Annotated in this window: 93 protein-coding genes (2 of these 93 running past the window's edge); 41 read left to right on the plus strand and 52 right to left on the minus strand. The window is 65.4% G+C overall.

From position 1 onward, the window contains the following. Nucleotides 1–386 carry the start of a TonB-dependent receptor gene (locus KUV74_RS06285; protein WP_124803174.1) on the minus strand. The gene continues 1,750 nt to the left of window position 1, outside the view, so the window shows 386 of its 2,136 coding nt (coding positions 1–386); it begins with the start codon at nt 384–386; the stop codon falls past the left edge of the window. A gap of 500 nt (nt 387–886) precedes the next feature. Here KUV74_RS06285 and KUV74_RS06290 point away from each other — a divergent pair, with 500 nt between their 5' ends. The 5 genes from KUV74_RS06290 to KUV74_RS06310 all read left to right on the plus strand — a co-directional run bounded on the left by KUV74_RS06290 (nt 887) and on the right by KUV74_RS06310 (nt 7,320). Beyond that, nucleotides 887–1,801: an ABC transporter ATP-binding protein gene (locus KUV74_RS06290; RefSeq protein ID WP_409996582.1), complete on the plus strand. Its 915-nt coding sequence runs from the start codon at nt 887–889 to the stop codon at nt 1,799–1,801. After that, nucleotides 1,798–2,841: a sucrase ferredoxin gene (locus KUV74_RS06295; protein ID WP_222515927.1), complete on the plus strand. Its 1,044-nt coding sequence runs from the start codon at nt 1,798–1,800 to the stop codon at nt 2,839–2,841. The genes KUV74_RS06290 and KUV74_RS06295 overlap by 4 nt, the downstream gene beginning before the upstream one ends. 74 nt (nt 2,842–2,915) lie before the next feature. Beyond that, a complete protein-coding gene (gene fhuF / locus KUV74_RS06300; RefSeq protein ID WP_222515928.1) occupies nt 2,916–3,764 on the plus strand; it encodes a siderophore-iron reductase FhuF in 849 nt (282 codons plus the stop codon). A 2-nt stretch (nt 3,765–3,766) separates the two neighbouring features. Continuing rightward, the gene (locus tag KUV74_RS06305; protein WP_222515929.1) at nt 3,767–4,789 is read left to right on the plus strand and encodes a helix-turn-helix transcriptional regulator; all 1,023 of its coding nucleotides are present in this window, start codon (nt 3,767–3,769) and stop codon (nt 4,787–4,789) included. Between the two features lie 533 nt (nt 4,790–5,322). After that, a complete protein-coding gene (locus tag KUV74_RS06310; protein ID WP_261395211.1) occupies nt 5,323–7,320 on the plus strand; it encodes a TonB-dependent siderophore receptor in 1,998 nt (665 codons plus the stop codon). Nucleotides 7,321–7,452: 132 nt separating this feature from the next. Here KUV74_RS06310 and KUV74_RS06315 read toward each other — a convergent pair whose 3' ends face one another. The 3 genes from KUV74_RS06315 to KUV74_RS06325 are packed head-to-tail and all read right to left on the minus strand — an operon-like array spanning nt 7,453 to nt 9,886. Beyond that, on the minus strand, nt 7,453–8,418 hold the full coding sequence (locus KUV74_RS06315; protein WP_222515931.1) for a biotin-dependent carboxyltransferase family protein: 966 nt from the start codon (nt 8,416–8,418) through the stop codon (nt 7,453–7,455). After that, the gene (pxpB, locus tag KUV74_RS06320) at nt 8,415–9,137 is read right to left on the minus strand and encodes a 5-oxoprolinase subunit PxpB (protein ID WP_222515932.1); all 723 of its coding nucleotides are present in this window, start codon (nt 9,135–9,137) and stop codon (nt 8,415–8,417) included. The genes KUV74_RS06315 and pxpB overlap by 4 nt, the downstream gene beginning before the upstream one ends. Then, entirely contained in the window at nt 9,134–9,886 is a 753-nt protein-coding gene (locus KUV74_RS06325) for a 5-oxoprolinase subunit PxpA (RefSeq protein ID WP_222515933.1), read from the minus strand. The genes pxpB and KUV74_RS06325 overlap by 4 nt, the downstream gene beginning before the upstream one ends. Nucleotides 9,887–10,200: 314 nt before the next feature. On the opposite strand from KUV74_RS06325, the gene KUV74_RS06330 reads away from it, so the two are divergent. The 4 genes from KUV74_RS06330 to KUV74_RS06345 all read left to right on the plus strand — a co-directional run bounded on the left by KUV74_RS06330 (nt 10,201) and on the right by KUV74_RS06345 (nt 13,835). After that, a complete protein-coding gene (locus KUV74_RS06330) occupies nt 10,201–10,638 on the plus strand; it encodes a VOC family protein (protein ID WP_045992313.1) in 438 nt (145 codons plus the stop codon). Nucleotides 10,639–10,805: 167 nt separating this feature from the next. Further along, the gene (locus KUV74_RS06335) at nt 10,806–11,762 is read left to right on the plus strand and encodes a TRAP transporter substrate-binding protein (RefSeq protein ID WP_222516127.1); all 957 of its coding nucleotides are present in this window, start codon (nt 10,806–10,808) and stop codon (nt 11,760–11,762) included. Between the two features lie 156 nt (nt 11,763–11,918). After that, nucleotides 11,919–12,476 carry a TRAP transporter small permease gene (locus KUV74_RS06340; RefSeq protein WP_222515934.1) on the plus strand — a complete coding sequence of 186 codons (558 nt, stop codon included), beginning with the start codon at nt 11,919–11,921 and terminating at the stop codon, nt 12,474–12,476. 54 nt (nt 12,477–12,530) lie between these two features. Then, on the plus strand, nt 12,531–13,835 hold the full coding sequence (locus KUV74_RS06345) for a TRAP transporter large permease (protein WP_222515935.1): 1,305 nt from the start codon (nt 12,531–12,533) through the stop codon (nt 13,833–13,835). A gap of 27 nt (nt 13,836–13,862) precedes the next feature. Here the strand turns inward: KUV74_RS06345 and KUV74_RS06350 are convergent, their stop codons facing one another. Next, complete coding sequence (locus KUV74_RS06350; RefSeq protein ID WP_222515936.1) at nt 13,863–14,735, minus strand: LysR family transcriptional regulator; 873 nt, start codon at nt 14,733–14,735, stop codon at nt 13,863–13,865. Nucleotides 14,736–14,872: 137 nt separating this feature from the next. Here KUV74_RS06350 and KUV74_RS06355 point away from each other — a divergent pair, with 137 nt between their 5' ends. Next, nucleotides 14,873–16,138 carry an oxidoreductase gene (locus KUV74_RS06355; RefSeq protein WP_222515937.1) on the plus strand — a complete coding sequence of 422 codons (1,266 nt, stop codon included), beginning with the start codon at nt 14,873–14,875 and terminating at the stop codon, nt 16,136–16,138. Between the two features lie 48 nt (nt 16,139–16,186). Here the strand turns inward: KUV74_RS06355 and KUV74_RS06360 are convergent, their stop codons facing one another. The 4 genes from KUV74_RS06360 to KUV74_RS06375 form a co-directional block, all read right to left on the minus strand. Next, the gene (locus tag KUV74_RS06360; RefSeq protein ID WP_222515938.1) at nt 16,187–17,251 is read right to left on the minus strand and encodes a hypothetical protein; all 1,065 of its coding nucleotides are present in this window, start codon (nt 17,249–17,251) and stop codon (nt 16,187–16,189) included. Then, nucleotides 17,248–18,252: a ComEC/Rec2 family competence protein gene (locus KUV74_RS06365; protein WP_045992320.1), complete on the minus strand. Its 1,005-nt coding sequence runs from the start codon at nt 18,250–18,252 to the stop codon at nt 17,248–17,250. Before KUV74_RS06365 ends, KUV74_RS06360 begins: the two co-directional genes overlap by 4 nt. A 395-nt stretch (nt 18,253–18,647) precedes the next feature. Continuing rightward, nucleotides 18,648–20,447, minus strand: a complete 1,800-nt coding sequence (locus KUV74_RS06370) for an ABC transporter ATP-binding protein (protein ID WP_045992321.1) — start codon at nt 20,445–20,447, stop codon at nt 18,648–18,650. A gap of 158 nt (nt 20,448–20,605) precedes the next feature. Further along, on the minus strand, nt 20,606–21,217 hold the full coding sequence (locus tag KUV74_RS06375) for a superoxide dismutase (protein WP_045992322.1): 612 nt from the start codon (nt 21,215–21,217) through the stop codon (nt 20,606–20,608). A 391-nt stretch (nt 21,218–21,608) separates the two neighbouring features. On the opposite strand from KUV74_RS06375, the gene KUV74_RS06380 reads away from it, so the two are divergent. The 4 genes from KUV74_RS06380 to KUV74_RS06395 all read left to right on the plus strand — a co-directional run bounded on the left by KUV74_RS06380 (nt 21,609) and on the right by KUV74_RS06395 (nt 26,053). Next, on the plus strand, nt 21,609–22,376 hold the full coding sequence (locus tag KUV74_RS06380) for an ATP-binding cassette domain-containing protein (protein WP_222515939.1): 768 nt from the start codon (nt 21,609–21,611) through the stop codon (nt 22,374–22,376). 107 nt (nt 22,377–22,483) lie between these two features. After that, nucleotides 22,484–23,443 (plus strand): ABC transporter substrate-binding protein, encoded by a 960-nt coding sequence (locus KUV74_RS06385; protein ID WP_261395156.1) that lies wholly within the window; start codon nt 22,484–22,486, stop codon nt 23,441–23,443. Further along, entirely contained in the window at nt 23,430–25,436 is a 2,007-nt protein-coding gene (fhuB, locus tag KUV74_RS06390; protein WP_222515941.1) for a Fe(3+)-hydroxamate ABC transporter permease FhuB, read from the plus strand. The genes KUV74_RS06385 and fhuB overlap by 14 nt, the downstream gene beginning before the upstream one ends. A gap of 50 nt (nt 25,437–25,486) precedes the next feature. Further along, the gene (locus KUV74_RS06395; protein ID WP_222515942.1) at nt 25,487–26,053 is read left to right on the plus strand and encodes a peptide-methionine (S)-S-oxide reductase; all 567 of its coding nucleotides are present in this window, start codon (nt 25,487–25,489) and stop codon (nt 26,051–26,053) included. Nucleotides 26,054–26,248: 195 nt separating this feature from the next. On the opposite strand, the gene KUV74_RS06400 is transcribed toward KUV74_RS06395, so the two are convergent. Beyond that, nucleotides 26,249–28,357 (minus strand): TonB-dependent siderophore receptor, encoded by a 2,109-nt coding sequence (locus KUV74_RS06400; protein WP_261395157.1) that lies wholly within the window; start codon nt 28,355–28,357, stop codon nt 26,249–26,251. Nucleotides 28,358–28,672: 315 nt separating this feature from the next. Further along, nucleotides 28,673–30,376 (minus strand): multidrug ABC transporter permease/ATP-binding protein, encoded by a 1,704-nt coding sequence (locus KUV74_RS06405; protein WP_222515943.1) that lies wholly within the window; start codon nt 30,374–30,376, stop codon nt 28,673–28,675. 384 nt (nt 30,377–30,760) lie between these two features. Here KUV74_RS06405 and KUV74_RS06410 point away from each other — a divergent pair, with 384 nt between their 5' ends. Next, a complete protein-coding gene (locus tag KUV74_RS06410; RefSeq protein ID WP_222515944.1) occupies nt 30,761–31,363 on the plus strand; it encodes a PRC-barrel domain containing protein in 603 nt (200 codons plus the stop codon). 267 nt (nt 31,364–31,630) lie between these two features. Here KUV74_RS06410 and KUV74_RS06415 read toward each other — a convergent pair whose 3' ends face one another. The 5 genes from KUV74_RS06415 to KUV74_RS06435 form a co-directional block, all read right to left on the minus strand. Further along, nucleotides 31,631–32,506, minus strand: coding sequence for an ABC transporter ATP-binding protein (locus KUV74_RS06415; protein ID WP_083970345.1), 876 nt, complete (start codon nt 32,504–32,506; stop codon nt 31,631–31,633). A gap of 61 nt (nt 32,507–32,567) precedes the next feature. After that, nucleotides 32,568–33,683: an iron ABC transporter permease gene (locus KUV74_RS06420; RefSeq protein WP_222515945.1), complete on the minus strand. Its 1,116-nt coding sequence runs from the start codon at nt 33,681–33,683 to the stop codon at nt 32,568–32,570. Nucleotides 33,684–33,685: 2 nt separating this feature from the next. After that, the gene (locus tag KUV74_RS06425; RefSeq protein ID WP_261395215.1) at nt 33,686–34,654 is read right to left on the minus strand and encodes an iron ABC transporter permease; all 969 of its coding nucleotides are present in this window, start codon (nt 34,652–34,654) and stop codon (nt 33,686–33,688) included. 29 nt (nt 34,655–34,683) lie between these two features. After that, the gene (locus KUV74_RS06430) at nt 34,684–35,667 is read right to left on the minus strand and encodes an iron-siderophore ABC transporter substrate-binding protein (protein ID WP_261395158.1); all 984 of its coding nucleotides are present in this window, start codon (nt 35,665–35,667) and stop codon (nt 34,684–34,686) included. Between the two features lie 168 nt (nt 35,668–35,835). Then, complete coding sequence (locus KUV74_RS06435) at nt 35,836–37,713, minus strand: ligand-gated channel protein (protein ID WP_409996584.1); 1,878 nt, start codon at nt 37,711–37,713, stop codon at nt 35,836–35,838. 557 nt (nt 37,714–38,270) lie between these two features. On the opposite strand from KUV74_RS06435, the gene KUV74_RS06440 reads away from it, so the two are divergent. From KUV74_RS06440 to KUV74_RS06485, 10 genes are all read left to right on the plus strand, one after another. Then, a complete protein-coding gene (locus KUV74_RS06440; RefSeq protein WP_222515947.1) occupies nt 38,271–39,206 on the plus strand; it encodes a LysR family transcriptional regulator in 936 nt (311 codons plus the stop codon). A gap of 88 nt (nt 39,207–39,294) precedes the next feature. Then, on the plus strand, nt 39,295–39,513 hold the full coding sequence (locus tag KUV74_RS06445; RefSeq protein ID WP_108132484.1) for a DUF1656 domain-containing protein: 219 nt from the start codon (nt 39,295–39,297) through the stop codon (nt 39,511–39,513). Then, a complete protein-coding gene (locus KUV74_RS06450) occupies nt 39,514–40,377 on the plus strand; it encodes an efflux RND transporter periplasmic adaptor subunit (protein WP_222515948.1) in 864 nt (287 codons plus the stop codon). Next, complete coding sequence (locus KUV74_RS06455; protein WP_222515949.1) at nt 40,377–42,638, plus strand: FUSC family protein; 2,262 nt, start codon at nt 40,377–40,379, stop codon at nt 42,636–42,638. The genes KUV74_RS06450 and KUV74_RS06455 overlap by 1 nt, the downstream gene beginning before the upstream one ends. 16 nt (nt 42,639–42,654) lie before the next feature. Further along, nucleotides 42,655–43,530, plus strand: a complete 876-nt coding sequence (locus KUV74_RS06460) for an AEC family transporter (protein ID WP_045992015.1) — start codon at nt 42,655–42,657, stop codon at nt 43,528–43,530. A 121-nt stretch (nt 43,531–43,651) separates the two neighbouring features. Then, the gene (locus KUV74_RS06465; protein WP_222515950.1) at nt 43,652–44,782 is read left to right on the plus strand and encodes a PQQ-dependent sugar dehydrogenase; all 1,131 of its coding nucleotides are present in this window, start codon (nt 43,652–43,654) and stop codon (nt 44,780–44,782) included. A gap of 373 nt (nt 44,783–45,155) precedes the next feature. Then, the gene (locus tag KUV74_RS06470; RefSeq protein ID WP_045992017.1) at nt 45,156–46,358 is read left to right on the plus strand and encodes a glycine betaine/L-proline ABC transporter ATP-binding protein; all 1,203 of its coding nucleotides are present in this window, start codon (nt 45,156–45,158) and stop codon (nt 46,356–46,358) included. Nucleotides 46,359–46,363: 5 nt separating this feature from the next. After that, on the plus strand, nt 46,364–47,197 hold the full coding sequence (locus tag KUV74_RS06475) for an ABC transporter permease (RefSeq protein WP_045992040.1): 834 nt from the start codon (nt 46,364–46,366) through the stop codon (nt 47,195–47,197). 106 nt (nt 47,198–47,303) lie between these two features. After that, nucleotides 47,304–48,158 (plus strand): glycine betaine ABC transporter substrate-binding protein, encoded by an 855-nt coding sequence (locus KUV74_RS06480; protein ID WP_108448283.1) that lies wholly within the window; start codon nt 47,304–47,306, stop codon nt 48,156–48,158. 345 nt (nt 48,159–48,503) lie between these two features. Continuing rightward, nucleotides 48,504–50,174: a BCCT family transporter gene (locus KUV74_RS06485; protein WP_222515951.1), complete on the plus strand. Its 1,671-nt coding sequence runs from the start codon at nt 48,504–48,506 to the stop codon at nt 50,172–50,174. A 109-nt stretch (nt 50,175–50,283) separates the two neighbouring features. Here the strand turns inward: KUV74_RS06485 and KUV74_RS06490 are convergent, their stop codons facing one another. The 5 genes from KUV74_RS06490 to dctP all read right to left on the minus strand — a co-directional run bounded on the left by KUV74_RS06490 (nt 50,284) and on the right by dctP (nt 57,413). Beyond that, nucleotides 50,284–51,006, minus strand: coding sequence for a 3'-5' exonuclease (locus KUV74_RS06490; protein WP_045992020.1), 723 nt, complete (start codon nt 51,004–51,006; stop codon nt 50,284–50,286). Between the two features lie 5 nt (nt 51,007–51,011). Further along, the gene (locus KUV74_RS06495; RefSeq protein WP_108132479.1) at nt 51,012–52,910 is read right to left on the minus strand and encodes a DUF294 nucleotidyltransferase-like domain-containing protein; all 1,899 of its coding nucleotides are present in this window, start codon (nt 52,908–52,910) and stop codon (nt 51,012–51,014) included. 362 nt (nt 52,911–53,272) lie between these two features. Next, nucleotides 53,273–53,662 carry a DUF4168 domain-containing protein gene (locus KUV74_RS06500; protein ID WP_108132478.1) on the minus strand — a complete coding sequence of 130 codons (390 nt, stop codon included), beginning with the start codon at nt 53,660–53,662 and terminating at the stop codon, nt 53,273–53,275. 292 nt (nt 53,663–53,954) lie between these two features. Further along, on the minus strand, nt 53,955–56,150 hold the full coding sequence (locus tag KUV74_RS06505; RefSeq protein WP_108132477.1) for a TRAP transporter large permease subunit: 2,196 nt from the start codon (nt 56,148–56,150) through the stop codon (nt 53,955–53,957). Nucleotides 56,151–56,243: 93 nt separating this feature from the next. Further along, nucleotides 56,244–57,413, minus strand: a complete 1,170-nt coding sequence (dctP, locus tag KUV74_RS06510) for a TRAP transporter substrate-binding protein DctP (protein ID WP_083970293.1) — start codon at nt 57,411–57,413, stop codon at nt 56,244–56,246. 701 nt (nt 57,414–58,114) lie between these two features. Between dctP and KUV74_RS06515 the strand changes: the two genes are divergently transcribed. Next, a complete protein-coding gene (locus KUV74_RS06515; RefSeq protein WP_222516131.1) occupies nt 58,115–58,987 on the plus strand; it encodes a DMT family transporter in 873 nt (290 codons plus the stop codon). 16 nt (nt 58,988–59,003) lie between these two features. Here the strand turns inward: KUV74_RS06515 and KUV74_RS06520 are convergent, their stop codons facing one another. The 8 genes from KUV74_RS06520 to doeA form a co-directional block, all read right to left on the minus strand. Continuing rightward, nucleotides 59,004–59,816, minus strand: a complete 813-nt coding sequence (locus KUV74_RS06520; RefSeq protein WP_222515952.1) for a DUF1206 domain-containing protein — start codon at nt 59,814–59,816, stop codon at nt 59,004–59,006. Between the two features lie 61 nt (nt 59,817–59,877). Beyond that, a complete protein-coding gene (locus KUV74_RS06525; RefSeq protein ID WP_045992024.1) occupies nt 59,878–60,837 on the minus strand; it encodes a cyclodeaminase in 960 nt (319 codons plus the stop codon). A 58-nt stretch (nt 60,838–60,895) separates the two neighbouring features. Next, the gene (eutB, locus tag KUV74_RS06530; RefSeq protein WP_045992025.1) at nt 60,896–61,930 is read right to left on the minus strand and encodes a hydroxyectoine utilization dehydratase EutB; all 1,035 of its coding nucleotides are present in this window, start codon (nt 61,928–61,930) and stop codon (nt 60,896–60,898) included. Between the two features lie 239 nt (nt 61,931–62,169). Then, nucleotides 62,170–63,579, minus strand: a complete 1,410-nt coding sequence (locus KUV74_RS06535; RefSeq protein ID WP_045992026.1) for an aminotransferase — start codon at nt 63,577–63,579, stop codon at nt 62,170–62,172. A 109-nt stretch (nt 63,580–63,688) separates the two neighbouring features. Further along, complete coding sequence (locus tag KUV74_RS06540) at nt 63,689–65,158, minus strand: NAD-dependent succinate-semialdehyde dehydrogenase (RefSeq protein ID WP_222515953.1); 1,470 nt, start codon at nt 65,156–65,158, stop codon at nt 63,689–63,691. A gap of 246 nt (nt 65,159–65,404) precedes the next feature. Beyond that, nucleotides 65,405–65,890, minus strand: a complete 486-nt coding sequence (locus KUV74_RS06545) for an Lrp/AsnC family transcriptional regulator (protein WP_045992028.1) — start codon at nt 65,888–65,890, stop codon at nt 65,405–65,407. A 114-nt stretch (nt 65,891–66,004) separates the two neighbouring features. After that, a complete protein-coding gene (gene doeB / locus KUV74_RS06550) occupies nt 66,005–67,018 on the minus strand; it encodes a N(2)-acetyl-L-2,4-diaminobutanoate deacetylase DoeB (RefSeq protein ID WP_045992029.1) in 1,014 nt (337 codons plus the stop codon). A gap of 186 nt (nt 67,019–67,204) precedes the next feature. Further along, complete coding sequence (gene doeA, locus KUV74_RS06555) at nt 67,205–68,404, minus strand: ectoine hydrolase DoeA (RefSeq protein ID WP_045992030.1); 1,200 nt, start codon at nt 68,402–68,404, stop codon at nt 67,205–67,207. A 210-nt stretch (nt 68,405–68,614) separates the two neighbouring features. On the opposite strand from doeA, the gene KUV74_RS06560 reads away from it, so the two are divergent. Both KUV74_RS06560 and KUV74_RS06565 read left to right on the plus strand, forming a co-directional pair. After that, a complete protein-coding gene (locus KUV74_RS06560; RefSeq protein WP_045992031.1) occupies nt 68,615–70,021 on the plus strand; it encodes a PLP-dependent aminotransferase family protein in 1,407 nt (468 codons plus the stop codon). Between the two features lie 31 nt (nt 70,022–70,052). Then, nucleotides 70,053–70,997, plus strand: coding sequence for a 2-hydroxyacid dehydrogenase (locus KUV74_RS06565; RefSeq protein ID WP_045992032.1), 945 nt, complete (start codon nt 70,053–70,055; stop codon nt 70,995–70,997). 165 nt (nt 70,998–71,162) lie between these two features. Here the strand turns inward: KUV74_RS06565 and yghU are convergent, their stop codons facing one another. The 5 genes from yghU to KUV74_RS06590 all read right to left on the minus strand — a co-directional run bounded on the left by yghU (nt 71,163) and on the right by KUV74_RS06590 (nt 75,771). After that, the gene (gene yghU, locus KUV74_RS06570) at nt 71,163–72,038 is read right to left on the minus strand and encodes a glutathione-dependent disulfide-bond oxidoreductase (RefSeq protein ID WP_045992033.1); all 876 of its coding nucleotides are present in this window, start codon (nt 72,036–72,038) and stop codon (nt 71,163–71,165) included. Nucleotides 72,039–72,216: 178 nt separating this feature from the next. After that, entirely contained in the window at nt 72,217–72,975 is a 759-nt protein-coding gene (locus KUV74_RS06575; protein WP_045992034.1) for an SDR family oxidoreductase, read from the minus strand. A 123-nt stretch (nt 72,976–73,098) separates the two neighbouring features. Then, nucleotides 73,099–74,205 carry an alkene reductase gene (locus tag KUV74_RS06580; protein WP_222515954.1) on the minus strand — a complete coding sequence of 369 codons (1,107 nt, stop codon included), beginning with the start codon at nt 74,203–74,205 and terminating at the stop codon, nt 73,099–73,101. 285 nt (nt 74,206–74,490) lie between these two features. Next, nucleotides 74,491–75,075 (minus strand): TetR/AcrR family transcriptional regulator, encoded by a 585-nt coding sequence (locus KUV74_RS06585; protein ID WP_108132469.1) that lies wholly within the window; start codon nt 75,073–75,075, stop codon nt 74,491–74,493. A gap of 138 nt (nt 75,076–75,213) precedes the next feature. Beyond that, entirely contained in the window at nt 75,214–75,771 is a 558-nt protein-coding gene (locus tag KUV74_RS06590; protein ID WP_222515955.1) for a DJ-1/PfpI family protein, read from the minus strand. Nucleotides 75,772–75,946: 175 nt separating this feature from the next. Here KUV74_RS06590 and KUV74_RS06595 point away from each other — a divergent pair, with 175 nt between their 5' ends. The 5 genes from KUV74_RS06595 to KUV74_RS06615 all read left to right on the plus strand — a co-directional run bounded on the left by KUV74_RS06595 (nt 75,947) and on the right by KUV74_RS06615 (nt 81,621). Continuing rightward, nucleotides 75,947–76,636, plus strand: a complete 690-nt coding sequence (locus KUV74_RS06595; protein ID WP_045992038.1) for a hypothetical protein — start codon at nt 75,947–75,949, stop codon at nt 76,634–76,636. A gap of 348 nt (nt 76,637–76,984) precedes the next feature. After that, nucleotides 76,985–77,911, plus strand: coding sequence for a lysine exporter LysO family protein (locus tag KUV74_RS06600; protein WP_222515956.1), 927 nt, complete (start codon nt 76,985–76,987; stop codon nt 77,909–77,911). A 290-nt stretch (nt 77,912–78,201) separates the two neighbouring features. Continuing rightward, a complete protein-coding gene (locus KUV74_RS06605; protein ID WP_315900725.1) occupies nt 78,202–79,329 on the plus strand; it encodes a LacI family DNA-binding transcriptional regulator in 1,128 nt (375 codons plus the stop codon). A 148-nt stretch (nt 79,330–79,477) separates the two neighbouring features. Continuing rightward, on the plus strand, nt 79,478–80,917 hold the full coding sequence (locus KUV74_RS06610; RefSeq protein WP_222515957.1) for an ATP-binding protein: 1,440 nt from the start codon (nt 79,478–79,480) through the stop codon (nt 80,915–80,917). Continuing rightward, on the plus strand, nt 80,914–81,621 hold the full coding sequence (locus tag KUV74_RS06615; RefSeq protein WP_045994066.1) for a response regulator: 708 nt from the start codon (nt 80,914–80,916) through the stop codon (nt 81,619–81,621). Before KUV74_RS06610 ends, KUV74_RS06615 begins: the two co-directional genes overlap by 4 nt. 71 nt (nt 81,622–81,692) lie before the next feature. On the opposite strand, the gene KUV74_RS06620 is transcribed toward KUV74_RS06615, so the two are convergent. Further along, the gene (locus KUV74_RS06620; protein ID WP_222515958.1) at nt 81,693–83,216 is read right to left on the minus strand and encodes a DUF3360 family protein; all 1,524 of its coding nucleotides are present in this window, start codon (nt 83,214–83,216) and stop codon (nt 81,693–81,695) included. A gap of 291 nt (nt 83,217–83,507) precedes the next feature. Between KUV74_RS06620 and KUV74_RS06625 the strand changes: the two genes are divergently transcribed. Beyond that, a complete protein-coding gene (locus KUV74_RS06625) occupies nt 83,508–84,407 on the plus strand; it encodes a helix-turn-helix transcriptional regulator (RefSeq protein ID WP_045994068.1) in 900 nt (299 codons plus the stop codon). 27 nt (nt 84,408–84,434) lie between these two features. On the opposite strand, the gene KUV74_RS06630 is transcribed toward KUV74_RS06625, so the two are convergent. Next, the gene (locus KUV74_RS06630; RefSeq protein WP_045994069.1) at nt 84,435–85,031 is read right to left on the minus strand and encodes a LysE family translocator; all 597 of its coding nucleotides are present in this window, start codon (nt 85,029–85,031) and stop codon (nt 84,435–84,437) included. Between the two features lie 279 nt (nt 85,032–85,310). Between KUV74_RS06630 and KUV74_RS06635 the strand changes: the two genes are divergently transcribed. The 3 genes from KUV74_RS06635 to KUV74_RS06645 all read left to right on the plus strand — a co-directional run bounded on the left by KUV74_RS06635 (nt 85,311) and on the right by KUV74_RS06645 (nt 88,923). Beyond that, nucleotides 85,311–85,937 carry a hypothetical protein gene (locus KUV74_RS06635; protein ID WP_222515959.1) on the plus strand — a complete coding sequence of 209 codons (627 nt, stop codon included), beginning with the start codon at nt 85,311–85,313 and terminating at the stop codon, nt 85,935–85,937. Nucleotides 85,938–86,353: 416 nt separating this feature from the next. Then, entirely contained in the window at nt 86,354–88,399 is a 2,046-nt protein-coding gene (betT, locus tag KUV74_RS06640; protein WP_222515960.1) for a choline BCCT transporter BetT, read from the plus strand. Nucleotides 88,400–88,575: 176 nt separating this feature from the next. Then, complete coding sequence (locus KUV74_RS06645) at nt 88,576–88,923, plus strand: DOPA 4,5-dioxygenase family protein (protein ID WP_181248601.1); 348 nt, start codon at nt 88,576–88,578, stop codon at nt 88,921–88,923. 3 nt (nt 88,924–88,926) lie between these two features. On the opposite strand, the gene phnX is transcribed toward KUV74_RS06645, so the two are convergent. The 3 genes from phnX to KUV74_RS06660 form a co-directional block, all read right to left on the minus strand. Continuing rightward, a complete protein-coding gene (gene phnX, locus KUV74_RS06650) occupies nt 88,927–89,760 on the minus strand; it encodes a phosphonoacetaldehyde hydrolase (RefSeq protein ID WP_108132458.1) in 834 nt (277 codons plus the stop codon). Nucleotides 89,761–89,908: 148 nt separating this feature from the next. Continuing rightward, nucleotides 89,909–90,937, minus strand: coding sequence for an alcohol dehydrogenase AdhP (gene adhP, locus KUV74_RS06655; protein ID WP_108132457.1), 1,029 nt, complete (start codon nt 90,935–90,937; stop codon nt 89,909–89,911). A gap of 189 nt (nt 90,938–91,126) precedes the next feature. Further along, the gene (locus tag KUV74_RS06660; protein WP_222515961.1) at nt 91,127–92,647 is read right to left on the minus strand and encodes an aldehyde dehydrogenase family protein; all 1,521 of its coding nucleotides are present in this window, start codon (nt 92,645–92,647) and stop codon (nt 91,127–91,129) included. A gap of 147 nt (nt 92,648–92,794) precedes the next feature. Here KUV74_RS06660 and KUV74_RS06665 point away from each other — a divergent pair, with 147 nt between their 5' ends. Further along, nucleotides 92,795–93,493, plus strand: coding sequence for a response regulator (locus tag KUV74_RS06665; protein WP_222515962.1), 699 nt, complete (start codon nt 92,795–92,797; stop codon nt 93,491–93,493). Nucleotides 93,494–93,528: 35 nt separating this feature from the next. On the opposite strand, the gene KUV74_RS06670 is transcribed toward KUV74_RS06665, so the two are convergent. The 6 genes from KUV74_RS06670 to ptsP form a co-directional block, all read right to left on the minus strand. Then, complete coding sequence (locus KUV74_RS06670) at nt 93,529–94,941, minus strand: hybrid sensor histidine kinase/response regulator (protein ID WP_261395159.1); 1,413 nt, start codon at nt 94,939–94,941, stop codon at nt 93,529–93,531. Continuing rightward, on the minus strand, nt 94,925–96,130 hold the full coding sequence (gene nosP, locus KUV74_RS06675) for a nitric oxide-sensing protein NosP (RefSeq protein ID WP_222515963.1): 1,206 nt from the start codon (nt 96,128–96,130) through the stop codon (nt 94,925–94,927). Before nosP ends, KUV74_RS06670 begins: the two co-directional genes overlap by 17 nt. Before the next feature lie 97 nt (nt 96,131–96,227). Further along, nucleotides 96,228–96,800, minus strand: coding sequence for an antibiotic biosynthesis monooxygenase (locus KUV74_RS06680; protein ID WP_204248979.1), 573 nt, complete (start codon nt 96,798–96,800; stop codon nt 96,228–96,230). A gap of 410 nt (nt 96,801–97,210) precedes the next feature. Then, entirely contained in the window at nt 97,211–98,974 is a 1,764-nt protein-coding gene (locus tag KUV74_RS06685) for a PTS fructose-like transporter subunit IIB (RefSeq protein WP_222515964.1), read from the minus strand. Continuing rightward, nucleotides 98,971–99,972, minus strand: coding sequence for a 1-phosphofructokinase family hexose kinase (locus KUV74_RS06690; protein WP_222515965.1), 1,002 nt, complete (start codon nt 99,970–99,972; stop codon nt 98,971–98,973). Before KUV74_RS06690 ends, KUV74_RS06685 begins: the two co-directional genes overlap by 4 nt. Next, complete coding sequence (ptsP, locus tag KUV74_RS06695; protein ID WP_222515966.1) at nt 99,969–102,857, minus strand: phosphoenolpyruvate--protein phosphotransferase; 2,889 nt, start codon at nt 102,855–102,857, stop codon at nt 99,969–99,971. Before ptsP ends, KUV74_RS06690 begins: the two co-directional genes overlap by 4 nt. Before the next feature lie 331 nt (nt 102,858–103,188). On the opposite strand from ptsP, the gene cra reads away from it, so the two are divergent. Beyond that, nucleotides 103,189–104,187 carry a catabolite repressor/activator gene (gene cra, locus KUV74_RS06700; RefSeq protein ID WP_213229162.1) on the plus strand — a complete coding sequence of 333 codons (999 nt, stop codon included), beginning with the start codon at nt 103,189–103,191 and terminating at the stop codon, nt 104,185–104,187. 53 nt (nt 104,188–104,240) lie between these two features. Here cra and KUV74_RS06705 read toward each other — a convergent pair whose 3' ends face one another. The 6 genes from KUV74_RS06705 to KUV74_RS06730 form a co-directional block, all read right to left on the minus strand. After that, on the minus strand, nt 104,241–106,415 hold the full coding sequence (locus KUV74_RS06705; protein ID WP_108448257.1) for an ATP-binding protein: 2,175 nt from the start codon (nt 106,413–106,415) through the stop codon (nt 104,241–104,243). 166 nt (nt 106,416–106,581) lie between these two features. After that, nucleotides 106,582–106,995, minus strand: coding sequence for a molybdopterin-dependent oxidoreductase (locus tag KUV74_RS06710; protein WP_231498610.1), 414 nt, complete (start codon nt 106,993–106,995; stop codon nt 106,582–106,584). Nucleotides 106,996–107,237: 242 nt separating this feature from the next. Further along, nucleotides 107,238–108,056 carry a DUF2189 domain-containing protein gene (locus KUV74_RS06715; RefSeq protein WP_045994083.1) on the minus strand — a complete coding sequence of 273 codons (819 nt, stop codon included), beginning with the start codon at nt 108,054–108,056 and terminating at the stop codon, nt 107,238–107,240. Nucleotides 108,057–108,277: 221 nt separating this feature from the next. Then, nucleotides 108,278–108,706 carry a universal stress protein gene (locus KUV74_RS06720; RefSeq protein WP_213229158.1) on the minus strand — a complete coding sequence of 143 codons (429 nt, stop codon included), beginning with the start codon at nt 108,704–108,706 and terminating at the stop codon, nt 108,278–108,280. 11 nt (nt 108,707–108,717) lie between these two features. Continuing rightward, nucleotides 108,718–111,312, minus strand: a complete 2,595-nt coding sequence (locus KUV74_RS06725) for a TRAP transporter permease (protein WP_213229156.1) — start codon at nt 111,310–111,312, stop codon at nt 108,718–108,720. Between the two features lie 213 nt (nt 111,313–111,525). Further along, nucleotides 111,526–112,509 (minus strand): TAXI family TRAP transporter solute-binding subunit, encoded by a 984-nt coding sequence (locus tag KUV74_RS06730; RefSeq protein ID WP_045994086.1) that lies wholly within the window; start codon nt 112,507–112,509, stop codon nt 111,526–111,528. 420 nt (nt 112,510–112,929) lie between these two features. On the opposite strand from KUV74_RS06730, the gene KUV74_RS06735 reads away from it, so the two are divergent. Continuing rightward, complete coding sequence (locus tag KUV74_RS06735; RefSeq protein ID WP_222515967.1) at nt 112,930–113,796, plus strand: carbon-nitrogen hydrolase family protein; 867 nt, start codon at nt 112,930–112,932, stop codon at nt 113,794–113,796. Nucleotides 113,797–113,807: 11 nt separating this feature from the next. After that, nucleotides 113,808–114,335 carry a macro domain-containing protein gene (locus tag KUV74_RS06740; RefSeq protein ID WP_197037104.1) on the plus strand — a complete coding sequence of 176 codons (528 nt, stop codon included), beginning with the start codon at nt 113,808–113,810 and terminating at the stop codon, nt 114,333–114,335. 76 nt (nt 114,336–114,411) lie between these two features. Here KUV74_RS06740 and KUV74_RS06745 read toward each other — a convergent pair whose 3' ends face one another. Continuing rightward, on the minus strand, nt 114,412–115,343 hold the 3' portion of the coding sequence (locus KUV74_RS06745; RefSeq protein ID WP_108132444.1) for a TRAP transporter large permease. 364 nt of this gene lie beyond the right edge of the window; 932 of the gene's 1,296 nt are visible here — the last part of the coding sequence; the start codon falls outside the window, past its right edge; its stop codon occupies nt 114,412–114,414.

The raw sequence follows: 115,343 nt of genomic DNA on the forward strand, positions 1-115,343 counted from the left end.
GCCTCACGACCGGTCGGACGCAGCGGATTCGACTGGGGGATGCCGTCGATCAGAAACAGCGGTGTGCGGCCCCTCAGGGTCTCGCCGCTGCCGGTCATCTTCTGGCGGTTGGGCGAATAGGACGGCAGCAGGTTGCTCAGGATCTGGGAGGAGTCGGTGGTCACGTCCAGCTGCTGGGCGATCTCCTCCTCGCTGATGATGCGCACGGTCTGCGGCGAATCTTCCGCGGTGGTATTGGTCCGCGAGGCGGTTACCACCATGGTCGGGGCCTCGTCGGCACGGGCGCCGTTCGAGGAAGAGGTATCGACGGAGGTCTGCGCCGCGACCTGCTGTGCGGCCACCAGGCCAAGCAGTGAAACGGTGGGCCAGAGAGCATGACGTTTCATGTCGTGCATCGTTCCTTTTGCTAAATCGAATGATCGCGCAAACGCTGACTCGAGGTCTGGCGAGTCCCTCACGCCAGGACGTTGCTCTCGGACGTCGTCCCTGCCCCGTGCTGCCGCTCCCGGCGAGCGGTGGCGATGCGATTCGCCACCTTCCCGAAGGGCCGCACCTTACCGAAGCCTCGATGCCGCATTGCGTCGTTTATTGCCATCTCACATACAAATGAGAACGATTATCCTAATTAATCGCTTTCCCGCTGTCTACGAAATGCGAACCATTCGTTCGGCATAAGCTAACAACACACTGTGCTAAAACGCCGCGCGCCATGCCGACAAACCACGCCGATACGGGCCTGGCCGGATTGAAAATGAGAATTTTTTGTCTTACCGTGCTGCTGCCACACACCCCAGGCGGGCCTTGCATGACCTCATCTCAGCCTTCTTTGCCGACCACACCCTCGTCCAGCGCGGCCCCCCGACACCGGTCCGATGCATCGTCAGGCGTGTCGTCAGACGAATCGACCGCGGCGTCCGCGCTCGGCCACCCGTTGGCGGGACATTCTCTCAAGGTCGGCTACGAGGAACGGCTGGTACTGGACGGGGTGGATATCGCGGTGGCGCCAGGCAAGCTGACGGTGCTGCTCGGTCCCAACGGCAGCGGCAAGTCGACCCTGCTGAAGACCCTGGCACGCACCTTGAAGCCCCAGGGTGGTCAGGTGCTGCTCGACGGTCAGGATATTCACCGTCGCTCCACCCGCGAGGTCGCCCAGCATCTGGGACTGCTGCCCCAGGGGCCGACGGCACCGGAGGGGCTGAGCGTGCGCCAGCTGGTGGCAATGGGGCGCTTTCCCCACCAGCGCCTGTGGCAACGCGATGCCCGTCACGACGCCGAGGTGGTCAAGCAGGCGATGGCCTACACCCGGGTCACCGAGTTCGCCGAGCGCCACGTCGACACCCTGTCCGGTGGGCAGCGCCAGCGCTGCTGGATCGCCATGGTGCTGGCCCAGCAGACCGACCTGATCCTGCTCGATGAGCCCACCACCTTTCTTGACCTCAAGGTCCAGGTGGACCTGCTGGAGTTGCTCTCGGGACTGGCCCACGACCAGGGGCGCACCCTGCTTTTGGTGTTGCACGACCTCAACCTGGCCGCCGCCTACGCCGACGAGCTGGTGATGATGCGCGACGGTCGCATCCTCACCAGCGGCGCGCCGCGAGAGGTGTTCACCGCCGACAACCTGAAGCGCGTCTTCGACCTGGACGCCCACGTCATGGTCGACCCTGAAAGCGGCAAGCCGCTGTGCGTACCTTTGCTGGGGCGCCGTGAATCGCAGGCGCAGCAGCAGAGACCAACCGACGAGTCGCCGGCGCCGCACACTCAGGCAAGGCATCCTTCGACAACGTCAGGGCCGAGGCCATGAGCCACGTCTTCTGCACCGACCTGTCTCGCGAAGCAGGGGATCCGCTGCCCGGCAGCGGCGCCCACGCCGAGCGCAACCTCTTGATCAGCTGGCCCCGGGCCAGGTGGCAGCGCAACCTGCGCCACGCCAGCGACATGCCCCCTGGGCTGGCAGCACAACTCGACGCGCTGGCCGCCAGCGGCCGCCGGGTCAATCTGATCCATCGTCGTGATCAGCCTGCCGAGGTCCACGAGGTGATCCTGATGCCGGAGCGTCGGCGTCTCCAGCTCGAGCGCAGTGCGCTGCTGGCCTTCGTCGAGGCGCTGGCGGCGGGCGAGGATCTCGAGCGCTGGCCGTCCACACCACAGCACCACGACCTGGTGCTGTGCTGCACCCACGGCAAGAAGGACAAGTGCTGCGCGCGCTACGGCTATCGCAGCTACAAGGCGCTGGCCCGCGCCGTGGAGGAGCATCGCCTGCCCTTCGACGTCTGGGAGAGCAGCCACCTGGGCGGTTGCCGCTTCGCCGCGAGCATCATCCTGCTGTCACCGGTACGCAAGTACGGGCGCATCGAGCCCGGCCAGGCCGTGCCCATGCTGCAAGCCGAGGCGCAGGGACAACGCTTCCTGCCCGGCTATCGCGGAGCCTCCCACCTGACCCCGGCCCAGCAGTGCGCCGAGGTCGCCGCGCTCCAGTGGCTGGCCACGGACGCGGCCCTGCCCTGCGCTGAACTGGCGCTGGTCGAGGACAACGCCCTGGACCCGCAAGAGATGCCCGGCCACCTTGGCGGCAGCAGCAGCGGCAGCGACAGCGACAACGACGCTGACAACGGCCAGCAATACCGCCGTCAGGTCTGGCGTTGGCGCCAGCCCGGCGAGGGCGATGGCAAAGGCAAAGGCAAGGTCGGGGAAGCGAGCGGTGAGCTGGTCGTCCATTGCCATACCCTCACGCTTGAACGGATCGACATGTGCTCGGATATCGACCAGGGGCCCAGCCCCAGCCAGGTCTGGCGGGCCGCCAGCATTCAATCGATCGACGCCGGCTATCGGCAATATTCTTGATAACAATTCGCATTTAATTTATGGTGTGCACCGTTGGTCTTATGACCTCAAGCCTCCGGCCTGCAGGACACCCCATGACATCAGCGCTGCCTCGTCTGTATTGCGGTCCCCTGGAAAACCTTGCCGTACCCACCGTCGCGGCCGAGCTACCCGACGACGCCATGCCTGCCGAGCGTCTGCTCGAACCTGGCGTGCTGGACGAATTGCTCGAGCGCTTCGCCGCCCAGTACCAGGGCGATGACCTCAAGGCGGTGGCCTCGCTCTGGTCCAAGTGGCATTTCAGCGCCATGGCCGCCCATACCCTGGCCTCCAACCTGCTGCTGGAGCGCGACCTGCCGGTAGCGCTGGATCAGATGGGCCTGTATCTCAGCGACAGCGGCCAGACGACTGGCATCGCCCTGCCTCACGAAGGCACCCCGCTGGGGTCGCTCGACGCCTTCGAGCGCTTCGAACGCCTGCTGCAGGGGCATGTGGCACCGCTGGTCGACATGCTGGGCTGCGTCTCCGGGGCCTCTCCCAAGGTGTTCTGGAGCAACTTCGGCAACTACTTCGAGTACTTTGCCAAGGCTGCCGTGCACCACCCCATGGCCTCACCTGGGCTCGGCGACGAGGCGCTGCGCCTGATCGACCACCGGGTCTACCCGGATGGCCGGCGCAATCCCCTGTTCATGCCGGTGCGCTACCTGCCCGACGAACACGGCGAGACCCAGCGCACACGGCGGCTGTGCTGCCTGCGCTATCGACTCGAGGACTTCGGCTGCTGCGGCAACTGCCCGCTGGACGATGCCGCCGTTGCCAGGGCGAGCAGCACGACCAGCAATAAGACCAGGCAGCCCAGGACCACAGCGATGCCCCAGAGCACGGGGGCAGTGGTGCAGACCTTCCCCTCCCGCGGCGACGCCCGCCGCCTGGTCGCAAGCTGAAGATGAGCGCTGCAAGCCACGCGCAGGCCTGCGAGTCGAGTGGCGCTCAGCCTCGCTCGCGCCCGCTGGCCGGGGCCGCCGCGGGACTTGGTGATACCCGGGTCATCCGCGCGCGGGACTTTCTGCGATTCGGCCAGCGCCACGGCATCGACTACCGCTTCGACGGCGCCCGCTTCCCGGCGGTGGCCCACCACCTGGAAATTCTCAGAGGCCGCGTCATCGAGGAAGAGGTGCGCAGCGGCTGGCATCTGACCTTTTCCGATGTCGAGGTGCTCAAGCCCTACGACTCCTGCTCCACCATGGCCTCGCCGCTGTTCGTGTGCGTGGTGATGGAAGGCGCCATCGTGGTCGACACCGGGGGACGGCGGCAGCGGCTCACCGCCGGCAGCGCACTGAGCGCCCGGCTCGCCGATCAGGTTTCCCTGCGCGTGCATCAGGATGAGGGGCAGCGGTTGCGCACCCTGAACCTGTCGCTGGACCAGGCCGCGATCGCCTCGTTGAGCCAGCGCCCGGACATCACCGAACTGCTCGACGCCCCGCGTCCTCATCTGCACGTCTGGCCACTGCCCGGCTACCTGGCGCCGATGCTCGAACAGGCGGTCATGCCGCAGCCTTCCCCCGGCCAGCGCCAGCTATTGATGGAGGCCATCGGCCTGCAACTGCTGGCCCACGGCCTGCGACATCCCGGCCCGCGCCAGCGCGGTGACCTGCCCCTGCCGGAGCGCCAGCGGCTGGAGCGGATCCGCCAGCGGCTGCACGACTTTCCCGCCGAGTCCTACTGCCTCGAGCAGCTGGCGGCGATGGCGTCCATGAGCGCCTCGGGCCTGCGCGCCAAGTTCCAGCGCCTGTTCGGCGTTTCGGTCTTCGACTACCTGCGAGAACGCAGACTGACCCTGGCCCACGAGCTGCTGGCCCAGGGCGCCAGCGTGCAGCAGGCCGCTTTCGAGAGCGGCTACAGCCACGCCTCCAACTTTTCCACGGCCTTTCGGCGGCGCTTCGGGGTCTCACCCCGCGACGTTGGCTAGACGCTTCCAGGACCTTCGCCCTTCGCCCAGCCCCCCTGGGCACCTCTCCCCCCGAGACCTCAACTGGATACAGTACACCGCAACGGCACCCAGCCGTCGGGCGGTGCTTCGTCGATGAATGGATCCACTACATCAGCTAGCACTCGCTACGCCGATAGCACTCGCTACGCCGATCGCACTTGTCTACTGAGGTTTCATTATCGGCGCAGGTCCTGTCACCACGCATAAGGTTCTTGGCGCCGCGCATAAACAGGCCCACTCGCAAAATGTAATAATTCGCATTACCGAAACATGACCGCTTTGTTCAGGTGCCTCCCCCGCGGCGCCTTTCCCTGCTCCCAATGGTAAGCGACAACATGCGTATCACCTCGACCCTGCACTTCGCGCTGACGCCTTTCGCCCTGAAACCTTTCGCCTTGAAGGCTGGCCCGGCGCTGCTGGCGGCCAGCGTATCCTCCGCCGCACTGGCCCAGACCGCCCTCAGTGACAATGCCGTCAATGCTGGCACCTCCGCCGATACCGAACTGGGCACCATGACGGTCACCGGCCAGGCCGCCACCAAGACCGATACGCCCTTCCTCGAGACGCCCCAGGCCACCTCGACGGTCAGCGCCGAGCAGATCGAGCGACGTGGTGCCCAGACGGTGCAGCGGGCGCTGGACTACACCCCCGGGGTCTATACCAACCAGCTCGGGTCGTCCAACCGCTACGACTATCTGGTACTGCGGGGCTTCTCCGACGGCAGCCTGAGCAATACCTTCCTCGACGGCCTCAAGCTGATGGGCGACACCAACAGCTTCAGCTCGCTGAAGGTCGACCCCTGGATGCTCGAAAGCATCGAGGTGGTAAAGGGACCGGCCTCGGTGCTCTATGGTCGCGCCTCCCCTGGCGGCCTGGTCGCGCTGACCAGCAAGCGCCCTGAGTTCAGCGACAGCCCCACCGGCGAGGTGCAGGTCGGCTTCGGCAACAATGAGCAGCAGCGCGCCGCCTTCGATGTCACCGGCAGCGTCGACGAAGGCCAGCGTGCCGCCTTCCGCCTGACCGGCATCGCCCGCTCCTCGGATACCCAGTTCGATCAAGCCGAAGAAGAAAGCTACGCCATCGCGCCGTCGCTGACCTGGGACATCACCGACGCCACCACCCTCAACCTCAACGCCTACGTCTCGCGTGAGCCCGAGGGCGGCTATCACGCCGGTCTGCCCTACGACGGCACGGTGACCAGCCATGCCGGCGGGCATATCGACAACACCTTCTTCGAGGGCGAGGACGACTACGACAACTTCGAGCGCGACCAAACCCTGCTGGGCTATGAGCTGGAGCACCGTTTCGGCAACGGCATCACCGCTCGCCAGAAGCTCAAGTATCTGGAATCCGACGTCGAGATGGATCAGGTCTACGCCTACGGCTGGGCCAACGACACCGAGCTCAACCGCTACTACTCCGGCGCCGACGAGGATCTCGAGGCCTGGACCGTGGACAACCAGCTCGAAGCCAACTTTTCCACCGGCGGCTTCGAGCACCGGGTGCTGACCGGGTTCGATTACCAGACCCGCGAGAACGACGTGGTCTGGTCCGGGGGCACCTTCCCAAACATCGACGCCTTCAACCCGAGCTACGGTGCTGGCCCCATCGGCGATATCGTCGTGACCACCCGCGAGAAGCACGAACTCGACCAGACCGGCGTCTACCTGCAGGACCAGATCAGCTGGGATCGCTGGCACCTGACCCTGGGTGGCCGCTACGACTGGGTCGACATCGAGAACACCAACCTCGATAGCGGCGACAGCTCGGATCTCGACGAAACCCAGTTCAGCGGCCGCGCTGGCCTGCTCTACGCCTTCGACAACGGCGTCTCGCCCTACGCCAGCTACTCGACCGCCTTCACCCCGACCAGCTTCGTCGATGCCTCCGGCGATCTGCTCGAGCCGATGGAGGGCGAGCAGGTGGAAACCGGGCTCAAGTACCAGCCGTTGGGTACCCAGGACCAGTACTCCATCGCCCTGTTCCATATCACCCAGGAAAACGTGGCCACCAAGGAGCAGCCCACCGACCCGTATCGTGCCGTGGGCGAGATCGAATCCCAGGGAATCGAGCTCGAGGCGCGCACTCAGCTCACCGAGGCACTGAGCCTCCAGGCCGGCTACGCCTACACCGACATCACCTACGCCGAAAGCGATGACCCCAGCGAGGAAGGCAACGACGCCATCTACTCGCCCAAGCACATCGCCTCGGTGTGGGGCTACTACGACTTCCTCAAGGGACCGCTGGCCGGGCTCAACACCGGCCTCGGGGTGCGCTACCACGCCGATATCCAGGCCGACCGCGACAACACCAAGTCGGTCCCGGACTACACCCTCGTCGACGCCACCCTAGGCTATGACTTCAGCCAGGTGGGGCTGACCAACGTCAGCGGCCGCCTCAACGTCAGCAACCTGCTGGACGAGGACTACGTGGCCTCCTGCAACTCGCTCGAATTCTGCTACTTCGGCGCCGAGCGCAGCGTCAGCGCTACCCTGAGCTATCGTTTCTAGCCACTGACCCAAATGAAGGAAAAGCGCCCCGTCCATGAACGGGGCGCTTTGCGTTTCGGCCCGACCGCTATCCTCGCCTGCTGCTGCACCGGAATCCGCAGCAAGGCCTTGTTGGTGGGCAGTCCACCGCCCCTACTCCCAACGCGCAAGCTGCCTCAGATGGTCATCGCGGGCACGCTCCGGCGACTCCGGCACCAGGCGCACCTCGGTGCCGGGCAGGCACTGGGCCAGACGGGCGCAGGCCAGCGGGGTCAGAGCCCCCAGGCGCGGGTAGCCGCCGATGGTCTGGCGGTCGTTCATCAGGATGATCGGCTGGCCGTCCGGCGGTACCTGCACCGCCCCCAGCGGAATGCCCTCCGACACCATACCGCTCATGCTGCCCTCAAGCTGCGGCCCGGTCAGGCGAATCCCCATGCGATCGGCGCGCTGATCCAGCGTCCAGACGTCATTGAAGGCGCGGTACAGGCTGGTGCCCGAGAAGCTCGCGATCTGGGCCCCGGGCACCAGCGACAGCGCCATTGGCCCGTCGCTTGCCGTGACCAGAGCCCCCTGCTCTCGATCAGCGTCCCGCTGCCCCTTGTCGGCGTCCCGCCGTGGCAGGCGACGATCGCCGCCCGAGGGCCGATCCTGCTTTGGCGTCAGCACGTCGCCCTGGGCCAGCGGCTTGCCGAAACCGTCGAGGCCACCGAGCCCTTCACGCACGGTGCTCGTGACGCTGCCCATGATGGCGCTCGCCTCGATCCCGCCCGGCAGCGCCAGATAGGCGCGCAGACCACTTTTCGGCCGTTCGAACACCAGCCGCTGACCACGCTTGAGCGTTACCGTCTCCGCCAGAGCCAGGGGTTCGCCGTCCAGGGTCGCGCCCAGGTCGGCCCCGGCCAGCGCCACGCTCACGTCGGCCTCGGCTACCAGCGCAAGGCCGCCCACCATGATCTCGATGCCGGGGGCGTCCGGGGCGTTACCCAGCAGCCAGTTGGCCCAGCCCAGCGCCACCCAGTCCATGGCACCGCCCTGTGTCACGCCCAGATGGCGCACACCCTGACGACCACCATCGACCACCAGCGCCAGGGGACCTGCGCGTTCCACCTTGAGACTCATGCGCCGCTCTCCTCGGCCGGGGGTTGGGGAGTGGTGTCGCCACCCTGCGCCTCGAAGGTGGCACGGTCGATGGCCACAAAGCGCACGCGATCGCCGGGCTTGAACAGGGTGTAACCCTCGCGCTCGCGATCGAACAGCCGGGTGGCGGTGCGTCCGATCAGGTTCCAGCCGCCAGGCGACGGCGCGGGATAGACGGCGGTCTGGCGATCGGCGATGCCGACGCTGCCCGCGGCCACCTTCTGGCGCGGTGTCTTGAGTCGAGGCGTAGCCAGGGCGTCCTCGACCAGCCCCATGAAGCCGTAGCCGGGGGCAAATCCCAGCGCGAACACGCTGTAGTCGTGGGCGCAGTGGCGCTCGATGACCTGGTCGGCGGTGATGCCTGCGCGCTGAGCGATCAGCTCAAGCTCAGGGCCGACGCTTGCGTCATACCACACCGGGATCTCGTGCAGGCTGCCGTCCTCCGTCGCCCGGGGCGAAAGGTTCGTCAGGGCCTCGCCGAGGCGCGCTCGGGCCTCGCCAAGCGACAGTCTGCGGATATCGAGCTGCACCAGCACCGTGGTGTAGGACGGCACCACCTCCAGGGCATCCTCGCCCAGCCGTTCGCGGATGGCGTCCACCGCCGCCAGCACCCAGGGCATATGCGACTCGTCGATGGCGTCGAACAGCCGCACGATCAGGCTGTCGAAGGCGACTGTCTCAAGACGTGGGCTCGGCGTCATGCCCCCTCCAGCTGGTCGAAGGCCTCACGGATGGCGCGCACCGCCGCCACCGAACTCTCGTTGTCGCCGTGCACGCACAGAGTATCGGCGGGAAGGACCAGTTTGGTGCCGTCGCGGGCGGTCAGCGCCTCGCCCCGGGCCAGGGTCACCGCCTGGCCGACGATGGTGTCCTCATCGTGATGCACCGCGTCTGGCTCATGCCGGGACACCAGCCGACCTTCGCCGTCATAGGCACGGTCGGCGAACACCTCGAACCACAGGCTGACGCCCTCCTCCTCGGCAAGCGCCCTCACACCGGCGGTGTCGGCGGTGGACATCACCAACAGCGGCAGGCTCTCGTCATAGGCCTTGACCGCGCGCATGGTGGCGCGCAGCAGTTCCATATTGGTGGCCATGTCGTTGTAGAGCGCGCCGTGGGGCTTGACGTAGCCGACCCTGGTGCCCTCGGCACGACAGACGCCGTCGAGGGCACCGATCTGGTAGAGCAGCAGGTTCTCGGCTTCGCTCGGGGACACCGCCAGGCTGCGCCGGCCAAAACCCACCAGGTCGGGATAGCCGGGGTGGGCGCCGACCAGCACCTCATTGGCCACGGCGTAGCCTACGGTGCGTCGCATCACGTCAGGGTCGCCGGCATGGAAGCCGCAGGCGATGTTGGCGCAGTCGATATAGGGCATCACGTCGGCGTCACGGCCCATCTTCCAGGCACCAAAGCTCTCGCCAACGTCGCAGTTGAGTCGGGGTATCGGCATGGGGGCAGCCTCTGTTGTCGACGTCCTTTGGTGAACCTTCGCCAACGGACGTCAGGTGGTTAACGAACCTGTTATTGTCGTCTTCCGCTGTCTTCTGTCGCCATCGTGGCGTCCAGCGCGCGCTCCGAGCACTTGCCTTCGAGCCCTTTCGCGGATGCTTCGATCGCGTTGCCGGGGAGCCACACAATATTCTCTTGTCAGTTGAATCTAACGCCCGAGTCGATTCCCGACAAATTCGGCAAGAAGATTGACGCCACGATCCTCCCCGGCCAAGAATCAGTGATATACCCCTTCACCTACTCCGGAGTTTCCCCATGGCCGTCAGCGACCCCTTCCATCTTGCCATTCAGGTCCGTGATATCGACGAGGCCCGCGAGTTCTATGGCAACTTTCTCGGCTGCCCCGAAGGCCGCAGCTCCGAGTCCTGGGTCGACTTCGACCTCTACGGCCATCAGTTCGTCTGCCACCTGAACCCCGGTCTCAAGGACGCCGCCGACGCTGCCCACAAGAACCCGGTGGACGGCCACGGTGTGCCGGTGCCGCACTTCGGCGTGGTACTGGAAATGGACGCCTGGGAGGCCCTGGCCGAGAAGCTCAAGTCCCATGGCGTCAAGTTCGAGATCGAACCCTACATCCGCTTCAAGGGCGAGCCCGGCGAGCAGGCCACCATGTTCTTCAAGGACCCGTCCGGCAACGCACTGGAGTTCAAGGCGTTCAAGGATCGCGAAAGCCAGCTGTTCAAGAAGGCCTGAGAGCCCAGCGGCATCGGCAAGGCGGCTTGATCTTCAACGCCATCCTGCCCGATGCTGCATAGTCAGACTGATACCTCCATCACGACACGTCGTTTTCACTGCCACGTTTCTACAACAACAAGGTAGGCATCATGACTCGATACTCCTCCCTGGGGCTGGCCGTTGCCATGGCCACACTCTCCACCGCCACTGCGGTCAGCAGCGCCCAGGCCGCCGAATGGAACCTGGCGACGCCCTACGGGGATGCCAGCTTCCACACCGAGAACACCAAGCAGTTCGCTGAGGACGTGCGCGAGGCCACCGAGGGCGAGCTCGACATCACCGTGCACTCCGGCGGTTCGCTGATCAGCCACGGCGAGATCAAGCCATCGGTGCGCCGTGGTACCGTTCAGGCCGGCGAGATCTTCATGTCGATCCTGTCCAACGAGTCGCCGGTGTTCGAGCTGGACACCCTGCCGGGGCTCGCCGGCAGCTACGACGAGGCCTGGGAGCTGTGGCAGGCGAGCAAGCCGGTGATCGAGGAGCTGTTCGCCGAGCAGGGCATGAAGCCGCTGTACGCGGTGCCCTGGCCGTCACAGGGTATCTACACCGACTTCGAGTTGAATGACCCCGCCCAGTTCGAGGGGCTCAGAGTACGTGCGCCCAACATCAATACCCAGCGACTGACCGAGAACCTCGGCGGCCTGCCCACCGAGACCGAGGAGTCGGACATCCCCACCGCCTTCTCCACCGGCCGGGTCGACGCCATGATCACCTCGGTGTCCACCGGCGAGTCGATGGCGGCCTGGGACTATGTCTCCCACTTCTCCGACGCCAACCTGTGGATTCCGAAGAACATCATCTTCGTCAATCAGAAGGCCTTCGATCGCCTGGATGAGGCGACCCAGCAAGCGCTGATGGAAGCGGCGACCGAGGCCGAAGAGCGCGGCTGGGAGGCCAGCAAGGCCGATATGGAAGGCAGCGCCCAGGCCCTGGAGGAAAACGGCATCACCATTGGCGAGCCCAACGAGGCAGTGGCCGGAGCCCTTTCCGAGGCCGGTGACAAGCTCTTCCAGGACTGGGAGAGCCGCGCCGATGACCGAGCCAAGGCGCTGATCGAGGACTACCGCGCCAATACCGAATAGCGCTCGGGACGAGCGGTGAGGGGTGTCCTCGCCGCTCGTTCGTTGTCCCGTTCACGGCCTGTCTTTCGCAACACGCCACGTCGCGGCGCCGTGCAAGGAAGGTGCGGTCAACGACTCACGGACAACGTATCGCTCCACTGACGCCAAGGATCGCCCATGAAGTTTCGCCTGATGCCGCTTTACCGCCTTGGTGGGCTAGGTGCGGCCGCCTCCATGGTCGCCATCTGCGGCCTGATCACCATCCAGGTGCTGTTTCGCCTGCTGGATGCCCTGCTGTTGCTGTTCGGCGGCGCGCGTCTTGGCCTCGAGATCACCGGGGTGTCGGAACTGGCGTCCTTCCTGCTGGTGGGCGCGACCTTTCTCGGCATGGCCTACACCTTCAGCCACCACGCCCACATCCGCATGTCGCTGGTGATCCAGCGCCTGCCGGCGGCGGTGCGCGCCTTCACCGAACTGTTCTGCCTGGCGGTGGCTTCGGCGCTCAACGCGCTGTTGTGCGTATCGCTGTGGCAACTGATGCACGAGAGCCTCGAGTTCGACGACGTCTCCTCGGGACTGCTCGCCGTTCCGCTTTGGATTCCCCAGCTGGCGTTGCTGGTCGGCATGGCGCTGATGAGCCTGGCCTTGGCCGAAGCGCTGATCTACACCGCCAGACAGGCGCTGACGGCGCCACGCCGCTTCGAGGCCCCGGACGAGGAACCCAGCCATGACTGACCCGAGAAACCTCGTTCGCCTGCAGCGCCTGTCTTGCCAGGAGGGCTTGCCGAGATGCTGACGATCAGTCTGGTCACCCTGCTGGCGCTGGCGGTACTGCTCGGCAGCGGCGTGTGGATCGCCTACGCCCTGCTCGGCACCGGCTTTATCGTGCTGACGCTGTTCTTTCCGCTGGAGCCCGGCCCGATCCTGGCCTCGGACTTCTGGGGCGCCAGCTACGGCTGGGACCTGACCGCGCTGCCGATGTTCGTGTGGATGGGCGAGATCCTGTTTCGCTCGGGGCTCGCCAACAACATGTTCCAGGCGCTGTCGCCCTGGCTCGGGCGTATTCCCGGACGCCTGTTGCATTCCAACATCATCGGCAGCGGGCTGTTTGCCGCGGTCTGCGGCTCCTCGGCGGCGACCTGCGCCACCGTCGGCAAGATGACCCTGCCGGAGCTTGAAAAGCGCGGCTACGACAACGACCTGGCCATCGGTACCCTGGCCAGCGCCTCGACCCTGGGGCTGTTGATTCCCCCATCGATCATGATGATCGTCTACGGCGTGGTCACCGAACAGTCGATCTCGCGGCTGTTCATCGCCGGCGTCGGGCCGGGACTGATGCTGCTAGGTCTGTTCATGACCTACGTGATCGGCTGGTCGCTGCTGGTGGGCAATCGTCGTGGCGCGGTGGGCAAGCGCGACAGCGACATGCCGCTGCGCCAGAAACTCTCAGGAAGCCTGCAACTGCTGCCGCTGCTGGCACTGATCGGCGGCATCCTCGGCAGCATCTACGGCGGGCTTGCCTCGCCTACCGAGGCCGCCGCCTCGGGGGTCGTGCTGTCGATGCTGATCGCTCGAGCCAACGGCCACTTCAACAGCACTATCTTCAAAGACGCCCTGTTCGCCGCGGTGCGCACCTCCTGCATGATCGCCTTCATCATCGCCGGGGCCTCGTTTCTGTCCTCGGCCATGAGCTTCACCCAGCTGCCCATGGACCTGGCCGAGAATATCGGCGCCATGGGTCTGTCACCGGCCTGGCTGCTGGTGGTGCTAACCCTGTTCTTGCTGGTGCTGGGCTGCTTTCTCGACGGTATCTCGCTGATCCTGCTGGTCACCTCGATCATCATGCCGGTGATCGAGACCGCCGGCTTCGATCTGATCTGGTTCGGCATCTACCTGGTCATCGTGGTCGAGATGTCGCAGATCACCCCGCCGGTGGGCTTCAACCTGTTCGTGATCCAGGGCCTGACCGGACGCGACATCATGTCGATCACCCGCGCCACGCTGCCCTTCTTCCTGCTGATGATCGTAGCCATCGTGCTGATGAGCCTGTTCCCGGGCATCGCCACCTATCTGCCCCAGGCGATGAGCGGCTGAGGAACGGGGCCATCCATGGCTTTCTGTCTACGCAAAGCGCTCCACCAGAAAGTCGATCAGCACGCGAACGCGTCTGGGCAGCAGGGTCGTGGCCGGCCGCACGATGGACACTGTCGTCGTCGGCTCGTTGGCGACGACGTCATCGAGCAGCCGTTCAAGCCGGCCCGCCTGAAGATCCTCGTCGACCATGTACGCGGGCAGGCAGGCGATGCCTCTCCCCTGCAGACAGGCGGCGTGCAGTGTCTCCAGCGAATTGGAAAGAAACCCGGGTTGCGGGAGCCTGCTGTCCTTGATTCCCCACATGACGGCGCCCCGGCCCTGATGCAGGAACAGCCCCACATGCCGGGGCAACTCATCTTCCGCCAGCGGCCTGCCGTGGCGAGCCAGGTAGGCAGTTGAGGCGCAGATCAGCCGGGGATGCGCCACCAAGGGCCGAGCGATCAGGCTCGAATCGTCAAGCGTGGCGCTGCGAATCGCCAGGTCCATACGCTCGTGCACCAGATCGACCATCGCGTCGGTCAACGTCAGGTCGATCTCCACCGCCGGATAGCGCTCCATGAACGCCAGCAGCAGCGGCATCAACCGCTGCTTGCCCAGCGCTGTGGGCGACGTGAGGCGAATACGCCCGCGCAGCTCGCTGCGGCCTTCGGCGATACCCTGTTCCACCTGGGAAAGCCGCTCCAGCAGCCCCCGGGTCTCGCTGGCGAAGGTCTCTCCTGCTGCGGTCAGGCTCATCTGTCGCGTAGAGCGCAGGATCAGGGGGACACCCAGCCGCTGTTCCAGCCGGCTGATGCGCTTGCTTACGGCCGAGTGGGTGACGCCCAACTGGCGGGCGGCCCCTGAAAAAGTGCCGGCGTCGATGACGGCATGGAAGACGGAAAGTTCGCTGACAGTATCCATCTGTTCCTTATAGTCACAAGTCCTGTGCCTCGACAAGGGATTATCGCTGCCCCGGCGGCGTGCCAGGATGGCGGCTCCTGCTCAGGTGCCGTTCTACCGTTCCCTTTTCCCTTCCCATCGACGCCCGGAGTTTGCCCATGATCCCTTCCTGCGACACCGCGCACGACGACAACGACGTCGGTCCGCTGTTCTCGCCGCTGACGCTGCCCTGCGGCCTGGTGCTGAAAAACCGTATCGCCAAGGCGGCCATGTCGGACTCACTCGGCGATGGCACCGGTCATCCTACCGAAGCACAGGGCCGACTCTACGAGCGCTGGGCCCAGGGCGGAGTCGCCCTATCTCTCATCGGAGAGGTGCAGGGCAGGCCCGATGTGGCCGAGAAGCCCGGCAATCTGGTCTTGAACGACCACTCGGACCTGTCGGCCTTCGAGCGACTGGCCCAACGTGGCAACCAGTATGGCAGCGGCCTGTGGCTGCAGCTCGGTCACGCCGGTGCGCTGGCCTATCCGCCGACCAGTGTCGCCAGGGGTCCCAGCGCCCTCGACCTGCCGGGTCTACGCTGCGCGGCCTTGAGCCCAGGCGAGATCCACGCCCTGCCCGATCAGTTTGCACGCACCGCCGCACTGGCCAGAGCGGCAGGCTTCGCCGGCGTGCAGGTCCACGCCGCCCACGGTTTTCTGCTCAGCCAGTTTCTGTCGCCCCTGTTCAACCGCCGCAACGATGCCTACGGTGGCTCGATCACGGGACGCCGACGCCTGCTGCTCGAGGTGATCCAGGCGGTACGCGACGCCGTGGGGCCGGCGTTTCCGGTGGCGGTCAAGCTCAACGCCAGCGACCAGCTCGAAGGCGGGCTCGACCAGGAGGATGCGCTCGAGGTGGTGAAGTCGCTGGACAACCAGCCCATCGACCTGATCGATATCAGCGGTGGCACCTACTTTCCCGGCGCCCGTTCTGCCTCCGACACGGACACGGCGGCTGGCAGCCCCTACTTTCTGGCGTTTGCACGTCGGGCTCGCCGACACACGACGCTGCCGCTGATGCTGACCGGTGGCTTCAAGACACTGTCCCAGGCACGCAGCGCGGTGGATGAAGGGAGCGTGGATATCATCGGACTGGCCCGGGCCCTGGCCATTAAGCCCGAGCTGGCCCGGGCCCTGGCCATTAAGCCCGAGCTGCCCCGCCACTGGCAGCAAGGTCAGAGCGCGGGCCCGACCTTCCCACGCTTCGACACCCCGCCCGAGGGCGGCATCACCGCCTGGTACACCATGCGCCTGACGCAATTGGCCGAGGATCGCGACGACGAGTCGCCGGGATCCCTCGAGCAGGCGCTGGCTGACTACGAGGCCCGCGACCAGACCCGCACGCTAGCCTGGCGTCGCCACTTCTATTCGACCCCGGGTTGATGCTGCGTCGTGCTCCAAAGCCCCTGAACGCTTCCTCGGCCCTCGCGCTCAGGCCTGGTGGCGCTGCCTGAGCGTCTCGATCACCTCTCCCAGACGACGCCTGGCCTCGCCGTCTGGCTGCTCGGCGACCAGATCATCCAGCACCTGAACCACGTCGGCGTCACGGCGAGCCCGCGCCGCCTTGCCAGTCTTGTCGCCCGCGTCATTTGCCAGCAAGGCGCAGATCACCCGGTCCAGGGTGCCGAACAGAAAGTCGATGCTGTAGCCGGCGAGAAAGCCCAGGGCGGCGCCGCTCAGCGCCACCTGTGCGCCCTGATCGGTAGGAATCTGGGAGACGAACAACACGATGGCGCCACCGGAGAGCGTGCCCAGCACGATGCGATTGACATGCTCACCGATCCGCGCGGGATCGAAGGTGCGACTGTACAGCCGGGTCGCGGTCACCCGCAGCACAAAGGCGAAGGCCCCGAGGGCGCCATAAAGAAAGGGCTCGGTGTGGCGAAGTCCCTCGTAGATAAAGTCGAGCGCGGTATTCCAGTGGGTCCAGTCGAGCCCCGAGGACGGCCGGCCAGTATCGATGGCGTACATCAGCACGTTGGAGCCGATCACCGCCATCACCACCGCCCCGGTCCACCACCAAAGACGAATCAAGTACTTGCCGGTGCGGCTGTCGCGCATTCGACCATCGCTGTCCGGGCGCGTCGCCGCCAGGGTACGCGGCGAAATACCTGGGTAGAGCCGGGACAGGCGCCGGTAGCAATCCACCACGCCGGCCAGTTCTTCAGTGGTCAACAGCTCCTTGCGATCGGTCTTTTCCTTGGCCACGAAGTAGGCGGTCAGGTCGATCTCCGGCGGGTAACCTTCGAACTCCTGGGCGTAGTCCAGCAGCGCCGTGGTGTCGTCGAGCAGCTTGCGGATACGCTCTCCGCAGCCATCTTCACTGCCGTTGCCGTTGCCGTTGCCGTTGCCGTTGCCGTTGCCGTTGCCGTTGCCGTTGCCGTTGCCGTTGCCGTTGCCGTTGCCGTTGCCGTTAACATTGTCACTATCGCTGCCGCCGTCGGCATCATCGTCCCTGCGATCGCGACGAGGCCCCTCCTGCTCTGAACTGCTCATCGACAGTGTCCTCCCTCGCTTGCCTGGGTGCGCTCGTCCACCACACAGATCAGGCCGTTGATGGTGTAGCTCTCGCCATCGGTATGAACGACGATGTGGCGATTCTCGACGTAAGCCCCCAGGTAGCTTCCACCTTCGCCCTGGCGCGTCTGGAACAGCAGCGGTGCCGGGCTGAGCTTGGCCAGGCGATCCAGCGGAGCCTGACGCGGCAGGCGATAGCGCAGGTTCACTCCGCCATCGCCGACGCTGAGCACGGCCACCTCGGGTCTCAGCGTCTGCACAAAAGTGTCGCTGGTGCTGGTGTCGGAACCGTGGTGATTCAGCTTGAGCACGTCGACGTTGCCCACCTGGGCGGCGACGAAGGCTTCCATGGGTACGCTGCGAGCGCCGCCGCCGGTGAGGTCGCCGCCGGTGAAGTAGCGAAAGCGCCCGTGCTCGATGATCAGTGCCACGCTGCGGGCGTTTTCACGCCGTGGATGAAGTGACTGCTCACCGACCTCGCAGAAACCGATATCCCCGGCCAGGTGCCTGCCGCCGGCAGCGGCCACCTGGATACGGGTGTCGGCGCCCAGTCGCAGCTGGGGATGATCGGGACGACAGTCGGGGATAAGCTCGACCAGCCGCGCCCCCACGGCCCGGGCCGCCGCCAGGTACTCGCCGTACTGGGTGTCGCGGCCGGTGGGAGACAGCACCTCGGGCTTGATACCGGGTCGCTCCAGCACCGTCTCGACGGTGACGCCCGCCTCGATGAGTTCATCGAAGCCACCGATATGGTCGGCGTCATAGTGGCTGGCGAGAAAATAGTCGAGTCGATCGATCCCCAGTGCGATCAGGGCCGGCGCCACCACCCTGCGGCCATCACCGCGATTTCCCGCATCGATCAACAGACTCTGACCGCTGCCGGTATCCACTACCAGGGTGGCGTCACCCATGCCCACGTCGAGGTGCAGGATGCGCAGGTCGGCGAGGGCCGGTGTCGTTGCCAGGCAACCCAGCAGCATAGCGGCCCGGACCAGGGCACTCGGACGCCAAGCCGCCAGTAAACAAGCCGCCTGTAAACAAGACGCCGACACTCGCAAGGCCCGCATCGCCAAGGCAGGTGCAGCTATGCCCGGTACAACAAAGCCCGGTACGACAAAGCCCGACAGCAGACGATGGAACGCCCGGCGACGGACTCCGCCCCCGAGCAGTACGCAGCTCATCCTTCACGCCTCATGCAGCATAGGAAGTTACTACTTACTTACCCTAGACTGCACAGACGGCGCTGGCGAGCCGTATCCTCCACACCGGAACCGGTTCCGGGGCCGATCCCGGGGCCTGTTCATGGGCCGGCACCGGGCCCGCGGCCAAGCCCCGCGCATCGCGACAGGTCAGGGCGACAGGTCAGTGCGCCAGGTCAGGGCGACGTGGCTGCCACCGTCGCCGCCTCGCCGGTCTGCACCTGCCACTGGGCTGCGTAGCGCCCGCCCCGGGCGATCAACTCGGCGTGATCTCCACGCTCGACCACCTGCCCCCGCTCCATCACCACGATCTGGTCGGCGTGGACGATGGTCGAAAGCCGGTGGGCGATCATGATCACGGTACGCTCACCGCCGATACGCGACAGCGAGCGCTGAATCGCCGCCTCGGTCTCGTTGTCCACCGCACTGGTGGCCTCATCCAGCACCAGCACCGGGGGATCCTTGAGCAGCGCCCGGGCCAGCGACAGGCGCTGGCGCTGCCCGCCGGACAGGCGCACGCCGCGCTCGCCGACACGGGTATCGAGGCCGTCCGGCAGACGCTCGATGAACTCCCAGGCTTCGGCGGTGCGTGCCGCTGCGATGACCTCCTCATCACTGGCCTCGGGACGAGCGTAGGCGATGTTGTCACGCACGCTGCCCTCGAACAGGTAGACGTCCTGGCTGACCAGGCCGATGGCGTCGCGCAGCGCTCCCTGGCGAAGCTCCGCCACCGGGACGGCGTCGAGCTCGACCCGCCCCTGGTCGGGGTCGTGAAAGCGCAACAGCAGCTTGATCAGGGTCGACTTGCCGGAGCCGGTGGGCCCGACCAGCGCCAGGGTGCTGCCAGCGGGTACCGCCAGCTCCACGGCGTCGATGCCGGCGCCGCTGCCCGGGTAGTGAAAGCTCACTTCTGAAAAGCGCACCTCGCCACGCACCGGCGTCTCTAGCTCACGGCGTCCATCGTCACGCACCCGGATCGGGGTAGCGATTAGATCGAGGATACGCCGGGTGCTGGCCATGGCCCGCTCGAACAGGTCGATGACCTGGGCCAGTCCGGTCAGCGGCCACAGCAGCCGCTGGGTCAGGAACACCAGCACGCCGTAGGCGCCGACGTTGAGCTCACCGGACAGCGCCTGCATGCCGCCGACAATGAAGGTGGCCAGAAACCCGGTGAGGATCGCCATGCGGATCACCGGAATAAAGGCCGAACTGATACGAATGGCACGGCTGTTGGCGTCCACGTAGGCCTCGCTGTCGGCCTTCAGCCGAGCCGCCTCGCGGGCCTCTGCGGTAAAGCTCTTGATGGTGGCCATACCCTGAATATTGTTGGACAGCCGGCTGGACAGCACCCCGACCTTCTCACGCACGTCGGCATAGAGGGGACCGGCCTTGCGCTGAAACACGAAGGCACCCCACAGGATCAGCGGCACCGGGGTAAAGGCCAAAAGCGCGATCAGCGGCGACAGCACGAAGAACACCGCTCCCACCGCCACCACGGTGACGGCGACCTGGATCAGCGAGTTGGCACCGCCGTCGAGGAAGCGCTCGAGCTGATTGACGTCGTCGTTCATGGTGGCGACCAGCTCACCGGACGAGCGAGACTCGAAGAAGCCCATGTCCAGGCGCTGCACGTGCTCGTAGGCGTCCTGGCGCAGGTCGGCCTGCAGGCGCTGGGCAAGGTTGCGCCACAGGATCTGATAGAGGTACTCGAACAGCGACTCGCCGGCCCAGATAAAGAAGGTCAGCACCCCCAGCACAATGATCTGGGAGCTGGCCGAGACGAAGCCGAGCCCCGCCACGAAGCTCTGCTCCTGGTTGACCACCACGTCGATGGCCACCCCGATCAGGATCTCAGGGGCGATATCAAACAGCTTGTTGATCATCGAACACAGGGTGGCGGCGACGATCCGTCGACGATAACCGCGGGCGTAGCGCAACAGGCGCCCTAGTGCCTGCAGGCTGGATGAGCGGGACACGGCGTAAACTCCTTGTTGTCGCACCACAAGGGCGACGACCAATCCAGACGGCGCACCGACCGGGGCACCAATGAAAAGCGCCGCGGCCCTGGGGGCCGCGGCGCGGGTCTTGCGCTAGCACGGATGACGTCGAGACATCGACGTCAGGCCGGCTTCGCTCAGGCAGTGGCGGCCTGGTAGCGACGCTCGACTTCGTCCCAGTCCACCACGTTGAAGAAGGCGGCGATGTAGTCGGGACGCTTGTTCTGGTACTTCAGGTAGTAGGCGTGCTCCCACACGTCCAGACCCAGCACCGGGGTGTTGCCGTGCATCAGCGGGCTGTCCTGGTTCAGGGTGTTTTCCACCACCAGGGCACCGTCCGGAGTGACGGAGAGCCAGGCCCAGCCAGAGCCGAAGCGGCCCAGCGCGGCCTTGGTGAAGGCATCCTTGAAGGCGTCAAAGCCGCCCAGTTCCTTCTCGATGGCCTCACCGACCTTGCCCTTGGGGTCGCCACCACCGTTCGGGGACATCACGGTCCAGAACAGCGAGTGGTTGGAGTGGCCGCCGCCGTTGTTGATGACCGGCTGGCGCTTGTCTTCCGGCAGACGCTCCAGGTTGGAGATCAGCTCGTCGACCGGCAGGTCCTCGAGACCGGTGCCTTCCAGGGCGCCGTTGAGGTTGGTGACGTAGGTGTTGTGGTGACGAGAATGGTGGATCTCCATGGTCAGCGCATCAATGGAGGGTTCCAGTGCGTCGTAGGCGTAGGGCAGTTCCGGCAGAGTATGTGCCATGGTGATACCTCCTTCCTTGTCGAAATTGGGCTGGGTTCAGGGGGGATAATCGTATCCCACTCACCAGCTTACGTCATCGTGGGCCTCATACTATAGGCAAGACGCGTTCTTCTCGCTAGCGTGCTCCACGCCAAACGCATTGCCCGCCTGGCGGTGTCGGCATCCCTGCCGCCGTTGAAGAGGCCCGATGTCGTGGACCACAGGGTGTCATCCTTTACGCCCCTTCTACAAGGGTTGATCAATAGTCTTTCAGCGCAACGCCTCCCTGACGTGCATCATTGACAATAACAAACAAATTGATAACCATTCCTATCCATTATCTTTCCTGCCCGGTCGCCCGGACCAGCCAGCCCAAGCCACCCTGCCCCAGTCACCCAGCGGAGCCGTCTTCATGTTCGATCTTCAGTCCGCTTCCTTCGCGATCCCGGGCAAGACCCTGCTGTCGCCGACTAGCCTGAGCTTCGATGCCGGCCGGGTCCACGGACTGATCGGCCACAACGGCTCCGGCAAGTCGACCCTGCTCAAGCTGATGGCTCAGCAGCAGCCGGCCAGCGAGGGGCGCATCCTGTTCAACGGCCAGCCGCTCGAGGCCTGGGGGCGCCGCGCCTTCGCCCGCGAAGTGGCCTATCTGCCGCAACACCTGCCCAGTGCCGAAAGCCTGACCTGTCGCGAGCTGATCGCCTTTGGTCGTTACCCCTGGAAGGGGCTCCTGGGTCGCTCGCGGCGCGACGATCACGAACATGTGGCCCGAGCCATGGCGCTGACCCACACCGAGGGCTTTGCCGATCGCCTGGTGGACACCCTGTCCGGCGGCGAACGTACCCGGGTGTGGCTGGCCATGCTGCTGGCCCAGGGCAGCCGCCTGCTGCTGCTCGACGAGCCACTGGCGGCGCTGGATATCGCCCATCAGGTGGAAGTGATGTCCCTGGTACGCAAGCTGTCGTGCGAGCTCGACCTGGGCGTGGTCATCGTGTTGCACGACATCAACATGGCCTCACGCTTCTGTGATCGCCTGGTCGCCCTGCACAGTGGCCGCGTCATCGCCGAAGGCGACCCGCAGACGCTGATGACCGGCGACCTGCTCGAGGACATCTACGGCGTGCCGATGCAGGTGATGCCCCATCCCTCCGGCGAACACGCGGTGGCGCTGGTGCAATGAGGTTGTCCTTGAATGTCCGCCGTGCTCTGACTGTCCGCCCTTCTCTGGTGTCCCTGGCTTCCCTGCGCTTGCGTTCTGGTCTTTTTCGCTCGGGTGACTGGCGTAGCTTGGCATGGCTGGCGCTGTCGGCCTGGCTGCTGGTGTCTCCGGCCAGTGCCGCGCCGCGTATCGCCAGCCTGGACTGGACCCTGGCCGAAACGCTGATCGCACTTGACGCGCCACCGGTGGCGCTGGCCCAGGTCGACGACTACGAAAGCTGGGTGGGGCTCGAGGCACCGCCAGGTGCCACCGACATCGGCCTGCGTACCCAACCGAACCTGGAACTGCTGTCCGAACTCGACCCCGACGCCATCGTGATCTCGCCGATGTTCGCCAACCTGGCGCCGCGGCTTTCATCGATCGCCGAGGTCAAGCAGCTCGCCATGTACAGCGGCGAGGGCACCTTCTGGTCGCAGTCGCTGGCACTGACCCGACAGCTCGGCGAACTGGTGGATCGCCAGAACGCCGCCGAGGCGCTGATCGAGGAGACCGAAGCCTACATCGCGGACATCGCCGCTCGGCTGCCCGAGGACACCCGCCCGCTGTTGCTGCTCCAGTTCATGGATGAACGCCACGTGCGCCTGTTCGGTGAGCACAGCCTCTACCAGGCGGTGCTGAAGCGCATGGGCCTGACCAACGCCTGGCAGGGCACTACCAACGCCTGGGGCTTCAGCCTGATCGGCATCGAACAGCTGGCCAACTATCCCGAGGCCCGCATCGTGGTGGTCGAACCCTATATCGCCGGAGTCCGCGAGGCGCTGGCCGACAGTGGCCTGTGGCGTCATCTGGGCAGCGTCCAGCGCGACGATGTCGTCACCCTGCCACCGGTGTGGAGCTTCGGCGCCCTGCCCTCGGCCAGGCGCTTTGCCACCCTGCTGGGTGACGCCCTCTCCAGCAACATGCCAGATACCCGCGCTTCCGATACTCACACCCCCGACACCAGCGCTCTCGACACCAGCGCTCCCGGCACAAGCGAACAGGCCACCACACCGGATCAGGCACAAGGAAATACCGATGCTCGCCGCTGAATCCCGCGCCCGCCGTACCACCGCGCTGGGCATCACCGGCCTGGTGCTGGCAGTGGCCTGCATGCTGGCCGCCTTCTACTCCCTGGCCGAGTTGGGCGGTCCACAGGCGGCGCTTGCTGCTCTGACCGATTCGGGGGCGCTCGGCGCCAATGACCCGCCAGACCCGAATACGCTGGTGCTGCACTATAGCTGGTGGCCGCGCCTGGTGATGTCGCTGAGCGCCGGCGGCGCCCTGGGGCTGGCCGGGGTGCTGATGCAGCAGGTGCTGCGCAATCCACTGGCCGCCCCCACCACCCTGGGGGTGGCCAGCGGCGCCAACCTGGCACTGATGGTCGCCACCCTGATGGCGCCTGGCCTGCTGGTGCTGGGCCGCGAGTGGGTGGCGCTGGCCGGCGGTGGCCTGGCCATGGGACTGGTGTTCGCCCTCGGCTGGCGCCGGGGCCTGTCACCCGGCGTCGTGGTACTCGGCGGCCTGGTGGTCAACCTCTACTTCGGCGCCCTGGCGGTGGTGCTGTTGCTGTTCAACCAGGAGGCGCTCAAGGGGGTGCTGGTGTGGGGCGCCGGCTCGCTGGCCCAGAACGGCTGGGACGGCGTGCTTTACCTGTTGCCGCGTCTGGTGGTCGCCGGCGCTCTTGCCATCTGGCTGCTGCGCCCGCTGGCGCTGCTGGAGCTGGACGACGCCAGCGCACGCAGCCTCGGCGTCTCGCTCAAGTGGCTGCGCCTGGGCGGGCTGGGGCTCGCGGTCTTCATCACCGGCTGTGTGGTGGCGGTGGTCGGCATCATCGGCTTTATCGGCCTGGCGGCGCCCAATATCGCGCGCATGGCCGGCGCCCGGCGTCTGCCGGCGCGGCTGGGTTGGTCGATCGCGTTCGGCGCGCTGCTGCTGGCGATCACCGACCTGGTGCTCCAGGGCGGCGTCGATTCCCTGCCTACCCTGCTGCCCACCGGGGCGACTACTGCCGCCCTGGGGGCACCGCTGCTGTTGTGGCTGATCCCGCGCCTGCGCCTGACCGCCCGGCGTCCACCGCCCAGCTCGAACCCGCAGGCCCTGCGTGCCGAGGCACCCAGGCGCCTGCTGCTGGTGCTCGCCGTGCTGCTGGCCCTGGCGACCCTGGTCGGCATTCTGATCGGCCAGTCCAGCAGCGGCTGGTCGTGGAGTCTCGACGGCGACGTTCTCGACTGGCGCTGGCCGCGCATCTTCGCCGCCGCCGGCAGCGGCGCCCTGCTGGCCATCGCCGGCACCCTGATCCAGCGGGTCACCGCCAATCCCATGGCGAGCCCGGAACTGTTGGGCATCAGCGGTGGTGCGGCGATTGCGCTGATTCTCACCATCTTCCTGGTGCCAGCGCCGAGCAACCTGACGCTGGTGGGCGCCGGCACCGTTGGCGCGCTGGTCGTGCTCGGCGTGCTGGTGGCGCTCAATCGCGCCAGCGGCTTCCAGCCAGAGCGCCTGCTGCTCAGCGGCGTGGCGCTCACTGCGCTGTTCGACGCGGTTCGCTCGATCGTGCTGGCCGGCGGAGACCCACGTGGCCAGCAGGTCATCGCCTGGCTGTCAGGGTCGACCTACTACGTCGACCCGGTCTCGGCGCTGGTGGTACTGGGTATCGGGGCGCTGGCCGCCGTCGCCGCCCAGGCGCTGACTCGCTGGCTGGATATCCTGCCGCTGGGCGCTGCCACCGCCAAGGCGCTCGGGATCCACGTCGAGCGTGCCCGTCTGGGCCTGCTGGCGACGGTGGCGATACTGACCGCAGTGGCCACCCTGATCGTCGGTCCGTTGTCCTTCGTCGGCCTGCTGGCGCCTCATATGGCGCGTCTGATGGGGCTGTCCCGGGCTCGCGCGCACCTGGCCGGGGCGGCGCTGATCGGGGCGCTGCTGATGGTGCTGGCCGACTGGGTCGGCCGCCAGCTGCTGTTTCCCCAGGAGATCCCGGCAGGCCTGGTCGCCTCGCTGATCGGCGGCAGCTACTTCATGTGGGGGCTGCGAAAGTTGTAAGCTAAAGGTGTCTTCGGTGACAAAACCGCTCCGCCAACGAGGGAATCCCGATGCACGACAGCCTGCCCCTGCTCCGCCCTTCCCTCGCCCGCCTGGCCCTCGGCGGTAGCTGCTACTGGTGCCTGGAGGCGGTCTATCAGTCGCTGCGCGGGGTCGAATCGGTCCACCAGGGCTGGGTCGCCGCCGACGGCGAGCACTCGGACTTTCATGAAGCCGTGGTGGTGGACTATGACCCCTCTCGCCTGCCCCTCGACGTGCTGATCGAGATCCACCTTTACACCCACCGGGCCACCGCAGACCACCAGCGCCGCGACCGCTATCGCTCTGCGGTCTATGTGCTGACCGAGTCTCAGGCAGCTTCTGCTCGAGACACCCTGGCCCAGTTGCAGGATGACTTCGACGCACCCCTTCTCACCCGAGTACTACCGCTGGTGGACTTTCGCGCCTCGAAGGAGGACTACCAGGACTACTTCTACAGCGACCCGTCACGGCCCTTCTGCGAACGCTGGATCACCCCAAAACTCAAGCTGTTGCTCGAGCGCTTCGGCGACGTCGCCGACGGCGAGCGTCTGGCCCAGGCCGGGGTGACGGCGGAGGGCGGCCGGGGCCAGGGCTAGAGAGATAGAAAGATAGAGAGATAGAGAGATAGAGAGATAGATATGGTTATAGAAAGACAGGAATAGCGATAGCACTCGCCCCCTTCTTGGCCAGCTGTTCTTCCACCGGCAACCTTCTTACCAAGACGCCCGGCCGGGGAAACCGGTCGGGCGCCACTTGCATCGATCTTGTCGATCAAAACCTTTCGGCCTTTTCTAGAAGCGATAGCTCAGGCTACTGATCACGCTTCGCGATTCGCCGTAGTAGCACCAGTAGTCACAGGAGGCGACGTACTTTTCATCGGTCAGGTTGGAGACGTTGACCTGGGCGCGCCAGTGCTCGTCGAAGTCATAGCGCCCCATGGCATCGAAGACAGTGTAGTCGGTGACATTGATGTCACCATCCACCGACTCGCCGACGTGACGGATACCACCGCCAAGCGCCAGGCCATCGAGCCGTCCGCCCACAAAACTGTAATCCAGCCAGGCAGACGCCTGATGCCGAGGAATCAGCGAGGCACGATCGTCGTTCTCGTCTCGGGCATCGGTATAGGTGTAGGCAGCGGTGAGCTGCAGGTTGTCGGTCAAGTAGCCAACCCCTTCGAGCTCGATCCCCTTGGACTCTCGCTCCCCCTTCTGGATCGGCGTCCCGGTAGGCCCTGATACCAGGCTATTGCTTTCCTCAAGATCGAAATAGGCGGCCGACACATAGCCATCCCAGCCTGGAGGCGCATACTTCATTCCGAGTTCCCACTGCTCTCCTTCCAGTGGCTCATAAAGCGAGCCGCCATCGTCGGTCCTGGCCAGCGGTTGGAAAGACTCGGTGTAGCTGAGGTAGGGGTTGAGACCGATATCGCTCAGGTACATCACCCCGCCCGACCAGGTCACTTCGCTGTCATCGGCACGCTGCACCGCTTCGCCGCGAACCTCGTTGTCGGTCTCGGCATCGTCGTAGCGCACCGCTCCCAGCAGCACCCAGCGATCGTCGATACGCAGCTGGTCCTGCACGTAGATGCCCAACTGGTCCTTGTCGATATCACGATCTTTGGCCTGGTCACTGGTGGGTGCCGTGAAATTGCCATACTCAGGCGAAAACAGGTCGATGGAGTCGCCGAAGGGAAAGACATCGGTCTCTTCTCCCTCGAGGCTCAGATCCTGGTAATCCACCCCCATCAGCAGGGTGTTTTCGGTACGCTCGGTGAACCAGGTCCCCACCATGCGGTTATCCACGGTAAAGCTGTCGATGTCACCGTCACGTTGCAGGTGACCACGTGCGCCAGTGGTCGGAGAGTCCGCAAAGACCATGTAGGTACTGCGCAGGTCGAGGTCGAGCTCGCTGTAGCGCAGGTCCTGCTCGAAACGCCAGGTGTCACTGAAGCGGTGGCGGAACTCGTAACCCAGCGACATCTGGGTATGTTCATCCTTGTCGTAGCCCGGCTCACCATAGTTGGTGTCCCGGTCGATGGTACCGAACGGCGTATCATGCACGGTGCCGTAGGGCGTCTTGAAGGGGTTGGTCGGAACACCGTCATCCTTCTGGAAGCTGGTCAACAGCGTCAACTGGGTGTCGTCCGACAGGTCCCATTCCAGGCTCGGAGCAATGTAGTAGCGATCGTTGTAAGTATCGTCCAGATCACCATCACGCTCCTTGTAGAGCCCGACAAAGCGATAGCGCACATCGCCGCTTTCGGTCACCGGACCAGAGCTGTCGAAGGCAATCTGACGGTGATCACGATTGCCCACCTGTACCTGGATCTCGCCCTGGGGTTCCGCTGTGGGGCGCTTGCTGACGGCGTTGATCAGGCCGCCAGGGGGCGCCTCACCGTAGAGGATGGATGCCGGCCCCTTGAACACCTCGATGCGCTCGAGCCCAAAAGGCTCCGGTAGCCATTGGTAAAACCCTTCGCGGTAGATGCGCAGACCATCCTGATAGGTCGCCTGATCGAAACCACGCACCTTGAACCAGTCGGTGTTGTTGTCGGAGCCATAGTGACCCGACAGAACACCGGCGCGGTAGCGAAAGGCCTCATCGATCTGCTGGACGTTGCGCTCGTCGAGCTCCTCTCTGTCGACGCTGGATACCGAGCGGGGCGTCTCGAGCAGCGGTGTATCCACCTTCAGGGCCGTCGCGGTGACGACCATGTTGTCCTGCGCGACATAGGACGCAGACTCTTCCTGGGCAAACGCCATCCCCGCCCCGGCAAGTGGCGCCAGGCCCAGCGCGAGTCGCACGGCGATGGCAAGCGGACGGCGGGAGACAGGGCTGCCCGGCAGGGAGTCGGTGAACCGTGGGCTGGCGGATGGACGGGGACTGGCGGGTTGCATGCGGTAGGCCTCGGAGCGCATCGAAGACGACAACGAACGACGTTGAACGTTCGTGAAACATCTTCGGCATGCTAATTGTTTTCATTTTTACACGCAATCAAGACCAGCTTTCATTTACAGGAATTCCGCCAAAGGCCGATGTCGATCAAGGACTGCGAAACCACCTCGCGCCATCAGCGACACCAGAGCGTCCCGTCAACCGCAGGCAGGCGAGGGCCCGAGCCAGTCATGGACGGGGCCCAAGGATGTCAGGCAGGGGTTGTGGACGAATCGCTGAATGGTGGCGAGAGCGCTCTACCGGCAGAGCGAATCGCCCTACAGCGGATCGAGCCGGGCCACGGCATCCCGACTGGCGGCCTCGCGGCTGGACCCGGTGAGTTCGACAAGCTGCCCCGAGCGCATCTCGAACAACCGGTCGGCGTGCTGGAAGTAGTGATCGTCGTGGCTGATGGCGAACACCGTCTTGCCCATGTCCTTGAGTCGCGGCAGCAGCTCACGATAGAACACCCGTCGGAACTGCGGGTCCTGGTCGGCGGCCCATTCGTCGAGCAGCAGGATATCTCGCTCCTCGGCCACCGCCATCAACAGTGCCAGCCGCTTGCGCTGCCCCTGGGACAGCTCCGGGTTGGTGACCCGCTGGCCGTCGAAGTGAAGCTTCTCGCGCATCGCCAGGTACTCGAGCCAGTCCTCGACCAGCGCGGGGTCGGCCTTGTCTCCGCCAGGGCCTATCAGGGTGTCGAACTGGTGGAAGTCGGTATACACCGCGGAAAAGCGCTGGCGATAGGCGCCCAGCTCATCGGCCCCCACCTCCTGGTCGTCGATCAAGAGACGCCCCTGGTGGGGCCGGTAGAGACCGGTCAGCAGCTTCGCCAGGGTCGACTTGCCGCTGCCGTTGCCGCCGATCAGAAATACCAGCTCGCCACGCCGCAGGGTCAGGTCCAGCGGCCCCACGGCGAAGCCCGGGCCTTTCGACGCTCGCCCTGCCCCGTCTTCTTCGTCGGACGCTTTAGCGGGCTCGGGGTAGCGAAAGGCCACGCCTTCAAGGTGCAACCGCTGCCAACGCTCACCGCCTGCCTCCTGCACCCCGAAGTCGCCCTTGGCCTCGGCCAGATCGAGTCCACGCAGTTTGTCGAAGGCCACCTGCGCGCTTAGCAGCGTCGGCAGTGCGCCCACCGCCGAGATCAGCGGGGTACGCAGGAACAACAAGGTCAACGAGAAGGTCGCCGCCACCTCGGTGGTGGCCCAGCCAAGCCCATTGGCCAGATAGAACACCACCCCGATGGCGCCGAGCATCATGATATTGGAGACATTGACCGCGCTCAGGTGATAGGTGTCGGCGCGGATGACGTGGTGACGATAGCGGCGGGCATCACGATCGTAGGTCTCCTCGAACAAGGCTCGCGCCCGGGTGCGATTGAGCGCCAGTTCCTTGCGTCCATCGATGACCGCCTGATAGTCGCGATAGAGCGAATCTTCGGTCGCACGAACCTGGGCCAGATGGCGGTAGACCCGCCCTACCAGCCAGGCCCCTCCTGCCATGGTCAGCGTGACCCACAGCGCGGTGACCAACAGCAGCCCGGGGGACAGCCAGCCGAGATACAACGCCGAGCCCAGCGTCAGCACGATGCCCTGAACCAGCTCGGGCAGACGTACGAAAGCGATGGTGATATTGCGGATATCGCTGGACAGACTGGCCAGTAATTCGGCGCTGCCCAGGCGTTCGAGGCGCTCGATATCGGTATCGAGGATCTGCTTGACCAGACGGCCTCTCAGGCCATAGACAAAGTGATGGCCCAGGGTGGTCAAGGCCAGCTGAGAGGCCAGAGTCACGGCCAGCAATGCCACGATCACCCCGAGAAACTGCGGCAGCACGCCGAGCGCATCTCCGGACACCTCGATCAAGCGGCGGTTGATAAAGGCGATGGCGCCGATACCCAGTCCGGCACTGGCAAGGCTCAGCAGCATGACGCCGATAAAGGGCCAGCGATAATGACGAAAGACGACGCTCAACAATTCCACGAAACAGGACCTCGAGGGGCGGGCCAGACGGCGCTTTCGCACCGCTTAAACGGTGTCGATCGTCGCCCTGGCCATGATAATGCGGACAAGGGGCCGGTATTGTCCCAGAGGCAACACACCATGGAAAGCCGCATGCGCACCTGACTTTTCAAACAGGGATCATCCCTGAAATAGCGCCAGGTCGGCTCTCTCGAGCACGTTTGAAACAAGCTCTGTGGTGGCGTCATCGATAGGCAACAGAGCCTTGCATGTTTCTTTCACAAGACTGGCTTGAAATCTTGTACATAACCTCCACAATGATTCGTGCAACATCGCAAGTCGCAGCACAGGAACCCGCTGCGACCGATGACATCGCTGGAACCATCCGCGAGAAGGAGAAATGGAATGATCCGCAAGAATCTGCTGACTACCGCTATCGCAAGCACCGTCTTCGCCGGCACCATGGCCGTGGGCACCAACGCCTTCGCCGAGCAGAACACCGCTCAGAATAATGGCGCCGGTAACCAGCAGCAGGCTCAGGGCCTCTACTCCGCCGATGAGCTGATGGACGCCGACGTTTTCGCCAAGGGTTCGAGCGAGGATGGAGTGGGCGAAGTCGAGGACATCCTTCTCGACAATGACATGAAGGTCCGCGCCATCGTCGTCGAAGCGGGCGACCTGCTTGACCTCGGCGGCAGCGAGTATGTGGTCGAAACCGGCAACTTCACCGTGCAGACTGCCAACGGCGACAGCCTCGACAACATCGAGTACAGCGTTCATCTGGACATGACTCAGGACGAGGTGTCCCAGCTGCCCGAATACACCGATACCTGGTGGAACCAGACCAAGTCCAGCGTTCAGCAGGCCTGGATGGACACCAAGGAAGGCGCCCAGAGCGCCTGGCAGACCACCAAGTCTGCTACCGCCAACGCCCTGACCAGCGCCGGCAACGCCATCGAAGGTGCGGGCGACAATGCCCAGGACGCCGCTCAGGACGCTACCAACTAAGAGCGATCCGAAGCTGACGGGCAGCACCCGTCAGTCAGCGAACACACCCGGCCTTCGCGCCGGGTGTGTTGCGTCTGGCTCCCCGAATTCGCTTCCCTAAAGGCCTGCATACCCGGTCGGCCCCGCCAACCATGACCCGCCGCCGACTATTCCTCGCGCCGACTAAGCCTCGCGCCAACCAGGCCCTGCCGACCAAGACCTGGCGACTAGGCCTCGCGCCAACTAGGCCCTTCTGACCAAGACCTGCCGACCAAGACCTGCCGACGATTAAGCTCTCCGACTAAGCCCGGCCAGCAATGGCTTGCCGGTCAGCGGGTCTTCCACCAGCGAGCAGTCCACGTCGTAGAGTTGCCTGACCAGTGCCGGCGTCACCACCTTTTCCGGCTCGCCCTCTGCCACCAGGCGCCCATCGCGCATGGCGACCAGGTGATCGGCGTAGCGGCAGGCGCTGGAAAGATCGTGGACCACCATGATCACCGTACGCCCTCGTTCCACCAGCCGATGCAGCAGTTCGAAGACCTCCAGCTGGTGGCCCAGATCCAGCGCCGAGGTGGGCTCGTCGAGCAGAATGATCGGCGTCTGCTGGGCGATGGTCATGGCGATCCAGGCGCGCTGGCGCTGACCGCCGGACAGGGTATCGAGGGCGCGTTCGGCCAGGTCCTCAAGCCCCGCCGCGGCGATGGCGCGCGCCACCACCGCCTGGTCCTCCTCGCTCCACTGGCGATACCAGGCCTGGTGGGGCTGGCGCCCGAAGCGAATCAGGTCGCTGACGCTCAGCCCCTCCGGGGCCGACGCTTCCTGGGGCAACAGGGCGATGCAGCGGGCCAGCTTGCGCGCCGCAAACCGCTTGAGGTCCTGGCCTTCGAGCCAGACGCGCCCGCCACTTGGTGCATGCAGGCGGGACAGCCCGGCCAGCAGCGTCGACTTGCCGCAGCCGTTGGGGCCGACGATGGCGGTGAGCTTGCCCCGCGGGATCGTCAGGTCGAGACCATCGATGACCTTGTGACGGCCGTGGCAGAGCACCAGATCCTCGACCACATAGGGATGCGGCACTGCGGTGTCCCGCTGCTGGCCCGAATCCGGGTGCGAAGCCACCTCAGCCCGGGGAATCCCATCGGATCGTGAAGACAGCGTCAGTGACATCAAGGTCCCCTTGCACAAGCGCCCCCGGCCGCCATTGGCCCGGGAGCGGGTCAATATGAATTCAGCGGCGAATCAGTATCCACAGAAGCCAGGGGCCACCGACCACGGCGGTGACGATGCCCACCGGCAGCTCCAGCGGCGCCAGCATCAATCGTCCTGCCAGGTCGGCCAGTACCATCACCGCCGCCCCGGCCAGGGCCGCACCGATCAACGGCACCTGACGGTTGCCGCACAGATGGCGCGCGATTTCCGGACCCAAAAGCCCCACCATGCCGACCGGCCCCGCCACCGATACCGCCAGCGCCGTCAACGCCACCGATACCACCAGCACCTGCAGCCTGCGACGCCTGAGCGGCGTTCCCAGGCCGAGTGCCACGGCGTCGCTGAAACGCATCAGGCTAAGCGAGCGCGACAGCCACAGCGCCACCGGGGTGAGCAGCGCAAGACCGATGGCGAGAACGACGACGGCTCCGGCCGGCCGTGAGTTCAGGGTGCCCACGGTCCAGGGGTAGGCGGCGTTGGCCGCATCGATGGCGGCACGCGACAGTATCAGCTGGGTCACCGCAGCGAAGATCGCCCCGACGCCGATGCCGGCGACGATAAAGCGATAGCCCTTGGCACCGCCCTTCGCACCGCCCCCGGCGGCCAGACCGAAGGTCAGGGCCGCTGCGGTGGCCGCCCCGGTCAACGCCATGGCAGAAGGCGCCAGGCTCAAGCCCATCCCCACCACCGAGGCCACCGCAAAGGCGGTGGCGCCGTTGTCGATGCCGATGATGCCGGGCGTGGCCAGACGGTTGCGCGCCAACGTCTGCATCAGGCACCCCGACAGCCCAAAGGCGGCACCGCTGGCAAGCGCCGCCAACAGCCGTGGCAGGCGTAGCTGTTCCACCACGAAGGTATCGAGCATCGCGCCCTGTCCATTGATGACCGCCCAGATTTTACCCGGCGACAGCGGCTTCTCGCCGAGGCACAGATAGGCCAGACTCGCCCCGACCAGCAAGACAGCGAGCAACAGGGCGCCGAAAAGCTGGCGTCGATCGACCAGCAGGCTGAACCGCCCACTGCGCAGCAGCCACATGCCGTCGGGGGTGGCGCTGGCATCGCGGCGGCCGTGACAGTCGCGATATACATCCGGCGAGCGGGTGGCGGCGGCAGACAAGGAACGATCATCCAGCATGGTCACAGGCTCGGCAGGCGGCGGGCGCGGACGACGCTGATCAGCACCGGCGCCCCGCATAGCGCGGTCAGCACCCCCAGCGGCATCTCCGAGGGCGCCACCAGGCGGCGCGAGATCACGTCGGCGATCAGCACCAGTAGAGGCCCCAGCGGCAGGCACAGCCACAGGGTGCGACGCAGCTCCGGGCCGGCGATGGCACGGGCGATAAAGGGCACCACCAGGCCGACGAAGGCGATCGGCCCGGCGATGGCGGTGGCCCCGCCCACCAGCAGGGCGACGATCAGGATGGCCAATAGCCGCAGTCGCCCCGGATGGTGACCGAGACCGGCGCTGGCGCGCTCGCCCAGCGCCAGGCTGGCCAGCGGCCGCACCACCATCACCAGCACCAGCGCCGCCAGCGCCATGCTGGGCAGTACCGCCAGCAGGTCGTCGAGCCGCCGTCCCGACAGGCTACCCACCACCCAGAAACGAATCTCGTCGGCGGCGCGCCGGTCGGTGATAAGGATCAACGAGGTCATCGCGCCAAGCAGCCCCGAAAAGGCCGCCCCCGCCAGCACCAGGCGCACCGGATCGGCGCCGAGCCCACGGATACGGCTGACCCCGAGCACGCACAGACAGCCGAGCAAGGCCCCCAACTGGGCCACGCCGATGCGCAGCTCCAGCAGGCTGCCTCCCAGCAGCAACATCAGCGCGACGGCAAAGGCGGCGCCGGCACTGACGCCGAGCAGGCCCGGCTCGGCCAGGGGATTACGGGTGATCGACTGCAGCAGGGTACCGGAGACGCCCAGCGCCACCCCTACCACCAGGCCGACCAGGGTCCGCGGCAGCCTCAGGTCCCACACCACGAAGCGTGCCTCCTCGTTGCCCAGGCCCAGCAGCGCCTGGAACGACAGCACCGGGCCGATCTCCCCGGCACCCACGACAAGGCTCGCCACGATGGCGAGCCCAAGCAGAACGACAAGGCCGAACAGGATTCCTGCGGGTAAGCTGCGCTCTGCACTCACGGTGTCACGACGCCCTCCAGGGCCTGCTCGATGTCATCGAGCACCGCCTGGGCAGCGATGGGACCGCTGGCACTGGTCCACAACTGGCCGTCCACCGCCACCACACGGTCGTTGCCGACCACCGACAGGCGCTTGAAGGCGTCGCTCTGCATCGCCTGATCCAGCGCCTCGGCCCCGTTGGCGTCCAGGGTCGCGACGAACAGCCAGTCACCGTCGACCCGGGACAGCGCCTCCAGGCTCAGCGGGTCGCTGTGGGGCCGTCCCTGCGGCACCAGCTGATCGTCCTGGACCTCGAGGCCGGCGGCGGCGAGCAGGCCAGTGGTGAAAAGCTCGGTGGACATCACCAGGGGCCCCTGGGGCATCCAGCGAATCAGGAAGGCGTTGTCCTGGGACGTCTCTGCCTCGAAGGTAGCGGCGAGCTCGGCGGCGCGCGCTTCGACCGTCTCGATGGCGCGATCGATCTCGCTTTCGTGGCCCAGCGCCCTGCCGAACAGCCGCGCCTCGTCCTTCCAGGCCTCAGGGTCGAAGCCCTCGGTCGCCGGCACCACGGTGGGGGCAAGCTGCGACAGCAGCGCGTAGGTATCCTCGGACAGTCGCGAGGAAGCCAGGATCAGGTCCGGCTCGAGCCCGACCACCGCTTCCACATTGACCTCGCCGGCGGTGCCCACGATCTGGATATCGGGCACCTCATCCTTCAGGTAGTCGGCCACGTCCTCGGCGGCACGGGTCGCCACCGCGCCAAGCGGCGTCACCCCGGCGGCCAGGGAGGTGTCCAGTGCCCCTTCGTAGAGCGTGACAACCCGCTCGGGCTGGCCCTGGATCTCGACCTCACCGAAGGCGGTGTCGAGGACGCGAGGTTCCTCCTGCGCGCTGGCCACCCCCAGGGTGACCAGGCTGAGTCCGAGTGCCAGGCCGATCCCCGGGCCTACTTTCTGGCCCAGCGCGACGGCGCCTCGGGCCAGGGGTGACATTCCACGCATGCTCATCTTCCTTGTCGGTTCCCCCGCACCAGGGCGGGGCATCACTATTGACGCTTATAGTAATCAATCTCGTTTGAGAATACCTGCCCTTCTCGTCCAGGCTCGCGCAACGATGCGTTCGATCATGGCGGACAGGCATTCCCATTTCTTCCCTTGGCCCCTCAGGGATCAGAAATCGACGTTCAGCCCCAGCCACAGCCGGCGGCCATCCTCGACGTAGCCATACTCGTCGTAGTCGATGTCTTCATCGAACAGGTTGTAGATGCCGACGTTGACGCGGGCGGCGTCGGTCAACTGATAGCCAAGGCCGGTGTCGACGAAGGTGTAGTCCGGCGCGACGATTTCACTCTGGGATGGGCCGGTGGTGGGCTGACTCTCGTCGCCACGGTAGGTGACCCGGGTCCACTGGGACAGGCGATCGTTGATCTCCCAGTCGAGACTGGCCGAGAACTCGTGCTCCGGCAGCTGAGTCAGGGGCTCGCCCTCGTACTCGCCACTCTTCTGCTCGGAGTCGGTGTAGGTGTAGCTCGCCGACAGCTCGAGCGAGTCGCCAAGCGGCGTCGACAGCGACAGCTCCACCCCCTGGGTGACCGCTTCGTCGACGTTGACCCGATAGGTGGGGTTGCTGCCGAACTGGTTGGGGCCGTCGGTACAGACGTCGGCCGGACACTCGATCCGCGTGATCTTGTCGTCGAAGTCGTTGTGGAACAGCGTGGCGCTGGCCGACAACCCGCCAGCCCCGTTATAGAGAAGGCCCAGCTCCTTGTTGAGCGAGGTCTCCGGCTCGAGATCCGGGTTGCCGTAAACGTCACCGCCGCGGCTGACCTGGCCCCAGTCCGGGGTGATTTCCCTGAGGTCCGGCGAGCGATAGCCGGTGGACACGCCACCCTTGAGGGTCCAGTCCTGGGTCATGTGCCACACGCTGTAAAGCCGTGGGCTGATCTCGGAGCCGTAGTTCTCGTCATGATCCATGCGCACGCCACCGGTCAGCGACCAGTCGTCGAGCAGCATCCATTCGTCCTCGGCGAACAGCGCCCATTGGCTGTTGCGGACATTGGTGAGATCCGATATCTGGTTCGAGGTACGATCGTCCAGCTCCTCTTCCTCGAAGCTTGCGCCGACGGTGACGATATGGGCACCGAGCGGCACCACCAGGCTCGACTTGGCGTTGGTGTTGGTGATCTCCATCTCGCGGGTCTCGTTCTCGGACACCTCGCGCTGGACATAGGTCTCGCTGGTGCCGAAGGAGAAACGCCCGGTATGAGTCAGGGCGACGTACTCCTGGGTGTAGTCGTCGAAGCTGTCCTCACAGGCGCCACGACAACCGTCCGGATCGACGCTGTTGCCCACCAGCGCCTCGCGCTGCTGCTCGGTGCGACTGGCCTCCAGCGCCAGGTCGTGGTTGACGCTGGGTGTCAGCGACAACCTCGCGGTCAGGCTCTGGACCTGCTTGTCCTCGTAGCCATAGAGGATATTGTCTTCATCGCGCTGGGTCGCACGGCCGTAGAGGGTCAGCCCGGCCAGCCCCTCGACCAGCGGACCAGAGGTATAGAAGTTGGCCTGGCGGCTGTCGCCGGACGCGCTGTCTTCCTGCAGCATGGTGTCGAGCTGCAGGTTGCCGTGCCACTCATCGGCCACCTTGCGGGTGATGACGTTGATCACCCCACCGATGGCATCGGAGCCGTACAGGGTGGCCATGGGACCACGCACCACCTCGATGCGCTCGATGGCCTGCAGCGGCGGCAGCCAGTCCTGCTCGAAGCCGGCGCTGCCGTTGGGGCGGGTCTCACGAGTACTGACGCGGCGCCCGTCGATCAGCAGCAGGGTGTACTCCGCGGGCATGCCACGCATGCTGATGTCGTAGCCGTTGTCGCCACCACCGCCGCCGGTGACGATCACCCCGGGCACGTCACGCAGGGCGTCGGTGACGTCCTGGTAGTAGCGCTTCTCCAGATCCTCCCGGGTCACCACGCTGATCGAGGCCGGCGCATCGGCCACGCTCTGATCGAAGCCTGAGGCGGTGACCACCACGTCATCAAGCGCCATGTCTTCGGCGCCGAGCGCCGGCACTGCGCCACACAGGGCGATCCCCGACAGCCCCGCCGCCAGGCGGCGAATGTGAAGCGATAGAGGGTGAAGCGACAGGGAACGAGGTGACAGGCTGCGAGATGACAGAGGTTGAGCTGACAAGCGCTGAGGCAACATCTTCTTCATGACTCCGAAAAGGGGTGGCAAGCCACCCGGTGGCACGCGCAATGGCTGGCGTTTCAGGACCGCCGCCCTGGGTCGAGACGACCTGCGCACAACAATGAATGTGAATATTTATCATTTAGATTCTTCCATCAAAGTTGCACAATTGCTCGTGAACGTGACGTTGCAACTCTCGCAACCCCCTCCCGAAGCTGCCTTGCCTGCCTGATTCGCCCGCCCCTACTCGCCTTGCCCGCCTGCCCCCCCCCCCGGCTTGCATCGATCCACGCGCAGGAAGTGCACGGCTGGGCATGCGGTAGAGGCCGCCATCACAAGGGAGAATGATTTTCATCCGCACGATCTCGTGGCATACTGGCGGTTCGTGTTGCCCCTCTTCCCGCTTGCGTGATGCCATGCCAGATCTCGACGAACTGCTTGCCTTCAACCGCGTCATGGAGACCGGAAGCCTGACCCAGAGCGCCATCCAACTGGGTCTGGCGAAGTCGACCTTGAGCCGGCGAATCACCCAGCTCGAGTCGCGGCTGGGCCAGCCGCTGCTCAAGCGTCAGGCCAACCAGCTCCTGCCCACCGAGGCCGGACAGCGCTACTACGTGATCAGTCGGGAAATCCTGGAACTGGCCGAACAGGGTCAGCGCACCCTGGACAGCCTGCGCGAGGACGTCAGCGGCGAGCTTCATGTCGAAGCCCATCGCACCCTGACGCGAAGCTGGCTGGGCGGCGTGATGGAGACCTTTCTGGAACGTCATCCGGCGATACGCCTGACGCTGAGCACCGGCGAAACGGCGCCACGGGATCCCGACTTCCAGGGCATCTGCGTATGGCTTGGCGAGACCGACGAGGGCAACCTGCGCCAGGAGCGCCTCGGCGCGCTGGAGCGCGGCATCTACGCTCATCCGGACTATCTGGCGAAGCACGGTACCCCGGAGGCACCCGACGCCCTTGGCCATCACGCATGGATCGACCTGATGGGCGACAGTCAGGGCGGCATCACCCTGTCCCACCGTCACGGCGGCACGGTGCACTTCCAGCCACCGGCGTCACGCTTTCGCGTCGACCAGTCGATGCTGCATATCGACGCCATCGCCCGGGGACGCGGGCTCGGCATCCTGCCGGTGTGGACCACCGAAGCCCGCGAACGCCATCACCCCGGCGAACTGGTGCGCTGCCTGGAAGACTGGTCGCTGGCACCGCTGCCGGTGACCCTGCTTTACGGTTTCGGCCATCAGCCGCGCAAGGTCAGCGCCCTGCTCGACCATCTGCGCGACGCCGTGCCGGACGCCTGGCGAGCCCTGGAGACCACCGCCCTGCCCCGCCGTCAGGCGGGGTGAGCCCCTCCCGCCTTGCTTGCATGTTTGCTACGCTTGGTCTCGGTTACACGATTCACAACCGCACGGTTGAATCCCGGGGAGGCCCAGCATGGCGCTCAAGGAAGTCGCGCTTGGCGGTATCTATTTCAGCCCACTGCTGGTCTACGCCCTGATCGGACTGCTGCTCGCCGCAGTACTGCGCTTCGCCCTGCACCGCCTGTGTGGCACCTCTCGGCTGTGGTACGAGGCGTGGCTGGACACCTCTCTTTTCGTTCTGTGCACCGCCGGGGTCGCCTGGTGGGGTGCGCTTGCCAGCGGAGGCGCCTGAATGCGCAAGACCCTGCGCGTGCTGATCACCCTGGCGGTGGTCGCCGCCGCCGTGGCTGCCGGACTGTGGCTATGGCGCTACTATCTGTACAGCCCCTGGACCCGTGACGCCCGAGTCGGCGCCGACATCATCACCGTGGCACCCGACGTCTCGGGCCGGGTGATCGCCCTTGCGGTCGACGACAACGACCACGTTGAAAAAGGCCAGGTGCTGTTTCGTATCGACGATGCTCGCTACCAGGCCGCCCTGGCCAAGGCCTCTGCCATCGTCGCCCAGCGTGAGGCCGAGCTTGCACTAAAGGAACACGAGGCGTCGCGGCGAGAGCAACTCAGCCGCCAGGCGATCAGCGCCGAGAATCGCGAAAGCGCCAATCGTGACCGCGATGTCGCCGCCGCCGCCCTCGACCAGGCCCGCAGTGACCTGACCAGCGCCCGCCTGGACCTGGAGCGCACCGAGGTCACCGCCCCGGCCTCGGGACACCTGATCAACCTCAAGCTCACTCAGGGCAACTACGTCAATCGGGGCACCTCGGTCATGGCGCTGGTGGTGGAAGATTCCTACTACGTCACCGCCTACTTCGAGGAGACCAAGCGCCCTGCCCTGGCCGTGGGCGATCCAGCCAAGGTCATTCTGATGAGCGGCAACCTCGAGCTGGATGGCCACGTCGACAGCATCGGACGAGCCATCGCCAATGACAACGCCACCCCCAACGACCAGCTGCTGCCCCAGGTCGAGCCCACCTTCAGCTGGGTGCGCCTGGCCCAGCGCATTCCGGTACGCATCGCCCTCGACGAGGTGCCGACGAACCTCGACCTGAGCGCCGGCATGACCGCCACGGTGCGGGTCCGGCCCGAGTCTCGCTGATGCCTTTTTCGGTATGGTGGCAGGCCTACCTGACGCCGCCGGCCAGTGCGGTCAAGTTCGCCATCAAGGCCACCCTGGCCATGGGTCTGGCGCTGTACATTGCTCTCTGGTGCGACCTCGATCGTCCCTACTGGGCGCTGATTTCCGCCGCCTTTCTGCAGATTCGCCCGATGAGCGGCATGGTGCTGGAGAAAGGCATCAGCCAGATCACCGGCACCGTCGTCGGCTGCCTCGCCGGCATCGCCATCATGTCGCTGTTCGTGCAGTCGCCGACACCGGCACTGGTCTGTCTGACCGCCTGGATCATCCTGTGCGCCTACGCCGCCTCGGTGACCCGCAACAACGCTTCCTTCGGCTGCATCATGGCGGCCGTCACCGCCATGCTGATCGTGGTCATCACCGCCAGCGCCCCCACGGGTCTGTTCGCGGTGGCCGTGGCGCGCCTGTCGGAGCTGGCGCTGGGGGCCATCTGCGCCACCCTGGTCAGCGCCTTGCTGTGGCCGATTCAGGTCCGTGATCATCTCGCCGGCCTGGCCGATCAGGTGGTCAATCAGGCCTTCCTGCACGGCGCCCTGCGCCTGGACAACAGCGCCGATATCGCTGCCCTGCAAGCCACCCTGACCGCCAGTCTGCAACCCCTGACCCAGCTGGAAACCGATAGCCAGGCGGCACGCTACGAAGGCCCGGAAGGCATCGGCCGGCTACGCGCCAGCCATGTGCTGACGGTGCGCACCGCCCGCCTGCTGGCGATCCTCCACGCGCTGCAGCAACTGCTGCGCTCCCACGGCGGCGAGCTGCCATCGTCCACCAAACGCCTGATCGAGGACATGGCCAGTGACCTGCGCCGCAGCGCCGAGGGCAGCGGTGTGGCCCAGGCCCGCCAGCGGCTGCAGGCGCTCAGGCATCGGGCCCTTCAGTGCATGGCCGCAGACTTGGACGAGGGCATAGCTCCGGACTTAGACCAGGCCCCAGACCTGGCCTCGGACCAGGCCCCAGACCAGGCCGCAGGCCAAACCACAGCCCGGTGCGGGCGCAGCGCCAGTGGGCCCATCACCAGCGACCCCGAACCGACACGCACTACCGAGTCGCCAGAGGCGCTGCTGCAACGGCGCATCCATCTCGGCCTGCGCGAGGCCCTCGGCCACGCTCTGGTCATCCTCGATGCGCGAGAGGCGATCCACACCCCCGGCAAACGCCGCCTCAAGGCGCCGGCGCTGGCCTTTCACCGGGATCATCTGGAAGCCGCCCTCAACGGACTGCGAGCCGGACTGGTGTTCGCCCTGCTGGCCATCGTCTGGCGCTACACCGCCTGGGACAATGGTCAGATCGCGATGCTGGTCGGCACCCTGTTCTCGGCCTTCTTCGCGACCCGCGACAATCCGGCAGCGGTCGCCACCACCTTCCTCAAGGGGATGCTGGCGGCGGTGCCCAGCGCCTTGCTGTTCGGCCATGTACTGCTGGCCCAGGCCAATGACTTCGTCACCCTCGCGCTGGTGTTCATGCCGCCCTTGTTCCTTGGTCTGCTGGGCGCCGCCAACCCCCGCTTGATGGGCTATTGCCTGGCCTTCACCATCGGCAACATCCTGCTGACCATGCCCGGCAATGGCATGGACTTTTCCGTCGACGGCTTCCTCGGCCGCGCTATCGCCCTGCTGCTCGGGCTCTCCACCGTGGTGATGGCCTTTCGCCTGGCGCCAGGCCTCCCCACCACCATTCGCAAGCACCGGCTGGTCAGCGCCACGGTAGGCGACCTCCACGGGCTTCACCGGCGCAGCCTGCATGAAGCCGAGTCACGCTTCGGTGGTACCATGGCGGACCGCCTACTCAGGCTCGCCCAGCACGACGACAGCCTCCCGGAAGAACGCCGCTATCTATTTTCGCTGGGCCTGGTGGGGCTGGACCTCGGCTACGCCAGCCTCAATCTGCGGCGGCGCCTGGGCGGGCGCAGTGACGCGCTCGACCTCGCCCTTGACGACCTTGCCGCCGCCCTCGCCGACGACTACGGCGCCAGCGCCAGAGGCCACGCACCAGATAGAGCTCGTGAATACGGCAACCGGCTGCTGCAGACGCTTGAACAGCAGACGAATGACAGCGCCGAGCACCGGCTGATGGCGGGCCTGATCGAGCGCTTGACGATGTCGCTGGAGCGCCAGGCCGCTCGCTCTCGACAGGCCAGGCAAGCCGCGCCTGCTGTCGGCGTCGCTGGCCGGCAGCGTACTCCAGACCGACAGGGTGCCAAGGCCCCGGGTGTCGACCGATAAGGAGATAGATCCTCGCATGTTTGCCCAACTCTTCGCCGTGATGGCGCCGGTGATCACCGGCGCCGGTCTCGGATTCTTCTGGATCCGCCGCGGTTTCGACTATCCGGTGGCCTTCGTCACCAAACTGGTGTTCAACATCGGTACGCCTGCGTTGGTGATCGCCTCGCTGGCGGGTGCCGAGATCGACGCCTCGAGCTTCGGTCGCACCATGCTGGCGGCCGCCCTGGTGCTGTGCGCCATGGCCGCGCTGGCCTTCGTGCTGGCGCTGGTACTGCGCAAGGACTGGCGGGTACTGCTGGCTCCCACCATGTACCCCAACACCGGCAACATGGGGCTACCGGTGATCCTCTACGCCTTCGGCGAGGCTGGCTTCGCCTTCGGCATCACGGTGATGGTGACGGTGTCACTGTTCCAGTTCACCCTGGGCACCATGCTGGCCAGTCGTGGCAATCCGCTGAAGTCGCTGGTCAAGACGCCCACGGTCTACGCCATCCTGATCTCCATCGCGCTGTTGTTCACCGACACCGAACTGCCGCTGTGGCTGCAGAACAGCGTCGATCTGATTTCAGGCTTCACCGTGCCGCTGATGCTGATCACCCTGGGGGTGTCGCTGGCCAGCATCCAGGTCAGAAGCCTGCGCTCGGGTGTCTGGTTCAGCCTTTTGCGCATCCCCCTGGCGGCGGGCGTGGCCTGGGGCATAGGCATCTGGCTTGACCTGCCCCCCATGGCACTGGCGATCCTGGTGCTGCAGATGAGCATGCCGGTGGCGGTGTTCAACTATCTGTTTGCCCAGAAGTCCCAGCGCGAGCCCGCCTATGTGGCGAGCCTGGTGTTCTGTTCCACACTGCTATCCTTGATCTATCTACCGGTGCTGCTGGCGCTGCTGCTGTAACGCTTGTTGCCATTGGCAGGAAAAGCGTCTCCGTCGACCTGGCACGCCATCGCCGCTCGGCGTGCCCGGGACTGGGAAGCGGTCCGCCACCGGAAACCCATACTTGTCGTGCGGAGTCTCCATGTTGCGAAGCCTTTCCCTCGCCCTGCTGACATTGTCATTGCCTGCAGGCGCCCAGGCGGCGTCGTTGCCCGAGCAGGTGCCGGGGCTTCATCACCCGGTCGCGCTCGAGCTGATCACCGATGAGCTGGACACCCCCTGGTCGCTGGCCTTTCTGCCCGATGGGCGCATGCTGGTCGCCGAGCAGCCCGGGACCCTGGCGCTGGTGGATGACGGTGATGTCCAGAGACTCGACGGCCTGCCGGAGGTCTCACACCGCGGCCAGGGTGGGCTCTTTGACCTGGCGCTGCATCCGCAATTCGGCGATGGCACCCACGACTGGCTCTACTTCAGCTGGGCGAAGCCCGGCAAGGACGGCGACTCGGACGACGCCACGGCGGTATCACGGGTCAGGTTCGAGGACGACGCCCTGGGCGCGATAACGCCAATTTTTGTGCAGAATCGCTTTTCCACGCCAGGCCGCCATTATGGTGGCCGCCTGCTGTTCGACGACCAGGGCCTGCTGTGGCTGACCATCGGCGATCGCGGCGTCAGCAAAGGCCGCGCCCAGGACCCGGCAGACCACGCCGGCAGCCTGCTCAGGCTGACCGCAGACGGCGATCCCGCGCCGGACAATCCGGGCTTCGACGATGACGCGGCCCCCGAGGTCTACTCGATCGGCCACCGCAATCCTCAGGGCCTTGCCCAGGCTGCCGACGGCACCCTGTGGTCGACCGAGCACGGCCCGCGCACCGGCGACGAACTCAATCGTATTCTGCCCGGCGAGAACTACGGCTGGCCCGAGGTGACCCGCGGACGCGACTACGCCACCAACCTGCCGCTGGGCGTCGACAGTGCCCCGGGCATGCGCGATCCGGCGCATGTGTTCGAAGGACGCTTTGCGCCGTCCGGGCTCGCCGTGGTCAGCGGTGAAGAATTTCCCGCCTGGCAGGGCGATCTGCTGGCGGGCGGGCTTCGCGGCGAGCGACTGCTGCGCCTGCGCCTCGAGGGCGACAGCATCATCGAGCGCGAGGTGGTGCTGGATGGCGAGGTCGGCCGCATCCGCGACGTGCGGCTCGGCCCCGACGGCGCCATCTACCTGCTGACCGACAGCGATCCCGGTCGTCTGATCCGGCTGACGCGGGTACGCTGAGCGGCGCCGATACTGACCGCGACAGGAAGCGCGACAGGGAAATAGCTCCCCTTGCCCATGCCGTTCCGGCATGGGCTTCTCCCCCACTTCTACCCAATACCGCACCCATCGGGGCTTTCTCGATTCAGTCAACGTGCGCCCATGCTGAATTTGAATGATCTTTCAAAGACCTTTAGGGTATTGCACCTTTCTGCGCCTCAACGGTGAAAGCTGGCATGCTGTTCAGCCGTGGGGATGCGGCAAGGAGTGCCGCCCCTGACGCAGCCGCGCCAGCGCTGGACGATGAACGCCGACGCCAGGATGCACGTGACGTCGACCTTCATCGTTCGACCGGCTGGACGTGTTTACGCAACCCAACAAGGCACCCCTACCCATGAGCGAGAACCGATCCGTCAAGATCAAGGTTCGCGGGCTGAGCAAGGTCTTCGGCGACCAGCCGAAGAAGGCACTCAAGCTACGCGATGAAGGGCTCAAGCGTCCTGAAATCCTGGACAAGACCGGCCAGACCCTGGGCCTGTCGAACATCGACTTCGACGTCCATGAAGGCGAACTGCTGGTGATCATGGGCCTCTCAGGCTCGGGCAAGTCGACCCTGATCCGCTGCCTCAACCGGCTGATCGAGCCCACCGAAGGCGAGATCATCATCGACGGCGAGGACATTCCGCAGCTCTCCGACAAGGCACTACTGGAGTGCCGCCGTCGTCACTTCTCGATGGTCTTCCAGAACTTTGCCCTGTTCCCCCACCGTACCGTGCAGCAGAACGCGGAGTTCGGGCTGGAGATTCGCGGCATCGACGCCGACACCCGCGCCAAGACCGCCCGTGACGCCCTGACCCAGGTCGGGCTGAATGGCTGGGAAGACGCCTACCCCAATCAGCTGTCCGGCGGCATGCAGCAGCGTGTCGGCCTGGCCCGGGCGCTGGCCAATGACTCCACCGTGCTGCTGATGGACGAGGCCTTCTCGGCGCTCGACCCGCTGATCCGCAAGGATATGCAGCAGGAGTTGCTGGAACTCCAGCACCGCATGAAGAAGACCACGGTGTTCATCACCCACGATCTGGACGAAGCGCTGAACATCGGTGACCGCATCGTCCTGCTCAAGGACGGTGAGGTGGTGCAGATCGGCACGCCGGAGGAGATCCTGACCAAGCCGGCCGACGACTACGTCGAGCGCTTCATCGAAGGCGTCGACATGTCCCGGGTGCTGACCGCCGAGAGCGCCATGCGCCCGGTGCGCGCGACCGCCCGCGAGGACGACGGCCCGCGTACCGCACTGCGCAAGATGAAAGAAAACGCCATGGACTCGATCTACGTCACCAGCCGCGATCGCAAGCTCAAGGGACTGGTCGAAGCCGACGCCGCCAACAGCGCCATCCAGAGCGGACAGGACCGACTGGATAGCGTGATGACCCAGGACTTCCGCACCGTGGGTCCCGACGAGCCGCTGCACAATCTGTTCGCGCTGTTCAACGAAAAGAGCTTCCCCATCGCCGTCATCGACGACGAGCGACGCCTGCTGGGCGTGGTGGTCAAGGGCGCGGTACTGGATGAACTGGCACAGGCAGGAGACCACTAATGGCGATCGAGATTCCTCGCATTCCCCTCGGTGACTGGATCGAAACCGGCCTGAGCTGGCTGACCACCGAATACTCTGCCGTCACCCGCGGCATCTCGCGGATTACCCAGACCGGTATCGACGGTCTCAATGACGCCCTGATGTGGCTGCCCGACTGGGCCCTGCTGCTGATCATCGCCGGCCTGTGCTGGAAGATGGCAAGCCCCAGGCTCGCCATCGGCGCGGTCTTGGGCCTTGGCCTGATCTGGAACCTCGATCTGTGGGACCCGATGATCGAGACCCTGACCCTGGTCGTCATCGCCACCCTGGTGGCGGTGGTCATCGCCTTGCCGGTGGGTATCGCCGCGGCGCTGTCCGATCGACTCTATCGCCTGATCATGCCGGTGCTGGACTTCATGCAGACCATGCCGGCCTTCGTCTACCTGATCCCGGCGATCCCGTTCTTCGGTATCGGCTCGGTGTCGGCGATCTTTGCCACCGTGATCTTCTCCATGCCGCCGGCCATCCGCTTCACCACCCTGGGCATCCGTCAGGTACCGGTGGAGCTGATCGAGGCCGCCGACGCCTACGGCGCCACCCGCGGCCAGAAGCTGGTCAAGGTGCAGCTGCCGCTGTCGCTGCCCACGGTAATGGCCGGCATCAACCAGACCATCATGCTGGCCCTGTCGATGGTGGTGATCGCCGCCATGATCGGCGCCGATGGCCTGGGCAGCGAGGTCTGGCGAGCTATCCAGCGACTGCGTCCGGGCGATGGCTTCGAGGCCGGCATCGCGGTGGTCATCCTGGCGATGCTGCTGGATCGCCTGACCCAGTCCCTGCGCAAGGAGCGCAAGCAGTAAACGCTCGACGCGGGCTCCCTCGGCCGGGGGAGCCTGCGGGGCGGCATTTGCAAGACACTGTCGCCTGCTTCACGCTAATACCTCTTATCGCAAGGAGAGTCGCACCATGTCACCCAAGGCAACTCGTTCTCTCGGTCTGGCCCTGGCCATCAGCGCCGCCGCCACCAGTGTTCACGCCCAGGACAAGGGTTCCGTGCACCTGGCCTACGTCGAGTGGTCGTCCACCGTGGCGTCGACCAACGTGGTTCGTGCTGTGCTCGAACAGGCCGGCTACGAGGTCGAGACCTCCGCACTGTCTGCCGCGGCCATGTGGCAGTCCGTCGCCAGCGGCGACGCCGACGCTCTGCTCGCGGGCTGGCTGCCGACCACCCACGAGGACTACTACGCGCGCCTCCAGGACCAGCTGGTCGATGCCGGCGTCAACCTCGACGGCACCAAGCTGGGCCTTGCGGTCCCGGCAGATTCCGAGGTCGACTCGATTGATGAGCTCAATGAACACGCCGACCAGTTCAACGGCGAGATCATCGGCATCGATCCTGGCGCCGGCCTGATGCGTCTGACCGAGGAAGTGGTCGACGCCTACGAGCTCGACCTGGACCTGCGCACCGGCAGCGGCGCCACCATGACCGCCGCACTGGGCAGCGCCATCGACCGTGGCGAGCCGATCGTGGTCACCACCTGGACCCCGCACTGGATGTTCGCCCGCTGGGACCTCAAGTACCTCGAGGACCCCCAGGGCGTCTACGGTGGCGCCGAGCAGATCCACACCATCGTCCGTCAGGGCCTCGAAGAGGACATGCCGGAGGCCTACGCCATCCTCGAGAACTTCGAGTGGACCACGGAAATGATGGGTGAAGTCATGCTGATGAATCAGGAAGACGACACCGATCCCTACGAAAACGCCCAGAAGTGGGTCGAGGACAACCAGGACGTGGTCAAGGAGTGGCTCGGCGAGGCCTGAGTCCAATAGATGCCACGCCACCGTCATGATGCTGTGGCAATGGTCAGGGGTGCCACGGGGCGCCCCTGCTGTCGTTGCGGCCCGCACCTGCGTCGCCCACACGGTGCAAGCGGTCGCCGGCAGAACCTCGAGTCTCGGACGATCGTGGCAAGCTGACCCAGGCGTGCCCGGGCGGCCTTGGAATAGATGCCGTTGACGGCACAACTGGCAAGCTGGCTCAGGCAGGCCACACTTCAGGCAGGCTGGACCGTACGGTATCGATGACAGACGAGCCAGCCGCGACCCCACTCCGAGTCGATGGCGTGACGCCACAGTTACCATTTTTAAACGCAAGGGAGATCGCACGTGGAAAAAGACCCTAACCACAAGCCTTCATCTGCCGATACCGGCAGCGAGGGTATTCCGGCCCCGGATGGGCCGGCCAACCTGATCGATACCGATTACGTCATCGGTCAGGACAATATCGTCACCAAGTCCTTCGGTGTGGACGTGGACCTGCACGGCAAGGTGTTCACCGTCTCGTCGCTGCTGATCCTGGTCTTCGTGATCCTGACCCTGGCCTTTCAGGGCGACGCCGAGCCATTCTTCAACGGTGTCCGCGGCTGGCTGACCAGCAACCTGTCCTGGGTCTTTCTGCTCGGTGGCAATATCTTCGTGCTGCTGTCGCTGGTACTGATCTTCACCCCGCTGGGCAAGGTCCGCATCGGTGGTGCCGAAGCCACGCCCGACTATAGCTACATGGGCTGGTTTGCCATGCTGTTCGCCGCCGGCATGGGCATCGGTCTGATGTTCTATGGCGTTTCCGAGCCGATGACCCACTTCTCCACCGCGCTCGGGGGCACCTCGGTCGGCGAAAACGGCATACGTACCGACTGGGCACCGCTGGGCGCCGCCGCCGGTGACGAGCAAGCCGCGGTCAATCTCGGTATGGCGGCAACCATCTTCCACTGGGGCCTGCACCCCTGGGCGGCCTACGCCATCGTCGGCCTGTCACTGGCCATCTTCGCCTTCAACAAGGGTCTGCCGCTGACCATGCGCTCGGTGTTCTACCCGATCCTGGGCGAGCGCGTATGGGGCTGGCCGGGCCACCTGATCGACATCCTGGCGGTCTTTGCCACCCTGTTCGGTCTGGCCACCTCGCTGGGGCTCGGTGCCTCCCAGGCCGCCGCGGGCCTGAACGAGCTGTTCGGTACGCCGAATACCGACACCACCATGGTGCTGCTGATCGCCGGCATCACCGCCGTTGCGCTGTGTTCCATCATGCTTGGCGTCGACAAGGGTGTGCAGCGCCTGTCCCAGGTGAACATGGTGCTGGCCTTCCTGCTGCTGGCGTTCGTGATCCTGGTGGGCCCGACTCTGGCCATCGCCACCGGCTTCTTCACCAACCTGGGTCACTACCTGGCCGAGCTGCCGGCGCTGTCCAACCCCTTCGGTCGCGAGGACGCCAACTTCGTTCAGGGCTGGACCGCCTTCTACTGGGCCTGGTGGATCTCCTGGTCTCCGTTCGTCGGCATGTTCATCGCTCGGGTCAGCCGTGGCCGCACCGTGCGTGAGTTCCTCACCGCCGTGCTGCTGGTCCCGACCCTGGTATCGGTGCTGTGGATGACCTCCTTCGGCGGTACCGCCATCGAGCAGTACATCACCGATGGTTTCCAGGGCGTCCAGGACGCCGCCCTCGAGCTCAAGCTGTTCGCCATGCTCGGCGAGCTGCCGCTGGCCTCGATCACTTCCTTCATCGGCATCGTGCTGGTCATCGTGTTCTTCGTGACCTCTTCGGACTCCGGTTCGCTGGTCATCGACTCGATCACCGCCGGCGGCAAGGTCGACGCACCCAAGCCGCAGCGCGTGTTCTGGGCCATCATCGAGGGCGCCATCGCCATCGCCCTGCTGCTGGGCGGCGGTCTTACCGCCCTGCAAGCGGCGGCGGTCTCGACCGGGCTGCCGTTCACCCTGGTGCTTCTGGTGGCCTGCTACGCCATCATCAAGGGCCTGATGAGCGAGCCCAAGGCGGTCTAGGCCAGCCTTACGCAGACAGCAAGTGCATAAAAAAGGCGGCAGCCCTCGGGCTGCCGCTTTTCTTTTGGCGAGATGGCTGACGTATCGACGGGCAACTCAACTTCCTTATTCAGCTCCACAGCATACCGATGGGCGTCTCCGGGCCGTAGTTGCCGGCTACTTGCGCCTGCAGCAGCTCCGCCGTGGCGATGGCGTCGGTCAGGGCGTGGTGCCCATGATAATGTGGTAGCCCGTAGCGCAGCCGACTGTCGTGCAGGCGGATCGACCTGGGTGGTCGGCCCATCCAGCGACGAAAGCGCGCCATGGTCGACTGACGGTGGATGCGCGCCTCCAGCGACATGGTGTCGATCACCGGGAAGCTCAGTGACTCCTTCCAGGCCGCGCGTACCGCGGCGTCCAGAAAGGACCTCTCGATATGGCGAAAGTGCACCACCAGCAGGTGGCCGGCCATGGCGCGGAAGACATCGGCGAGCACCTCCTCGATCCGCGGAGCCCCCTGAATATCGGCGTGGGTGATGTGATGAAAGGTCACCGATTCGGCGTTCAGGGTGCGATGGGGACGCACCACCCAGTAGCGCCGCTCGGCGAGCCGAATACGCGACAGCGAAAAGGGAACCAGGCCAATCGAGACGATCTCGTCACGCCTGGGATCGAGCCCGGTAGTCTCCAGGTCCAGTGCCATCAGCGGCGCCTCCTGAATCGGCAGGATCGGCGACAGGTCGGCCCCGGCGAAGAAGTCCACCAGCGCCTGCTGGCGGCTCTTCTGACGTCGGGCGACCAGGTAGTCGTGCCAATCCGGTGCCGAGCGAGTCTTGGGGCGAAGCAACGGCATGGCGGCTACCTGCTGGTAAGGGGATAACGGAACTTGAGGAACTTCTGGGCGTTGCTGAGCGCCTGGAAGGCATCCTTGAGATTGTGTCGCTCCTCGCTGGAGACGTTTTCCGGCTCGATATTGTTGTCGGGCTCGTGCTCGTGCTCCAGATCGATGACCTGGTGACGAATCCGCGACATGGACAGAAACTCGAGCGCGTAGCGCAGCTTGTCACTGACCCCGGGCGCCAGCAACTGGGTGCGATCGATATCGTCCAGGCGGTCAAAGCTGTTCTGGGCGCGGGAACCGCAGGCCAGGGCATGGATACGGATCAGGTCCACCATCGGCGCCGTGCCGCGACGCTTCAGATTGATCGAGTTGTTGTGCTTGCCGTCCTTCTCCATCACGAAGGTGCGGAAGATGCCCAGCGGCGGCGTCCGATTCAGCGCATTTCGCGCCATGGCGGAAAGAAAGCGCTTGTGCTTCGACGCCTTGGTGGCGACCAGGTCCTGCAACTCCTCCACCAGCGGATTGTCACCGTGGACCGTGTCCAGATCGAAGAAGATCGAGCTGTGCAGCAGCCCTTCCGGTGACGGCCGCTCGATCCATTCGGTGAAGTAGCCTTTCCACACCGACAGCGGCTGGCGCCACTTCGGATTGGTGGCCATCACGTCCCCCTTGCAGTAGGTATAACCGCAGGCGGCCAGGCCATCGCTGACCCGCTTGGCCATGGTCGCGAAGTACTCGTCGTGCAATGCTGGATCGAAGTCATCGGACAGTACCAGAGCATTGTCCTGGTCGGTGACGATGCTCTGCTCGTTACGCGCCATCGAGCCCAGCGCCATAAAGCAGTACGGCACCGGTGGCGGCCCGAGCTCCTCTTCCGCCATCTCCAGAAGTCGCCGGGTGAAGCTGCGTCCGATGGTCGACAGCGCCTTGCCCACCATCTGCGAGTCGGCACCGTCGTGAACCATGCGCACAAAGGCGGCCTGGACGTCCGGCGCCAGCTTGGCCAGACACTCCACCGACGGTTGATGGAAGATGTTGCTGACCAGATAAAGGCTGCTCTGGGTCTCGTAGCGAATGATGTCGGAGAGGTGCACGATGCCCACCGGAGAACGACGGTGCATCACCGGCAGGTGGTGGATATTGTTGCGCAGCATGCACAGCATCGCCTCCTGCACCGACTCGTCGGACTGCACCGCGATCAGGCGGCGGCCGGCGACCTCGCCCACCGGAGTATCCGGCGACAGTCCCTCGGCCACGACCTTGGTGCGAAAGTCGCTGTCGGTCAGGATCCCGGTGACCTGCCAGTAGCCGCCTTCACTATCCTTGAAGGTGTAGCGCGGGTTGTTCTCGGGCTTGTCCAGCACCAGCACCGCCGAGGCCTGGGACTCGCTGATCTGGCGCGCCGCCTCCTGCACCGTGGCCCGCGCCTCGACCATGACGGGATAGCGAGTCAGCAGCTTGCGGATCCGCGTCACCATCATGTCGTTGTTCTTGCGCTGACTTTCCACCGCCGTCTCGAGCCGTGGGCGATCCACCTCGACGAACTCGGCGAACTGCTCGTCGGCTTCGCACAGCTGATGAAACATCGCCTCGGGGATGAAGTAGATCAGGCTGTCTTCCAGCGCCTTGGCCGGGAAGCGCACACGACTGTGGCGCAGCAGGCTGAAGTGGCCAAAGATGTCGCCCTCCCCCAGCAGGTTGTAGAGCTCTCCGTTGCGCCGGGTGACCTCCACCGCGCCGCTGCGGATGTAGCAGAACTCCTGATGCACGGCATCAAGCTCGAGAATGGTCGAGCCGGCCTTGAAGTAGCTGACCTGCACCTGTCCGGCGACCTCGTCCAGCAACTCCTCCGACAGCCCGTCAAAGGGCGCAAAGCGCCCCATATGCTGGCTGATTTCCAACAGTTCCGCTTCCATGGTGTCCTCCGCGCGGTCGCCGTGGCTGGCAGCAGGACGCTCCCTGGTCCCCCACCCTCTGACTATCGGAAGCATGGAGCCGAGGCCAGCGGCTGTAAAGCATTAGCAGTATCTTGATCGGCCTCTCGCCAAACGCCGCAGAAGCCATCGAGCGTGGCCCGGAGAGCCAGGCATTGCTGACACTGCGACCTGATGACCGATCCATCCTTCGTTGATCACGACTTCACACCCGACCGGCCGCTCGAATCCTCGCCCTGTGCAAACATCTTCAGCACTGCAAACAACAACGCCCGCCGACCTCGAGGGCGGCGGGCGTCGATCTAGGCGGCCAGTCTCTTTGACTGGCGAGTGTGGCGGTCAGCTCACGACTGCGCCATCTCCTGTACGCGCTTCATCATGTCCGGGTTCTGCTGGATAGCCTGACCGATAGCGTTGAAGGTCTCGACCTCGAGCCCGCTCTGCTGGACGGCTTCGACCATCTTCTGGTTGGCCTCGGTGCGCACATCCTGCTGGGCCTGCTGGCCTTCGGCTTCCTGCAACTGCTGGGTGTAGTCCTGGGAAATCGCGGCGATCTCCTTGGAAGCGTCGGCGAATTTCTCGAGCTGGGCATCAGAGAAATTCTGCGCCTGAGCGGCAGCCTCGACGTCAGCGTTGCCTGACGCCTGCGCGTTTGCTTCCTGGGCATGGGCGGTGGCGCTCATCAGACCAGCAGAAAGCAGGGCGGCGGTGATCAGGGCGGTGAATCGTTGCATGAAGTCCTCCAGGAGGTGGTTGAGAATTCGTCAATCGCTCGCACAGTGTGACGACGCAGTTGCATGAGGGTTCCCCACAATCGTGTTACGAAATGCAAGCCATTTTCGCCTCCGCGTCGCCGGTCGGCGACAACCGCCAGAGGCCACGGCAGGCCATGGGGATAAGCGTCATGATACGCCACGCAATTCTTCGGCGAAGCACCGAAAAAGGCGTGTTGCCTGCCACTGCTGAACATCTTGCAAAAACGCCTCCGGCCGAGTCGGCCGGAGGCGTTGTCATGACACCGCCCGACTAGCCGTAGGCCAGGTTGGGCAGCCAGGTGACCAGTGCCGGGAACATGATCACCAGCAGCAGGCCCAGCGCTTGCAGCGCAAGGAAGGGAAAGGACGAGCGGAAGATCTGGCCCATGGTGATATGCGGCGGACACACCCCCTTGATGTAGAACAGCGCATAGCCGAACGGCGGGCTGAGGAAGGACATCTGCATATTGACCAGGTAGATCACCCCGAACCACAGCGAGACGTCGGCGGGGTCCACCCCGGGCAGGCCAAATACCCCGGTGAAGTCCAGCCCCTTGATCAGCGGTACGAAGATCGGCACCGCCAGGAGCAGGATACCGACCCAGTCCAGGAACATCCCCAGCGCCACCAGCAGCACCATCATCAGCGCCAGCACCGCGTAGGGGCCAAGCCCTGCCCCGGCGATCAGCTCCTGCACGAAGGTCTGGCCGCCCTGCAGGATGTAGAAGCCGACGAAGATGCTGGCACCGAAGATGATCCACATGACCATGGCGGTCGCCACCAGGGTGGTCATGCAGGCGGCGTGCAGGTTGGGCCAGGTCAGCCGCTTGTGCATCGCCGCCACCACCAGCGCACCGAAGGTGCCGATACCCGCCGCCTCCACCGGGGTCGCCACCCCGGTGAAGATGATGCCGAGCACCAGCAACACCAGGGCGATAGGCGCCAGCATATTGCGCAGCAGGCGCAGCTTCTCGGCGGTGGAGACCCGGTCTTCCTCCGGCATCGGCGGCGCCACCTTGACGTTCAGGGTGCCCCTTAGCCAGCAGTAGAAGGCGTACATGCCGGCCAGCAACAGGCCGGGAATCAGCGAGCCCAGGTAGAGCTCGCCCACCGACTGCTGGGCGATGACGCCGTAGATGATGGCCAGGATGGACGGCGGGATGAGGATACCCAGGGTGCCCCCGGCCATGATCGATCCCAGCGCGATCTCAGGCTGGTAGTTGCGCTTGAGCATGGCCGGCAGCGCGATCAGGCCCATGGTCACCACCGCCGCGCCGATCACCCCGACCATGGCGGCCAGCAGCGTCGAGGCGATGATGGTGGCGATCGCCAGGCCCGCCTTGAGACCGCCCATCCACTTGTAGACCACATCGAACAGCTCTTCGATGATGCCGGCCTTCTCCAGTACCGAGGCCATGAAGATGAACAGCGGAATGGCCGAGAGCTGGTAGTTGGTCATCATCGGGAAGATGCGCGAAGGCATCAGGTTCAGCATGTGCTGATCGCCCACCAGGTAGAGGAACACCACCCCCAGACCGCCGGTAACGAAGGCCAGCGGTAGCCCCGCTACCAGCACCACCATCAGGGTGCCGAACATCAACAGGGTCAGCGCGCCAATACCCACCGTGGACAGCGAGTTCTCCAGGCTAAGCGCCAGGCTCTCGTAGTCGGTCAGGGCGATATTGACGATTTCGTGGATGGTGTAGGCGCCGAGGATCACCGCCAGCACCACCAGAATGCTGGCAAACACCGTCGAGCCTTCGTGGTGCTCGCGGTGGTGACGATAGGCCTGGAGGTCCTTGATCAACTGCGCGATCCCCTGCAACAGCAGCAGCAAGGCACCGAAGAACAGCATGAACTTGACCGGGAAGTACTGCACCGCCCATTCGGTGAAGGACACCTCGTTGGCGTAGCTGTCACCGAACCACCAGACGTCGCTGACCGACTGCGAGAAGAAACGCCAGCCGGTGGTCAACAGCGCCAGGGTGAAGATGAAGAAGAAGATCGAGGTGACCAGGTCCAGCGCGGCCTTGTTGAGCGGCGCCGCCCGCTGGTAGAGGATATCGACGCGCACATGCCCGCCCTCGCGCAGCGCGAAGGCACCCGCCAGCAGGTACTGCATGCCGAACATCAGGGTCATCGACTCGTGAGCCCAGTTGGTCGGCGAGTTGAAGGCGTAGCGCAGCACCACCTCGTAGGTGAACACGAAGGGCGCGATCAGCGACCAGTAGGCCACGTAGCGCCCGGCAAAGCCGGAAATGCGGTCGATGCCGCGGGTCACCACATTGCCAGGCGCTGCGTAGGCCTGCTCGCTCGTCGCGACGGGGGTCTCGGCGGTATCGCCACCGCTCACCTCGCCACCCCGGCGGAAGCTTCGATCCACCAGCAGCATCACGATCAGCGGCAGTCCTGCCAGCACCGCCCAATAGAGCCAGTGCGGCAGAACGAAATCAATCTGTAGATTCATTGACGCTCCTCCGCTGGTCGCCAGGCGTTTCGCCAGGCGACCACGGAATATTCATCGACGTCGACCGGGTCGCCCCGGTCGACACGTGCAGGCCTAGGCGTTGAGCTCGAAGTCCTTGATGTCCTCTTCGGTGATCAGTGCCACCGACGGATCGAGCATGGTGTTGAGGTGGGCACGGAACAGCTTGGCCGCGTCCGGATCCTTGTTGGCCCATTCGAACCACAGCGGGATCGCGGCGTCGCGGAAGCGGTCGGCGTCGTCCTCTGACAGGTGGATGATCTCGACGCCCTTCTCGCGGTACTTGGGCCAGGCCTCGGCGTTGGCCTTCTGGATGGCGGCGTAGTGCTCGCGGGAGTAGGCCGCGACCAGGTCATGCATCAGGTCCTTGGTCTGGTCGGACATGCGCTCGTAGACCCGGCGATTGACCGCGATATCCATCAGGTCGACCGCCTGGTGCAGACAGGGAGTCGAGGGCGGGCCCATGATGATGTAGTCGGTCACCTGCCAGAAGCCCAGCTCGAAGTTGACCGCCGCACCGGTGTAGTCGGCGGCGTCGATGGTGCCCTTCTCCAGCGCCGGGTAGACCTCGGAGCCCGGCAGCAGCGTGGTACGCGCACCGATCTTGGCGAAGGTCTCGGCGACGATGCCGCCGGGCATGCGGATCTTCACCCCTTCGAAGTCATCGAAGCTTCTCAGCGGCACCTTGGAATGGATCAGGTTGAGGTCGTGGTGGACGTAGCCCAGCAGCTCCTGACCCTGCTTGCGGTAGAGGTCCTTGGCGATGCCGAAACCGCCGTAGGCACCGAACATCATGTCCCACTGGTGGGGTACCGACAGGCCCATGGGATAGGCGGTGAGAAAGACCCCGGCGGGCATCTTGCCCGGCCAGTAGACGGTGAACCAGTTCTGGCCGTCGAGCACGCCGTTGCGCACCGCGTCGGCTACCTCGAAGGCACCGGCCACGGCTCCGGCCGGGAACGGCTCGATGGTGACCTCGCCGCTGGTGGCCTCGGCGACGCCGGCGGCCCACTCCTCGAAGATGCGGTAGCCGGTGGTGCCGGGCTGCCAGGATGACTGCATGCGGATGCGGATGCCCTGCTGAGCCTGGACGTTGCCGACCCAGGGTGCCGCCACCGCGGCGGCGGAACCAACCGCAGCAGCCTTCAGAAAGCGGCGGCGGTCCGGGGTCGCGATGCGTTCGGACAGGGAGGCCGTTGGCGAGGCCGTATCAAGGTCTTGCTGGGGCTTGTCTAGCCGGGACATGGCATAACTCCTGGTGGATCGGTGCGGTCTCGATCTGCCGCACCCGGTGTGTTGTTGTTGTCGATCCATGGCATCGTCATGAGCGCTCGAGGCACTTTCGCCGCAAGCTAGGCCCACCTGTTGCAAGCGATTTGCGCCGCTGCGCTCTTGAGCCGGGCGTTGCCCGTGCGCGTCCTTGCGAGGACCTCCTCGGGGCATGAACGGGACATCGCTTCGATGCAAGCGAGGCGTCCCCCTCCCGGGGCGTCATCGAAAAGAAAGCTAGCGAAAAGGCCCCCGGCGGCCAACGGCCCCATTCAACGCAACCTGTCTGCATTATTGGTCTGACCAGCAGCCATTTCGCCTATAAACTGCGCAAAAACAAGCATCGGCGTGGTCAGACCAATCTCACTCTCCCTCCACGACCTACGACCAAAGCACGAGAGCAACGCTTGGCAATCCCCTCCTTGAGGGAGGCGGGATAGGGCATCATGATTGGGCGCTCGCCCTGCCGATGACATGAACCACAAGGAAGTCCCCGCGATGCCACCCTCAGTGATCACCGCCCAGCCCCCGCTTGCCGCATCGTGTGTCGGGTGGCCGCTTGCCGCAGCTTGTTCGGGGTGCCCGCCTACCGCGCAGTGTGTCGGGTGCCCGCTTACCGCACCTTGTGCGAGGTGCCCGTGAGCCGCCCCGCCCTGCCGTCCTGGCTATTGCCGGCCATGCCGCTGGTGTTCGTGGTGCTGTGGAGCACCGGCTTCATCGGTGCCAAGTTCGGCCTGCCCTACGCCGAGCCCTTCACCTTCCTGAGCATTCGCTTCGCCGCCACCCTGGCGCTGCTGGTCCCCATCGTCTGGCTGACCCGCTCGGCCTGGCCGTCGAGTCCCCGTCTGTGGGGGCATGTGGCGGTGTCCGGCTGTCTGGTTCACGGCGGCTATCTGGGCGGCGTGTTCTACGCCATCAGCCTGGGCATGCCGGCGGGACTGGCGTCCCTGCTGGTGGGGTTGCAACCCTTGCTGACCGCTGCGCTGGCGGGCCCCCTGCTGGGCGAGCGGCTGTCTGCGCTGCAGTGGATGGGACTGGCCCTGGGGCTGGCCGGGGTCAGCCTGGTGCTGGGAGGCAAGATGGACCTGTCGGCGCTGTCCTTCGAAGGGTTTGGCTGGCCGGCGCTGGCCTGCACCCTGGTGGCGCTGGTGGGGATTTCGCTGGGGACGCTGTACCAGAAGCGCTATTGCAGCGGCATGCCGCTGCTCGGCGGCACCGTGGTGCAGTACCTCGGGGCGCTGGCCTTGCTTGGCGCCGGCTGCCTGCTGCTGGAAACCCGCGAGGTGGAGTGGTCGCTGACCTTTGTGCTGACGCTGGGCTGGCTGGTGCTGGTGCTGTCCATCGCCGCCATCATGCTGCTGATGATGCTGATCAAGCGTGGCGAGGCGTCCCGCGTCGCCAGCCTGTTCTACCTGGTGCCGCCGGTCACCGCGGTGGAGGCCTGGTGGCTGTTCGATGAAGGGCTGCCGCCGGTATCCCTGATCGGCATGGCGCTGGCCATTGCCGGCGTCGCCCTGACCGTGCGGGCCAAGAAGCCCCAGGCGTCCTGAACGGCCGCTTAAGGCGCTACACTTTCACCTTGCGAAAGCGGGCATTGATGACGCAGTAGGTACCGTAGTTCATCAGTCCACCGGCCACGGCGGCGAGCAGCCACGGGCCGAAGGGCTGGGCGGCCAGGGTATCCAGGGTGCCGCCGAGCCCTTCCGCCTTGGCGGGATCGACCTGCCAGGCGGCCACCAGCAGGAAACTGCCGATCAGCGCGAACACCAGCCCCCTGGCGGCCAGCCCCCAGCGGCTGAGGCCCGAGGCCAGATCACGCTGGCGTTGGCTCATGTCCTGCTGACGCCAGCGATTGAGATAGCTGCGCGCCAGCGCGCGCCACGACTGACGCAGCCCCACGCCGATAAAGATCGCCCCCAGAATCGCCACCAGCCAGACGCCGCCGGGGTGCGACATCAGCATGGCGGTGCGCTCCTCTGCGCCGCCGGTGGTCTCCTGGGGATCGTCCAGCAGCTCGACACCATACCAGCCGAGACTGGCGTAGATGCCACCGCTGACGACCAGCGCCAGGCGGGTGCCCAGGGCCTTCCAGCTACGCCCGCGGTGCTCGACATCGAACAGCCCCTGCAAGCCCCGCCAGGCGGCGTAGGCGTAGAGCCCCAGCACCAGGGCTCCCAGCATCAGGGTGCCGAAGGGCTGGCGAGCCAGGTGTGCCAGCGCCTCCTTGGTACCGACGTTGTCGCCGCCAAGGCCCACAGCGCCGAGAGCCGCCAGCACGCCGATCAGCAGGTACACCAGCCCCTTGGCGGTATAGCCCAGGCGGGCGATGATGACGATCAGTCGGCGCCGGTGGCGCAGCAGGCACTGCAGCGAGGGCATGGGGGCTCCTGTCGGGATTAGGGTCCCCCATCCTCCCCAAAAATGCCTGATTCGGCAAAGCCTATCGTGCCGAATCCTCAGCCGACAGACGCGTCAGGGCGAACCCGGCGATGGCCGTGTCCTGGACACCGGTACCGGTCAGGTCGCATACCGTGATGGTGGCGTCCGACAGCCGCAGACGCTCGCCACGGGCAATGACCGCGCCCAGTTCGTGGACCTTGAAGGGCACCTCGCGACCGGCAAGGGCCTTGAGCTCGCCGTTGGACTCGCTCTGGGGCCGGGTATCGCAGACGAAGGCGTCCGCGCGGGTCAGCACGTTCTCGGCCAGTTCACGCTTGTCGGGACTGTCGGAGCCCATGGCGGTGACGTGGACGCCCTCCGGCAGGTCCGCCGCCTCGAGGATCGGCGTCTGCGACGGCGTCGTGGTGACGATGATGTCGGCCGCTCGGCAGGCCTCGCGCACGCTGTCGTGGACGGTCACCTCGAGACCCGCAGCGCGCATGCGGGTAGCGTATTCCTCGGCGGCCTGGGACCTTCGCGCCCAGACGTCGATGGCGGTGATGTCGCGCACCAGCCGCAGCGCCTCGACCTGCTTGACCGCCTGCTCGCCGGCCCCCAGCACCGCGACCCGGCGGCTGTTCTCCCGCGACAGGTGCTTGGCGGCGATGGCGCCGGCCAGGGCGGTACGTACCATGGTCAGGTAGCCCTCGTCGAACAGCACCGCATCGACCAGCCCGGTGCGCGCGGAGAACACCATCATCAGCCCGTTGAGGCTTGGCAGCCCCAGCTTGGGGTTGTCGAAGAAGCCGGGGCTGACCTTGATGGCGAAGCGCTCGTTGCCACGAATATGGGCGGTCTTGACGTCGACCTCGCCGTTGGCCTCCTCGATGGCCATGGACAGGATCGGCGGTTGCACCACCTCGCCACGCCCCAGGGCGGCGAAACCGGCTTCCACCGCCGCCAGCGCGTCCTGGTCGATGGCGACCGCCTGGCTGATCTGCTCACGCTTGTAGAGTTGCATCCTTGGCTCCTGATCGGGTTGTTGCTGGGCTTGTCTGTCGGTTGGTGGCCTTGACGGTCTATCGCTGGCCTTGACTGGCGCAATCCGCCGCCAGGCGGCGCGCCTGATCGAGGGTATCCAGTGACACCCCGTTGCCGGAAAGCACCAGCACGACCCGCTCCCCCTTGACCTCGAGGTGGCCCTCGGCCAGTGCCGCCAGTCCGACGGCGGCGGCGCCTTCGACCAGCAATTTCTCGCTTTCGAGCATGTCCACCATGGCCTGGGCGATGGCGCCTTCCGACACCTGACAGTGGTCGTCCATCACCGCTTCGACCAGCGCCAGGGTGCAGCGGTTGTCGAGGCCGATGCCGCCGCCCAGCGAGTCGCCCAGGCTCTCGACCTCTTCCACCGCCACCGGCTTGCCGGCCTTGAGGCTCTCGCACATGGCCGCTCCCGCCGACAGACTGACCCCGCTGATTCTGGCCTGGGGTCGAACGCCCTTCAGCGCGGCGCCGATGCCGCCGAGCAGACCACCGCCGGACAGCCCGACGATGACCCGATCGACCCGCGGCAGGTCCTCGAGGATCTCGATGCCGATGGTGCCCTGCCCCGCCGCGATCAGCGGATCATCGAAGGGCGGAATCAGCGTCATGCCCTCTTCCTGCACCAGCCTCGCCACCTCCTCGAAGGCCTCGTCCTGGCTGGCGCCGACGCGACGCACCTCGGCACCGAGCGCCTCGATGGCAGCGACCTTGTTGGCCGGCACCAGCCGCGACAGGCAGATCACCGCCGGCACCCCAAGGCTGGAGGCGGCGTAGGCCACGGCGCGGCCATGATTGCCGGTGGATGCGGTGGTGACGCCCTGGGCCAGGGCCTCGCGTCCATGGCGCTCGATCAGTGCGGCGATCATGTTGGTGGCACCGCGCAGCTTGAAGGCGCCGGTGGGCTGCAGCGTCTCGAGCTTGAGATAGACCTCGGCGTCGAAGCGTTCGGACAGGGACCGCGACAACACCAGTGGCGTGCGCGTTACCTGACCGGCGATGCGTCCCCGGGCCTTGAATATCTCGTCCAGGGTCACGCCGTGACTCGGGCAAGGGGGTGAATCCACCTTCATGACCTTCTCCTTGAACTCATATCGTGAAGACCGGTTGCCAAGGCAGGGAGGGCAGGCGTTGTCGGCGCTTCGGCGCTCGCCTACCTGTTCCGCGCTCGCCTATCTGTTCCGCGCTCGCCTACCTGAATGAAAACCGACAGGGGCCGCCTCCTTCAAGGAAGCGGCCCCTTTTGCACCTGCCAAGGTGCGGGCGTCAGGCCAGACACCGGCCTGGGCTCAACCAGGCATCGGACCAGGCATCAGGCCGTCTGCAGTACGCCTTCCTTGACCAGCTCGTCGGTGACCTTGTTCACCGCACGCTCGGCGCGGGCAACGATCTCGTCGACCTCGTCACGGGTGGTGACCAGCGGCGGCGCGAAGCCGAGGATGTCCCCCTGGGGCATCGCCCGGGCGATCAGGTTCTGCTCCAGCGCAGCGGCGGCGATGCGTGCACCGACCTTGTGGCTGGGATCGAAGGGACGGCGAGTCTCCGGGTCCACGGCGAATTCCAGCGCCGCCAGCATGCCGACGCCGCGGGTCTCGCCGACGATCGGGTGATCGCCGAAGGCGGCCTGCATGCGGCTCTGCAGATAGGCGCCGGTATCACGGGCGTTGCCGGTCAGGTCCTCGCGCTCGATGATCGCCAGGTTGGCAAGGGCAGCGGCGCAGCCCAGGGCGTGACCGGAGTAGGTCCAGCCGTGGCCGATCGGGCCCAGCTCGCTGGTGCCCTGCTCCAGCACCTGCCACACGCGATCGCCGACGATCACCCCGGACAGCGGCTGGTAGGCGCTGGTCAGGCCCTTGGCGATGGTGATCAGGTCGGGCTTGATGCCGTAGGCATGGCTACCGAAGTCGGCACCGATACGGCCGAAACCACACACCACCTCGTCGGCGATCAGCAGGATGTCGTACTTGTTCAGTACCGCCTGGATCGCCTCCCAGTAGCCTTCCGGCGGCGGCACGATACCACCGGTGCCGAGCACCGGCTCGCCGATGAAGGCCGCCACGGTGTCCGGGCCCTCGGCCAGGATCATCTCCTCGAGCTTGGCCGCGCAGTGGGCGGAGAACTCACGCTCGCTCATGTTTTCCTGCTCGGCGCTGCGCTGGTAGTAGTGCGGCGCTTCGGTGTGCAGGATGCCGGCCATGGGCAGGTCGAACTGGTCGTGGAAGGCCTTGAGACCGGTCAGCGAGCCGGTGGCGAGACCGGAACCGTGATAGCCGCGCTGACGCGAGATGACCTTCTTCTTCTGCGGACGGCCAAGCACGTTGTTGTAGTAGCGCACCAGCTTGAGCTGGGTCTCGTTGGCATCGCTGCCGCCGAGGCCGTAGTAGACCTTGGACATGCCGGGGCCGGCGAGCTTGAGGATCTGCTCGGACAGGGCGATCTGCGGCTCGTTGGAGTGGCCCACGTAGGTGTGGTAGTAGGACATCTCCAGCGCCTGCTGGTAGATGGCCTCGGCCACCTCGGTACGGCCGTAGCCGATGTTGACGCAGTACAGCCCGGCAAAACCGTCGATGAACTCGCGACCGTCCTTGTCGACGATGTTGATGCCCTTGCCGCCGGTGATCACGCGACCCGGTGCGTCGCCATGGGCGAAGTCACGCAGGTGGGTGGAGGCGTGGAAGGTTACCTTGCGGTCGCGGTCGATCAGGTCCTGATGGGTGCTCATCTCGTTTCCTTTTTTTCCTTGGACCGCCCTCGCCGGGAGGGCGGCGTCATCTGTTCATCGAAAGGTGGCCGGTCCGCAGTCGGGCCGGCGATCACTGCCCTTCAGGGCATCAGCTGCCGGAGACGGAGCCCAGGGCGCCGAGGCAGTAGTACTTGGTTTCCAGATACTCGTCGATGCCGGTCGCGCCGCCTTCGCGGCCAAGGCCGGACTGCTTGACGCCGCCGAAGGGCACCGGCGGGCCGGTCATCTTCACCGAGTTGACCGATACCATGCCGAACTCCAGCGCCCGCAACAGCTTCCAGATGCGGCGAATATCGTGGGTGTAGACGTAGGCGGCAAGACCATACTCGGTATCGTTGGCCAGGGCGATCACCTCGTCGTCATCGCGATAGGCGGTGACACCGGCCACCGGCGCGAAGCACTCCTGACGCCACACCTGCATGTCCTGGGTCACCCCGGTCAGCAGCACCGGCATGAAGAAGTTCTCGCCCGGCGCCTGGGACTGGTCTCCGGCCACCAGGGTGGCACCCTTCGACAGGGCGTCATCCACCGTGGCGCGGGCATTTTCCACCGCCCGGCGGTGAATCAGCGGGCCGAGATCGACTTCACTTTCCATGCCGTTGCCCACGGTCAGCGCGGCCATGCGCTCGGTGAAATGCTCGATAAAGGCGTCGTGGATCGACTCGTGGACCAGGATGCGGTTGGCCGCCAGGCAGTCCTGACCGGCGGTCTGGAACTTGGCCGCCACCGCGGCCAGGGCCGCTTCCTTGGGGTCCATGTCGGGGCCGATGATAAAGGGCGCATTGCCGCCCAACTCCATGGATACACGCTTGACTGTGGGCGCCGACTGTTCGAGCAGCAGGCGGCCGACCCGGGTCGAGCCGGTGAAGGATACCGCCTTGACGCGATCCTCGGCACACAAAAGCGAGGACACCTGGGCGGCGTCGCCCAGCACCACATTGAAGATGCCCGCCGGAATACCGGCACGCTCGGCCAGCTCCGCCAGCGCCAGCGCCGAGAACGGGGTCTCGTTGGCCGGCTTGACGATCACCGGACAGCCAGCGGCCATGGCGGCGGCGGCCTTGCGGGTGATCATCGCCAGCGGGAAGTTCCACGGCGTGATCAGAAGCGCAATGCCCACCGGCTCCTTGATGGTGCCCAGCGCCGCATTGGGGATGTGGCTGGGGATGGTCTCGCCGTAGGTACGCTTGCCTTCCTCGGCGAACCAGCGCACGAAGCTGGCGCCATACTCGACCTCGCCACGGGCGTCGGGCATCGGCTTGCCCTGCTCCAGCGTCATGATGGTGGCCAGATCCTCGCGATGGGCCTGCAGCAGGTCGTACCAGGCCAGCAGCCGCTCGCAACGCTCGTCGGCGCGCAGCGCCCGCCACTGGGCAAAGGCCTCGTCGGCGACGTCGACACTGGCGCGGATCTGCTCGGGCTCGAGCAGCGGGATATGGCCGATCACCTCGCCATTGGCGGGGTTGATCACCGCTTCCTCGCGGCCTTCGTCACCGTGGGTCCACTTGCCGCCGATGTAGGAGTACTGACGGAACAGGCGCGGATCGCTGAGTTTCATGACACTACCTCCCCAAGTGTGTCCCGCCGCAAGGTCAGGGGGTGCGGAACACGAAAACGACGTCATGGCCAGCGCCATGTACTGCCGTCATGGTAAGGGAGAAGCCAGGGTCGGACTTTTTGAAGCGCCCGTCTGTCGATGGCGTTTTTTTTGTCCAGAACCGTGAAAACGCGGTTTTTTCTGCAACGCCTGTTTTAGCAAAAACCTGCAAGCCGACAAGAACTTCCGGGCCTGTGCCGATGGCGCTCAGAGCGCCCCGTTGGCCAGCTCGTCGATATCGACTCCCTCGCGAGGAGCCTTGACCGTCTTGGTGACGATATAGGTGAAGTAACGCTCGATGCCGACATCCGAGGTCAGCCAGTCGTCGATCAAGCGCTGGTAGGCGTCGATGGTCTCGGACTCGACCTTGATCAGATAGTCGACTCCCCCGCCCACCGCCACACACTCGGTGACCGCGTCGGTGGCATGCACCAGCGACTCGAAACGCTGGAAGCTTTCGGCATTGTGGGCCTTGAGTTCGATCTGAACCCACACCGGGGTACGCCGGACCAGGGCGCTTGCGTTGATCCGGGCGCAGTAGCCTTCGATGATGCCGGCCTTCTCGAGGCGGCGGACGCGCTCCCAGCAGGGGCTCACCGACAGGTTGATGGCCTCGGCCAGGCGGGACTTGGTGATGCGGCCGTCGCGGGACAGGATGGAGAGGATCTTGAGGTCGTAGCGGTCGAGTTTCATGGCCGGGCTTGTGTGGTTGAACGGGACCGCCCCGCGAGAGGCTCTCGGCGGGGCGCTGATGACGAGAAACGGCGGGCGGGCTCGGGCAAGACGGCATCCCGAGCCCTGGCCCGTTCAGTCGCCCAGGGTCTCGACCACCTCGGCGATGACGGCGATGGTGTCGCCCATGTTCACCTGGGCGGGGAAGCGTCGAGCCGCCAGGATACCATCACGCTCGGCACGGTACTCGATCGGCTCGGCGCCGCTGCGGGTCATGTCGTAGACCCGGGCGATCACGTCTCCCTTGGCAATGCTGTCGCCGAGGGCGTAGGTCAACTCCAGCAGCCCGGTGTGCTCGCTTTGCACATAGCAGCTGGCATCCGGCATATCGAGATAGACCTGGGTCTCGGGCATGGCCACCTCGCCGTCCTTGAGCCCGAAATGGATCAGCACATTGTCGATGCCGCGCTCGGTGATGGCCAGGCTCTCCGGCGTGGAGGTGCCGCCGCCCCCGAGTTCGGTGGCAATGAAGATCTTGCCCTGGTTCTCCACCACGGTGTCGAACAGCGCCGCGGCGTCCAGCTCGAACATCATCATCGCATAGGGCGCGCCGAAGGCCTTGGCCCCTTCCAGCGCCTGACGCTGCTGTTCGGGGTTGTCGAGCACGTGGGAGGCGCCGAAGGGAATGATGTCCAGGGTGCGGCCGCCGGAGTGGAGGTCCAGCACCACGTCGGCCATGGGCACCATCTCCCGGGTGAAGTAGTCGGCGATCTTCTCGGTCACGCTGCCGTCCGGGTCACCGGGGAAGCTGCGGTTCAGGTTGCCACCGTCCATCGGCGAGGTGCGACGGCCGACCTGGGCCGCCGGGGTGTTCATCATCGGTACGATGATCACCCGTCCCTTGACGTCTTCGGCCTTGAGCGAGGTCGAGAGCTTCTGCAGCGCGGTGATCCCCTCGTACTCGTCGCCATGATTGCCACCGGTCAGCAGGGCGGTGGGGCCTTCGCCGTTGGCGATCACGGTCACCGGGATCATCACCGCGCCCCAGGCGGACTCGTCATTGGAAATGGGCAGTTTCAGAAAGCCGTGCTGCACACCCTGGGCGTCGAAGTCGACGGTGGCGGAGATGGGGCTCTTGCGCTTGCTCATGGTGACTCCAGAAACAGGGACAACGGTCAGGTTTGATTGTAGTGGTGATGGGCAACGTCGGTCACCGAGGACCGATCACACCGGGCCGATCACAGAAGGCTAATCAACAGGGCCGATCACATGGGGCTAATCAACAGGGCTAGTCAACAGGGCCTGATCGACAAGCCCTGCTCAGCTAACCCCGGCCTACTTGACGAACAGCTGTCGCGGAAACTCCGCCAGCGGCTCGGCGCCATTTTCGGTGATCAGGATGCTCTCGGTGATCTCGAGCCCCCAGTCGTCCATCCACATCCCGGGCATGAAGTGGAAGGTCATGCCCGGTTGCAGGATGGTCTCGTCAGACGGACGCAGACTCATGGTGCGCTCGCCCCAGTCCGGCGGGTAGCTGATGCCGATGGGATAACCACAGCGCGCACCGCCTCGGTCGAAGCCGTACTTGTCCATGGCCGCGCCGAGCGCCAGGGCGATGTCCGCGGTCCGGTTGCCCGGCTTGGCCACGGCCAGGCCTTTCTCGATGCCTTCGAGCAGTGCCGACTCGCCACGCACGAAATCCCGCGGCGGCTTGCCGAGAAACACCGTGCGCGACAACGGGCAGTGGTAGCGCTTGTAGCAGCCGGCGATCTCGAAGAAGGTGCCCTCGCCTTCGCGAAACGGCGTGTCGTCCCAGGTCAGGTGGGGGGCAGCTGCGTCGCTGCCGGTGGGCAGCAGCGGCACGATGGCGGGATAGTCGCCACCGTAGACGCGCCCTTCGCTGTCGGTCCAGCCCTCGATGCCGACCCGATAGATCTCGGAGACCAGCTTGGACTTGGCAAGGCCCGGCTCGATCATCTCGAGGATGCGCGAGTGCATGCCCTCGACGATACGCGCGGCGATGCGCATGTACTCGATTTCACGCGGTGACTTGATCGCCCGGCACCAGTTGACCAGCGCGTTGGCATCCTGGAAGCGCGCGTGGGGCATCTCCTTGATCAGGCTCTGGTAGGCCTTGGCGGAGAAGTAGTAGTTGTCCATCTCCATGCCCACGACCCCTTCGCACCAGCCGCGATCCGGCATGATCGACTGTGCCAGATACTCCATCGGATGCATTTCGGGATTCTGGACATAGTAGTCGGGGTAGTAGGTGATATTGTCAGGGTCCATCCAGCAGGTACGCAGGGCACCATTGCTGTCCTGACGTCGTCCGTACCACACGGGCTCGCCTTCGAGCCCCACCAGTACGCACTGATGGACATAGAACGACCAGCCGTCATAGCCGGTCAGCCAGGCCATATTGGAGGGATCGCTGACAATCAGCACATCGATGCCTCGCATGGCCATCTCGGCACGCACCTTTCGCAGGCGCTGAGCGTATTCCTCACGAGTGAACGGCAGGGATACCTGAATCATGAAACCACTCGCCACACAGTGTCATCACCGAAAAACCGGACTCATTGGAGTCCGGCGCGCCCTTGAAGCGACATTGCATCCCCTGTAGCGTGCTGACAGGTCACAATTGTCATGAGAAGCTCTTAACAACGTCATGACAATGACTGATCAATGCCGTCTTGCTGATACTAGCACTACGAATAAGCTACCGGTCAAAGGCTTTATTGGATCATGACAATTGACCTGCTGCCATATCTGGACGATAGCCAACCCAAGTATCTTGCGATTGCGCGGGCACTTTCTCGCGCGATCCGTTCCGGTGAGCTTACGCCAGGCACCCGGCTGCCGCCCCATCGACAGTTGGCGGAGCACATAGGCGTCAGCGTCCAGACGGTGTCACGGGCCTATTCACAGGCAGAAAAGATGGGCCTGGTGCAGGCCAGGGTCGGCAGCGGCACCTGGATCAACGCCCTCGATGACAACCGCGAATCCGCCTACCTGAGGGCCGGCGAGCCGCGAACCGAACAGGCGGTGATCGACCTGTCGATCGCCCATCCGGTCTGTCCCCCAAGCCATGACCAGCACTTTCGCGATGCCCTGAGAACGCTGGCCGACAGCGCACATCCCGACGTCTTCACCGCCTGCCGGCCGATCGCCGGCCTGCCCCATCAGCGCGAACGCGCCAGCTGGTGGCTGAACGAGCGCCTGGGCATGCCCGGTGAAGCGGACGACCGCATCCTGACCAACGGTGGCGCCCACGGCATCATGCTGGCGATTTCCAGCGTGGTACAGCACGGCGACCTGGTCCTGACCGAGGCACTGACCGACCATGGCCTGATCGCCCTGTCTCGCACCCTGGGCTTCCAGCTGCGTGGCGTCACCATCGATAGCCAGGGCATCGTACCCGACGCCCTCGACGCCGCCTGTCATCGCTTCAAACCGCGCGCCGTGTGCCTGACCTCGTGCCAGCTCAATCCCACCGGGGCCACCCTGGACGAGAGGCGCCGCGACGAGATCGCCGCCATTCTGGAGCGCCACGGGGTGTGGCTGATCGAGGATGACGTCCACACCCTGCTCGAGCCCGAGCCGCTGATGCCGATCAGCGCGCGCATCCCTTCCCATGCGTTCCACGTCACCAGTCTGACCAAGGCCACCCTGCCCGGGCTTCGCGCCGGCTATCTGACGGTGCCACGCAGTCAGCTGCACCACACCCTGCCCCGCCTGCGGGCGACCTCCTGGATGGCCACACCGCTATGCTTCGAGGTCGCCAATCTATGGCTGGAGGACGGCACCATCGAGCGCATGGCTCAGCAGCAACGCGAACTGCTGGCAGAGCGCCAGCAGCTCGCCGCACGCATCCTGCACAGCCATGGCAGGGCCTCCCGCCCCACCAGCCTGCACGTCTGGCTGTCGCTGCCGGGTAGCTGGCGGGCCGAGGAACTCCAGCAGCTGGCCGAACAGGAAGGGGTGGCCATCACCACAGCGACCCCCTTCATGGTCGAACAGAGTCCGGCGCCACGCCGAGTGCGCCTGAGCCTCGGCGCGGAGCCCGAGATCGAACGTCTCGAGGACGGCCTCAAGCGCCTTGCCAGCCTGCTGGATGACGCTCCGCCGCCCATGATGCAGATTGTCTACTGAACCCCATTCATTCGACCGGAGCGGAATTGTCATGAAGGTGATCGTACACACCGACCAGGCCGGCCAGTGGCAGCAGGCGCTAAGCGAGCGGCTGCCCCAGGCCACCATCTGGAAGAGTCAGGAGGCCGACCGCGAACAGCGCGCCCAGGCGGACTTTCTGGCGGCCTGGAAGCCAGACGAGACGCTGCTGCGGGAGTGCACCGGACTCAAGGGCATCGTCAACCTGGGGGCCGGCGTCGACGCCCTGCTCGGCAACCCGGCCCTGCCTCGCGACGTTCCCATCGTCAAGTTGCGTGACGCCGGCATGGCCGAGCTGATCGCCGATTACGTGCGTTACGGTCTTTTCCACTTCCAGCGCGACTTCGACCGCTACGCCCGCCAGCAGCAGCAGTGCGAGTGGCGTGAGCACGAGGTGATCGACAAGCCGGACTGGCCGGTGGGCGTGCTCGGCCTCGGCGCCATCGGCGCCAAGGTGGCCCGGGCCATCGCCGCCGATGGCTTCCCGGTGCTCGGCTGGAGTCGCTCGCACAAGGATATCGACGGCATCGAATGTCTGAGCGGTGACGAAGGGCTCGACCGGCTCCTGTCGCGGGTGAAGACCTTGGTGCTGCTGCTGCCCGATACCTCCTCGACCCGCCATATCATCAACGCCGAGACACTCGGCAAGATGCGCGAGGGGGCCAGCCTGATCAACCCCGGGCGCGGCACCCTGATCGACGAGGACGCCCTGCTCGCAGCGCTGGGCGACAAGAACCAGCGCCAGGAAGGTCGCCTCCGGGGCGCGCTGCTCGATGCCTTCCCGACAGAGCCGCTGCCGGAATCCAGCCCGCTGTGGCGCCACCCGCGGGTCATCGTCACCCCTCACATGGCAGGACCGACACCCTTGAGCGAAGCGCTCGATCAGGTCGCCGCAAGCCTCGACGCCCTGGACAAGGGCGAGGACATCGAGACCGTCGACCCCGACGCGGGCTACTGACCCAGGAGCCGGCAAGTGCCAGCGAGGGCCGGTAAGGAACGAGGCGGCAATCGTCTCGCGTTCCAGGCCCGACCCGGATCAAGCCCCAGATTGATTCACAAAAAAAGGGCGCCTCCTCGGAGGCGCCCTTGTCGGTGCTGAAACGACAGATTGTCGTTCAAAGGATCAAGCGTCGTCGCCGATCTTGTCCTGGGTACGCAGTTCGAAATCGCTGGCGTCGTGACGCTCGTGGAGCTGCTCTTCGGGCTCACCGAAGGTGCGGTTGACCATGCGTCCACGCTGTACCGCCGAGCGAGCATCGATGGCCTTGGCCCAGCGCTGGACGTGCTCGTACTCGTGCACGGACAGGAACTCCGCCGCGTCGTACAGACGCCCCAGGGCGAGCTGGCCGTACCAGGCGAAGGTCGCCATGTCGGCGATGCTGTACTCGTCACCGGCCAGGTACTCGTGCTCGGCCAGATGCCGGTCGAGCACGTCGAGCTGGCGCTTGGCCTCCATGGCGAAGCGGTTGATCGGGTACTCGTACTTTTCCGGCGCGTAGGCGTAGAAGTGGCCGAAACCACCGCCCAGGTAGGGGGCCGAGCCCATCTGCCAGAACAGCCAGCTCATCGCTTCGGTACGCGCCTTGTGCTCGGTCGGCAGGAAGGCGCCGAACTTCTCGGCCAGATAGAGCAGGATCGAACCCGACTCGAAGACCCGGGTCGGCGGCGTGGTGGTGTGGTCCACCAGGGCCGGAATCTTGGAGTTGGGGTTGATCTCGACGAAGCCGCTGGAGAACTGGTCGCCCTCGCCGATACGGATCAGCCAGGCGTCGTACTCGGCCTGATCGTGGCCCTGCGCCAGCAGTTCCTCGAGCAGGATATTGACCTTGACCCCGTTGGGCGTGGCCAGGGAGTAGAGCTGTAGCGGATGCTTGCCCACCGGCAGCGCCTTGTCGTGGGTCGCACCGGCGATGGGACGGTTGATGCTGGCGAAATGGCCGCCACTCTCACCTTCCCACTTCCACACCTTCGGCGGCTGATACTCGGCATCGTTGCTCATGATGTTCCTTCTCGTTGAGTGGGGCACCACCCGGCACCGCCGGGCTCATTGATGCAGTAAAGATACACAAGCCTAGCGAAAAATAGCGTCAGACGAAGCACCTTGGAGCGACCTGGCGTATTGCGCCGCGGCCGGACTGGCGTCTCCCGGGACGGCGACGCCAGTCGAACGCCAGCCCTTACAGCTCCTGGCGAGTGGGGCGCAGGATCAGTTCGTTGACGTCGACGTCCCCCGGCTGCTCTACCGCAAAGGCGATCGCCCGCGCCACTGCATCGGCATCGATGGCCAGGGTGTAGAGCTCGTTGACCCCCTCGGCGGTCTCATCATCGCTGATCGTCCGAGTCAATTCGGTGTCGATCGCGCCAGGAGAGATATTGGTCGCGCGAATCTCGCCATTGGATTCCTGACGCAGGCCCTCGGTCAGCGCCTTGACCGCGAACTTGGTCGCGCAATAGACCGACGCGGCGGGGAACACCACATGCCCGGCGACCGAGGACAGGTTGATCACGTGGCCTTCGTGCTGTTCGCGCATGGTCGGCAGCACCGCGGCGATACCGTAGAGCACGCCCTTGATGTTGACGTCGACCATCTGCTCCCACTCGTCGACCTTGAGCTTGTCCAACGGCGAAAGCGGCATCAGCCCGGCGTTGTTGACCAGCACGTCGATGCGCCCGAATTCGTCGCGGGCAAGCTTGGCCAGGGCCTCGACCTGCTCACGGCTGGTCACGTCGGTGACACGGTAGACGGCCTGGCCACCGTCTGCCTTGATGTCGTCGCACAGTGCCTTGAGGCGGTCCTCGCGACGCGCGCCCAGCACCAGGCGGGCACCGCCCTTGGCCAGGCGCTTGGCGGTGGCCTCACCCAGCCCACTGCTGGCACCGGTGATGATCACGACCTTGTCCTTGATACCGTCGGTGTTCAGGTTGTTCACGTCCATGCGGTCCTCCTGTCGGGCCTCCAAGGCCCCTTGAAATGTTCCAGATCGATGACGTTGGCAAGACGGCGAACCGCTTGGCCGTCATCGAGAAAAAGATGTCATCGCGCCAGCGAACTTCAAGCGCTAGCGGTCTTCGAGAAACGGGTAGTCGGTATATCCCTTTTCATCGCCGCCGTAGAAGGTGTCGTAGTCCGGCTCATTGAGCTCTGCTCCGCGACGAAAGCGCTCCGGCAGGTCCGGATTGGCGATAAAGGGACGCCCGAAGGTCACCAGATCGGTCTTGCCGGCGGCGATGCGCTCACGCGCTTCCTCCGCGCTGTAGGCGCCATTGGCGATATAGACACCGCTGAAGCGCTCGCGGATGGCGCTGATGATCGACTCGGGGCGACCATTCTCGTGGTTGCCCTGGAAGGAATCTTCCACGACCTCGAGGTAGGCGATGCCGATCTCGTCGAGCGCGGCGGCGAAGGCCGGGAAGGTCTCCTCGGGCTTCTGGTCGTGGACATCGTTGAAGCTGCCGGTGGGACTGATGCGCACCCCGACACGGCCCTTGCCCCAGACGTCGACCACCGCACGCACCACTTCGAGAGGCAGTCGCAGGCGGTTTTCCAGGCTGCCACCGTAGGCATCGGTGCGCGCGTTGCTGTCGGACTTGATGAACTGATCGAGCAGGTAGCCGTTGGCGGCGTGCACCTCGACGCCGTCGAAACCGGCTTCGCGGGCGTTGATCGCCGCCTGGCGGTACTGCTCGACGATGCCTGGAAGCTCGTCGGTGTCGAGCGCACGCGGGGTCGGCACTTCCACCATGCCGGACTCGGCGCTGATGAAGGTCTTGGCGCCTTCAGGCTTAATCGCCGAGGGCGCCACCGGGTCGGCGCCACCGGGCTGCAGCTCCGGATGCGAGATTCTTCCCACGTGCCATAGCTGGGCGTGCATACGACCGCCGGCGTCATGCACGGCGTCGGTGACACGGCGCCAGCCAGCGATCTGCTCCTGGCTATGGATGCCCGGGGTAAAGGCGTAACCCTTGCCCTGGGGCGAGATCTGGGTGGCCTCGCTCAGGATCAGGCCCGCGCCGGCCCGCTGACGGTAGTACTCGACATTCATCGCCTGGGGCACGTCCCCCGGTTGGGCCGCGCGAGAACGGGTCAGCGGCGACATCAGCACTCGGTTTGGCAAGGTGATGTCACCGAGGACCTGCGGGGTATAGAGGGGATCTTGCTCGCTCATGGAAATCTCCTGTCGTGAAGCTGATACCACGAGGCGCTGCGGCCTCAGCGAGGATGCACGGCTGCACGGTGGCTGGCGCTTCGTTGGCTCGTCGCCAACGGCTGCCCAAGGTGTTCGACTAACGTTTTAGCGAATGTTCAGCACTTACCGTACAACTCATGCATCACATATCAAGCAGTTTTGTACAAAAATAGAGGCTTTTATAGACCAGTCTATTATTACTTAGGACCAAGAAAACGGCAGGGGAATCGAGGACCCACCCTGCCACGCCTTCACCTCGATGCGTTAGCGTTTGATACAGGCCAGTAACGTATTCTCGAATTCGGTCAGTGGCTCACAGGTTCTGGCCATCTTGGAGCGCAGCAGCGCCCCCTGCCAGCCCGCCAGAATAAAGGCCGCCATGGCCTGGGGCGTGATGTCGTCACGCACGCTGCCGTCGGCCTGGCCTTCCTTGAGGCAGCTGGTGAAGTAGCCTTCCCAGCGCTTGAAGATGGCGTCTAGGGCATCGCGCAGGCAATCGCTCTGGGATGACATTTCCTGGCCGAGGGTACCGATCAGGCAACCCCGGGTGTGGCCGCACTCGGCCATCGCCTGGCGCACGTCTTCAAAATAGTGGCGCAGGCGCGCAACGGGGGCGTCGTGGGAATTCACCAGCAGCGCCTGGAAGCGCTCGTCGTAGTCTTCGGCGAACACCTCGACCACGGCAAGGCCGAAGGCCTCCTTGCTGGAGAAATAGTGGTAGAAGGAACCCTTGGGCACGCCAGCAGCCTTGAGCACCGTATTGATGCCCGTCGCCGTATAGCCGTGCTCGGCAAAGGTGTTCATGCCGACCTGTATCAACAGGTCACGTGTGGGAGCCTTGGTTGTCATGCCCCAGACACTAGACCAGTCGTCTAGTCGTCGTCAAGTGGCTTTCTGCCAAGAGCCCAACGGTTGGGTTTCCAAGGGATCTGGCCTCACTCCTGGCCTGGGCCTGTACCCAGGCCAGAAGGGGCCGGACTGGCGGGCCTACAGCAATTCGTTGAGCTGGCGCAGCCACTCCGGGTGCGCGGGCCAGGCTGGCGCGGTCACGAACTTGCCGCAGGTGATGGCGTCGGTGACTTCGATGTCGACGAATTTGCCACCCGCCAGGCGTACCTCGGGGGCGCAGGCGGGATAGGCCGAGATACGATGTCCTGACAGTGACACCGCCGCCGCCAGAAGCTGGGCGCCGTGGCAGACAGCGGCCACCGGCTTCTCGCTGTCGACGAAGTGGCGCACCACTTCCAGCACGCGCTCGTCCAGGCGCAGGTACTCCGGCGCTCGCCCACCGGGGATGACCAGGGCGTCGTAGTCGGCCAGAGTGATGTCGGCGAAGGTCTCGTTGAGCGCGAACAGATGCCCGGCCTTTTCGGTGTAGGTCTGGTCGCCCTCGAAGTCATGGATGGCGGTCTTGACCTTGTCGCCTTCCTTCTTGTCGGGGCACACCGCATCGACACGATGCCCCATGGCCTGCAGCGCCTGGAAGGGCACCATGATTTCGTAGTCCTCGACAAAATCTCCCGCGAGCAGCAGCAAACGTGCCATGTGGCAAACTCCTTGGTCATTGAGGGGCGGCGCAGGGTCATGATGGCGACCATGCTGTAATGCAGCGTAACCACTGGACCGCGCTTCTGCCAGCCCGCCGGGGAACCTTCAGGCCGCACCGGCCTCCCAAGGTGACAGCTCGTTTCCATATGCCACTCAAGCAGCGGACGCTACTATGCCCAGCAACTCCATCGCCTACCGCTCGCCGTCTCTTCGCCCGCGCCTCGCGGCGGGGCTGCTATGGCTACTGTTCTTGCTGCCGTTTGCAGCACAAGCCGCATCGATGGCCAGCTTCGATGCCCGCTACCACCTGTCGGTGGACGGCTGGCCCGATGCCACCGTGCATCATCGGGTGTACCGCGAAGGCGATCACTGGCGCAGCGACATGCGCGCCCAGGTGGCCATCGCCGAAGGTCAGGAAACCGCGCGCTTCGCCGAGAACGGCGACGGCTTGCGTGCGCTGGGCTATTCCAGTGGCTATCGTCTGCTGGGCATCGGCAAGAGCTACCGACTGGACAACCGTCAGCTACTGCGTCACCCCGACCGTCAGACCGCACTGGTGGATCTGTCACGTAGCGTCCAGCGAGAGCGCTGCGCCAGCGGCTGCGAGATTCACTATCTCGATCACAAGGGCGACATCGAGACACTGGTCGCAAGCCCTCTGCCCACCGCCGCCATCGACGTGAACGGGCGCATGGTGGACGCCCTGCGGGTCCGCCTGGTCGAGCCCGGCAAGGACGACCGCCACATGGTCGTGGCCTTCCACCCGGACCTGCCCGGCCTGCTGCTGGGGGTGGACTACATCAAACGCGGCGAGCGGGTCAGTCGGCTGAGCCTGACCTCCTTGACCACTTCCAACAACTGAAGCTGCTCCGTCTCTCCCTTCCTCGGGCGCCTTTTTGCGCGCTTGGTCAGGGGCTTGTTCAGCCGCCCTGCCTCACCACCATCCGGCCTTCCGCCCCGCCGAGGCCGACGGCTCGTTGCCAGGATGCCTTGTCGACGTCCGGGGTATGGCGCCGATCTTGCCGACCACTGACGCTTTGGTCGTCTTTTCTCCCTTGTGAAACTTGCATAGAGTATTGCGCTTTTGGTCGCGCCGTTGACCACCGATTTGTCCTGCTCATCCTCGACGGACGGGCTCACGAGCGCAGCAACTCATCGATGCGGTGCCTGACCGACACGCACCGCCTCCATCGAGCAAGGAAGTTCGTTCATGTTCACCGGTCTGTTGATCGTGCTGCTGCCGCTGGTGCTGGGCTATCTGGTACCGGTACGCCGCGCAAGCGTCATGGCCTGGATCAATCGCGGCGTCAGCGCATCGATCTACCTGATCCTGCTGTTGATGGGGGTGAGCCTGGCGGGCCTGCCCGACCTGGGCACTCAGCTGTCGCGCATGGGCGGCCAGGCGCTGTTGCTGTTCGTGGTCATCTCGGCCTTCAACCTGGCCGCCCTGTGGTGGCTGTCGCGTCGACTGCGCCTGGACCTTGGCGAAAAACGCGTGATCGACGGCGCCCCGACCAGCAAGCTGGCGGCCATGGCGGGTTCGTTGTCACTGGTCGGGGTGGTGATCGCAGGGCTGGTCATCGGGCTGATGCTGGTGGGACGCTGGGGGACGACGCCCTTCGAGCTGGCGGAACACCTGGCAGAATGGGTGCTCTACGTACTGCTGACGCTGATCGGCTGCCAGCTGCGCAACTCCGGCATGCCGCTCAAACAGATCCTGCTAAATCGTCATGGCCTGTTCATCGCCATGACCCTGGCGGCAAGCTCGCTGATCGGTGGACTCGCCGCGGCACCGATGCTCGGGCTCGCCTGGAACGAGGGCCTGGCCATGGCCTCGGGCTTCGGCTGGTACTCGCTGTCCGGTATTCTGATCGGCGAACACCTGGGGCCGGCCCTGGGCGGCGTCGCCTTCTTCAACGACCTGACCCGGGAACTGCTGGCCTTCGTGCTGATTCCGCTGGTCATGCGACGCTACGCACCCCTGGCGATCGGTTATGGCGGTGCCACCTCGATGGACTTCACCCTGCCGGTGATCCAGCAGCACGGTGGCGTGCGCTGCGTGCCCATCGCCGTGGTCAGCGGCTTTATCCTGTCGCTGCTGTCACCACCACTCATTCTGTTTCTGGTCGCCCTATGATGCCGGGTCACGACAACCACTCATTCAGCGCTTTATGGTCGCACTATGATGCCGGGTCGCAACAACCACTCATTCAGCACTTTATGGTGGCCCTATGATGCCGGATCACGACAACCACTCATTCAGCGCTTTATGGAAGCACTATGATGCCGGTTCGCAACAACCACTCATTCAGCGCTTTATGGTCGCCCTATGATGCCGGATCACGACAACCACTCATTCAGCGCTTTTCGGTAGCGCTGTGATGCTGGAATAAGATGCCCGGTTGCGCTGCCAAGCCGTGACGCCCGGTGGCCCAGCGCTTTATGCTGTCGAGTGCACGCAGCAAGGAAGACAAGCCCGTGGTGAATCCTGAGGACCGCCCCATCACCCTGAAGAATCTGGCCCAGCGACTTGGGGTCTCTACGGCCACCGTCTCCAACGCCTTCAATCGCCCCGATCAGTTGTCTCGCGCCCTGCGCGAGCACATCCTCGAGGAGGCCCGACGCCTGGGCTACCGCGGCCCCGACGCCAGGGCCCGCAGCCTGCGCACCGGGCAGTCCCGCATCGTCGCGGTGGTGCTGGCAGAGACCCTGACCTACAGCCTCAACGACGCGGTTTCAAGCGAGCTTCTGACCGGCATCACCGAGGTGCTCGACGCCCACGGGCACACCCTGCTGCTGCTGTCGGGACGTCAGCCCGAATCTCCCCGTCACGCCGACGCACTCTGTCACCCGGGCTCCGCCAGCATGGCCGACGGCTTTGTCGTCTATGGTCTGATGCCCGGGGATCGGCTGATCAACGAGCTGCCGGCCCAGCGTCCACTGGTCGGGGTGGACTTTCATATCGATGCCCGCCCCACCGTCCATATCGACAACGAACCGGCCTGCCACGCCATCGCCTGCCACGCACTGAAAAAACGTCCACGGCGGGTCGGCATCCTCAGCCTGCGCTTGATCGATGAATCCTATAATGGCCCGGTGAGTGCCGAGCATCGCTGTCTCGATGCCCATCGCACCATCACCCGCTCGCGCCTGGACGGTTTCCACCGCGCCCTGGACGAACACGACATCGACCCCACCGGCGTCCCGGTGTGGAACATCGACGAGAACACCCACGCGGTCTGCGCCCCGGTGATCGAGAAGATCCTCGACCTGCCAGCAGAACAGCGCCCGGACCTGCTCTTGTGCATGTCCGACCGCATCGCCCTGACCGTCCTGACCCTGGCCGAACAGCGTGGCATCCGCGTCCCCGAGGACCTGCGCCTGACCGGCTTCGACGGTATCGAAGAAGGCCAGTACCGCGCCCCGCGCCTGACCACCGTGCGCCAAGACAGCATCGAGAAGGGGCGCGTCGCCGCGCGCATGGTGCTGGGTCTGCAACCCGCCGAGAACCGCCTATTGGGAACGCGACTGCTGATCGGGGAAAGCTGTCCCTGACGGTCTGACCGCTACGGACTGAGGTGATCGCTCGACTCATCCGTCGGCGAAGGCTGCACAAAGGTTTCACCGTTATTGGCGCCTTTTTGGCGCCGACGATGGCATGCTGTGTTCATCTTTTTCGCCATTTCGGTCAAGGAATCGTCGCATGTCCGCGAAACGCCTGTTTCGCCCGGCCTTCTCACGCTTGGGTCTGAAGCTCTTCGTCATCATCCTGGTGGTCAATGTGGCCATCGCCGGGCTGGTGTTCGTGGCGATTTCGCGCAGCCTCGACCAGGGCTTCATCGAGTACCTCGACCGCTCCCAGACCCAGCGCGCCGAGACCCTGGCGGAAGGCCTCGGCGAGGCCTGGGCGCGACGCCAGAACTGGCAGTGGCTGCGCCAGTCGCCGCGCGCCTGGCACCACCTGGTACGCCGCCAGCTTTGGCCCGGCGACAACCTGCCGCCGATGAGCATCGAAGGCGACCTGGGCGACCCCAGGGACTTCGTGCTCCATGACGAAAGCGGCCTGCCGGTGATCGGCCTGCCCCCGGACAAGGACGACATGGCCGCCGAACTGCGCTGGCTGCCGGTGATGAGCGCGGGCCGCCAGGTCGGCACCCTGGGCTATCGCCCGCCGGAGCAGTTAATGGCACGCATGGACCGGCTGTTTCTGGCCCAGCAGCAACGCAACCTGACCATCATCGTCATCGCCCTGGCGCTGACCTCGCTGCTGCTGGCCGCCGCCCTGTCCTGGTGGATGGGCCGACGCGCCCGTGGCATGGCAATGGCCACCCGCCGGCTGACCGAGGGCGACTACAGCATCCGCCTGCCGGAGCGCGGTCGCGACGAGCTGTCCAGCCTGTCCCACGACTTCAATGTGCTGGCGGAAACCCTGGAAGCCAGCCGCGAGGCACGTACCCGCTGGGTTTCCGACATCGCCCATGAGCTGCGTACCCCACTGGCGGTGCTGCGCGGCGAGATCGAAGCGATGCAGGACGGCATTCGCGCCCTCGACCAGGACAACCTGCGCTCGCTGTCCCAGGAGGTCGGCCAGTTAGAGCGCCTGGTCGCCGACCTGCGCCTGCTGTCCCAGAGCGACGCCGGCGCACTGGAAGTCCAGCTCGCACCGCTGGACCTGGGCGAGCAACTGGCCACCCGGCTGGACGAAGCCGAGGGCTGGCTTGCCGATCATGGCCTGACCCTCGAGCACGATATTCAGGGCCCGGCGTGGATTCGCGGCGACCTGCAGCGCCTGCGCCAGCTATGGAACAACCTGATTGACAATACCTGCGCCTACACCCAGGCGCCGGGGCGACTCAAGGTATCGCTGCGGCGTGAGGCCGACGACTGGGTGCTGCGCTGGGAAGACAGCGCCCCCGGGGTACCGGTCAACGAACTGCCGCGGCTGACCGAACGCCTCTACCGGGTGGAAGGCTCGCGCAACCGCTCAAGCGGCGGCAGCGGCCTGGGGCTGTCCATCGCCACCGCCCTGGCCCGCGCCCACGACACCGACATGCGCCCCTCCCCTTCCGAGCTTGGCGGGTTATGCTGGACCCTGCGTTTTCCGGCCCTGCCGGACCATCAGCAGCACGAGGACGATGAATGAACGACACCGACGCCAGTCTCGACGACATCCTGATCGTCGAAGACGAACCCAAGATCGCCCGTCTGGTGGCGGACTACCTGGAGGGTAGCGGCTACGCCACCCACCATATCGACCACGGCGACCAGGTGGTCGGCTACCTCAGCGAGGCCGAGTCACGCCCCAGCCTGGTGCTGCTGGACCTGATGCTGCCTGGCACCGACGGCCTGACCCTGTGCCGCGAGATCCGTCAGCGCTGGCCCGATATCGCGGTGGTGATGCTGACCGCCCGAGTCGAGGAGGTCGACCGCCTGCTGGGCCTCGAACTGGGTGCCGACGACTACATCTGCAAGCCGTTCAGCCCGCGCGAGGTGGTCGCCCGGGTCAAGGCTGTGCTGCGCCGCAGCCAGGCACACCAGCAGGACAGCGAAGCCAACCACGACCTGGTGCTGGACGAAAGCGGCTGGCGCGCCCTGGCCGACGGTCAGGACCTTGGCCTCACCGCGGTGGAATTCCAGCTGCTCAAGGTGATGATGCACTCGCCGGGTCGAATCTTCGCCCGCGAGCAGTTGATGGATCACATGTACCGCGACCACCGCATCGTCTCCGAGCGCACCGTGGACAGCCATATCAAGAAGCTGCGCAAGAAGATCGCCGATATCTGGCCCGAGCGGGAGATCATCCGCTCCGTCTACGGCGTCGGTTACAAGTACCAGCCGGAAGAGTGACACCGATCACTCACCAATAACGCAAGAGGCCGCCCTTGGGCGGCCTCTTGCGTATGGCACTTGCGGCCTATCTAGAACAGCGCGGGAATCCCGTACTGTCCCTCGAACATGCCCACCGCCAGCATGGCGAACAGACACACCCCCAGCACCGATGCGGGGATGATCAGGCGGTCGGCCAGCGACAGCCGAGTGGCGCGTTCGCGATCACCGATCCAGCCGTTGTTGTCGAGCAGCATGGTCACCGCCCAGGCCAGCACCGGGTTGGTGACCGCCGCGGCGAACAGGCAAACGCCGGCGGCCTGGGCGTCGCGGCTTTCCTTGATCATCTGCACGCCGGCCTCGAGCATCGGCAGGAAGACTCCGACCAAAAGCGCCACGCACATCACCGGCGGCCACACCGCCACGTCCATGGGGAAGCCGAGGATGGCGATGGCGATGGTCAACAGCCCCAGCAAAATGGCGCCGGCGGGAATCGGCCGCTTGGCGATGGCCGCCGGGATCATATAGGTGCCCCAGGACGAGGTGATATTGCCACCGCCGAGGGCGGTACCGATCACCTGACGCAGCGAGCACATCGTCATGGTGTCGTCGACGTCCATCAGTACCCGATCGGTACCCTTGGGATAGTTCATCTCCTGGAAGATGCGATGACCGAGAAAGTCCGGTGACCACATGGCAACCGCCAGGATCGCGAACGGCAGCGAGGCGATGAAGTGCTGCATGTTCGGCAGCCCCAGCATCCAGCCGTGGTCGGTGCTGCCCCACCAGTAGCTGGGGCTGAGCGGCGGCAGGCCGGTCTCGGTGGTGAACTCGAGATCGAAGCCCGCACCCAGCGCCAGCGCCACCACCAGGCCGGTGACCGCGCAGGCGGGAATCGCCAGCCAGCGCTTGCCCAGCCGCGCCAGCACGGCGTACAGCAGGATATTGACCGCCAACACCACCAGGGCGACGTAACCCATCTCGCCCTCGAGCCCCATGCCCCACGCCTTGAGGCTACCGATCTGGCTCATGGCGCCGGAAAAGCCGAGAAAGATCAGCAGACCACCGGCGGTGCCCTGGGAGGTCAGGTTGACCAGGCGCGAGCCGCCCTTGACCCAGGAAAGGCCGAGGCCGAAGGCGCCGATCCACAGCGCCAGGGCCAGCGGGTGGGCACCGGCAAGGGCCATGCTGGCGATCAGCGGAATCATCGGGCCGTGATTGCCGGCCAGGTTGGCACGCGGATTGAAGATACCCGAGCCCAGCACGCAGAACAGCAGGACCGGCAACAGCATCTCCAGACGCGAGACGGCGATGGCGAACTCGCGCCCCAGGGTGACATCGGGCCAGGCGGCGGACAGGCCATTGGCCCAGGACATCATCACCGCCGAGTACATGGCGATGATGCCGATGGTGCCGGCAATCGCCGGTACCAGGTCTTCGAGTTCGAAGTGGAAGTCCCGGCCGATCAGATTAAGACCATAGCGCCGGGGACGCATGATCTTGAGTTCATGCTCGAGGTAGTCGGAACGGCTGGCAAATTCGCTGGCATCGCGGTGCATCTCGCGATAGCTGGGGGCCTCGCCGGCCTCCCGGGTGGACGTCACGGTGTCTGTCATGAGGATCTCGATGTCTGAGGTGACGCTGCTGTCCGACGCCGAGCCAAGTCCCCTTGACCGTTCGTCGAATTGACAGCGCGCCTTGAAAAAAGATGACAGACCTTAACAATGCCCCCCGCGGGCCTCGTTGACGGCTATCAGGCTTTGGCCTCGCCAAGGGTTGCGACGCCAAAAATGCCTGACAAACTCCCCTCTCCCTTGATCCAGCGCAGGCGTCTCTTGCCTGGCATCTCAGGATCGACGAGAGTGAAGACCTCGACGCAGCCACCGCGTCTTGCCAGGAAGACCGTCATGCCCCCCAGGATCGCTGCCACCTTTTCCCGCTATCTGCGCGACCCGCGGATGCCCCAGGTCGAGGCGCGCCGAGTCAGGGGCGGGCACCGGCTAAGCCACGCGCCCCACAGCCACGACACCCACTCGCTGGGCGCGATCGTCCAGGGCCACTCGAGCTTCCTCAACCGCCACCGTACCCTTGAGGTGCGCCAGGGAGACGTGGTGCTGATCAACCCCGGCGACGTCCACGCCTGCAACGCCTTGAGCGAGCGAGACTGGGGCTATGACATGCTCTACCTGGACAGCGCCTGGCTGACCGAGCGCTGCGGCCTCGACGGCGACGACGGCGCGGTGTTCTCGGCACTGACGACGCAAGACGCCGCCCTTCACCAAGTCATTCGCGTCGCCACCGACGCCCTTGCCGATGGGGATGCCAGCCTGCTTGAGCGCGAGACCGTGCTTGAGCGGCTCGCCGAGCGCCTGACAGGCCTGCTCGACCTGCCGGCGCAAGGCGAGGCAGAACACGGCGCGCCTCCCGAGCGACTGGTGCGCGCCTGGGAGCGTCTTCACGATGACTGGCAGCAAGAGCTGCGCCTGGACGACCTCTGCGCCGCCGCCGAGTGCCGCGCCACCAGCCTGATTTCGGGCTTTCGACGTCACTATGCCACCACGCCCCATGCGGCGCTGATCGACCTGCGCGTGCGTCACGCCAGGCAACGACTGCGACGGGGCGATCCCATCGCTGCGGTCGCCAACGACTGCGGCTTCGCCGACCAGGCGCACCTGCAACGCACCTTCAAGAAGCTGCTGGCCACCACTCCGGGGCACTATATCCAGAGTCATATGCAGGATCAGATGCAGGGTCAGATGCCAGGCCCGTTGAAGGGTCAGATTCAGCACCTTAAGCAGCGCGCCTGACCGTCGGACCGGTGTCCGCAAGCTGCCTCACAGCAGCATCAGCGCGCCACTAAAAATCAGCAAGGCCGCCAGCAGGCGCTGGAGGACCCGCCGTCTTGCCTCGCACGACAGCCAGCCCCGGGCGTGTCCACCAAGCCACGCCCAGCCGATGGCGCTCGCCAGACAGACGCTGCCCCAGACCAGGGTGAAAAGCGCGATATCGACGCTTTCCCGTCCCGCCGTGAACAGTCCCAGCCCTGCCAACGAGGCGATCCAGGCCTTGGGGTTGAGCCACTGCATCAGCGCGCCGGTGGCGGGCCCCGGCGGTTCGCGCCGCTGGTCCGTGCCCCAGTCGCCTGCGTCCGTCAACAGGCGCCAGGCCAGCCAGGCCACAAAGCTCAGGCCCGCCAGCCGCACCAGCCACTGAAGCCCGGGCAGCGCCAGCCAGACACTCCCGAGCCCCGCGGCGAGCAGGCCCAGCAGCAGGGTAAAACCGCCGCTGGCACCCACCACCAGGGGCATCGCTCGGCGCCAGCCGTGACCCACGCCGGTGGACAGGATCAGCAGGTTGACCGGGCCCGGCGATATCGAGGCCACCAGCGAGAAGGCAAAGATCGCCAGCAGTTCTTCCAGAGAAAACGTCATCACACATGCCTCACAGGATGGCGTTTCAGGCTGACGCGATGACGCCCTTCGGTATTGAAGAAAATTTCACCGGCGCCGACTCCTCGGCCTCGGCTCCACTGCCCCGCCGAAAATTCGAACCCTGCGTTGCACAAACTCGTCTGCGCTTGCCGCTTCTCTGCACATTGGCTGCATCAGCCTTGCACGAGCCAGGGTCAAGATGGATCACGTCAACAAGGGCATCGCCCGCCATAACGCCACGTCCTGTGACGAGGCATCAACGCTGAAGGAAGTCGACCCATGAAAATGACATTTGCCCGCAAGGCCCTGCTGTCCGCCGCTGTCTCTGCCGCCCTGCTGCCGGTCGCCATGACCGCGACGGCCTCGCCCGACCGCCCCGAAGGCCCGCGCCACGAAGGGGGCGAGATGCGCGCCGAGCTGTTTGACCGCGCCGGCATCGACGCCGAGACCCGCGAAGCCCTGAAGCAGGCCGCCATGGAGCACCGTCAGGAGATCAAGGAACTCAACGACGATTTCCGCGAGCAGCGCATGGAAATCCTCGGTGAAGACGGTGTCGCCGCCCTCGAACGTGCCCGCCACGAGCTGCGCGAGGAGCGCATCAACGCCCTGGTCGACAAGTGGGAGCTGTCCGACGACGAGCGCGAAGCGTTCAACGCCGCTCGCGAATCTTTCAAGGAAGGCGCCGAAGCGCTGAAGGCCCAGGAGTTCGAGAACCCCGAAGCCCGTCATGACGCCTGGCGCGAACTGATGTCCTCCACCCGTGACCAGCTGGCCGAGATCCTCGACGAGCGCCAGCTGCGTGAACTGAAGCACACCATGATGCCGGGCCACGGCGACCACCCGCGCGGTGGTCCGGGTGAGCACCGCGCTCATGGTCCCGAAAAGCATCACGCCCCCGAGGCCTGATATTGACGCCCTCGGTTCGGCCATAGGCGCCGACCCGGGAGACCAGAAAGCCCCGTACCAACGCGCCATGTCCGAGCCTCGGGCATGGCGTTTTCGTGCGCCCCCTGCCCGCCGTTTCTCCCCCTCGGGTTGAAAGATGCTCCCCATCTCTGTATTTTATTGAACGTTCAATCAATAAAATAACCGCGCGCCCCTGGCCGCGGTGGGTCGCCCAGACCCTTCGCAAGAGCCGCCAACAGGTGCCGAGCCACGACTCGGCCACTCCGCCATCATCATTTTGTTAATTGGTCGGTCAATTAACAAAATGGCGTAACGCTCACGGAAGCAGCATCAGGATGCCAGGATGGCATCGTGGAGAACGGCGATAGCCTCGCCGGGCAGGCTCTGTCTCACTTCATCCTCGAGGGAGCACGTGCATGTCACATCACGAGAGCGCCTCCCGCGATCGCCTCAACCCCGTCGTCTTTCACGGCGCGGTAGCCGGCATCGTGGTCTTTCTGTTCTTCACCATGACCTTCACCGAGCGGGCCGGTGCCCTGTTCGACAGCGGTCTTGCCTGGGTCAACGACACCTTCGGCTGGTACTACATGCTGGCCGCCGTGGCCTATCTGGTGTTCGTGCTGGTCATCAGCCTGTCCCGGGTCGGCAACATTCGCCTCGGCCCGGACCACTCGCGCCCGGAATTCTCGCTGCTGTCCTGGGCCTCGATGCTGTTCGCCGCAGGCATCGGTATCGACCTTCTGTTCTTCTGCGTGGCCGAGCCGCTGTCGCACTACCTGACGCCCCCGGACATGGCCCCGGAAAGCGCCGCCGCACTTAGGCAGGCGGTGCCTCAGACCTTCCTCCACTGGGGCCTGACCGGCTGGGGCATGTACGTGCTGATGGGCATGGCACTGGCCTACTTCAGCTATCGCCATCGCCTGCCGCTGGCCATCCGCAGCGCTCTCTACCCGCTGTTGGGCAAGCGCATCTACGGCCCCATCGGCAACGCCGTCGATATCACCGCGGTGATCTCCACCGTGTTCGGCATCGCCACCAGCCTCGGTATCGGCGTCATCCAGCTCAACTACGGCCTGAGCTTCATGTTCGGCGTACCCGAAAGCCTGTCGACCCAGGTGGTGTTGATCGTGCTGGTGGTGATCCTGGCGACCATCTCGGTGGTCACCGGCGTCGAGAAGGGCATTCGCCGGCTGTCCGAGTTCAATATGCTGCTGGCCGCCGCCCTGCTGCTGTTCGTGCTGTTCCAGGGTGACACCCTGGCGCTGCTCAACGCCCTGGTACTCAACGTCGGCGACTACTTCAGTGGCTTCGTCGGCAAGAGCTTCGACACCTACGCCTTCGCCGGCAGCGACGCCCAGCAGTGGAAAGGCTGGTGGACCATCTTCTTCTGGGGCTGGTGGATCGCCTGGACGCCCTTCGTCGGGCTGTTTCTGGCGCGCATCTCGCGCGGGCGCACCATTCGTCAGTTCGCCCTTGGCGCCCTGCTGATTCCGCTGGGCTTCATGATGGCGTGGATGTCGATCTTCGGTAACGCCGGCATCGACATGGTCGCCAATGACGGCCTGGCGGTGCTCGGAGAGCAGGCGCTGGCCACCCCCCAGACCACCATCTACACCTTCCTCGAGCAGTACCCCTACATCGGCGTCACCGCCTCGGTGGTCACCCTGCTCGGGGTGGTGTTCTTCGTCACCTCGGCGGACTCCGGCGCCCTGGTGCTGGCCAACTTCACCTCGATCTTGCGTGACGTCAACCACGACGCGCCGATCCGCCTGCGCATCTTCTGGGCGGCGGTGATCGGCCTGATTACCATCGCCCTGCTGATGGCCGGCGGCCTCGACGCCCTGCAAAGCGCGGTGGTGATCACCGCCCTGCCGTTCTCGCTGGTGATGTTCGCCATCATGGTGGGACTGGCCCGGGCCCTGCGCACCGAGAAGGAAAAGGCCGACGCGCGCAAGCTGGTCGCGGCCAGCGGCGAAGGCGGCAACTGGAAGGAACGCCTGGATCGGGCGCTGGACACCTCCAACCGCGCCGGTGCCGAGTCGACCATGGAGCACGCCCTGCGCCCGGGCCTGAAACAGTTCGTCGAGGAACTCGAGCGTCGCGGCCAGTCGGCCACCCTGAGCGAGGAACAGGTCGAGGGCGAACCGCTGCCGCGGCTGACCCTGCAGGTGGACTTCGAGGCGATGCAGAGCTTCGTCTACCAGGTCCGCCCCCATCGCATGCGCACGCCGAGCTTCGTGCCGGCGGACGATGACTACTACCTGCGCCTGGACGTACATCTGGCCGAAGGCGGTGTGGGTCAGAACCTCAATGGCTACACCCGGGGTCAGGTCATCGATGACGTGCTCGGCGAGTACGAACGCCACCTGCAGTTCCTGGCGATCGCCCGCCAGGGCACGCCGACGCCGGCCATGCCGGGCTTTATCGGCGAGCCGCCCCAGGGCACGACCCAGGAACCCTGAGCGTGACCCGGCAAGGTCGTCACCGACGACGCCGGAGCAAGTGACAGCGGCGGCCCCAGGGCCGCCGCTTCAGTATGTAACGCTGGTAGGCAGGCGGGCGTGACACCGCGATTGCCATGCATCGCCAGGGACGCGATCCTTGTCGACGTCATCAGCAGAGCGCCCAGGAGAGTCCCATGCCCGACGTCGACCAGATTCGCTACTACCACGCCCACCTCTACTACGACGATGCCGAAGGGCTTGCCCAGGCCAGGACCCTGGCCGAGCAATGCCAGGCGCGCTTTGCCGTTCAGGTGGGGCGTTTTCATCAACAACCGGTGGGGCCGCATCCTCGCTGGAGCTGCCAGCTATCCTTCGCGGCCGAGGCCTTCGGCGAGATCGTGCCCTGGCTCGCCATCCACCGAGGCGAGCTGGACATCTTCGTGCATCTGGGTACCGACGACGACCTCTTCGACCATACCCAGGGCGTCATCTGGCTGGGACACAGCCACGCACTCGACCTGTCCGTTTTTTCCACGAGCTGACCTTCACGAGGCCTGGGGCCGCTCTCCCCTGGCGAGCCGAGCCGCGATCTGATCCAGCACACCGTCAAGCTCGGCGACGCTTGTGATCAGGTAGTGGGGACGACAGGCGCTCAGTCGCTCGGCTACGTGGCGCCGGCGCCGCTCGAGCGCATCCGGCGCGGTCGCTTGGTAACCCTCGAGATCCAGTCCCATGGCGTTGCCGGTATCGGTCACCGCCACCGACCACATGCCGGCGGCGCGGCCCTCCTCGATGCCGGGAGCGGTATCATCGACCTTGACGCAAGCCGCCACATCACCGATACCGAGCGCCACCACATTGGCCAGCGCCTGGGCCGGCCCGGGTCGCCCGCGCACCACCTCGTCACCGGCGACGGCGTGGTCCACCTCGAGCCCCGCCTGGCGCGCCGCACGGCGCACCGGCGCCAGCACCTCGGCGGGATAGCCGGAGCAGGAACCGATCTTTAGCCCTCTTCCACGCAGCCCCGCGAGACATTCCAGGGCGCCAGGAATCGGCGCGGAATGCTCGGCCACCTTGGCCACCTGCAACGGCATGAACCGCCGATAGAGCACGTCGACGTCCTCGTCGCTCGGCGAGTGGCCACAGGCCCGACGAAAACGCTCGGCGATGTCGGGCAGATCGCACAGGGCGCGGATATGGTCCCACTTGCTCATGCCCATGGGGCCGCGGGCTTCGTCGAGGCTTACGGCCACACCGATCTCGGCGAACACCTCGACAAACACCTGGGTCGGGGCGAAGGAGCCAAAGTCGACCAGGGTCCCGGCCCAGTCGAAGATGACGGCCTCCAGGGCCAGAGGAACGTGATGGTCGGTACTCATGCGGTCGGCTCCTTGCGGGTTCGAGATGCCATGGATGGTGCCGCGACACCAGCGTAGGCAAGGATGACAAGGACATCACATGCATATGACAGGGCGGCGACACCCGGTGTCGCCGCCCTGCTGTATCGGTCGCCGCTGCTCAGTCAACCTAGCCCTGCATATCGAGCACGACTCGGCCCTCGATCTTGCCATCGATCATGCGGCCGAAGATGTCGTTGATATTGGCCAGACGGTCGGTGGAGACGGTGGCCTTGACCTTGCCTTCACCGGCAAAGTCCAGCGCCTCCTGAAGGTCCTGGCGGGTACCGACGATGGAGCCACGCACGGTGATGCCGTTGAGCACGGTATCGAAGATCGGAAGCGGAAAGTCTCCCGGCGGCAGGCCGTTCAAGGCGATGGTGCCACCGCGCCGGACCATGCCCTGGGCCTGCTCGAAGGCCTTCGGCGAGACCGCCGTGACCAGGGCCCCATGGGCGCCGCCGATGTCCCGCTTGATCGCCGCCACCGGGTCCTCCTTCAAGGCGTTGACGGTGACCGTGGCGCCGAGCCGTCGTGCCAGCTCCAGCTTGTCGTCGGCCACGTCCACCGCCGCCACGTTCAGGCCCATGGCCACGGCGTACTGCACCGCCATATGGCCAAGACCACCGATGCCAGAGATCACCACCCACTGCCCCGGGCGGGTATCGGTCATCTTCAGGCCCTTGTAGACGGTGACGCCGGCGCAAAGTACCGGGGCGATCTCGACGAAGCCGACGTTGCTCGGCAGATGGCCGACGAAGCCGGCGTCGGCGATGGCGTACTCGGCGAAGCCACCGTTGACCGAGTAGCCGGTGTTCTGCTGGGACTCACACAGGGTCTCCCAACCGCCCAGGCAGTGCTCGCAGTGGCCGCAGGCGCTGTACAGCCAGGGAATCCCCACCCGATCGCCTTCCTTGACGTGGCTGACGCCTTCACCCACCGCGGCAATCTCGCCGACGCCTTCGTGTCCGGGAATAAATGGCGGGTTGGGCTTGACCGGCCAGTCGCCGTGGGCGGCGTGCAGGTCGGTATGGCAGACCCCGGAGGCGGCGATCTTGACCAGAACCTCGCCCCTGGCGGGACGCGGCACCTCGACCTCCTCGAGGGTCAAGGGCTGACCGAACTGACGAACGACGGCGGCTTCCATGGTGCTTTGCATTGTTGTGCTCCTTGCCCTGATCCGGGCAAAAAGGGTCTCTGTCCGCCCGCTATCAAGGAAGGACGGTACAGAGGAGAAAGGTGTCCGGGGACACCCGGTGAACGGTCGCGGCGCTGAGAGTCAAACGGCGTCAGGCCGCTGGGGTGAAGCTTCCCGGGCCCGGTGGTACCGGGCCCGGATCGACTCCCTTTAGAAGAAACCGAGGGGATTGGTGTCGTAGCTCACCAGCAGGTTCTTGGTCTGCTGGTAATGCTCGAGTGCCATCTTGTGGGTCTCGCGACCGACGCCGGACTTCTTGTAGCCGCCGAAGGCGGCGTGGGCGGGATACTGGTGGTAGCAGTTGGTCCATACGCGACCGGCCTGGATGCCACGCCCCATGCGGAAGGCCACGTTGATGTCACGACTCCAGACGCCGGCGCCAAGGCCGAATTCGGTGTCGTTGGCAATCGCCAGGGCTTCTTCCTCATCCTTGAAGGTGGTCACCGCCACCACCGGGCCGAAGATCTCTTCCTGGAAGACGCGCATCTTGTTGTTGCCCTTGAGCAGCGTCGGTTCGATGTAGTAGCCGGTGTCCAGATCGGCATTGAGCTTGGCCTGGTTGCCACCGGTCAGGAACTCGGCGCCTTCCTCCCGGGCCACGTCCATGTAGGACATGATCTTGTCGAACTGCTCCTTGGAGGCCTGGGCGCCGACCTGGACCTCGGTGTCCAGTGGGTTGCCACGCTTGATGGTGGTGACCCGCTCCATCACCTTGGCCATGAACGGCTCGTAGATGCTCTCCTGGATCAGCGCCCGCGACGGGCAGGTGCATACCTCACCCTGGTTGAAGAAGGCCAGCACCAGCCCCTCGGCGGCCTTGTCGATGAACTCCGGCTCGGCGTTCATGATGTCGGCGAAGTAGATGTTGGGCGACTTGCCGCCAAGCTCCACGGTAGAAGGAATGATGTTGTCGGCAGCGCACTTGAGGATGTGCGAGCCCACCGGGGTGGAACCGGTAAAGGCGATCTTGGCGATGCGCTTGCTGGTGGCCAGGGCCTCCCCCGCCTCGGCGCCGAAGCCGTTGACCACGTTGACCACGCCGGGAGGCAGCAGGTCACCGATCACCTCCATCAGCTTGAGGATCGAGGCCGGGGTCTGCTCGGCGGGCTTGAGCACCACGCAGTTGCCGGCGGCCAGCGCCGGGGCCAGCTTCCAGGTGGCCATCAGCAGCGGAAAGTTCCAGGGGATGATCTGGCCGACGACGCCCAGTGGCTCGTGGAAGTGATAGGCCACGGTGTTGGCGTCGATATCAGCGGCGGTGCCTTCCTGGGCACGAATGCAGCCGGCGAAGTAGCGGAAGTGGTCCACCGCCAGCGGAATATCGGCGTTCAGGGTCTCGCGCACCGCCTTGCCGTTGTCCCAGCACTCGGCCACCGCCAGCGCCTCCAGGTTGGCCTCGATGCGCTCGGCGATCTTCAAGAGGATATTGCTGCGCTCGCCGGCGGAGGTGCGCCCCCAGGCCGGCGCTGCCCCATGGGCGGCGTCCAGCGCCTTGTCGATATCCTCGACGCCGGAGCGGGGGATCTGGCAGAACACCTGGCCGTTGACCGGGCTTACGTTGTCGAAGTACTGACCCTTGACCGGAGCGACGAACTCGCCGCCGATATAGTTGCCGTAGCGCTCGTCGAAGCTGACCACGGCGTCGGGTTGTCCGGGGTTGGCGTAGATCATGGCGTGTCTCCTTGGAAAGGATGTTGTAGTTGTCTGCCACTCCAGTCTTGGTCAGGAACCTGGCTTGCGACATACTGCCCTGGCAGGAGAGCGCCTCCTCCTTCGGTAGGAGACCGACCAAGGACACAGACAACCGGGACGCCAGACATGCACAGCCTGATGGTGGCTGACGATCACCCGCTCTTTCGCGACGCCATTGCCGCGGTCATTCAATCGGGCCTGCCCGGCACCGAGCTGCGCGAGGCGGACTGCTTCGCCGCGCTGACCAGCGCCCTCGACGCCGACGACGACGTCGACCTGGTACTGCTGGACTTGAATCTGCCTGACGCCTCGGCCCTGGACGGACTGCGCGAACTGCGCCGGGCCTTTCCGGCGGTGCCGGTGGCGGTGCTGTCGGCCGAAAGCGAGCGCGCCACAGTACTCGGCGCCCTGGATCTGGGCGCCATCGGCTACCTGCCGAAGTCCACGCCGCGCCCGGACCTGCTGGCGGCGATCAAGCAGATCCTGGACGGCCAGATCTATCTGCCCGCCGAGATCATGCGCCGCCCGGCCGAGGCCTCGAGTGCCTCGCCTGTGACGCAGGGGGCGACACAGGGGGTGACGGGTCCAGCCGATGCAGGCGCGCTCGAGCAGTTGACGGTCAAGCAGCTCGAGGTGCTGTCCCTGCTGATTCGCGGCGCCTCCAACAAGGTCATCGCCCGCGAGCTCGATATCGCCGAGACCACGGTCAAGACCCACGTCTCGGCGATCCTCAAGAAGCTTGGCGTCGGCAGCCGTATTCAGGCGATCCTGGCAGCCGACGAGTCCACCCTGCTGGCCTGCCTGGCCAGGCGACGGGCGCGCTAGAAGGCAGAACGTCTCGCTGACCAAGGCAAGACGGCTCAACCGACGTCGAGCAGGTGCATCAGTGCCTGACGCAGGCGCAGAGGCTTCAGCGGCTTCAGTAGACAGGGGAAGCCAAGCTCACGACAACGCCGCTTGATCTCGGCGTCGTGGTTGGCGGTGATCAGTATCGGGGCCAGGTCTATATGAGAGCCGGCCAGGCGCTGGGCCAGGGCCAGACCATCTTCTTCGTCGCTGGACAGGTGGTAGTCGATCATCACCACCGTTGGCGACTGCCTATCCATGCCCTGTGTCTCGTGACGCTCGGCCAGGCTCTGTTCCAGTTCAACCACTCGCGACGCCAGGCGCGCCCGACATCCCCAGCCACCCAGCAGCGCGCTCATGCCCTCGAGGATGGCGGGATCGTTGTCCAGCACCCATACCTCGGTACTCTGCAGTTGACGCGTGCCGGCCTGCTGCAGGGTCGAGGCCGACGGGGCCACCGCACGCGCCGGGCGAGCGCAGGGCACGCTTACCGAGAACTGGGCGCCCTGGCCGGGTCGGCTATTGAGGGTGATGGGGTGATCGAGCAGGCGGGTGATGCGATCGACGATGGCAAGCCCCAGCCCCAGCCCGCGCTCCTGCCCCGGGGCTGCGGCGTTGCCGCGGCGAAACTCCAGAAATATCTCGTCACGGCGAGCCTCGTCGATGCCCGGACCGGTATCCCCCACCAGGATCTCGAGCCAGTACTGCTGGCCGACCCGACGTCTGCGACAGCCGAGCAGCACCCGCCCCGACTCGGTGTAGCGCACGGCGTTGGACATCAGGTTGCGAATCACCCGGGCCAGCAGCGCCAGGTCGGACTCGACCCAGGCGGAACTCGGCACATAGCGAAACGCCAGACCGCGGGCGCCGGCCATCTGACGAAATTCCTCGGCGAGCGCATCCAGCAGTTGCGAGACGGCGAAGGGGGCCACGTCCGGGGTCAGCACTCCGGCATCCAGTCGCGAGATGTCGACCAGGGTCCCCAGCAGCAATTCCACGTCGCTGAGCGAGCGATCGATACGCTGCACCAGGCGGCCGGATTCTTCCGGCAGCTTTCGCTCTTCCAGGGCGCTGGCAAACAGCCGCGCGGCGTTGAGCGGCTGCAGCAGGTCGTGGCTGACCGCCGCCAGGAAGCGGGTCTTGGAGGCATTGGCGGCCTCGGCGTCGCGCCGGGCCTCCTCCAGACGGGCATTGGTTTCGGCCAGTTCATCCAGGGTTCGGTGCAGGGTCTCGGTGCGCTCGCGCACCTGCTCGGCGAGCAGCACCGCGTGCTCGAAGGCACCATAGGGTGCCCCGCCCGCCCCGGCGGACTCGACCCGCTCGATCAGCGCCTGGCAGATCCGGCGTAACCGATGGTTTTCCTCCAGCAGTTCCTGTTCCAGTGCACTGCTGGCGCGATCCTGCCTTGGCTCACCGACCAGATCCAATCGCCACCCCCGTGAAGGTCTGGTTGATATGCATGCCGTGGTGCTGCTCACCGTAGGTGTTGAAGCCCACCACCGAGGCCCTGGAAAGTCGCTCTGAGGCGTCGTCGATCTGCGCAAGCGCCTCGAACTCCAGCCGCCTGAGAAAGCAGTCACAGCCGATGATCAACTGAGGTCGCCCCAATCGGCGCTGAAGGCCCCCCAGGGTATCGTCGAGGGCCTCGAGAATCGGCGTGCCGGCCATGGCGGTCAGCACGATGCCGGTCTCCACCGCGCAGTAGAAGCTGAGGCTACCGTCGGCGTTGGCACGCTGGATCGAGCGGACGTAGTAGGCGTCGCCCAGCTTGACCGCCAACGGGTGGCGGGCAAACACGCCCTCATCGAGCTCGCTTGGCAAGACACCGACCAGCCGAGCGTACTCGTCCACCGCGGGCAGGGCATTGAGCTCCAGCACACGCCGGCCCGCAGGGTCGGCGCGGGTGACCACTAGCTTGTCACGGCGTGCCGCCAGGTGATGGGTCGAGAACACCTCGAAGGGATGGTGGGTGGTGATCAGCACCACCACCGCCGCCGCGCTGTGAAAGCGCCCACCGGCAAACACATGGGTATGCGCCAGTCGGTTGTCGTCCCCAGCCGAGCCACCGAAGCTCGGGATACCTCCCAGGGCGGCGTCCAGAGTGGTCAGCACCTGCTCTTCGCTGGCCGACAGCCCATCGAGCAGGGTCAGCGCGAAGGCCTCGCCATCCAGATGCCCCCTGGCGGTGGCAAGAAGCGACTCCACCCGACGCTGGGCGTCGATCAGGGAGACGCTCTCGAGGTCCTCGAGCAGGGTGGTGGCCACGCCAAAATGACGGCGATCGAACCCGATGGCGACGATGGACCCGCGCTCGTACCCCAGCGGGGTGATCTCACCCGCCGTGGTGCAACCCGCCAGCGGCAGCCCACCGAAGGTCGACTCCAGGGCCTGGGCCAGGGGGTCCAGCGCGTATTCGGCGCTGACGAAGAACAGCACGAAACCCAGGTCGGGATGATAGAGCTCGTGATGCAGCTCACGCGCCGCCTGTTCAGCCTTGGGGTGGCGGCTGGCCGCCACCTTGAGTCCCAGCGACGCAAGCTCTTGTTGTTCTGGTGTAGGGCGCTCCCGCGCGGTGATGTCACCTTCCACGCGGGGCGCCGTGCTCGCACTGCCCATGGGCTGTCCTCAAGATCCGCGGCAACGCCGCATGACCTGAGTGTAGGCGCGAGCAGTGGCCAGACTCAATGCGAGCCGGGAGGGCCGCCTGTCAGCCTCAGCTGCGGCGCAGACGCAGGCTCAGGCGAGCGCCACGTCCGGGCGGCGCCTGAAGCCAGGGCGCCAGCAGGCGGGTAGACAGGGGGATGAAAAGGAACACCATCACCGGGGTCAGCATCAGGGTGCTGGCGAGTACCCGAGGAACCAGCGGCAAGGTCGCCAGGGTATCGCCCAACAGCCACTGGAACATCAGCGACACCGGGAAGAACGCCAGCCAGATGGCGATCGCCTGCTTCCAGCGCGGCGGCACCCTGGGGCCGGGGCTGGTGAACCAGCTGTCGAGTCCCAGGGCACGCCGCTCCTGGGGGGCCTCGAACAGGCCGGCACCACGCTCGAGCCAGGCACGGCGCGAGGCGGAATGCTCCCAGCGTGCGAGGGTATCGGTGTCCTGAAAGCGAAAGATGATCTGATACTCGTCGTCGCCGGGGGGCGGCGCCAGGATGCCGGAGCCGAGATAGCCGGGAAAGTCCGCCGCCAGCTCGCGGCCTTCATCGAGCCACAGGGTGAAGTCGCGGTAGCGTCCACGCGCCACGCGGCGGGCCACCATGAGTGTCACGGGTTCGCTTGACATGGGATCTCCTCATCAATCGGACGTACCGCCTCGTGCCAGCTCACGCCGACTTTCGCCGGCCTTCACAAGAAAACGGTCGTCCTTGTCAGGCCCCGGGTGGGGGCCGCCTGGGCCCGGTAAGGCCCTGTCCCGGCTGAGGTGGGGTCGCCACCTGCTCCGGGTCCTGCCTAGCATGAGGCAAGAAGCGCGCCATTATGCCATGCGCTCGGAATTTTTCCGTCTTTTTACTGAGAATCCAGCAAAATACCAGTCGATCATTTCGTTAAAGGGTCAAGAACAAAAAAAATGGCCCGACCTGTCAGGCCGAGCCATTGAGCAATACCCTTCATCGTGCACCAGTGAGAGGCACCCAGGGCGCCACCTGCACCTTGCTGGCCGTCAACCGCCGGTGAGTGCCGAGCCCCCCCATATCAGGCCCCCTCGCCCACCGGCATGGAGGCCGTCTCGCCGCGCTTGATGGCGGCGTAGCCGAGCCCGGTCACCAGCGAGCCCACGACGATCGCCAGCAGGTACCACAACACTGGAGTAATCGCATTTGGAATCAACAGCACGAATACACCGCCATGGGGGGCCATCAGCTTGGCGCCCACCAGCATCGAGATGGCACCGGTGATGGCGCCGCCCAGCATGCTGATGGGAATCACCCGCAGCGGGTCCTTGGCGGCGAAGGGAATCGCGCCCTCGCTGATGAAGCACAGCCCCAGCACGAAGGAGGCCTTGCCGGCCTCGCGCTCGGGGTCGGCAAACTTGCGCCCGGCGACGAAGGTGGCGATGCCCATGCCGATCGCCGGCACCATGCCGGCGGCCATGATCGCCGCCATGGGGGCGTAGGTCTCGGAGGCGAGCAGGCCCACCCCGAAAGTGTAGGCCGCCTTGTTGACCGGTCCCCCCAGGTCGAAGCACATCATCGCGCCGAGCAGAATCCCCAGCAGCACCGCATTGGTGGAGCCCATGCTCTCGAGGAAGGCGGTCAGTGCCTCGAGCACCCCGGCCACCGGCTCACCGACCACATAGATCATCACCAGACCGGTGACCAGACTCGCGACCAGCGGGATGATCAGGATCGGCTTGAGTGACTCGACGCTGGAAGGCAGCTTGACGTAGCGGGTCACCGCCTTGGCCACGTAGCCGGCCAGAAAGCCCGCCAGGATACCGCCGATAAAGCCGGCACCGATGTTCGACGCCAGCATGCCACCTATCATGCCCGGGGCGATGCCGGGGCGATCGGCGATGGAATAGGCGATGTAGCCGGCCAGCACCGGCACCATCAGGGCGAAGGCGGTGCCCCCACCGATCTCCATCAAGGCGGCAGGCAGGGTGCCCTCCTCCTTGAAGGCCTCGATGCCGAAGACGAAGGACAGCGCGATCAAGAGGCCCCCGGCTACCACCATGGGCAGCATGAAGGACACTCCGGTCAGCAGGTGCTTGTAGACGCCCTTCTCCTTGAAGCTCTTGGCGGACTCGGCCCTGGCACCGCCATCCGCGCTTTCCACCTGGGCCTCGACCAGCGCTGCCTCGATGGTCTGGCGCGACTTCTTCAGGGCGTTGCCGGTGGACGTGCGGTAGATCCGCTTGCCGGCAAAGCGGGTGGGATCGACCTCGATATCGCAGGCCAGGATGACCAGATCCGCCTGGGCGATCTCGTCGTCGGTCAACTGATCCTGAGCGCCCACCGAGCCCTGGGTCTCGACGCGTACCTGATGGCCGAGCCCACGCCCTGCCTCGGCCAGTGCCTCGGCGGCCATGAAGGTGTGGGCGACCCCGGTGGGACAGGCGGTCACCGCGACGATGCGCGCCTCGTCGCTGACGTCTGCAGCCACGGGGCCATTCCCTGAAGCGCTGGCCGCCTCATCGTTGAGGGGGGTAAACACCTGGGCGTCGCGGGCCGCCCGCTCGAGAAAGTCCGACGGGTCGCTCAGGGCATCTTCCAGGCTGCCACGATACAGGCGCTTGCCGCTGAAGCGGTGGGCCCCGGCGATGGGTTCGCCCACCGCGATCACCAGCTCGGCCGCGGCCAGGGTCTGGTGGGACAGGGTCTCGACCGGTGCCAGGCTCGAGTGCACCTCGGTGGAGAGCTGCCAGCCCTTGGCCTCGGCGGCAGGGGTCAGGCGCTGGGCGGCCAGGTAGCTCGTGACGCTGCCGCCGGGGCAGGTCGTCAACAGGATCACGTTCATGCAAGTACTCCCCGGGCTTCGACGTCATTGAGGCGCCGCACCCTGGTGTCGGAAAGAAGGTCGGAGAAATCGGAGGCGTCGGCCCGGCCCACGCCGGTGTGGCGCACCGCCTCGGCGGACAGCGCCGTGGCAAACCTCAGCGCCTGTTCCACAGGCGCCTCGCACAGCACGCCGTGCAGCATGGCGGCAAACAGGGTATCGCCGGCACATACGGTATTGGCCACCCTGACCGCAGGAGGCAGCGACTGCCACAGGCCATGCGGACCCAGCCAGGTCACACCGTCGGCACCGGCGGAAATCAGCACGTCGCCGACGCCGGCGGCGTAAAGCTCAAGGGCTGCACGCTGAACGTCGACGTCTGTTGCAATGTCACGATCCGCCCAGTCGGCCAGCTCCTCCAGGTTGGGCTTCACCGCGTCGGCCCCCGCCTTGACCGCTGCCTTGAGCGCCTCGCCGCTGGTGTCCACCCACACGGGTACGCCGGTGGCCTTGATCCGAGTGATCAGTTCGGCCAGCGCCGAAGCGCCGACTCCCGGTGGCTGGCTGCCGCCGATCATTACCGCGGCGGGGCGCAGCGCAGGCGTCGTCAGGCGCGCCTCGATGGTGGCGATCAGGCGCTGCCAGGCGTCGGCATCGACGCTGAGTCCCGGCGCATTGATATCGCTGACGCGACCGTCGGCCTCGCTCAGCTTGGTGTTGATGCGGGTGGCGCCGGGCAATCGCACAAAGGCGTCCTCGACCCCCATCTCGGCGAAGGCATCGACGAAGGGCGAGTCGTTGTCACTGCCCAGAAAGCCGGTGACACAGACCGGGTGGCCCAGGGCGGCGAGCACCCGCGCCATGTTGACGCCCTTGCCGGCGGCGGTCAGCTCGACTGACTCGGCGCGGTGCAGCGCACCTGGCGTCAGCCGGTCCACAGCGACAGACAGGTCCAGCGCCGGGTTGGCCGAAATGGTCAGCACCGGTGGCTTGACGGCATTGCCGGATATCTCGCTCATTGGTTCGCCTCCAGCTCTCTGCGCACGTCCCGGGCGGTGGGAGCGGCCAATGCCAGGGCGGCGAGTTCCCGGGCCCGGGTGGTGGAGACCGACGCCAGGCGTGCCTTGACCATGGGTACCTGGCGGGCGCTCACCGACAGCTCGTCGATGCCGAGGCCAACCAGCACCGGAATCGCCTGGCGGTCGCTGGCCAGCTCACCGCACACGCCGACCCACTTGCCATGGGCATGGGCCGCCTGGACGGTCATCTGGATCAGCCGCAGCACCGCCGGGTGCAGGCCGTCGGACTCCCCGGAAAGCTCAGGATGACCACGGTCGATGGCCAGGGTGTACTGGGTCAGGTCGTTGGTGCCGATGGAGAAGAAGTCGACCTCGGGCGCCAGGCTCGGCGCCAGCAGCGCGCAGGACGGCACCTCGATCATCACGCCCAGCTGCAGGCGGTCGCCGTCTCGGCTGACGCCGAGTTCGCGCAGCACCTCATCGAAGATCGCACGGGCGGCGCGGAACTCATCCAGGTCCTTGACCATGGGCAGCATGATGCGCAGCGGCCGGCCGTCGGCGGCCTTCACCAGGGCGCTGAACTGATCGCGCAGCACCTGGGGACGCCTGAGGGCCAGACGAATGCCACGCAGGCCGAGGAAGGGGTTGTCCTCCTGGGGCAGTGGCCAGTAAGCCAGCGGCTTGTCGCCACCCACGTCCAGGGTCCGCGCCACCAGCGGGCGGCCGTCCAGAGCATCCAGGGCTTCGCGATATTCGCGCTCCTGGGTCTCCACGTCCGGCAGCGAGGCGTGGGCCATGAACAAAAACTCGGTACGCAGCAGCCCCACCCCCTCGGCGCCGCGCGATACGGCGTCGCGGGCGTGGGCGGTATTGCCCAGGTTGGCGACCACCTCCACGCGGGTACCATCCTCGGTCCGGGCGTCCTCGAAGCGAGCGTCCCAGGCACGTGCCTTGAGCGCCTCCAGCGCTTCCATGCGCGCCTCGAAGCGCTCGCGACGCGCTTGCGAGGGTGCCGGCAAGACCCAGCCTTCATCGCCGTCGAGCAGCATCTCAGTGCCATTTTCGAGCGCCAGCACGCCGGCACCGGCACCGACTACCGCCGGTATCCCTAGTGCCCGGGCGAGTATCGCGCTGTGGGCGGTGGCGCCGCCCCGGGCGGTGAGGATGCCGCGAACCCGCTCGGTGTCCAGGCGGGCGACATCGGACGGACCGATATCGTCGGTCACCAGCAGGTAAGGCACGGCCGGCGGCTCGGGCAGCTCGACGTCGCACAGGATACCCAGCACACGACGGCCGACGTCACGCAGATCCGCGGCTCGTTCGGCCAGCAGGCGATCGGCCAGCTGTTCCTGGGCGCGGGCGGCGACGTCGATGGCCTGCCACCAGGCGGCCTCGGCGGAAAGCCCCTCGTCGATGCCCTCGCGCGCGGCCTGGGCCAGTTCCGGGTCTTCGAGCATTTCCTCATGCATCGACAGAATGGCGGCGACCTCGCCTCCGGCGGTCCGGGCGATCAGGGCCTTGAGCTGCTCGCCGCCCTGGGCGATGGCCCGCTCGAGGCGCTGTCGCTCTAACGCGGAGTCCGCCGCCTCGCGGGGATAGTCGAAGTCCGGGGTCTTGATCACGAAAAGCGGCGCCACCGCGAGTCCCGGCGATGCGGCCACCGCTTCCAGCGGCTGGTCGGCGGGCGGCATGCTTGCCGCCACCGGCTCCGCGACCGCCTGCTCGGCTTCGCCTTGCGACACAGCCGAAGACGCCAGTGGCGTCACCTGCTCCCCCAGACCATCGTTGATCGCCTCGACCAGCGATGTCAGCGCCTGTTCGGCACCCTCGCCTCGCGCCGACAGGATCAGCTCCTGTCCTCGTCTGGCACCAAGACCGATCACCTTGGTCAGCGACGCCGCCGACACCGGGCGTCCGCTGCCCTCGGCCAGGCGCACCTGCACGGCGACCCCGCTTTCGCGTGCCTTCTGGACCAGCACCTTGGCCGGACGCGCGTGAAGCCCATGGGCGTTGAGCAGGCGTACGCGACGACTCTGGGCCGAGCCACCTTCGCCAGCCAGCAGCGCCAGCCAGTCGTCGGCGTCCCGCTCGCGCAGATGGGCGGCGTCGGACTCATCCAGTGACGCCACCAGCGACACGATGGCGTCGGCCAGCGGGCGTCCAGCCTCGCCATGGGAGGCCAGGCACAACACCGCCTCGACGTCGCTGCCCTGATGCTGGACGGGCTTGGCCGGCGTCACCGCAGCGAGTGCCGGCGTGGACACGCCGGCTTCGCTGGACGCAAGCCACAGCCCCCGTCCCAGGTGCGTCGGCATGGAGGTGACCATCTCGGCAAGATAGGCGGTATCGACCAATGCCAGCTGGCGCAGCCGCTGAGCCCCGGCCAGCGCCAGATCGAGCAGGTCGTCGGCGCGATGGCCCAGCACCAGGGTGTCCTGGTCCAGTCGCGGGCGAACCACCGGCCGAGCCAGCAGCTCGGTGATCTCCTCGGCGCTGCTCGCCTGGGCCAGGCGTTCGGAGACACCGTCCCGGTCGAGCACGTGGGTCAGGCTTCTGAGGATATCCAGGTGCTCATCACTCTGGGCGGCGATGGTCACCAATACATGAACGAGGTTGCCGTCGTGCCAGCGCACGCCCTCGGGGAACTGCAGCACCCGCACCCCGGTGCGATGCACCGCGCCTCGACTCTCGGGGGTGCCGTGGGGGATGGCGATGCCATTGCCAAGCCAGGTGGAAGACTGGGACTCCCGATCGACCAGGCCCTGGCGGTAGCCGTCATCGACCAGGCTGGCCGCCTTCAGGGTGTCAAAGGCGGCGTCGAGGGCGTGGCGCCAGCTCTCGGCACGACAATCCAGCAGGATGTCGTCGGCGTTCAGCGTCAGCATGAAGGGCTCTCCTGGGTGAGGTGCAGCGTTTCCTCACCGGTATCGGTTGAACGGTGTCGGCGAGGAGGTCCAGCGCCCCGGCACTGCCGGGATGCAACAGATACAGCGCACGCCGGATGCTGGGATCACCTGGCTTCGGCAAATACAAAATGCTCGAAAGCTGAATCGTGTCACCTCACCATGCCACAATGCTGGTACGATTCAGCGCACATGGCAAGTCGCAAAAGCTACGACTTTGGCAGGGGGACACTGCTGCCATGCCAGGTAGACTAGAGGGAATTGACACCTTGTCGCCGTGACCACGCCCGACGCCTTCAATGGAGACACCCGCATGACCTTGGCCGAAATTGCCCGCCTGGCCGGCGTTTCCCGCACCACCGCCAGCTACATCGTCAATGGCAAGGCCAGGGAGCGCCGTATTCGTCAGGACACCGTGGACCGAGTGATGGCGGTGGTGGCGGAGCATGGCTACCGTGTCGATGCCCAGGCGGCGGCCCTGCGGCGCGGCAGCAGCCGCATCCTGGGGCTGATCGTGCCGGACCTGGAAAACTCGAGCTACGCCCGCCTGGCCAAGCACCTGGAACGCGGAGCGCGGGCCCAGGGCTACCAGCTGCTGATCGTCGGCTCCGACGACCAGCCCGACAGCGAGCGGGACCTGGCCCTGTCACTGCGCGCCCAACGCTGCGAGGCGTTGATCGTGGCAAGTTGTCTGGCGCAGCCGGAGTCCTTCTATACCGAATTGATGCACGAGGGTTTGCCGATCATCGCCATCGACCGGGGCCTGCCCGAGGCGAGCTTCGCCAGCGTCGTCAGCAATGACCGCGAGGCCGCCGAACAGCTCACACGCTCACTGATGACGCCGGCAGTCAAAAGCGTGCTATGGCTCGATGCGGTGCCACACCTTTCGATCACCGAAGAGCGCCGTGCCGGCTTCCGCGCAGGCGTGGAGGGACGCGAGCTCGAGTGCACCCTGGAAAGCGGCGATCACTATGCCCGCGAGGAAGGCGCCAGGCTGCTGGCTGACTACATCGACAAGAAGGGACTGCCCGACGCCCTGGTAACCGCGTCCTACATTCTGCTGGAAGGCGCCCTGGACGAACTGATTGCACGCGGCGGCCTGCCCCCGCGTCTGGCCATGGCGAGTTTCGGCGACAACCGCCTGCTGGACTTCCTGCCGCTGGCGGTCAACTCCGCCGTCCAGGATCATCGGGGCATCGCCGAGCAGGCCCTGGCGCTGGCGATGGATGCGGTGCGGGGTGAATACCGGGCCCAACGGGTGGTGGTGCCACGACATCCGCGCTGGCGGCGTCCCCGTCCCCAAGGCAACTGAGCCACTGAGCCGTCCACCTGCACCAGCAACACAGCGGGACGCCGAAGCCGACCTCAGGTCTGGGAAGCGCGCCTCTCGCTGCGGGCAAAGGCCGCCAGGGTGCGTTCAAGCAGCTCAGGCAGCGCATCGATGACGCCTCTGGCATCCTCGATGCAGCCATCCAGGGCACAACGCTCCAGCGCTCGCGCCGCCTCGGCCAGAGCCATGGCGCCGACGCCAGCGGCCTCGCCCCTGAGCTGATGGGCCAGTTGGGCCAGCGGCTCCTCCTCGCCTCGCCGGTAGGCGCTCTGGATCTCCGGCAAGCGTTCGCGCGCCTGTCGCCCGAACAGGTCCACCAGAGCATCCCGGCGCTCGCCCCCAAGCCCTTCGTCCAGGGCATCGAGCGTATCGGCATTGATCAGTGAGGTGATACCCCTCGGAGTCGTCGAGGTCTCGGACTCTCCCAGCAGGTGGCGCTTGAGCACCATCAGCAGCGTGCCCATCAACAGCGGCTTGGTCAGATAGTCGTTCATGCCGGCGGCCATGCAGTCCGACTCATCGTGACTGGCGCCACCAGCGGTCATCGCCACCACGGGGACCTCACTACGCCAGTCGGAAAAGCTGCGAAGGCGTCGGGTGACCTCGCGACCATCCAGATCAGGCATCTGGACATCCATCAATATCAGGTCAAAACGGCGCTGTGAGCAGAGAGCCAGCGCTTCCTTGCCGCAGGAAGCCAGGGTAGCCGAACAGCCGAGGCGTTCCAGCATCGCGATCGCCACTTCCTGGTTGACCAGATTGTCTTCCACCACCAGCAGATCCGCCTCGGCGAGCTGTTTGGGATGCGCGCGCGCCCTGGCCACCGTCAGCGGTTGACGGCGGGGTTCGTCACAGGGCACCAGCGGCAATCGGAACCAGAAGCGACTGCCCTTGCCTCGGCGGCTGTCGACCCCTATCTCGCCCCCCATGGCCACTACCAGGCGCTTGGAAATCGCAAGGCCCAGACCGGTGCCGCCATAGCGCCGGGCGACGGAGGCATCGCCCTGGCGGAAGGGCTCGAACAGCTGAGGCAGCAGGGACGCCTCGACGCCCTGACCGGTATCCACCACGTCGAACTGCACCCAGCCTTCGTCCACCGGCGCTACCGACAGCCTCACCATGCCGCGATCGGTAAACTTGATGGCGTTGGCCAGCAGGTTGAGCAGCACCTGTCGAAGCCGGCCCGGGTCCCCCTGGAGTCGTGCCGGCAGCGTCTCGTCCACGTGGCCAAGCAAGCGCAACCGCTTGTCGAGTGCGCGCGGACGAAACAGCTCCAGCGCATCTTCGATCAAGGCATCGAGTGCCACCGGCTGAACATCCAGCTCCATGCGTCCTGCCTCGATCTTGGAGAAGTCGAGGATGTCATCGATCATGCCCATCAGCTGGCGGGCGCTGTCATGAATGGTGTGCGAGTAGCGGCTGGCGGGCTCCGACAGTTCGAGATCACGCAGCAGTTCGCTCATGCCGATGACGCCGTTGAGCGGCGTGCGGATCTCGTGGCTCACCGTCGCCAGAAAGTCGGACTTGGCCTGACTGGCGGACTGAGCGCGCCGGGCACTGATTTCCAGTTCGCCGCTCAGCGTCTCCAGTGCCTTGCGCGAGGCCTCGTTATCACGGGCTTCCTTGAAAAGCACGGCAAGCATGACCCCTCCGGCCAGGCTCATACCGAGGATCATCACCAGCAGCAACAGGTACAGTCGCTGCAGACGAACACGCTCTGCGGTATTGATCTCGGCCAGATGGCCGTTGACGGCCATGATCAACCTTTCGGTCTCGGTGGATAGCGCGGCAAGATGCTGGTCAAGAACGGCCTCTGCCTCGCTATCGAGGGACGCCAGGGCACTGACCTCGGCATCCAGGTCCTGCATCAGGCTGATGATGATCGACAGTTGGCGACGCGCGGCCGGAGCCTCCTCGACCAGATCGTGAATGTCGCTGTGGCGAAACAGGTTCAGTCGACTGAACAACAGGTCGAACTCGAGCCTGAAGCCGGCCAGCTGTTCGGGTCCATGCTCCCCGAACAACAGGTGATTGCGCAGCAACACCACGTCTCGGTCCAGCTTGTAGGAATGCCAGGTGATATCCTCCACCACCTGGTGGGAAAGATTGTCATGGCGCCAGGCGACCAGACCGATCACCACCATGGCGGCGGCAAAGAAGGTCAGTGCCGCCACGGCACTGAATACCAGTCTCAGAGGATAGCGTCGCATACGGAACGGATGCGCCGAGCACCCTCCTCCTTGGGTCGGGAATCTGCTGGCAGAATGTTCGGGTCGACACCAGCCGATACACCGGGATCACTCACTATGGTATTGGGGCGCTGCACTCCCTGCCTTGCCTCCTGATGGCCTTCGACCGATCTCCCGGTGACATTGATCACGGGACCTCGATGGCATCTACCTGCCACACCGAGCGAAACTGGACCGACTCGTTAAGTAGTTCTGGATGATCATCGAAAGGGTACAACACGAACAGCGGGCCGAAGTTTCGCACCGACATCGCTTCGCCGTCCTGCTTCATGGCCAGGATGACGTCATAGCGATAGGCATCGGAGACCGGGATATCGGCCACGAAGCCGTTCAAGGCGTGCACGCGAATGCTGTCGGCGGTGACACCGGCGGATTCCAGCACGCTGCGGAGCAGCGGCCCCTCGAAACGGCTGGCCTGGCTATGCCACGGGGTATCGGTCACCAGCGCACGACTCTCCAGATCGTCGAGCATGGCACGATCCAGCAGAAGCTGTGCATCCACATTGGTGTTCTGGATATTGCCCGATACTTTAAGCAGCACAGGCCCCTCCGGAGCTGGCAGAGGCTGGGAATGGGCCTGGCCGATTCCCCCTGCTACCAACAGCCCCAGGAGGACACCCACCTGGCAAAGGAAAGCTGGCACCCGCATGACGTCTCCTGACTCTTTCTGCAGGAGTAGATTACGTGATCGAGCGCCAAAGGTCAGTCTGCGGGCCCCTCGAGCTTTGCTGGTTCAGGAAAACGCCCCCTGTAGGGGCGTCTTCACGGACCAGGATGCCGCCCTCAGGCGCCGGGGTCGTCCAGCCGTTCGCACACCACCAGGTCTTCGTAGGCGTGCCAGCTCGCGTGCCCCAGTACCGGCAGAATCAAGGCAAGCCCGATATAGAAGGTGGCCATCCCCACCAGTACGCAGCCGGTGAGAATCGCTGCCCACAGCAGCATCGGTCGGAAATTGCGTGCCACCGAACGAATACTGGCCTCGATGCCCTCCATGAACGTCAGGTCCTGATCCATCAGGGTTGGAATCGCGACCACGCTGATGGAAAAGGCGCCAAACGCCAGCACACAGCCAAAGGCCAGCCCCACCACCAGCATGCCGAGGCCTTCCGGCGTAGTCAGAAGTGACGCATAGACCGTGGACGGATCCGGCGACTGGAGACCGAAGAACAGGGCAAACAGCAAGGTGGCCAGGCGAATCCAGGCGAGAAAGAAGATCATCATCATCACGCCCATCATGGCCAGTTGCCCGGTGTGGCCGCGCCAGGCGCCAAAGGCATCCCCCAGGGTCGGCGAGCGGCCTTCTTCCAGCGCCCTGCTGATCCCGTAGGAGCCCACCGCCACCAGCGGCCCGATGAACATGAAGCCGGCCACCAGCGGCAACAGCCAATGCCACAGTCCCAGCGTCAGCGCCCCTGCCGTGACGGCGATGCTGAGCCCGACCCAGAACATGCCATAGGAAAGGCTGACCGCAGTGGCGGCCCGAAAGTCCTCGAATCCCGAAGATAACCACACCCTGGGCCGCCCCATACCGACGTTCTTGATGGAGATCTTTACCCTGGCCCCGCTCGACTCCTTGTCGTGTCGTGATGCTGCTGCACTCATCATCTACTCCCCCTTGTACCCACGGATGACGGTTGCCACCGCCCACCTGTCACGGGAGTCAAGGGGCAAGATGCGAGGTTCCTTCACGCCATCGCCGGCGCCCATCGACTCTAATTTGACTGTAGTTGATGGGCCCTGGATTCGCCTTCAACCTACGCAAGCTTACGAAAACGCCCCCTCATGTGAGGGGGCGTCGATGGCGCTAGCGCTTGCCGTCTGGGTCAACGCACGATCATCACCGAACACTTGCTGTGATGGACGACGTGCTCGGCGTTGGGGCCGATCACGTAGTCGGCGAACTTGCGCTTGGTATGCGAGGCCATGACGATCAGGTCGGCATCGATCTTCTTGCCGACCTTGATGATGGCTTCCCAGGGGGAGCCATCGGCGATGATCGCCTGAGCCTTCAGGTCCTCCGGCACGTGCTCGACGATGAAGTCATGCTGCGCCTTCTGTACCGCTTCATGGGCCTTCTTGGCGAAGTCCTTGGGGAAGTAGGACCCCACCAGCGGCATGCGGTAGTCCGGCAACACCGTCACCAGGTGCAGGCTGGCACCAAAGTTGCGGCACAGCGAGAGCGCCACCGGCAGTGCCCTCTCCCACGACGATGGCTCATTGAGATCGACCGGTAACAGGATTTTCTGGTACATGACGGACCTCCTCAGGCCTTAGCCTCAGTGGTTTCGGGGGGCCGACGACGGCGCTGTGCCAACACGATCAGGGCGAACAGCAGCAGCGCCGGAATCCACATCAGCTCTTTCGGCCAGCGGTCCACCGGTGCCTGAATCTCGACGATCTCCTGATCGAAGTCGAAGCCGAGATCCGCAGCCTGACTGCCATAGGTCACCATGTCGACGATGGCGCGACCGTCCTCGACGATCAGTTCCAGACCGAGATTGAGCAGACGATCCTCACCGGTCTCGCCGTCTGCCACCGGCAGCGTCATGTAGGTCGTCAGCGGATCGCCGAAGGCGTCCTCGCCCTTGACCTGCAGGCGCAGGGTGCTGTCCTCGTCCACGTTGCCGTATGCCTCGACGAACTCGGACGGCGGCACACTGCGATAAGGATCATGGATGATGTCCATCCAGAAGCCTGGGCGGAACAGGGTGAAGGCCACCAGCAGCAGCAGGACGCTCTCGTAGACACGATTGCGGGTGATCATATAGCCCTGGGTCGCCGCGGCGAAGATCAGCATGGCGATGGTTGCCACCACGAAGATCAATACGCCCTGCAAGGGCGCCACATCGATCAGCAGCAGGTCGGTGTTGAAGATGAACAGGAACGGCAACGCGGCGGTACGCAGGCTGTAGTAGAACGCCTGGAAGCCGGTGCGGATCGGGTCCCCTCCAGAAACCGCCGCAGCGGCAAAGGAGGCCAGGCCCACCGGCGGCGTGACGTCGGCCATGATGCCAAAGTAGAACACGAACAGGTGCACCGCGATCAGCGGTACCAGCAGACCGTTCTGCTCACCCAGTTGCACGATCACCGGAGCCAGCAGCGCCGACACCACGATGTAGTTGGCGGTGGTCGGCAGCCCCATGCCCAGGATCAGGCTGAGAATGGCGGTGAAGAACAGGATCAGCATCAGGTTGCCCATGGACAGGATCTCGACCACGTCCGCGAGCACCAGGCCGACACCGGTCTGGGAGACCGCACCCACGATGATGCCGGCGGTGGCGGTGGCGATACCGATACCGATCATGTTGCGCGCACCGGTCACCAGCCCCGTCCACAGGTCCAGACAGCCTTCGCGCAGATCCTTGCCAAGATCACCCCGCCCACGGAAGGCGTGCATGATCGGGCGCTGGGTCAGCATGATGAAGATCATGAACACCGTCGCCCAGAAGGCGGACAGTCCCGGTGACAGGCGCTCCACCATCAGACACCAGATCAGCACGATCACCGGCAGGATATACTGCAGGCCTACCAGCACCGTGGGTCGGGTCTGGGGCAGCTTGTAGATAGGCTCGTTGGGATCATCGAGCTCGAGCTCGGGATAGTTTGCCCCCAGCTTCAACAGCGCCACGTAGACCACCGAGAGCGCCACGGCCACCACCCAGGGAGTCGCATCACCCAGCACCGGCTTGAGCCAGCCCAGGCCATAGTAGACACCCAGCGCCACCACCATCATCAGCAGCAGACCACCGAGGAAGCCGATCACCTTGCGTACCAGCGGCTTGGGCGGGTTGGAGCTTTCCAGCCCCTCCATGTTGGCCTTGAGCGCCTCGAGGTGAACGATGTAGATCAACGCGATATAGGAAATCAGCGCCGGCAGGAAGGCGTGCTTGATCACCTCCACGTAGGAAATGCCGACGTACTCCACCATCAGGAAGGCGGCGGCACCCATCACCGGGGGCATGATCTGGCCATTGACCGAGGAAGACACCTCCACCGCACCGGCCTTCTCCGAGGAGAAGCCGACACGCTTCATCATCGGAATGGTGAAGGTACCGGTAGTCACGGTATTGGCGATGGACGAGCCGGAGATCAGGCCGGTCATGCCGGAGGCCACCACGGCGGCCTTGGCGGGCCCGCCCTTGTAGTGGCCCAGCAGCGAGAAGGCGACCTTGATGAAGTAGTTGCCGGCACCTGCCTTGTCGAGCAGCGCGCCGAACAGCACAAACAGGAAGACGAAACTGGTCGAAACGCCCAGGGCGATACCAAACACGCCCTGAGTGGTCAGCCACTGGTGATTGACCAGGCCGTAAAGGCTGACGCCACGGTGGGCGAGGATACCCGGCATCCAGGGCCCCGCCAGCGAATAGAAGATGAAGATCGAGGCGATGATCATCAGCGGCGGCCCGAGCGCCCGCCGTGTTGCCTCGAGCAGCAGGATCAGGCCGGTCACACCGACGATGACGTCCTGCAGGATGGGGGCGCCAGGACGGTCCGCCAGCTGTTCGTAGAACACGAACATGTAAGCCCCGGCGGAAGCGGCCAGAATCGCCAGCACCCAATCCTGAAGAGGAATGCGGTCCCGCGGCGAGCGCTTGGTCGCGGGGTAGGCCATGAAGGCCAGAAACAATGCAAAGGCCAGGTGAATAGAGCGCGCTTCGGTGGCGTTGAAGACGCCGACGCCGGCCATGAACGGCAACGGCGAAGCAATCCATAGCTGGAACAGCGACCATGCCGCCGCAACGCCTACCAGCAGCTTGCCGGGCGCACCCAAGGGGTTGCGCGAACCGGAGTCACTGGAGGCGACCATGTCCTCGAGATCCACTTCGGACTGCGTGGATCTCTTGTTGTCCTCAGTCATAAGCGTGCCCTGCCTGGAAGAGGAATCGTCATGATGGAGGGCTTCGCCTCCATCCCCGAATGCCCGCTTTCGCGAGCCAGTCGTGCTGGCGCTGTCTGGTCTCTACCGAACGTCCGGTGTCGATCCATCGACGGGCCACAACGCACTGCGCGGCCGCCCAACGGCCGACCGCGCAGAGATTAGCTGGCTATTCCCCCGAGAGGGGAAGAACCCTTACTCGATCCAGCCCTGCTCGCGATAGTAACGAGCGGCACCTTCATGCAGCGGTGCGGACAGACCGTTGGATACCATGTCCTGCGGATCCAGGTTTTCGAAGGCCGGGTGCAGACGCTTGAAGCGATCGAAGTTGTCGAACACTGCCTTGACGGTCTGGTAGACCAGCTCGTCGTCGGCCTCGGCGCTGGTCACGAAGGTCGCGGCGACACCGAAGGTCTCGACGTCATCCGGGTTGCCCTTGTACAGACCGCCAGGAATGGTGGACATGGAGTAGTACGGATACTCCTCGACCAGGCCCTTGATGGCGTCGTCGTTGAGCGGCACCAGCTTGGCGTCGACGGTGGTGGTGGCTTCCTGGATGGAACCATTGGGGTGGCCGACGACGTAGGCCATGGCGTCGATGTTGTTGTCCGACAGGGCAGATGCCATCTCGGCTGCGTCGAGCTGCGAGGCCAGCGAGAAGGTGTCTTCGGTCCAGCCCTTGGCGTCCATCACCACTTCCATGGTGTTGCGCTGGCCGGAACCCGGGTTACCGATGTTGACGCGCTTGCCGGCCAGGTCATCGAGGCTCTCGATGTCGGCATCGGCACGGGCCAGGATGGTCAGCGGCTCGCCATGCACCTTGAACACGGCGCGCAGGTCTTCGTAGGCTTCGCCCTCGAAGTTGCCGGTACCGTTGTAGGCCTGATACTGCACATCAGACTGGGCGACACCCATGGTCAGCTCGCCACTGCGAATACCATTGACGTTGGCCACGGAGCCACCGGTGGACGGCGCGTTACAGCGGATGCCGGTCTCTTCGCTGTTGCGATTCACAAAGCGGCAGACAGACTGGCCAACGACGTAATACACGCCGGTCTGACCCCCGGTGCCGATGGTGATGAACTGTTCTTCGTCCTGGGCCATGGCCGGGGACGTGAACATGGCGGCTCCGAGAATGGCGCTGGACAGTGCAGCGGCGGAGAAAGCATGGCGCTTCATGGTCACACCTCTTTTGGTATTGTCGACGTTGACGGCATGGACTCGTGCCTTGCCCCTCCTGGGCCGGCAAAAGATCCACCAGTCATTCCTTTTGCGATAAATTCACCTGGAGAGACCAGGCCGAATCATTGTAAAACGAGAGTTTAGCTACCGCTAACGTTTAGTGGGCGTTAATTTTTTCTGCACGCTCCTCAGGGCGTGGAGAAATATCCCTTCCCTCCCCCGTCGGCCTGCAACGATGGCCAGGTACACAACGAGGACCCAAGGCTCTCGACCGCTGACACTCGCGGAGCGGAAATCGAGCGTCGACGGTCTACCGTGAGCATAGCCCTTGGCACCGCTGACGCAATCGACTGCCGCCCATGTCGTCGCGCTGTCGATTCGGGTTACCCTGCCTCTTTCGCCAACTGCGAGGAATCCATGCGCCTGCTGGCTTGCCAGACCACAATCCCGGCGACCCGCAATCGGCTCGACCAGCGCGACCACCTGGACGCCCTGGCCGGGCGCCTGCGCACTGCCGCGTCGCAGCAACGCCCACAGCTGATCGTGCTGCCGGAGCTGTCGTCCCAGGAGTACGGCGAGCAGGCTTTCGAGGCGATGGATGAACTCGATGACGACCTGCAAGGGCCTGTGACAGCACACTATTGCGCGCTGGCCCAGGAACTCAGATGCCCGATCGCCTTCGGCGTGGCGCGCAGATCACGCCGGGCCGACGGCTCCCTCCAGCGCCATATCAGCCAGGTAATCGTCGACGCCGAGGGGCAACTGGCGGGAGCCTACGACAAGCTGCACTGCGCCCAGTTCGGCGCCAGCGCCGAGGCGGCCCACTTCAGCCCGGGCGAGCGCCTGGTGACGCTGGATATCGCCGGCTGGCGCGTCGGCTTCATGATCTGCTACGACCTCAGGTTCGGTGAGCTGGCCGCCCGCTACCGCCAGTTGGGCGTCGACCTGATGGTCCACCCGGTGGCCTTCACTCGGGACTTCTCCTTCACCAGCTGGCACAGCTTCGTCATCACCCGGGCGATGGAAAACCAGTGCTACTGGCTAAGCCTCAACCGGGCCGGTAACGGCTGGGGGCACTCGCTGCTGTGTCCGCCGCTGGTCACCCCCGAGGCGTCGCCAGAGGTTCTGGGCGAAGAGGAAGCGCTGGTCAGCTGGCAGCTCGAGCGCGACACCCTGGAGCGTGCCAGGAAGCGGCTTCCACTGGCGGGCGACCGCCGTCAGGACATCGACCGGCTGGCCACAGGGCCGCTACCGTCACCGACGGTTACCACCGCAAGCCAATGACAGGAGTCTCCATGGACTATCCCTTGATCGAATGCATTACCGGTGACATCGCCCGCCAGGCCGACGTCGAGGCGGTGGTCAACGCAGCCAACGCCCAGCTGGAAAGCGGCGGCGGTGTGGCCGGCGCCCTTCACCGTGCCGCCGGCCCGGAGCTGGCCCAGGCCGGGCGGCCGCTGGCACCGATTCGCCCCGGCCAGGCGGTCATCACCGAAGGCTTTGCGCTGCCCAACGCCTGGGTGATCCACTGCCTCGGCCCGGTCTACGGCGTCGACGAACCGAGCGCCGAACTGCTCGCCGGCTGCTACCGAGAGGCGCTGGGCCTGGCCCAGCAGCAAGGCATCCGTCGAGTGGCGTTCCCGGCACTGTCCACCGGCGTATTCGGCTACCCGCTGAACGAGGCGGCGGAAATTGCCGTGTCCACGGTCCTGACCACCCTGCCCGCCTGCCCCGATATCGAACTGGTACGCTTCGTGCTGTTCGACGAGGCCAGCCGAGGCGTCCATCAACGCTGGCTCGAGACGCTGACCGACAACGACTGAAGACCATGAACACAACAAGGCGCGAGCCATGCTCGCGCCTTGTGCCCCCTCTGCCCAGGGTACTGCCCCAGGCGGCCTAGACGTTGTAACCCAGCACCCGAGGCAGCCACAGCGCGATCTCCGGGAAGATCACCACCAATGCCAGCGCCGAGGCCATCGCCGCCACGAACACCATGGCCCAGCCCACAGTTTGCTCCAGCCTGACCTTGGCGACCTCGGTGGTCACCATCAGGTTGACCGCCACCGGCGGAGTAAACTGGCCGATGGCGATATTCATGGCCAGCAGGATGCCGAACCACACCGGATTCCAGCCGAAGTGCTGCATCACCGGGATCAGGATCGGCATCATGATCAGGTAGATCGAGATGGCGTCCAGCAGCATGCCCGCGGCCAGCACCGCCAGCATGATCAACAGCAGCAGCAAGGTGCCGTTATCGGATAGCCCGATGACCCACTCTGCCAGGTGACGGAAGGTGCCGAGCATGGTCCCGGACCAGGCGAAGATGCCCGCCAGGGCGATGATCAGCATGACCACCCCGGACACCACCGCCGCCTCGCCCATCAGCCCCCACAGGTCCTTGAGCGACAGCTCACGGGTCAGCACCAGGCCGACCAGGATGCCGTAGGCCACGGCGACCACCGCCGCCTCGGTGGGCGTGAACAGGCCACTGCGCAGACCGCCGAGTATGATCACCGGCGCGAACAGCGCCGGCAGCGCCTCGCGGAAGCTCTTGCCGATGGGTGGGCGCTCCATCTCGGCAGGGTCTTCCCAACCATAGCGCCGGGACAGCCACAACGCCGGAATCAGCAGCGAAGCGCCGGCCAGCACCCCGGGAAAGAGTCCGGCGGCGAACAGCGCCCGCAGATCCACTCCCGGCACCACGATGGAGTACAGGATCAAGGCCACCGAAGGCGGGATCAGGATGGCGGTAGACGCCGAGGAAGCGATCAGGGTCGCCGAGAAGGGCCGCGGATAGCCCGCGCGGGTCATGCTCGGCAGCATCACCA

It is taken from the genome of Halomonas sp. DP1Y21-3 (assembly GCF_019801245.1).
GTDB lineage: Bacteria > Pseudomonadota > Gammaproteobacteria > Pseudomonadales > Halomonadaceae > Halomonas > Halomonas litopenaei.

Excerpts from the sequence above, each read along its gene's own strand:
- KUV74_RS06295 (WP_222515927.1), top strand. The coding sequence starts at position 1,798 with ATGAGCCACGTCTTCTGCACCGACCTGTCTCGCGAAGCAGGGGATCCG.
- fhuF (WP_222515928.1), top strand. The coding sequence starts at position 2,916 with ATGACATCAGCGCTGCCTCGTCTGTATTGCGGTCCCCTGGAAAACCTT.
- KUV74_RS06305 (WP_222515929.1), top strand. The coding sequence starts at position 3,767 with ATGAGCGCTGCAAGCCACGCGCAGGCCTGCGAGTCGAGTGGCGCTCAG.
- KUV74_RS06310 (WP_261395211.1), top strand. The coding sequence starts at position 5,323 with ATGACGGTCACCGGCCAGGCCGCCACCAAGACCGATACGCCCTTCCTC.
- KUV74_RS06315 (WP_222515931.1), bottom strand. The coding sequence starts at position 8,418 with ATGAGTCTCAAGGTGGAACGCGCAGGTCCCCTGGCGCTGGTGGTCGAT.
- pxpB (WP_222515932.1), bottom strand. The coding sequence starts at position 9,137 with ATGACGCCGAGCCCACGTCTTGAGACAGTCGCCTTCGACAGCCTGATC.
- KUV74_RS06325 (WP_222515933.1), bottom strand. The coding sequence starts at position 9,886 with ATGCCGATACCCCGACTCAACTGCGACGTTGGCGAGAGCTTTGGTGCC.
- KUV74_RS06330 (WP_045992313.1), top strand. The coding sequence starts at position 10,201 with ATGGCCGTCAGCGACCCCTTCCATCTTGCCATTCAGGTCCGTGATATC.
- KUV74_RS06335 (WP_222516127.1), top strand. The coding sequence starts at position 10,806 with ATGGCCACACTCTCCACCGCCACTGCGGTCAGCAGCGCCCAGGCCGCC.
- KUV74_RS06340 (WP_222515934.1), top strand. The coding sequence starts at position 11,919 with ATGAAGTTTCGCCTGATGCCGCTTTACCGCCTTGGTGGGCTAGGTGCG.
- KUV74_RS06345 (WP_222515935.1), top strand. The coding sequence starts at position 12,531 with ATGCTGACGATCAGTCTGGTCACCCTGCTGGCGCTGGCGGTACTGCTC.
- KUV74_RS06350 (WP_222515936.1), bottom strand. The coding sequence starts at position 14,735 with ATGGATACTGTCAGCGAACTTTCCGTCTTCCATGCCGTCATCGACGCC.
- KUV74_RS06355 (WP_222515937.1), top strand. The coding sequence starts at position 14,873 with ATGATCCCTTCCTGCGACACCGCGCACGACGACAACGACGTCGGTCCG.
- KUV74_RS06360 (WP_222515938.1), bottom strand. The coding sequence starts at position 17,251 with ATGAGCAGTTCAGAGCAGGAGGGGCCTCGTCGCGATCGCAGGGACGAT.
- KUV74_RS06365 (WP_045992320.1), bottom strand. The coding sequence starts at position 18,252 with ATGCTGCTGGGTTGCCTGGCAACGACACCGGCCCTCGCCGACCTGCGC.
- KUV74_RS06375 (WP_045992322.1), bottom strand. The coding sequence starts at position 21,217 with ATGGCACATACTCTGCCGGAACTGCCCTACGCCTACGACGCACTGGAA.
- KUV74_RS06380 (WP_222515939.1), top strand. The coding sequence starts at position 21,609 with ATGTTCGATCTTCAGTCCGCTTCCTTCGCGATCCCGGGCAAGACCCTG.
- fhuB (WP_222515941.1), top strand. The coding sequence starts at position 23,430 with ATGCTCGCCGCTGAATCCCGCGCCCGCCGTACCACCGCGCTGGGCATC.
- KUV74_RS06395 (WP_222515942.1), top strand. The coding sequence starts at position 25,487 with ATGCACGACAGCCTGCCCCTGCTCCGCCCTTCCCTCGCCCGCCTGGCC.
- KUV74_RS06400 (WP_261395157.1), bottom strand. The coding sequence starts at position 28,357 with ATGCAACCCGCCAGTCCCCGTCCATCCGCCAGCCCACGGTTCACCGAC.
- KUV74_RS06410 (WP_222515944.1), top strand. The coding sequence starts at position 30,761 with ATGATCCGCAAGAATCTGCTGACTACCGCTATCGCAAGCACCGTCTTC.
- KUV74_RS06415 (WP_083970345.1), bottom strand. The coding sequence starts at position 32,506 with ATGTCACTGACGCTGTCTTCACGATCCGATGGGATTCCCCGGGCTGAG.
- KUV74_RS06420 (WP_222515945.1), bottom strand. The coding sequence starts at position 33,683 with ATGCTGGATGATCGTTCCTTGTCTGCCGCCGCCACCCGCTCGCCGGAT.
- KUV74_RS06430 (WP_261395158.1), bottom strand. The coding sequence starts at position 35,667 with ATGCGTGGAATGTCACCCCTGGCCCGAGGCGCCGTCGCGCTGGGCCAG.
- KUV74_RS06435 (WP_409996584.1), bottom strand. The coding sequence starts at position 37,713 with ATGGCGCTTGATGACGTGGTGGTCACCGCCTCAGGCTTCGATCAGAGC.
- KUV74_RS06440 (WP_222515947.1), top strand. The coding sequence starts at position 38,271 with ATGCCAGATCTCGACGAACTGCTTGCCTTCAACCGCGTCATGGAGACC.
- KUV74_RS06445 (WP_108132484.1), top strand. The coding sequence starts at position 39,295 with ATGGCGCTCAAGGAAGTCGCGCTTGGCGGTATCTATTTCAGCCCACTG.
- KUV74_RS06450 (WP_222515948.1), top strand. The coding sequence starts at position 39,514 with ATGCGCAAGACCCTGCGCGTGCTGATCACCCTGGCGGTGGTCGCCGCC.
- KUV74_RS06455 (WP_222515949.1), top strand. The coding sequence starts at position 40,377 with ATGCCTTTTTCGGTATGGTGGCAGGCCTACCTGACGCCGCCGGCCAGT.
- KUV74_RS06460 (WP_045992015.1), top strand. The coding sequence starts at position 42,655 with ATGTTTGCCCAACTCTTCGCCGTGATGGCGCCGGTGATCACCGGCGCC.
- KUV74_RS06465 (WP_222515950.1), top strand. The coding sequence starts at position 43,652 with ATGTTGCGAAGCCTTTCCCTCGCCCTGCTGACATTGTCATTGCCTGCA.
- KUV74_RS06470 (WP_045992017.1), top strand. The coding sequence starts at position 45,156 with ATGAGCGAGAACCGATCCGTCAAGATCAAGGTTCGCGGGCTGAGCAAG.
- KUV74_RS06480 (WP_108448283.1), top strand. The coding sequence starts at position 47,304 with ATGTCACCCAAGGCAACTCGTTCTCTCGGTCTGGCCCTGGCCATCAGC.
- KUV74_RS06490 (WP_045992020.1), bottom strand. The coding sequence starts at position 51,006 with ATGCCGTTGCTTCGCCCCAAGACTCGCTCGGCACCGGATTGGCACGAC.
- KUV74_RS06495 (WP_108132479.1), bottom strand. The coding sequence starts at position 52,910 with ATGGAAGCGGAACTGTTGGAAATCAGCCAGCATATGGGGCGCTTTGCG.
- KUV74_RS06500 (WP_108132478.1), bottom strand. The coding sequence starts at position 53,662 with ATGCAACGATTCACCGCCCTGATCACCGCCGCCCTGCTTTCTGCTGGT.
- KUV74_RS06505 (WP_108132477.1), bottom strand. The coding sequence starts at position 56,150 with ATGAATCTACAGATTGATTTCGTTCTGCCGCACTGGCTCTATTGGGCG.
- dctP (WP_083970293.1), bottom strand. The coding sequence starts at position 57,413 with ATGTCCCGGCTAGACAAGCCCCAGCAAGACCTTGATACGGCCTCGCCA.
- KUV74_RS06515 (WP_222516131.1), top strand. The coding sequence starts at position 58,115 with ATGCCGCTGGTGTTCGTGGTGCTGTGGAGCACCGGCTTCATCGGTGCC.
- KUV74_RS06520 (WP_222515952.1), bottom strand. The coding sequence starts at position 59,816 with ATGCCCTCGCTGCAGTGCCTGCTGCGCCACCGGCGCCGACTGATCGTC.
- KUV74_RS06525 (WP_045992024.1), bottom strand. The coding sequence starts at position 60,837 with ATGCAACTCTACAAGCGTGAGCAGATCAGCCAGGCGGTCGCCATCGAC.
- eutB (WP_045992025.1), bottom strand. The coding sequence starts at position 61,930 with ATGAAGGTGGATTCACCCCCTTGCCCGAGTCACGGCGTGACCCTGGAC.
- KUV74_RS06535 (WP_045992026.1), bottom strand. The coding sequence starts at position 63,579 with ATGAGCACCCATCAGGACCTGATCGACCGCGACCGCAAGGTAACCTTC.
- KUV74_RS06540 (WP_222515953.1), bottom strand. The coding sequence starts at position 65,158 with ATGAAACTCAGCGATCCGCGCCTGTTCCGTCAGTACTCCTACATCGGC.
- KUV74_RS06545 (WP_045992028.1), bottom strand. The coding sequence starts at position 65,890 with ATGAAACTCGACCGCTACGACCTCAAGATCCTCTCCATCCTGTCCCGC.
- doeB (WP_045992029.1), bottom strand. The coding sequence starts at position 67,018 with ATGAGCAAGCGCAAGAGCCCCATCTCCGCCACCGTCGACTTCGACGCC.
- doeA (WP_045992030.1), bottom strand. The coding sequence starts at position 68,404 with ATGATTCAGGTATCCCTGCCGTTCACTCGTGAGGAATACGCTCAGCGC.
- KUV74_RS06560 (WP_045992031.1), top strand. The coding sequence starts at position 68,615 with ATGACAATTGACCTGCTGCCATATCTGGACGATAGCCAACCCAAGTAT.
- KUV74_RS06565 (WP_045992032.1), top strand. The coding sequence starts at position 70,053 with ATGAAGGTGATCGTACACACCGACCAGGCCGGCCAGTGGCAGCAGGCG.
- yghU (WP_045992033.1), bottom strand. The coding sequence starts at position 72,038 with ATGAGCAACGATGCCGAGTATCAGCCGCCGAAGGTGTGGAAGTGGGAA.
- KUV74_RS06575 (WP_045992034.1), bottom strand. The coding sequence starts at position 72,975 with ATGGACGTGAACAACCTGAACACCGACGGTATCAAGGACAAGGTCGTG.
- KUV74_RS06580 (WP_222515954.1), bottom strand. The coding sequence starts at position 74,205 with ATGAGCGAGCAAGATCCCCTCTATACCCCGCAGGTCCTCGGTGACATC.
- KUV74_RS06585 (WP_108132469.1), bottom strand. The coding sequence starts at position 75,075 with ATGACAACCAAGGCTCCCACACGTGACCTGTTGATACAGGTCGGCATG.
- KUV74_RS06590 (WP_222515955.1), bottom strand. The coding sequence starts at position 75,771 with ATGGCACGTTTGCTGCTGCTCGCGGGAGATTTTGTCGAGGACTACGAA.
- KUV74_RS06595 (WP_045992038.1), top strand. The coding sequence starts at position 75,947 with ATGCCCAGCAACTCCATCGCCTACCGCTCGCCGTCTCTTCGCCCGCGC.
- KUV74_RS06600 (WP_222515956.1), top strand. The coding sequence starts at position 76,985 with ATGTTCACCGGTCTGTTGATCGTGCTGCTGCCGCTGGTGCTGGGCTAT.
- KUV74_RS06610 (WP_222515957.1), top strand. The coding sequence starts at position 79,478 with ATGTCCGCGAAACGCCTGTTTCGCCCGGCCTTCTCACGCTTGGGTCTG.
- KUV74_RS06615 (WP_045994066.1), top strand. The coding sequence starts at position 80,914 with ATGAACGACACCGACGCCAGTCTCGACGACATCCTGATCGTCGAAGAC.
- KUV74_RS06620 (WP_222515958.1), bottom strand. The coding sequence starts at position 83,216 with ATGACAGACACCGTGACGTCCACCCGGGAGGCCGGCGAGGCCCCCAGC.
- KUV74_RS06625 (WP_045994068.1), top strand. The coding sequence starts at position 83,508 with ATGCCCCCCAGGATCGCTGCCACCTTTTCCCGCTATCTGCGCGACCCG.
- KUV74_RS06630 (WP_045994069.1), bottom strand. The coding sequence starts at position 85,031 with ATGACGTTTTCTCTGGAAGAACTGCTGGCGATCTTTGCCTTCTCGCTG.
- KUV74_RS06635 (WP_222515959.1), top strand. The coding sequence starts at position 85,311 with ATGAAAATGACATTTGCCCGCAAGGCCCTGCTGTCCGCCGCTGTCTCT.
- betT (WP_222515960.1), top strand. The coding sequence starts at position 86,354 with ATGTCACATCACGAGAGCGCCTCCCGCGATCGCCTCAACCCCGTCGTC.
- KUV74_RS06645 (WP_181248601.1), top strand. The coding sequence starts at position 88,576 with ATGCCCGACGTCGACCAGATTCGCTACTACCACGCCCACCTCTACTAC.
- phnX (WP_108132458.1), bottom strand. The coding sequence starts at position 89,760 with ATGAGTACCGACCATCACGTTCCTCTGGCCCTGGAGGCCGTCATCTTC.
- adhP (WP_108132457.1), bottom strand. The coding sequence starts at position 90,937 with ATGCAAAGCACCATGGAAGCCGCCGTCGTTCGTCAGTTCGGTCAGCCC.
- KUV74_RS06660 (WP_222515961.1), bottom strand. The coding sequence starts at position 92,647 with ATGATCTACGCCAACCCCGGACAACCCGACGCCGTGGTCAGCTTCGAC.
- KUV74_RS06665 (WP_222515962.1), top strand. The coding sequence starts at position 92,795 with ATGCACAGCCTGATGGTGGCTGACGATCACCCGCTCTTTCGCGACGCC.
- nosP (WP_222515963.1), bottom strand. The coding sequence starts at position 96,130 with ATGGGCAGTGCGAGCACGGCGCCCCGCGTGGAAGGTGACATCACCGCG.
- KUV74_RS06680 (WP_204248979.1), bottom strand. The coding sequence starts at position 96,800 with ATGTCAAGCGAACCCGTGACACTCATGGTGGCCCGCCGCGTGGCGCGT.
- KUV74_RS06685 (WP_222515964.1), bottom strand. The coding sequence starts at position 98,974 with ATGAACGTGATCCTGTTGACGACCTGCCCCGGCGGCAGCGTCACGAGC.
- KUV74_RS06690 (WP_222515965.1), bottom strand. The coding sequence starts at position 99,972 with ATGAGCGAGATATCCGGCAATGCCGTCAAGCCACCGGTGCTGACCATT.
- ptsP (WP_222515966.1), bottom strand. The coding sequence starts at position 102,857 with ATGCTGACGCTGAACGCCGACGACATCCTGCTGGATTGTCGTGCCGAG.
- cra (WP_213229162.1), top strand. The coding sequence starts at position 103,189 with ATGACCTTGGCCGAAATTGCCCGCCTGGCCGGCGTTTCCCGCACCACC.
- KUV74_RS06705 (WP_108448257.1), bottom strand. The coding sequence starts at position 106,415 with ATGCGACGCTATCCTCTGAGACTGGTATTCAGTGCCGTGGCGGCACTG.
- KUV74_RS06715 (WP_045994083.1), bottom strand. The coding sequence starts at position 108,056 with ATGAGTGCAGCAGCATCACGACACGACAAGGAGTCGAGCGGGGCCAGG.
- KUV74_RS06720 (WP_213229158.1), bottom strand. The coding sequence starts at position 108,706 with ATGTACCAGAAAATCCTGTTACCGGTCGATCTCAATGAGCCATCGTCG.
- KUV74_RS06725 (WP_213229156.1), bottom strand. The coding sequence starts at position 111,312 with ATGACTGAGGACAACAAGAGATCCACGCAGTCCGAAGTGGATCTCGAG.
- KUV74_RS06730 (WP_045994086.1), bottom strand. The coding sequence starts at position 112,509 with ATGAAGCGCCATGCTTTCTCCGCCGCTGCACTGTCCAGCGCCATTCTC.
- KUV74_RS06735 (WP_222515967.1), top strand. The coding sequence starts at position 112,930 with ATGCGCCTGCTGGCTTGCCAGACCACAATCCCGGCGACCCGCAATCGG.
- KUV74_RS06740 (WP_197037104.1), top strand. The coding sequence starts at position 113,808 with ATGGACTATCCCTTGATCGAATGCATTACCGGTGACATCGCCCGCCAG.